Source organism: Pseudoglutamicibacter cumminsii, assembly GCF_003143995.1.
Taxonomy (GTDB): Bacteria; Actinomycetota; Actinomycetes; order Actinomycetales; family Micrococcaceae; genus Pseudoglutamicibacter; species Pseudoglutamicibacter cumminsii_B.
The window spans coordinates 1-115,343 of record NZ_QFWG01000004.1; the positions used below are offsets into that span (position 1 = coordinate 1).

The window sequence follows — 115,343 nt, forward strand, 5'->3', positions numbered from 1 at the left end:
AAGACGGGAAAACGCCCCCACGTGCAGTCAACATCTAATCCAAGCAGAAACCCACACACCCTGACAGGGATCAAAGGCATGCAGGCAACCACCAAACAAAAAAATATTTGGTATCAACAAACAAACTTGGCACACTATTGAGTTCTCAAACAACAGACACCCAACCAGCTCGCTGCAGTGACCTGCAGTCCGCTCCGAAGGGCGCACTGAATACCGACCAATTTCTTGGTTGAGTTTCAGTGGGTTGGTCGCCTCAGTGCTCTCACGACCTCTTTCGGTCGGAGCCGTTCGCGGCGACAAGAGAAAACATTACGGCAGTTCCGAACATCGTGCAAATCGGCGGGAAACCCCTGATGGACAGGAAAATGCCCCCAGAAACCGCATGATTTCGCGGTTTTTCATCGCGAAGGTGTGCCGGTTCACCCAAAATTCACCTAATTTTTGTGGCTAGCGTCACTAAAAATTGCCGGAAAACTGTTTGATTGCGCGAGAAAAGCATCGCTTTTTCGCTCGAATCTATCCTCGTCAAACTATCCCCGGTGTAGCGCATCGAGCACTGCCGCCGCGTGCTCGTCCGTGATTTCACCCCGGCCTACAGCCTGGTGATGGCCGCCGTCGCCATCGCAACATAGAAGCCATGCGCGCCCACCGGCGCATCTGGGCCAGACCAACCCCGACGGGCAGACTCAACCGCTTCCGGCGTCAGACCCCGCGCAAAACCAGCGCCGGCACCAGAGCCACTAGCGATCGCCGCATCAACCGAGGAACGCAGCAACGGCCCCAACGCCGCGCTCGGGTCCTCAACACCCACCGAGCTCAACGCATCCCACGCGTATGCAACCGACGCAGACACCGGCTCTGTAGCCACAGCGACAGCCGCCGCATACAGATCGCGGTCGTCCTCATCGAGCACAAATGGTTCACACCCCAACTCGACGGCGAGCGCCAACGCGACCGGAACCATGAGCTTCGGCGCAGAGACCGCGGCACGCGCACCGTTGAGCGCGGTGACGTCCATGCTTGTGCCGGTGAATCGGAGTAGAGGGTGGATCGCGAGCGGAACCGCGCCGGCTTCCGCGGCCGGGGTCAGCACGTCGATGCCTAGCGCCGGCGATGTGTGGATCACCAGCTGGCCCACCTGGAAACGATGCGCGGCAGCGGCGAACGCGACCTCCTGCTGGATGGTCGCGGCATCCAGCGCGAACACGACGGCCTCGCTGCGTTCCAGGACGTCGGCGGTAGTCATGTGCGGAACACCGGGCAGGATCGCCTCGGCGCGGTCCGCAGAACGCTCATCCGTAACCGAAATCCCAACGATCTGATGCCCCGCGGACCTCCACGCCGCCGCAACAACAGGACCCACGCGCCCCGCGCCAATAATCCCGATGCCCAGCCGCGGCGCATGGCTGCTTGCCCACATAGCTTCAGTCCTTATCTGCCATCTTCTCTGCTGCCTTCAATAATTGTGGCAAAACCCGGTCAACATAGTCGGTACGGGACTCCCGCGCCGTGGGTGTCGGCACGCTCAAGGCAACCAACGAACCCTGAAGCAGATCCACTGGGACGGACAGTGTTCGGATACCCAAAGTGTGCTCTTCTTCGGCTAAGCAATACCCCTGTGCCCGCGCCTTGCGCACTTCTTCCATGATCGAGCTAACTTCAGTTTTAGTGTGGGGAGTCAGCTTTGGTCGGTCGATGCTCTCTAGGACGCTCTCAACTTCCGCATCGTCAAGCATCCCGAGCATGGCACGCCCCATCGCGGTGCAGTACACAGGCAAATAAGATCCGACATTCACACGGATAGAAAGTTCCTGGTCTGCGTGGCACGCATGAAGATTAATGACTCTGCCATGGGAGTACTGAGTCAGGGTCGTGGTTTCACGTACCTCAGCAGACAGTCGGCGCAGAATTGGGGCCGCTTTTCTTACCGGGTCACTTGCTTCTAAATACGGCTTGGACAGTTCGAGCAGTTTTGACCTCACACGGAAAACAGATCCTTCTTGAGCCAGGTACCCCAACTCCACGAGCGTGGCGAGATACCTGCGTGTAGCTGCCGGGGATAGCTCTGCCCTAGCGGCTACTTCTGAGAGAGTGAGCGGACTACCTGTAAATGCCTTGATGACCTTGAGTCCACGGCTAAAAGACTGTACGTGCTGATCTGATTCCTGTGCCACAAGCAATCCTCACTTTGATAGTGATCGAAATATACCTTGACGTGTGACTTACATCTCACTCATACTCTATCCACAGCGAAAAGGTTTTTCGCTGTGCGAAACGTCAGGCCAATGCAAGGCTTCTAGAAACGCAGGGGTTATAGATGAGACGTCGCATTCAACGCTTCATTGCTCTATGTACTGCGGCGATAACAGTCGTTGCGCTGAGCGGCTGTGTCGTTCTGCGTGAAGGCGGACAATCGCAGCGGGAATCCGATGCCTCCCGTCAGGTACACCAAGAAATCGTCCCTTTGCCTGAAGAAATCAAAAAACGAGGGCATCTGGTTTTCGGTTCCCAGCTCGCTTCTCCGCCTCTGAACTTCTCAGATGGGGACACCTATAAAGGCATCAACATCGATATCGCCGAAGAAATTGGTCGACGTCTCGATGTTGAGATCAAGTGGAAGCAATACCCTTTCGCTGGCCTCATCCCGGCAGTACAGTCACGCCAAGTCGATGCTGGCATCGACTTGATCGGGGACACCGAAGAACGTGCCCGGGCCGTCGACTTCTCTAACTACATGAACCAGGCCACTTCACCACTTGTGAAGCGAGGAAATCCACACAAGATCAAGTCAGCTGCGGACCTATGCGGGCTGTCTGTTGCCATCGTCCGCGGTGGTGTCCAACTTGAGCTGGCACAAGAAGAAAACGAAAAGTGCATCGAAAACGGCAAGCCGGCCATCGACATCAAGCAGTTCGCCGCACCGAGCGACGCACGGCTTTCGGTTCAAGCAGGCCGCACCGCAGCTTTCCTCGGGAACACCCCCGTGATGCGATACATCGCAGAAAGCGAGGCAACCCGCGACACATTCGAAATGGGCGGCGAAGCCACCTATCAGCTGCAACCGATCGGGATCATCACAGCTAAAGACCGAACCGATCTCAAGGAATCAATCCAATCTGCCCTGGACGTCATGCAAGCAGACGGCACCATTGACCAGCTCCTCGAGAAGTGGGACCTGAAAGATCTCAGCCTCGGATCAGACGCTGATGACACGAAGGGGAAGCCATAATGCCAACCTCAACTGTGAAACAGAATCTCATCGGTCAGCTGCCTGACCCTGTAGCTAAACAGCGTCACCCTTGGCGGATTATCTCCGGCATTCTCGTCGTGATCGCCACGATTTTCGTCGCATATGGTTTGTGGTCAAATCAAGCCCTCGACCATGACACCATCGGCCGTTACCTCACGCACGACAACATCATGAGCGGCCTCAAAAACACGATCGTTTTGGCTCTCATCTCTATGGCCATCGGCGTGGTGGGTGGTTTCGTATTCGCCCTGATGCGTTTGTCGGAGAATCCCGTTCTCCGCGCGATTGGGTTTGCTTATGTCGCAATCGTCCGAAGCATCCCACTGTTGCTTCTGATCCTGTTCGTAGGCAACATCTCCCTGTTCTGGTCTGGAATCGACATCCTCAACCCCATCACGAAGGAAGTTTGGTTCAGCTGGGATACTAACGACCTCATCACCCCATTCGTGGCTTCAGTCATCGCCCTGTCGGTGAACGAGGCCGCCTACATGGCTGAAATTATTCGATCCGGCATCTCCTCCGTCGACGAAGGTCAGCGTGAGGCTGCCGATGCGCTAGGCCTCGGACCGTTCCGAACCATGACCCGCGTCATTCTGCCTCAGGCTTTGCGCGTCATCATCCCGCCCACAGGTAGCCAGTTCATCACCATGATCAAGATGACCTCACTCGTTTCGGTCATCGCAGGTGGCGACCTACTTACAGAAGCCCAGAACATCGCCGCCATTAACCTGCGCACACTCGAGCTGCTTTTCGTGGCTTTCCTGTGGTACTTCGCAGTCACCGGTATCGCTACGATCGGCCAAACGATCCTCGAACGGCGTCTGGCACGTGGCCAGAGGAAAGGCTAAGTCATCATGTCCGTACAAGCTCAGACGCACACTGACACAAAGGCTCCTTTGCTCTCGATCCAAGGAGTACACAAGTTCTTCCATTCCCTCCATGTATTGAAGGGAATCGACCTCGACATTCACCACGGTCAGGTGACCTGCCTCCTGGGTCCGTCAGGTTCCGGTAAGTCGACGCTCTTGCGTTGCATCAACCACCTTGAAGCCATCGACGCCGGACGTATCGTGATGGACGGAGAGACACTGGCATACGAAGAAAAAGCCGGAGAGATGCACCTGAGGAAACGGCGTGACATCGATCGGCAACGCCAAGAGATTGGCATGGTCTTCCAACATTTCAATCTCTTCCCGCACTATTCCGTGCTACAAAACATCACGCTCGCACCGAACTTGCTCGGCAGAGCTAACCGCAGCGAAGCAAAGCGCACCGCGTACGAACTACTCGAACAAGTTGGTCTAGCCCATAAAGCCGACGCCTACCCGGCCGCGCTTTCGGGCGGACAAAAGCAGCGTGTCGCCATTGCTCGCGCGCTAGCGATGAAGCCCCGCGTCATGCTATTCGACGAACCGACCAGCGCTCTAGACCCCGAACTGGTTGGGGAAGTTCTCAAGGTCATGAAAAGCCTCGCGGAAGACGGCATGACCATGATCGTTGTGACGCACGAAATGGCATTCGCCCGGGATGTTGCAGACCAAGTCGCGGTCATGGATCAGGGCGTCATCATCGAATCCGGAACATCCGCGGAAGTTTTCGACAATCCGCAGTCTGAGCGAACCATCAACTTCCTACGCCACGTCCGGTAAGTACAGAGTCCGGTAAACACCGAGTCCGGTAGGCACCACGTCCGGCCATCACATAGTTCAGTAACCACACTTATGCGCATCGATTGAAAGTAATGAGAATGTCTACGAATACGAACAGCAAACTTGTCCTCCTCGGAACGGGAGGCGGCCCCACCCCGAAGCGTGAACGTAACGCAAATTCCAACGCGATCGTCGTAGGCGATGCGACTTACATTATCGACGCGGGTAACGGGATTGCCCGTCAGCTGGCGTTCGCCGATATCGCTTTCAACTCGATTCGTTCCGTTGGCATCACTCACCACCACTCGGACCATAATGCCGATGCTGGCACGCTGCTTCACTTGGCCTGGTGCGCCAACCTAACGAGGCCTGTGGAAACGTTCGGCCCGGCGCCATGGTCAAGCATGTGGGATTCCTTCCTCAAGTACGCCGAGCGTGACACAAGCATTCGTATCGTTGACGAAGGCCGCCCAGATTTCGCCGCTTTGGTTTCAGCTAGCGACATCACAGATCCGGGCGTTGTATATGAAGACGATCGCGTCAGGATCAGCGCAACCTGGGTCAATCACCCACCAATCGACGCGTTGGCATACCGGATCGATTGCGAAGACAAGAGCTACGTCATCTCAGGCGATACGACCCCGTGCGATTCGCTCGTAGAGCTGGCTCAAGGTGCAGACGTGCTCGTCCACGAGGTGATGCACGTGCCAAGCATTGAGCCGTTGGTTGCAAGGAGTAATGGCGAAACGTTGCGCGATCACCTCATCGCTTCCCACACCGCGTCAACCGACGTTGGAGAAGTTGCGGCGCGTGCTGGCGTCAAGAAACTAGTGTTGTCACACTTTGTCCCTAGTAGCCCTGCCGTACCTGATGAGGTATGGCTTGCAGATGCTCAACTAGGCTACGACGGCCCGGTGGTCGTTGGTCAGGATCTCATGGAGATCTAGGGCAAACCTACGACGCCTCACCCCAGTGGTTCTTGTCCGCCCAGCCCGCGAGGGCGGCGGCCCGCTCCGTCTGCTGCAGGATGAACGCTTCCGCGGTCTGTTCCGCCACATCGTAGATCTCGGTGTCCACCGGCCCCGCGGCCGTACCGATCGTGATCGTGGCAACGCCAGCCGACCTCGCGAGCGGCCCCTGCTTCAACGCGACACCCTGCGTGCGCTGATGCGGAACAAACGCGACCCTCTTCACCAGACGCCCCGACGTGATGATCAGCATCGTCTGCGTGACCGCGAACGCCTGCCGCACCCCCGCGATCGGTGAAAGCCACCGCGCCTTCCGCGGGCTCGCAACGAATTCTGGTTCGGAGCTCGGCTGATCCACCGCGGCCACCACGAGCGGCCGTGTCCGGTCCGTCCCCGGATTCGGGATCAACGCCGCGACCACGGCGAGCGCCTCCTGGAAGGTACCCACCGGCAACAGGACATTGCTCTTCGCCTCAGTGATCCCATCGGACGGCACATTCGCGATAACCCGCCACCAGCCGGTCAGCTTCCACAGCAGCGGCTGCTCAAGCCCCAACGCGTGCACGCGCTCCGGCGGGACGGTGGTACTGGTGGATTCGGTGTAGCCACGCTTCAGAACCAGGCCATCCCGGCCGGCGCTCACAACGAAGCCACCATTCGTGTTGACCATCGAGAACACGAGGCCGCCCCACGCGAGGAACATCGGCCCGAAAAACACGAGAGGCCGCGTGAACGAGGACGCAATGAGCGCGGTCACCACATACGCGAGGACCACAGCGGCACCGAAACCCACGTGACGCATCAACGCGGCCGCCACAAGCCGGCCCATCCGCACCTTAACGAGGGGGCGTTCGGCCTGCGCTTGCGGAACGTCGACGTGCGGGTCGGTTGAATGCCCGATGCGCGGATCCGCTGGTGCGTGAGCCGGCGCCTCAGCCTGAGCCGTCATTTCAGTTTGCGCCGCGGCCGCCGGAGTCTGTTCACCGCGCGCGGCCCGCAAAATGTCCTCACGCAGTTGCTGCGCCTGCCGGTACGTCACGTACTGGAGTTTCGCGGCGGCTTCTTGCGCATCGGCGACATGGATCTCGAGCTCAGCAAGGCCGAAGATACGCGCCAAAATAGGCCGGTTGATGTCAACGCTCTGGATCCGGTCGATGCGGGCGTGACGCACGTTCTTCATGAAGACGCCCTGCCGCACCTCGACCCGGTTCTCCGTGATCCGGTACCCCATGGCCCGCCACATGAACCACGAATACACGACCATGCCAACCGCAACGGCAAGCGACGCCCCCAGGATCCACAGGTCTTCAGAGGCAAAATCAAACGACCCCGAAGAACCCTGGCCCTTGCCTTCGCCCTTATCCTCGCCTTCGCCGCCGGACGGGCCGCCACTCACAAACGACTCAACCCAGCTGCGCACAAAATTGAACGCCACCAGCGCGACAATGACCCAACCGCGCACCAACGGCGTAGCCTTGTGGACCCGCTTCCACTCAACTTCTTCAGGAACGTTAGCCACAACGCCCCCTAAATCCCGGCGAGCTTCTGCTCACCCCGGGCCGCGAGCTCATCACGCAAACGCTCGCCATCCGCTTGAGTCAAACCAGGGATGTCGGGCGAGCTCTCCGCCGCGGCCGTCTTAAACGACACCTCACACAAGCCATACCGACGCATCAGCGGCCCCGACGTCAGGTCAACGTACTGAAGCCGGCCATACGGAACCACCACAACCCGGCGGAGAATGATCCCCACCCGATACGTGAAATCGTTCTCCCGCAGCATCCAGCCCATGCTGCGCACGCGTGGCCCAATCAGAAAAGCCTCAACAACCCCGCTCACCAGCGAGTACGCAACCAGGATCCACCCAGCCCATACAAGCCAAGTTGGGGTAGCCCACACATCGAAATGCTTCAACAGCCACGGGACACAACCCCCGGCCGCCCACGCCACAGTCGAGAAGAAATTCGCAAGATGGTGAACCTTCGCCAACCGCGGATCCACCGGAATCCACTCATGATCCGCAACCCACGGTTGCGGCTGCGCAGGTTCTTGCTGAGTTTCGCTAGGCTGCACCGACCCGCCCGGCTGCGGCTGCGCCTTCACCGTATCGTCAGCCTGCGGTTCCTCGCCAGCGTGCACCGCATCGTCATGCTGCATCTGGAGCTCCTTCCGTTGGGCCGGAATCGTCGTCGTCATCCGAATTAACAGTGCACAGCCGCTGCACCACGAGCCCCACCACGGCCACAATCACGCCAGCCGCCACCGCGAACACGGAACGCCAGAAAACCGGCGAGCCTACAGCGCCATGCAACGCCACATCCACCACAACGCCCGCATGGAAACCCGAAACAGCCAGCCCCACCAACGCGGAAGCCTGCGCAAAAACCACAACGCGCACCGCCGCCAACGGGTCGATCCGCCGATCAGTGCGCCGCGTCCGCGACAAATACACCCACAAACCCAACACGAACGCGACAACAGCCACCGCAAGCAACGCCGCCGACGACGTCCACCCCACCGCCCACACTTTCGCGCCCGCAACAGCCAGCAGAGTCGAAATCAGCAACCCCGCAGCCGCGAACACAAACCAGCCAATCAGCAGCGGCAGAACACGCAACTTAATCACGATGCGGAAGCCCCGTCATCGTCAGAAGATCCAGTGCCGCTGGTGGCGGCTTCAGCGTCCGCGGTATCAGCGGCGGCGTCAGTGTCGGCGCCGGCGGCGTCACGGGAATCCGGCAGGCGATGCGCCGGATCCATATACGGGCGCACCCCACCCAGAGGCTCGAGCTCACGCGCAACACGGAACACAGACTCCGAGCCCACAAACGCGCCCGGATCCATCCACGTCCACGGGACCACCACAAAACCACGCTCCAACGCGCGCGGATGCGGCAAAGTCAACAACGGATGATCACTCACCACAGAACCAAACGTGATGACATCCAGATCCAACGTCCGGGCACCCCACCGCACCTCACGAGTACGGCCATGCTCCAACTCAATACGCTGCAACCGCTCCAGCAAAGCGGCAGGCGACAACGTCGTCGAAACCTCAACCACCTGGTTCAAGTACTCAGGCTGACCCTCCGGGCCGCCCACCGGATCCGTCACGACCATCGGCGACTCGCCCGTGACCGTGACGCCATCCAACGCCGCGATCTCCGCGCGCGCCAACGCCAACGTCTCAACAACGTCACCCAAATTAGCGCCCAACGCGATCACCGCGGTCACCGGGTACCCCGGCTCTTGCGTCAAAACCTCCGGAAGCGGGCCGTGCTCCACTCCGCCCGGCGCCGATGCATTGAGCTCAGAACCCTGCGAATCAGACCCCTGCGACACAACAGCCTCCAACCCTATGAAGCATCCAACGTTATGAACGGCTACGGCTCATCGTCACGGCCACATCACCAAACGGCACCGGGATAGGCGCCTCCGGCTTATGTACCGTAACCTGCACCGCAAGCGGAGCGAAATCCCGCATCAAACGGTCAACAATCACAGACGCCAACTTCTCAATCAAGTTGTACGGGCCGCCCTGAATCTCCTCAACAACGGCCTGCGACATCAACCCATAATCCAACGTGTCCGAAACATCATCAGACGCGGCAGAAACCCGGAACGACGTCGCAACCTTCACATCGACAACGAACGTCTGGCCCTCACGCCGCTCATGGTCGAAAACGCCATGAAAACCCGTCGCGGAAATCCCGCTGATCGTGATGACGTCATGACCATCCCACTGGAAAGGCCTCACGCCTCAACCGCCTCAGCAGGGTTCACCCACGCACGCGCAACTTCGACAGCATCACGCGTACCAGCAACATCGTGAACACGCACAGCCCACGCATCCGACGCCGCAGCCAAAGCACTCGTCGCATGCGTAGCAGCATCGCGATCCGCAACCTCATGCGGACGCTTACGCTCCTCCAACAAACGACCCAAGAAACGCTTACGCGACGTACCAATCAAAACGTCATGACCCAAAGCCACAAAACGATCCGTCGCATTCAAAACAGCCCAATTATGCTCCGCGTTCTTCGCGAAACCCACGCCCGGATCCAAAATAATGTTCTCCCGAGCCACACCCGCGGCAACAAACTGATCCCGGACCTCCACCAGCTCCGAGACCACCTCAGCCACCACATCGCCATACTCAGCGTGATCCACCATCGTCTTCTGATCACCACGACGATGCGTCAACACAACCCGAGCACCCAGCTCAGCAACAACCTGCGCCATCTCCGGCTCAAACGTCTGCCCCGAAACATCATTAATCAGGTGCGCGCCAGCCTCCCACGCCGCACGCGCAGTCGACGCATGCGTCGTATCAACCGAAACCACAGCACCCGCCGCAACAAGACCCTTCACAACAGGCACCACACGGGAAACCTCAACCTCAGGATCCACAAAATCAGCGCCCGGACGCGTCGACTCACCACCCACATCGATAATGTCCGCGCCCGCACGCATCATCTCAACACCATGCGCAATCGCCGCATCAACATTCAGGAAACGGCCACCATCCGAAAACGAATCCTCAGTGACATTCAAAATGCCCATCACCAAGCAACGATCATGCGGCAAATCAGCCCAAGCATCCTCACGAGACTTCGCACGGATCACAGGCAAAGCAGACGTGTTAGGACCAGTGCCAGGGGTTGCAGCGAGGTTGAACATCAACCGACCTTCCAGACGATTCGCAACGAACACGCGGCACAAAGCCGCCTACCCCTAGCCTACCCGCCACACAAAAAGCTAACGGCCATGCCCCATAATCAAGCCCATCGCCTCAGCACGCGTAGCAGGCTCACGCAACTGACCACGCACAGCCGACGTCGTCGTCGTCGACCCAGGCTTCCGCACGCCCCGCATCGACATGCACAAATGCTCAGCCTCAATCACCACAATCGCGCCGCACGGCTGCAAATGCTCCTCCAACGCCTCGACAATCTGAGTCGTCAAACGCTCCTGAACCTGCGGGCGCCGAGCAAACAAATCAACCAACCGAGCAAGCTTCGACAACCCCGTAACCTTGCCCGAAACCCCCGGAATATAGCCGATGTGGGCGCGGCCATGGAACGGAACCAAATGGTGCTCACACGTCGAATAAAACGGGATGTTCTTCACCAAGACCATCTCCGAATGATCGATATCGAACGTCGTGGACAACAACTCAGCCGGATCCATATGCAGGCCCGAGAAAACCTCGGCATACGCACGCGCCACACGCGCCGGCGTATCCACCAAACCATCCCGGTCCGGATCCTCACCGACCGCCAACAAAATCTCACGGACAGCGCGCTCAATCCGCGGCTGATCAACCTGACTCTGATCAACCTGACCAGCTACGGCGTCTGAATTCTCGCCCATCACATCAAAACCCTCGGAGTCCACGTTCGACATGCTCACAGCCTACCGACCTACAGCAAGTCAGCCTCAATCAGCGAAGCCGAACGATGCAAAGTAGCAGCAACCCCCGCATCGTTCTCACCTCCCACAAACACCACCGCAAGCGACGCCGCCGCGTACCCCGGAAGCCGCAACGGAACCGCGACTGAACTCACGCCATCCAAAACCTGCGAACGGCTCTTCGCATACGGGCGCGCGGCATCCCCGAACAACTCCGGGGTAGCGACACCGCGCGCCGCCAACTCCGCCGGCCCCAACTGGGCACGAATAGCAGCACCCGGCGCGCCCGCGTCCAACGGGTGAGCAGACCCCGGCCGCTGAACCAACGTGGCGCCATCGACCTTCGGCTCAACCGAAACCAACGTCACGACCTGATCCTGCGTCAAAACAGCAATGAACGCCGTCATCTGCAGATCCTGCGACAACCTCGTCAACTCCGGCAACGCAGCAGCCTGAACATCGCGGCTCACCGAACGCGCCAAAACCAACAAGCTAGGGCCCAACGTCACAAGACCATCGGACCCACGCACCACCATGTTGTGCTCCTCCAACGTACGCAACAGGCGGTACACAATCGAGCGGTGCAAACCAACCCGATTGCACAACTGCGGAATCGTGAGACCCTGCTCATGCTCCGCGATGGCCTCCAGCAAACTCAGGCCGCGCGAAAGCGTCTGCGAACCCGCCGCAGACGCCCCCGCACGGCCCTCAGTTTCAACCGTCACAAAGACACCTAGTTCTTACGGATGTTTAGTTCTTGTGGATGGTTTAGGAATCCGAGAGGACGCCCTTGAAGAACTCGCTGAGCTCATCAGTGGCATCCAACGGAAGGACCTGCGCAACATACTGGTCAGGGCGCACAACAACAACCACGCCGTCACGCGACAGACCGCGCTCATCGAAAATGTCACGGCTGAGCGCGACAGGGTTCATCTCCTGACGCTCACGGTCGGCGTTGCCGAGAGCCGCGGCGAACACGTTCTCCCACTGCATGATGTTGTACTTGCCGTAGCGTGGGCGGAACACCTCAGGCGCGTCGAAGACCTCGAACTCCTCGTGCGACTGCTGGTAGATGACCTTGACGTCAAACCACTCGTGGCGTGGGCGGCCGCCGAGCTCGCCGCCAACCAGTGGCGAGGCTTCGTCGTCCTTAAGCCATGCAGCGAAATCATCCACCGCCGAGTGCTCGGTTGGGTGCGCGCCGTCAGCGAACACGTACATGCGCCAGCGGCCATCGGCCTCAGCGAGGTGGCCAAGGTGGGTGCGCACACCGTCACAGCGGCGGGTAGCCCACGCCGACTTGAAGCGCTTACCAACCGTGAAGCCCTCGGCGAGCGCCTGGTGCTTGGTGTCGCCGCACACCATGGATGCCTCGTATTCGGTCATGAAGCCCGCAGGGAACTCGGCGGTGCGGACGTAGAAGTCCTCGAGGTCGCTCGGGTTCTCGAATTCCTCCGGCTTGCGCGCCATCATCGAGGACCATTCCATGTCGAAGTCGATGAGGTTCTGGGCGATGACCTGGCGCTCACCCGTGTAGGTCGACAGGATCTCCTGCGGCGCGGTACCGAGCAGTGCGTGTGCGAGCTTCCAACCGAGGTTGAATGCGTCCTGCATCGACACGTTCATGCCCTGGCCGGCCTTAGCGGAGTGGGTGTGGCAGGCGTCGCCGAGGATGAAGACGCGCGGCATCTTCTTGCCGGCTTCCTCGACTGGGACGTCGTCGAAGCGGTCGGTCACGCGGTGGCCGACCTCGTAGACGGACCACCATGCAACGTTCTTAACCTCGACCGTGTACGGGTGGAGGATTTCGTTCGCGTGGCGAACGATCTCATCGAGCGGGGTCTGGCGGACCTTGCCGTCATCGTCTGGGGCGGTCTCACCGAGGTCGACGTACATGCGCGACATCGCGCCACCTTCGCGTGGAATGTGGAGGATCGAGCCGCCGTCGTGGGACTGGATGGCGCACTTGGTGCGCCAGTCCGGGAAGTCGGTTTCGACGATGGAGTCCACGACTCCCCACGCGTGTGCGGCCTGCTGGCCTACGCGGGTTGCGCCGATGTCGCGGCGGATCTGCGAGCGTGCACCGTCGGCGCCAACGAGGTACTTGGTGCGGACCGAGAACTCTTCGCCGGCCTTCTCGCCGAACGTGTACCGCAGGTTGACAAGCAGCGGGTATTCCTGAGAATCGTCGCGTTCGTGAGAGAGGTATTCGATGCCGTAGTTCGGCTTCATGCGGGATGGCTGGTTGCGCATGAACTCGCCGAAGTACTGCATGATGCGCGCCTGGTTGATGATCAGGTGCGGGAACTCGGAGACACCGTGCGGGTCATCGGGGGCGAGTGCGGCGCGGACGATGTTCTTCGGGTTTTCTGGGTCCGGCTTCCAGAACGCCATTTCGCGGAGGTGGAAGGCCTCGTCGATCACGCGGTTTGCGAAACCGAAGGCCTGGAACGTTTCGACGGAGCGAGCCTGGATGCCGTCCGCCTGGCCGACCTGCAACTCATGTTCGCGGCGTTCGATGAGGCGCACATCGAGCTGCGGGAAGACCGAAAGCTGCGCCGCGGTGGTCATGCCGGCGGGGCCTTCACCCACGATCAGTACGTCCATGACCTCCGGAAGGTCTTCACTACGGTTGATGCCGACTCCAGCGGCTTCCTTGATGAGGGGGTCTCCGGTCACATAGCCGTTGTGGTGAAACTGCATTCTGGCTCCATTGCGGTGAAACGATATCGCGGTCAAACGATCAGAGATAAGTTCGATATGCGAACACTGCATTCTGTATTCGCAACTGTGATCTATCCTACACGTCTCAAACCCATGCAGAACAGTCTTTAACGTCATTAAAACAACAGAGGACGTGAAGCATCACACGCTTCACGTCCCCCGTTGTTATTCGGCAAGGGAATCCCTCGCAAATTTAGCCGGCATGACCCGTCTCACCCGGGAAACCTGCCGGGCCGTTACCTTGAGGAGCCTTGTTCTGTTTCGCCGCGGGTCAGTTCATTCTCTGAGCCAGCTTGATCCACTCCTCCAACTCTGGATAACAGTTAGGGTGCTGGCGAATCTGCTCCCACAGCTCTGGCTTAGTCGCCGCAAGCTCCTGCAATTCAGCCGCCGATGCGTCAGCCGGCAAGGTCTCGTTCGTGGCAGCTCCTCTGGTGGTCAGGCCCGCGAACAGTGCGACGATGCAAGCAATCATAAGCAAACTACAGGCAACAAGGCCGAGAATACTGCCGGACCCCGGAGCGATCTGGATGCCGTACTTTTTCTCTGCAGAACCCATCACCGAGAACATGAATAAGTACAGAACAGCCCCAAAAACGCTTACGGCGATCCCCACAAACGGGTAGATCCACAGCAATGGTTTGCGGGGAACAAAGAAAGCGATCGCCGCGATGACAACCGAAACACCCGCCAAGATCATCAAGAAAAACGCGAAGAACTGGCTTCCATCCTCAGCATCGAACAGGCTCTGCGGTTGCTGTGAACCTCCACTGAAAACCGTCCCCACAGGGAAAAACACGCTCAGAAAAGCAAGTACCGAAAGGCCAGCGGCGACCATCGGTAGCCAGGAGGTCCAGCTCTGCAACCGCGATTGTGGCACATTCGTCATCGCATTCTGATCCTGTTCAGGGCCATTGCTCATAGCTTCCTCCGTCATTGAGGCGAAGTCAGGGGTTTCCCGTTGAGTCAGATTTTAGGCCACATCTCATGCATGCCTCCATCCGCCCACAACCGAGAGCACCCTTAAAGCGCAATGCCCCGAGAGAAACCTCCCGGGGCATTGCGCTGACTACGTCATTGCGGACTAGTTCGCGTTTTGCGCCTGCTTAATCCAGTCTGCCAATGCTGGGTAGCAGTTAGGGTGCTGCAGGATCTGATCCCACAACTCTGGCTTAGTCGCTGCAAGCTGCTGCAAATCAACCGCCGATGCGTCAGCCGGCACGGTCTCGCCCGCTTCCTCAGCTGGTGCTTCAGCTGGTTCCTGAACTGGCTCAGCTTCAGCGGCTGGTGCTGGCTCCTCGGTTACCTCTTCAGGTACGCCGGCTTCCTTTACGGTTTCGGTTGGCTCTTCGCTAACCTTGTGCGCCGGCTCTTCCGGGGCTACCGACTCCGATTCAGAAACAGTCGGCTCCGAAACCACTGGCTCGCTCTGAGCCGGCTCCTGGATCTCAGAGTATTGCTGGCCGTACTGCTCAGAAGACTGCTGTCCGTACTGCTGCTGACCCTGCTGCTGGCCGTAACCGTAGGATCCGTACTGTTGAGGCTGGTTACCGTACTGACCTTGTTGGCCGTAGCCACCCTGCTGACCATGCTGGCCCTGCTGCGAGTACTGCGACTGCTGAGCGTAACCACCGTACTGGTTGTTCTGAGAAGACTGCTGACCCCACGCGCCCGCGTTGGAACCACCTGCCAAAGCTGGCTGAGCTTTCGCGCTGAGACCCTTGCCCTTCAATTCCATGAGAAGCGCAAGAACACCTGCAACCACGAGCAGACCGAACGTGACCAAGCCAAAGAACGTGCCGAAAGCTGGCCCCATCTCGAGACTGTAACTACCGAATCCTTCGAACTTGTTGGCTTCTGCCACAGCATCGCCGATCATGACGAACAACACGATGTAAGTAATAACGCCCAACGCGCCTGCCGCAATCGCCGCAATCGGATAGATCAGCGGCAACGGCTTACGAGGGACGAAGAATGCAATAACCGGCACAACTACCGCTGCAATCGCCAAGATCAGCGAGAAGATCGCAAGGACCTTGACGCCATCATCCCCGTTGAGCAAAGTGCCAGATTCGTTGACGAATTCGCTCTTCACGCTTGCCGCCGGCAAGAAGATCGCGATGAAACTAAGAACCGCTAGACCCGCGATGATGAACGGAAGCCAACCCGTCCACTCTTTTGGAGCGGAAAAGCCCGAGCCAGCCTGCCCATAGGTCGACTGACCGTACTGGTTCTGACCGTATTGCTGGCCATACTGATTCTGGCCGTACTGCTGCGGCTGACCGTAGCCACCCTGCTGGTACTGGTTCTGCTGCGCCTGGCCATACTGATTCTGACCGTACTGCTGAGACTGGCCCTGCTGACCGTAGCCAGTGTTGTAGCTTTGCGCAGATTGGTTCTGCTGGAACTGGTTTTGCTGTTGTTGCTGCGACTGCTGCTGCGGTTGCTGCTGACCACCACCCGACTGGCTATCGATCCACTCAGCAAGAGCCTGATAGCAGTTAGGGTGCTCGCGCACCGCGCCACGCAGATCCGGGCGCGACTGCGCCAGATTCATGAGCGCGTTAGCGTCCAGATGCGGATTATTTCTAACATCCGCCTCAGTCATTGAGGAAAAGTCAGGGGTGTTCATAACAACCTAACTAGGCGTCGGTAACAGATCAGTTCGATCTTAGAACAGAAAAGCCTTTTGGTTCTAGCCCAGTCAGCCCCAAGCAACACCTAACAAAAGCACGCACGAGCGCGCTCAGTGCAACGAATTAGGCGCCGGGTCCCTGGGGTTCTCCGCCTGGTAGCTCGGTTCCTCCGGCCGGAGGATCCACGACCGTCACACCATCGCCCGGCTTCGGCTCGGTTCCCTTGCCCTGCGGGTCGCGCTTGATGTCGCGCTCACCACGCACCGGCGGCAGATCCTGACCAGGGCGGCCCTCGTCGAACAGCCACTGCTTGCGCTCCGGAAGCTTCACGAGGTCATGGAAGATCTCTGCGACCTCAGCCTGGTTCAGCGTCTCGCGGTCCAGGAGTTCCTTAGCCAAACGGTCCAGAACGTGGCGGTTCTCAGTCAGAATCTGGTATGCCTCAGCGTGAGCGTTATCCAGGAGCTGACGGACTTCCTTGTCCACAACCTCGGCCATGCCCTCGGAGTAGTCGCGGGTCTGTCCAGCTTCACGCCCCAGGAACGGCTCACCGTTACCGGTGCCGAGCTGGACAATACCCACCTCGGAACTCATACCGTACTGAGTCACCATCTTGCGGGCAGTCTCGGTTGCCTTCTGAATGTCGTTCGATGCGCCCGTGGACGGATCGTTGAACACGATCTCCTCCGCGACGCGGCCACCCAACGCGTACGCGAGCTGATCCAACAGCTCCTGACGGGTCACCGAATAACGGTCCTCCGTCGGCACCACCATTGTGTAGCCCAAAGCACGGCCACGCGGCAGGATCGTAATCTTCGTAACCGGTGCCGAATGATGCAAAGCAGCCGCGACCAGCGCGTGACCACCCTCGTGGTACGCCGTCACTTGACGCTCATGCTCACGCATCAAGCGAGTACGCTTCTGCGGGCCAGCCATGACGCGGTCGATCGCCTCATCAATCGCGCGATCATCAATCAAATGCGCGTTGGAACGAGCCGTCAACAACGCGGCCTCATTCAAGACATTCGCAAGGTCAGCACCCGTGTAGCCAGGGGTCTTCTTCGCGACAGCCTCAAGGTCAATCCCGTCAACCAGCGGCTTATTGCGCGCGTGAACCTCAAGAATCTTCTTACGGCCCGCAAGATCCGGCGCCTCAACAGGAACCTGACGGTCAAAACGGCCCGGACGCAACAGGGCTGGATCCAAAACATCCGGACGGTTCGTCGCAGCAATCAAGATGACGTTGGTGTTCGCATCGAAACCATCCATCTCAACCAGCAACTGGTTCAGCGTCTGCTCACGCTCGTCGTTACCGCCACCGATGCCGGCGCCACGCTGGCGACCCACCGCATCGATCTCATCAACAAAAATGATCGATGGCGACGAATTCTTAGCCTGCTCGAACAAGTCGCGCACGCGGGACGCACCCACACCAACGAACATCTCAACGAAATCGGAACCCGAAATCGAGAAGAACGGAACCCCGGCCTCGCCAGCAACAGCCTTCGCAACCAGCGTCTTACCGGTACCCGGAGGGCCGTACAGCAAAACACCGCGCGGAATCTTCGCGCCAACAGACGCGAACTTCTGCGGAAACTGCAAGAACTCCTGAATCTCGCGGAGCTCCTCAACAGCCTCATCCACGCCAGCCACGTCCTTAAACGTGACCTCAGGCATGTCCTTATTGATCATCTTCGCCCGGGACTTACCGAACTGCATGATCTTGCCGGAACCACCCTGGGCACGCGACATCAAGAACAAGAACAAGCCGAGGATAATGATCATCGGCAACAACAGACCCAACGTGGACAACAGCCAGTTGCTCGTCTGCGGACGGTCCTCAAAGCCCTTTTCCGGCTCGGCCGCCGCGATCGCCTTAGCAACCTCTTCACCGCGCGTCACCGAATACGTGAACGTGACCTTCTTACCCAGGTCACGGCCCTCATGCTTGACCGGATCCGACGTGGTCAGTTCAACCCGGTTACCGTCGTCGTTGAGTTCAACGCGGGTAACCTTCCTGTCCTCAAGGAGCTTCAAACCAACCGACGTCGGAACCTCGTTACGCTGCCCGCTCAACAGAGCGGACATACCAACCATGAGCCCAACGACACCCAGAATGACCCAGAAATACCAGGTTTGATACAGCTTCTTCTTAGGCTGAGTCGTCTTGTCCATTGATGCGCTGACGCGCCTTCCTCTTAGCCACAGCCCCTACCCCACCTGTCGCTGCCAGCTGTTTTCGCCATCACCGGTTGCTTTAGGGCGGCTGTGAACCGACTTACATACTTTGAAGTTCTAGGTTACCCCTCGACTACCGCGAAAGAGGCACCCCTGTTGCTTCGCGGGCTACTACTCGCTCTGGTACACGTGCGGTGCGAGTGTGCCGAGCGCATCCAGGTTGCGGTACTTCTCCGCGAAGTCCAGGCCGTAACCGACCACGAACTCGTTCGGAATGTCACGACCCACGTACTTGACGTCGATATCCACCTTGATCGCATCCGGCTTGCGCAAGAACGTGCAGATCTCGAGCGAGCGCGGGCCACGCGACTTCAGGTTCGAAACCAGCCACGAAAGCGTCAGGCCCGAGTCGATGATGTCCTCAACGATGAGTACGTCGCGGCCCATGAGGTCGGTATCGAGGTCCTTCAGGATCCGCACAACACCCGAGGACTGCGTTCCGGAACCGTAGGAGGACACCGCCATCCAATCCATCGAAACATTGGTCTTCAGCGCGCGCGAAAGGTCAGCCATGATCATCACGGCACCCTTGAGAACACCGACGAGCAGAAGGTCGCGGCCGGCGTAGTCCTCATCGATTCGCGCGGCCAGGTCGCGAACAACCTGATCGATTTCCTCACGCGACATGAGTACGTTTTTTAGGTCATCGGCGACGTGTTCTGGCTTCACGAACTTCCCCTTTTTACACGATGTTGTGGCCGGCGGCTTCGAATGTGCAAAGCCGCTTCATTACATGTTTGCACACCGCGGTGTTCTCTGCAGGTTTTGTGCGCAGATTTATACGCAGATTTGTGCGGTTTCGTGCGTCTTTATGCGTCCGATGCGGCGGATGCGTCCGATGCGGCAGCCGGCGGGCGCCCGATGAACCGGATGACGCTGTGGTCAGGTGTGGTTTTGATGCGGTGGGCGGTGACGTAGCCGTCGAGCTGGATGGGGCCGGCGGAGCCTTCGCCTGCGGTGAGGCGTTCGAGTGCGGCTGTGCGTTCAGCGGTGGGTGCGCGTCCACCAACGGTTTGCGCGGCGATGCGGAGTACGCGGGTGCGGATCGCTTGTGGCGCGTTTTTGAGGAGGTAGCGGTCGAGGTCCCATTGCATGGGTGCTCGGCCTGATGCGCGTGGGCCTTCGAGGACTTCCGGGGTTTCGGTGAGCGCGCAGGCTTGGAGTGCGGCTTGGGCTTCGTTGTCGAGGTGTTCGGCGTCGTGGCGGGCTTGGGCTGCGGTGCGCACGAGGTTTGCGAGCGCGCCGTCGCCGAGGATCCGCGTGATTTCGGGCAGGAGTTCGAGCCGGACCTTGTTCCGCAGCGCGAACTCAGGATCTGCGTTGGTGGGGTCCTCCCACGGCTCCACGCCGTAGGCTTCGCACACGGCTTCGGTGTCTTCGCGCCATACGTCGAGGAAGGGCCGCAAGACGCGGCCACGCTTGTCAGGGATCCCGGCGATCGCCCGCGTACCGGATCCGCGCGCCAACGCGAGCAGGACCTGTTCGGCTTGGTCGTTCGCGGTGTGGGCGGTCAGTACGAACTCGGCGCCGACTTCCTGACGTACCAACTCAAGTTCGCGGTATCGAGCCTCGCGCGCATCGTTCTCTGTGCCTTTACCTGGCACCACGATGCGGCGGATCACCACGCGGTCCACGCCGAGTTCGCGGCAGGCTCGCGCGGCCCCTTCCGCGGCTTCCGTGCTTCCCGACTGGAGCTGGTGGTCCACGATCGCGGCCGTGACTTGGCCTGTGAGGTCCCCGTCGCGGCGCATCTGCCCGCACACCGCGGCGAGCGCGAGTGAATCCGCGCCGCCTGATACCGCGAGGACGTAGTTGAGCCCGCCTGGTAGCCGGTTGCGGAGGGCTTCGCGGGCGCGTTGGATGCGCCGGAACTCTGCGGGAGGGATGCGTTCGTTGTTCATCGTGGCGGGGTTTCGTTGATGGTGCCGGTTACATGGTGGCCGTCGATTGGCTGCCGCTTATTGGCAACCACAGTCGGCGAGCGCTGTGGCGACGGCATCGGCGGAGGCGCGCGCGGCGTCCAGGTTGCCTTCGACGTCGTTGAACAGGATCGAGAATCCGAGCGGTCGGCCTTCCTTGGTTGTGACGGCGCCGGTGAGCGATATGACGTCGATGAGCGTGCCGGTTTTGCCGAGCACGAGCGCCTTGGTCTTGTCGCCGTCTAAGCGGTGTTGCAGGGTTCCGGTGGCGCCGGCACGCGGAAGCATGGTTGGTATGAACGCCAGATCACGACGGATGCGCTCGGCTTTCTTCTTGGCGCTGGCTGTGCTGGGGCCGGCTTGTTTGGCGCCGGCTTGGTCGCCGGTGTTGAGGGTCAGCGCCATGGCTTCGGCGAGGGTGCGAGCGGGGACGCGGTTTTCTGGGGAGAGGCCGCTCGCGTCGCGCATGGTGAGGTTGCTGGTGTCCACGTCGAGTTCGTTGAGGACGCGGATCACGCCTTCGACCGCACCTTCTTCGGTGCCGCCGCGGCCAAGTTTGATGCCCACGAGGCGGCCATAGACTTCGAGGATCACGTTGTCTGAGTGGGCTTCGGCATACGCGAGCTGTTCACGCACGGTCGCTGAGTGCACCGCGGCGAGCTGACCTTCAACCGTGCCCGTGTTGAACGGGTCGACCTCACGGAAGCCGGGTTCCGCATCGTTATCCACCGCCGTGACCTCCGAACCCAATGCGTCGCCTAGATGCTTAGCGAACGTCTTCAACGCCGCGGCATCCGGATGCCGCACCACCGGCGAGTTATGCGCCGCGTCAGTGCGGCCCGCGAACACGGCGATCGGCGTAATGTCCGTGACGTTGTGGCTGGACACCAGATCATCCGACCAGTCAGCGTGCAGCTGCTCGCCACTAAACATGCGGGTATCCACGCCAACCTTGAGCGCACCGCCGGCCTCCTCAAGCGCCCCGGACGCCTTCAACTCTTTAGCGGTCTGCTCAGCCAGCGTCTTCAATCCAGCGCGACCATTCGCAACCTTCGGGTCGCCAGCGCCCGGCGCGAGCATCACATCGCCGCCAGCAACCAGCCACACAACGAGCGCCTCACCATCCCGCTGCTCCAGCACAGACCGCGTAACCCACGTCTGCTCCAGGCCGAGCGAAGCCACCGCCGCAGTACCCGTCAAAACCTTCAACGAAGACGCCGGAATCAGAGCCTCACCGTCACCAACGTGAGCGACCTGCTCGCCGGTCACCGCATCGACCACCGAAACCTCAACCCGGCCCGGGCTACCCTTGAGCGCCGCATCGACCTTTTTCTGTAGCACCGCGGCGTCAGGCGCCGGCCCCACCTCACTCAACGGCGCCGCCGGCAACTCAGCAACCTTAGCGCTAGCCGCAGGCTCATCCGGGCGGCCAAAATACGCCGACGTGACCTGCGTTGTAGCGACCAACAGGAACGCCACAACCACAGGGATCAAGAAGCGACGCTGAGATCGGGAACGCGTGGTCATGAATGGAATCCTACTTCGCCGCCGTCAGTTACCCTTTAAAACTAGAGAAAGCCTGCACCTTTCGGCTAGGCATCCCGCCGCTAAACAGGCATCCCACCATTAAAGGAGTGCACACATGAAGCACGATGTGACCATCGAAATCCCTGCCGGCTCCCGTGTCAAGTACGAAGTGGACCACGAAACCGGCCGCATCCACCTGGATCGCGTGCTGTTCACCCCTATGCAGTACCCAACCCACTACGGGTACTTTGACGACACCCTCGGCTTGGACGGCGACCCGCTGGATGCGCTGGTTTACATCCCAGGCGTTGACCTGCACCCAGGTGTTGTTGTTGAGGCTCGCCCGATCGGCGTTTTGAACATGACCGATGACGGCGGCGAGGACGCGAAGGTTGTGTGCGTTCCTTCCGACCCACGTTTCGATCACATCCAGAACGTCGAGGACCTCGGCGAGTTCCTGCGCGAGGAGATCGAGCACTTCTTCACCCGTTACAAGGACCTCGAGCCAGGTAAGTGGGTCAAGGTTGACGGCTGGGCTGACCGCGCTGCCGCTGAGAAGGAACTTCAGGAGTCGATCGAGCGCTTCAAGGGCTGAGCTCCCTGTTCCATGTGACTTTGACGCAGCAGAACACCCGTGACGTCGGCGATGGCGTGGGTGTTCTGCTGCAGTCGCTTAAACGGTCTATAGGCGATGCGGCTGATGGTTTCGCTCGGACCGTGGGCGACGAGGCGGCCGGCTTTGTTGATGAGCCTCGCGATGCGGTCTTGGCTGCGTTGACGGGACTGCGGCCCGGCCCGGATGGCGCCGTGTTCCGGGTGGGCATCGGGGTTGCTGGCGCTGATGCCGGCGATGCGGCGGCGGCTCGGTCGCGCGTGGCTGTTGAGCGGACGGTGCGGGCTCCGGTTCCAGTGGCTGTCGAGGCAGGGCCGGCTGGAGTCGCACTCGAAGGCCTGCCCACTGCGCCGGAAACTGCGGCTGCCGCTGAGGGCGCCTTGATCCTGTTGGGGGACGTGGTCGCCCGCAGGTCCGCCGCCGATTGGGCTGTGGTTGACCTCCTGCTTCCCGGTGTGCGGGGGCAACAGAAAGCGATCGCCGAGGCACTAGGGGTCACGGTCCAGGCGGTCTCCCAGACCGTTGCGAGGGCGCGCTGGCGCGAAGAGGTCGCGGGCCGGGAAACAGCAGAATTGCTGTTGCGGCTCGCTGCGACCCTCGTTTAGTTACCCGGCACTAGCTCCGAAACCCTGCGCGGGTTGCATAGGCGGCTTCTACTCAGCAACCACGCGGAACGTCGTGACCTTCGCGTCCTGCGCACCACGCACGTAACCCGTAGGTGAGGTCGCTACCGCCTGAAGGAACTTCACGATCTCTTCCGTGATCTCTTCACCCGGCAGGACGTTCGGGATTCCTGGTGGGTACGCGGCCAATGTGTCCGCGCTGATGCGGCCCACCGCATCTTCCGCGGCAACCACATCGAAAGCGTCCGCGAAGTAGGCATCGCGTGGCAGCAAGCGCATCGTGCCGGCCTTCGGGATCTCAGGGAACCGCTCCCCTTCGGCGCTGAGCGCTTCAACAGCGTGCCCGGGCGTGGTCGCTTCCCACGCGTCCGTAGCCACAACCACCGAGTTACCGGAAGCAACCGGGATGTCGGCGGTGTCTTCATCCGCTGGGTTCTGCGCGGCATCCGCGACGGCCCGCAGCGCTTCAAGAGTGCGCTCAACCGCGGGGGTCGCGAGCGCACCGAAAATGATGACGATGGTCGTGGCGGTGGACATTTCGCAGTAGATGTCGTGATCGGCGATGAGCCGCTGACGAACCCAGTGGCCCGTGTGCCCCAGACGCGAAACATCCACTGGAATGCGCAGCGTATCGATCTCGTGGATGTCATCGAACTCGCCGAAGTCATCCGAAAGCACGCGGAAACGGTCGTCCTGACGCAACGCTTCGCGCAGCTCTTCGGCACCGCGCAGTGCGTCTTCGATGCGGTCGCGGCCGTTGATGAGACCCTGACGAGCAACGTCAAGTGTGCCCTTAAGGATGTTCGAGGCGGAGGTCGATCCGGTCATCGTGTACGCGCGCTCAACGAAAGGCTCAAGCTTCTTAGCAAGCGGGCCGTGGCCTAGGTGCAGCATCGCGGACTGCGTGAGCGAACCAACCAGCTTGTGGGTCGAAGAAATCACGAGGTCTGCCCCGAGCGCTACCGGTGAGCCCGGAAGGTCAGGGTGGAAACCGAAGTGTGGGCCCCACGCGCCATCCACGATGATCGCGGCGTCGTGTGCGTGCGCAACCTTCGCGAGCCCTTCAACATCGGCCACCGCACCGAAATAGCTCGGCGAAACAACATAGATGCTGTCGACCTTGCGGCCAGCTTCCGCTTCCGAGGTGAGCGCCTCATCGAGAGCTTCTGGCGTCAAGCCGTGGGTTACGCCGTTGTGGGTATCCACATTCGGGACAACGAAGGACGGCATAAGCCCCGCAAGCAGAATCCCGTCAGTAAAGCTTGAGTGCATTGCGCGCTGAACCATAACGCGCTCACCAAGTGCGCGCACCGCGATCGCAGCTGTGCGGTTCGCCTGGGACGCACCGTTGGTCATGAACCACGTACGGGAGGCGCCCCACGCCTCCGCCGCGAGCTCGAGCGCCTCATCGAGCGGGGTGTTTTCGCCCAGGTCGATGCCGTCGGTCATAGGTGGGACATCGAGCGCAACACCTCGAGGGCCCAGGAAGTCGACGAGCTCTGGGTAGGAGCGTTCAGCGTCGCATCCGTGGCCGGGAACCATGATCTGAAGGGTGTCGCGTTCCGCATGCTCAAGGAGTGCTTGGCCGAACGGCGCACGATGCTGTGCTGGGTTCTGACGGGCGGTGTCACCAACCTGGCGGGCGGCCTTGTTGAGGTCGGAGGCCGGCTTGCGCATAAAAGTTTCCTTGAGCATAACCTCCATAAGAACACGCAATTTCTTCTATGAGAACGGGTTATTTTTCTGTATGGCTCTATACTCACTATGGAGCCAAATCGGCGAGGCTTCCTCGTTACGACTCCAGTTTTGTTCCTACTCCGGCGGCAAGGGCACATTCATGCTTGATACGCGACAACTCCAGGCGCTCGATGCGATCGCACGGCACGGTTCGGTCGCTAAAGCCGCACGCGCGCTGAGCTGGTCGCAACCCACGGTTGACCATCATTTGGGGAATCTTGACCGCGCGGTCGGTTCGCAGCTCACTATCCGCGACACTCGTGGCACTCGCCTAACGCACGCGGGTGAGCTCATGGCGGAGCGTGCAGCGGAAATCCTCGCGTTATCGGAATCCGCGCTTCGGGACACCAGGGATCTTGCTCGCTTGGGCCGCTCTCGCTTGAAGCTAGGTATCTTCCCCACCGCTGCCGCGCGCCTGTTGCCGTCGATTGTCCGCAATGCTGAACTGCTTGGCTTCGAGGTTGAGCCGACTCTTGAGGAGAGCCCAGACCTCATCCAGCACATCAAGCGCCGGGATCTGGATGCGGCGATCATTTACGCGGTCGAGGGTTATCCGCTGGCTCTGGGTCCGCGTGCACTGCGGATTCCTTTGTACAAGGACGAGCTCTTACTTGCGGTCCCCACGGATCATTGGGCGGCTGAGCGCACTGTTATTCGCGCTGATGATCTGGCGCCGCTTGCTCGTGAACGCTGGGCTTTGGGTACCAAGGAAGGGGACCCGATGGACCAGGTGGTCATGGATGTGTTCTCCGCCGCGGGCCTTCAGTTGAACATTTCGACGCTACGCACTGATGATCTGCCGTCGCTGCTTGGCTTGGTGGGTGCGGGCCTTGCGGTGGGTTTGATCCCGCATCTCGCTGAGCACATGGTGAACGACGATGTTGCGCTGGTTCCGTTTGAAGACGTGCGTTTCGCGCGGCACCTGGAACTTGTGGCTCCGTGGGCTTCGGGACGCACGGGTCACGCTGCGAAGCGGCTGGAGGCCGCGGTCCGCGGCGCTATCGCCGAAGTCGAGGAGTAGAAGACTAGAGCAGTGACGCTTGCGGAACGCTCCCGACTAACTACAGCAGTGAGTTGAGGACGTCGGCGAGGCCGTGGTCGTTGACGTGGCCGGTGACTTCGCCAGCTGCGGCGCGGACCTCTTCAACGGCTTGCCCCATCGCTACGCCGCGTCCGGCCCATGCGAGCATTTCGATGTCGTTGCGGCCGTCGCCGACTGCCACGGTCTTTTCGATCGGGAAGCCGAGCCGTGAGCGCAACGCTTCGAGTGCGGAGCCTTTGGTGACGCCGTGGGCTGCGATGTCGAGCCACGCGGACCAGCCGACGGAATAGGTGACGCCAGAGAGGCCGATGCCTTCGACGGCACGGCCGAAGTCTTCCGCGGTTGAGTCGGTTGAGAACACGACGAGCCGCACCGCATCAGCGTCCATCATTTCTTCGAGGCTAACGCCCCGGGCCTGGACGCCAAAGCTCGCGTCTTGGAAGCGTTCGGTCGATAGGAAGTCGCCTTTGTCTGTTTCGATCGCGAACTTCGCCACAGGGAGCGCTTCCTGGAGGGCCCGCAGAGCCGGTTCAGGGTCAAAAGTACGCCGGTCGACCACCGAAAATCCGCGCGAATACGCGGGGTCGAGCTGCGCGGTGACGCCTCCGTTGGAGGAAACTACGTGGCCCTTTTCGATCCCCAAGGCTTCCGCAACAGGCAACGTCGCGGGGAGCGAGCGGCCTGTTGCGATGATGACTTCGTGGCCCGCCCGCCTGACTGCGTGGACGGCTTCGCGGACGGGTTCGAAGAGTTCGCCTGAATGGTCGACGATGGTGCCGTCGACGTCGAGGCAGATCATGTACGGGCTGTTCTCACTCATCTCAACCTTGCTCTTTCAGCTGGGATTCTTTGTGGGGCGGGCCCTCGGGTAGCCGTGCGCTCTAGCTAGCGCGCACGGCTACCGCTGGATGGGTTCGAGCTTTTCCATTCCACCCATGTATGGGCGTAGGACTTCTGGGATGGTGACCGAACCGTCGGCGTTCTGGTGGGTTTCCAGGATCGCGACGAGCCAGCGGGTGGTTGCGAGCGTTCCGTTGAGCGTCGCTACGGAGCGGGTGCCCTTGCTCTTGCCTTCGGCGTCGCTCACGCGTTCGCGCACGTTGAGGCGGCGGGCCTGGAACGTGGTGCAGTTCGATGTGGAGGTCAGCTCGCGGTAGGTTCCTTGGGTTGGTACCCACGCTTCGCAGTCGAATTTGCGTGCGGCGCTGGTTCCCAAGTCGCCTGCCGCGGTGTCGATGACGCGGTAGGCGAGCCCGAGGGACTGCAACATTTCTTCTTCCCACGCGAGCAGTTGCTCGTGGAGTTCTTCGGCTTGTTCTTGCTGGCAGTAGATGAACATTTCCAGCTTGTTGAACTGATGCACGCGGATGATGCCGCGGGTGTCTTTGCCTGCGGAGCCGGCTTCGCGGCGGTAGCAGGTGGAGTAGCCGGCGTACTTGAGGGGGCCGCCGCTGAGGTCGAGGATTTCGTCGGCGTGGTAGCCGGCGAGCGCAACTTCGGACGTGCCGACGAGGTAGAGGTCGTCTTTTTCGAGGCGGTAGATTTCGTCGTCGTGTTCGACGTCGAAGCCGGTTCCGCGCATCGTCTGTGGGCGCACGAGTGTTGGGGTGATGATCGGTTCGAACCCGTTGCGGAGTGCGAGGTCCATGCCCATGTTGATGAGGGCCATTTCTAGGCGTGCGCCTACGCCTTTGAGGAAGTAGAAGCGGGATCCGGATACTTTCGCGCCGCGTTCCATGTCGATGGCGCCGAGGATTTCGCCGAGTTCGAGGTGGTCGCGTGGTTCGAAGCCTTCGGCGCTGAAGTCGCGTGGGGTTCCGACGGTTTTGAGGACGGCGAAGTCGTCTTCGCCGCCGGTTGGGATGCCGTCGATGATGACGTTAGGGAACGATGCGGCGATCTCGTCGCGCTGTTCCTGGGCTTTGTTTGCGGCGGCTTCCGCGGTCTTGACCTGGCTGGCGAGCTGCTTGACGCCTTCGAGGAGGGCTTGTTTTTCTTCGCCGGAGGCTTGAGCGACTTTCTTACCGAACGCTTTTTGTTCTGCTCGGAGTGATTCGAACTCGGCGAGCGCGCTGCGGCGTTCGGCGTCGGCCGTGAGAACGCGATCGACGAGTTGTTCGTCGGCTTCGCGGGCGCGTTGGGATGCACGGTATTTCTCTGGGTTTTCGGCCAGGTCTTTCAAGTCGATCATGGTTATAAGCCTACCTGTCACGTGCATTTTGAGGGGTTTGTTGTGCCTTGTGTTGTTCATAGTTGCGTAGCTTGGCCGGTAATCTATGGGGACGACCTGTTCGTGGACCGGTGTGAAAGGTTTTGGTGCGCTCGTGGTTCAGCCTGCGGTGATTTTGAATGGCGGTAAGCCTGATTTGGGGGCGATCCGCGATGAGATCCGTGAGGTTGCGCAGGCTGAGGGTTTAGCGGAGCCGTTGTTTTTTGAGACGACGGAGGATGATCCGGGGGCGGGTCAGGCAGCGGAGGCGTTGGCTGCGGGCGCGGATCTGATCATTGTTGGTGGTGGGGACGGCACGATTCGCGTTGTTGCGGAGTATTTGGTGGGCCGTAGCGATGTTGAGTTGGCTGTTTTGCCGTTGGGTACGGGGAATTTGTTGGCGCGGAATGTGGGTATTGATCCGGATGATGTTTCTGGTGCGATCCGCACAGCGTTGCTGGGCGAGGTGCATCACGTGGATGCGTTACGGGTTGAGTTGGTCAAGCGGGACCGGTCTGTTGATTCGCAGTTGAGTCTTGTTGCGGCTGGTGTGGGGATCGATGCTGAGGTCATGTCGAGCACGAACGGTCTGCTCAAGAAGCTGATTGGGCCGGGCGCATATGTTGCTGCTGGTTTGCAGCGGTTGGCGGGCTTCCCTAAGGAGGCTCGTGTTCGGCTTGGTGAGGGCGCGTGGGAGACGGTTGATTTTCGTACTATCTTGATGGCGAACGCGGGCTTTATTCAGGGTGGTATCGAGTTCGCGCCGGGCGCTTCGATGTCTGATGGTGTGCAGGATGTGGTGCTGTATAGGCCGCGGACGGCGTTGGGTTGGTCGATTGTGGGCGTCAAGACGCTGTGGCATAAGGATTTGCGCACGCGGATGATGGCGCATGTTCAGACGCGGAAGATTTCGGTTCGCCCGTTGAAGCCTGTTATGGCACAGATCGATGGTGACCCGGTGGGTGAGGTGACGACGTTGACTTCGGAGGTCGTCAAGCACGCGTTGTCGTTGCGCGTTCCTCGCCCGGTGGATCGGTGCGCACCTGGTGGGGATTTGCTGGCGATGCTTCCGAGGGGTTTCCGGAAGGCGCTCGACGTTCTGCGTAGCTAGCGCCGGCACGCCTGCTTACGCGGGCTTGCCGCCTTCAAGGATTTCCTGGAGCCAGGCGTCGGCGGCTTGATAGGCCTCGGGGGTTGCGTGGGGTGGCACGTTGACGACCACGGGGGTCGCTGATGGGTAGGAGCCGAGGTACCGGATGTAGGTGCTGATCCTGTGCAGCCCGTGGAGTACTTCTTCGACGCGAGGTTCGCTGATGTGGCCTTCGAGGTCGATCGAGAAGAAGTATTGCCCGAGGCCGGTTCCGGTGGGCCGGGACTCGATGCGGGTCAGGTTGACGCCTCGGGTTGCGAAGTGGTCGAGGATTTCACGCAGGCCGCCGGGGCGGTCGTGGGTGAGTTCGACGACGATCGTGGATTTATCTGATCCCGTCGCCTCTGGGATGCGGCCGGGTTTCTGGACCATGACGAAACGCGTGACGGCGCCTTGATTGTCTTCGATCCTTTCGGCGAGCACGTTAAGGTTGTGGCGCTCTGCGACCAGCGGCGAGCAGATCGCTGCCTGATACGCCGGATTCTCCTCGAGCAACCCGAGCGCGCCTGCCGCAGTGGACGATGCGGGCAGGAAATCGACGTTCGGGATCGTGTTCTGTGCCCATTGCCGGCATTGGGCCCACGCGTGGCCGTGGGTTGAGATGGTTTGAATCTCTCCGAGGCTTGTGATGCCGGGTAGCGCCGCGAGCTGGAAGGTCACGGGGATCACGGCTTCGGCAACGATGTGGAGTGAGTCACCTGCCGCGATCGCGTCCAGGGTCGCGGAGACGCCACCTTCAACCGAGTTCTCGATGGGGACAACGGCCGCGTCAACCTCACCGTCGCGCACCAGCTGAAGTGCGGCGTCGACGTTGGTGGCTGGGATACGGTTGTGTTCAGGCTCCGCTGCGGGCCCCGGAAGCGTGAGGAGGGCTTGTTCGCAGAAGGTTCCAGCTGGTCCCAGATAGGTGTATTTCACGGTCGCAATGTCCTTATATGCGCGGATATGTATATATCGCCTGCGCATGCCCCTCGCGGCATATACAGTACGGTCTCTTGCGGCTTACTTGATGCGCGGAGTTTCGCCGTTATCGCATTCGATCGGCTTGCCCGCATCAAGCCATGCGCCGGAGCCGCCTGCGATGTTGAAGACGCTGTACCCCTGGTTTGCAAGCCAGCCGCAAGCCTGCATCGAGCGGCCACCCGTGCGGCACACGATGTAAAGGTCCTCATCCGGATCAAGTTCTTCGTAGCGCTGCATGAGTTCACTCAACGGCAGGTGACGCGCACCGGCGATGTGCCCGGCGTCCCACTCGTCTTGTTCGCGAACATCGAGGATCGCTGCGTTCTCTGGGACGTCGTTGACGCTGACGTTTTCGAAGAGGTCTGACATGGTGTCCTCCTTGCTCACGGAGTGGCCGGTATCTGTGTTTCCCAGCCTACAGATTTCCACTGTATCGAGTGCCTCTGTGTTCTTTGTTTTCGTGAGGCGGTTTGTTTTCATGGTGTGCTTCGTTTTCGTGGCGTTCGTGTGACGCTGTGGGGGCGGGTTGGCATCATGGTTGTATGAGTTTTGAGATTCCGGAAGCGTTGTCTGGTGTTCCTCGCAGGGTTGATGATGGCTTGCCGTTGGCCGCTGAGTTGCGGCGGCAGTTGCTTGCGGGCGAGATCTCCGCGGTTGAGGTCGCCCAGGACGTAGCTGAGCGGGTGCGCTCCAAGAACCCTGCTCTGAACGCGGTCGTCACGTGGGATGAGGACATGCTGTTGGCTCAGGCGCGCGATGCGGACGATGCGCTGGCCGGCTTCCGCGGCTCTGCCGCCAAAGGCCCCAGCTCCGCGGGCACTGATTCTGCCGCGCTGGGTAAGCGCGTCCCGCCGTTGCTTGGGTTGCCGATGGGGTTGAAGGACGGCCTGGACGTTGCGGGTCTGCCTACAACGCACGGTTCAGCCGCGGTGGATCATGTGGTCGCGGGCGAGGATGGCTTGCACGCGTCCCGGTTGCGTTCCGCTGGCGCGAATCTGTTTGCCAAGACGACGGTTCCCGAGTTCCTGCTTTCGTGCCATTCGGAGAACCCTATTCATCCGCCTGCCCGGAATCCGCTGGACGTTTCACGCACTCCTGGCGGCTCCTCGGGTGGTGCTGCCGCGGCGGTCGCTGGCGGTTTGATGCCGGTTGCGCCGGGTAACGACGGTGGTGGTTCGGTTCGTATTCCGGCTTCCGCCATGGGGCTTGTGGGCCTCAAGCTGGGCCGCGGAGCGATGGTTGAGGACATCACGGATGAGGACGGCAACGTCGCCGCTGTGGACCGCTGGGGCGCCCCGAAACTCGGGGTCACTGGTCCTCTGGGGCGCGACGCTCGCGACGCCGCCTTGATGTTGGATGGCCTGCTGTTTGATCGTTCGCGGCTTGCGGCTGGTCACTCCGCTACCCCGGCTTTGGATGCTGTGGTCAACACGCTGGATCATTCCGAGGGTCTCGCTGGCCTCCACGTTGGTTTCACGCGTGCGAGCGCGTTTGATGCCGCGTTACCCGTCGAGATCTCCCCTGCCGCCGAGGCCGCTTTCGCGCGAGCTTGCGCGGTTTTGGAGCGCTTGGGCGCCGCGGTTGAGGAGTCCCCGTGGGAAGCTCCAAGCGACTACGACGAAACCTTCCGCAAAGTCTGGACCGCCGGCCTGGGCCGCGCCCCGATCCAGTATGAGGACAAGCTGGGCGACCTCGCGGCGTCGTTCCGCGCTGAGGCGCAGGCCCGCACGCCACAGGAGCAGGAGAACGCGAATGAGCGGCTGCTCGAGATCGGCGGCGCGATGTCGACTGCGTGGGGTTCGTTCGATGTCGTGGTGACCCCCGCGATGGCGGACACCCCGCCGCGGATCGGTTACTTCACGGAGCACGACGGCGCAACGGACTACCGCTTGCAGTGCCTGTACACGCCGTACACGTCGATGGTGAACGTCGCCGGGGTTCCGGCCGTAACTGTTCCGGTGGGTTGGACTCCGGATGGGTTCTCGATGTCGGCTCAGCTGATCGGCCGGATGGGTTCCGAGGTCCAGCTTTTGTGCATCGCGGCCTTGATGCAGCACGAGCTTGCCTCGGAAGGCCTGATCTGAGATCGATCTAGGCGGGCTACAGAAGCTCCCCTACAGAAGCTCTTTCAGCAGTTTCGATTTGGTCGCACCGTATGGCGGGTAGGCGACCCTCAGTGTGTCCAGGCGCAACGGCTTGGACAGCGTTGGACGGTCCTGGCTGAACTCGTCGAAGCCTGCTTTGCCGTGGTACTGACCGATTCCGGAAGCGCCGATGCCACCGAACGGCAGCGATGGGACCGCGAGCTGGATCACGGCCGCGTTGATGCAGATTCCGCCGGCACGCACGTTATCTTCGAAAACCCGGTGGGTTCCTGCCTTGTCAGAGAACAAGTATGCGGCGAGCGGGTCTGGCCGGTCTTCGATGAAGTCGAGTGCGTCATCGAGCGTATCCACCGTAATGATCGGCAAGATCGGCCCGAAGATTTCCTCTTGCATCACGGGCGCCTCGGGGTCGATGTCGGCGAGCACCGTCGGGGCGATGTAGCGGTCGTCCACGTCCGCTGTTCCGCCGGTGACAACGCGGCCTTGGTCGAGGAAGCCCGCGAGCCGTTCCGCGTGACGCGGGGTGATGATGCGCGGATAGTCAGGCGAGTTCTGTGGGTCTGCGCCGTAGAACTGTTGGATCGCGGCAGGAAGCTCCTTCTCGAGCGCGCGGCTCACGCGTGAGCCGACCGCGAGGATGTAGTCGGGGGCCACGCACGTCTGCCCGGCGTTCATGAACTTTCCGTACGCGATACGGCGCGCGATCGTCTTGATGTTGCCATCCACGACCACCGCGGGGCTCTTCCCGCCGAGTTCGAGCGTGCACGGCGTCATCTGCTCCGCCGCTGCGCGGTAGACGATGCGCCCGACCTTCTCGGAACCGGTAAAGAAGATGTGGTCCCACTGTTCTTTCAGTAGCTCTTGGGTTTCTTCCGCCGCGCCGTTGACGACCGCCACAGTCCGGTGGTCGAGGTATTTCGGGATCAACCGCGTCAAAACCTCCGCGGTGGCGGGCGCCAGCTCGCTCGGCTTGAGCACGGCACAGCAGCCCGCGGCGAGCGCCGCTACGAGCGGGCCGAGGGTGAGGTTTACGGGGTAGTTCCACGGCGCGATGATGAGCACGAGCCCTTTAGGCCGCGGCATCACGGTGGCGGATGCCGGGGCCAGCGCGATGGGGGAAGAAACTTTCCGGCGCATCATCCAGTCGTCGAGGTGGCGGCGGGCGTGCTCAATTTCGCCCTGAACAACTTGCAGTTCGGCCACGGAGGATTCGGTTGCTGACTTCCCGAGGTCTTCGGCGAGCGCATCGAGCAGTTCGTCACGGTTCTCGGCGAGCATCTTTTCGAGCGCGTCGAGCTGGGCGATCCTGAAGCGCCGCTTGTGGGCAATGCGAGAGTGCGCGCCGTCGCGGATGTGCGTGACTGTCTCGTGGAGTCCACGCTTTTCCACGCCTTCTGGGGCGGTGCGGATGCGGGCAGCGTTTTCAGGTGTGACGTTTGAGGCCATCATGGTTCGATCCTATGGGCTCGGATTCGCGCGGCCAAGAACATCTCTCGCCCGAGTTCGTCTGTTCGCATGCCGCGGAGTAAAATAACGCTTCGACCCCACCATGCTTTCGCGACGCTGTGCGCCGCGGTCAGGGATGCCCGCGTATTGTTCGGGCGGGGTTTCGAGGACGGCGTCATTCAGGGAGAACCATGCTAGATAACAGCAAGCCGATGTTCAGCTGGACTGTGCACGGCGATGGCCGCACCGTTGCACCGAACGCAGCTGTTGCCCCTGATGAGCGTCTCCACTGGCCGCAGACCATCGGTATCGGTGTTCAGCACGTCATGGCGATGTTCGGCGCGACTGTGCTGGTTCCGGCGCTGACTGGCTTCCCGGTGACCACGACCCTGCTGTTCTCGGGCCTCGGAACCATCATCTTCTTGCTCGTTACGGGCAACCGCATCCCGAGCTATCTCGGTTCTTCTTTCGCGTTCATCGCCCCGGTCAGCGCTGCGATGGGCCCGGGCCGCGATAACTTCGGTGCCGCGCTCGGCGGCGTGCTCGTGACGGGTTTCGCGCTGTTCCTGGTGGGCGTCATCGTGAACCGCACCGGAACCGGGTGGATTCACGCGCTCATGCCGCCGGCCGTGATGGGCACGATCGTCGCGCTCATCGGCCTCAACCTCGCGGGCTCGACCGTCCCGAAAATGAAGGAATACACACTCACGACCTTCAGCACGATGGCGGCTGTCGTGATCTGTTCCGTCCTGTTCCGAGGGATGCTGGGGCGGTTGTCGATCCTTCTCGGCATCGTGATCGGCTACCTCGTGGCGCTCCCGCAGGGTGAAATCGATTTCGCCTCCGTCAAGGAAGCGGCGTGGGTTGGCCTGCCAGCATTCCACCACCCAACGTTCGATCTGCACGTAATCCTGCTGTTCCTGCCGGTCCTGTTCGTTCTGATCGCAGAAAACGTGGGCCACGTCCGCACCGTCGGTGTTATGACGGGTAAGAGCTATGACCACCTCAACGGTAAAACCCTCATGGGTGACGGCCTCGCGACGATGCTCGCGGGTGCCGCGGGCGGCTCTGGTACCACTACCTACGCCGAAAACATCGGCGTCATGGCGTCCTCTCGCGTGTATTCGACCGCCGCATACTGGATCGCCGGTTTCGTCGCGATCGTCTTGTCTTTCATGCCTAAATTCGGCGCCGTCATCGCGACCATCCCACCGGGTGTTCTCGGCGGCGCGGGCATCGTGCTCTACGGCATGATCGGCATCATGGGCGCCCGCATCTGGGTACAGAACCAGGTCGACTTCGGCAACCCGATCAACCTCATGACCGCCGGCGCGGGCCTCATCATCGCGATCGCCCTGAACGGCGGCGAGAACGTCCTCATGATCGCGGGCCTGACCCTCGACGGCATCGCGCTCGGAACCATCGCAACCCTGGTGATCTACCACGTGATGCGCGGAATCGCTCTGTGGCGCAAAACCGTCCCTACCCAGGTGGACGAACCACAAGGCGCCAAGCCTGGCAAGCTAGGCTAGTAGATCCAAGAGGTGCACAAGGGGCCGCGCCGTCCTAGGATGGAACAGACATGAGTGAATGGGTAGACACCTGGAAAACCGAGGGCTGGCAGGAGACCGCCCGCGGCTGGGTTCAGCACGCCCTCGACGTGCTCGGGATCGAGTGCGAAGCCGAGCTCACCCCTGTGTCTACAACGCTCGCGGCAACCGTCTACAGCATCGAGACGCCCGCGGGAACCATCTATTTCAAGGCCACCGCCCCTGCCCGTGCAGCGGAAGCGACACTGACAGCGCACCTCGCTGCGGTCACCGAAGGCCACGTTCCCGTCCCCATCGCGGTGGAACCGGAACAAGGGTGGATCCTGAGCCCCGGCATCGGCACCCCACTGTCTTCGCTCATTCCACAGCGGCAGCGGGGCCACCGCGGCCACACTCCGAGCCCTGAAGAAAACGAAGCCGCAACCGAACTCATCGGCCGTGTCCTCACAGAGGCCTCCGACCTCCACCAAGCCACCGTCGTCAACAGCGAACGCCTCATGAACCTCGGCGCGCTCGCCTTCCCCGACGACTCCTGGCCAGAGCACTACTACAACGCGCTCGACATCCACGCGAGCATGCCAGACAACCATCCGCTACGGATCGAAGACGAGACGCTCTCGTTCCTCGCACGCGAAGCACGCCACCTCGAAGACGCCTCCGCAGCGCTCGCCTCTACCCAGTTGCCGTTGGTCTACAACCAGCTCAACCCCGACAGCGAAAGCATCCTGCTACCCGACTCCCGCCGCAACCCGATCATGTTCATCGGCTGGAGCGCCGCGTCCTACACCAACCCGCTACTCGCGATCTCCGGGATCGCTCCAGAACTCAGCAGCGTCCTCCGCGCAGAGCCAACCCAGGAACCCATGAGGGCCCTCCTGACCAACTACCTCGCGCCACTCGCAGTCGACTCCCCCACCGAGGTCGACGACCTGTTGGAATACCTCATGCCGGCAACGTTGCTCGCCCAGGTGCGCAGCTACCTCGCGCTCATGGAGCTGCTACGTGACGCGCACCCAGAGACCCAGGCGGAGTACGCGCCAGAAATCCGCGCGCTCCTCCACTACGCCGTGGCCGCCGACCCACGCCACGGCCGCACCACCGGCGAACGCCAGCACGGCCGCCGCGCACGCTAGCGGGAAGGGACTTCTCGGGGTCGCCGAGCGGGGCTCACAGGGCCCACCGGATCACAAGCGCTTCAAGACCCGCTCAATCTCAATTGCAACCGAATCCTCATGCACCGGACCAACCACGCGGTCCGCAGCATCGGCAACAATCTGATAATCCGGGCCCACCGCAACACCAGTGCCAGCCCACGCGAGCATCGGAATATCATTCGGCATATCCCCGAACGCCCACACATCCTCACGCGCAACACCCAAAGAGGCCGCGAAATCACGCAAACGCGCCGCTTTGTCGACCCCCGGCGCGGACATCTCCAACAACGCGATATCGAACGCAGAATGCGTCAACGTCACAACATCATCCACAGCACGCCCCACCACAGCCGCGAACTCAGACGCTTTACCCGACGGCCGCTTAGCCAAAAGCTTCACCGTACGCTGCGCAACCGCCTCATCGAAATCCAAACCTGACTCCGAAACGCGGGCACCCACATCAACAAAACCCGCGCGATACCGGTTCGGGATAAACCCCGGCTCCGCGACGATCCCCTCCAACGTCTCCGCAGCAAACAACGCATCCGGAGCCGCAAACAAAATCCGATCCCGCGCCTCGCGCATCGCGTCAGCACCAATCTCCGCAGCCTCCACTACCAAGCCACGCGAATCATCAAACAAAACAGCCCCGTTATACGCGATCACCGAGCCCAAATCGCCCAAACGATCACGCACCGGACCCAGCCACCGCAACGGACGCCCCGTCACCAAAACCACATGCACACCCGCATCACGGGCAGCATGCAAAGCCTCAACAGTCCGGTCAGACATCGTCCCATCACGACGAACAACCGTCCCATCCAGATCAGTCGCTAGAAGCTTCACAACAAAACCCCCTCGCGACCATCCGCCACCGGACCAACCACATCCAAAATCCGCTCACGCGACGGAATATTAGCCCCCTCCGACTCAACCGCCAACGCGCCAGCAGCCAACGCCACGTCCAACAAACGCGAAACCTGCGCCTCAGACAAAGCACTCACCCGCTCAGCAGCCCCAACACCACCACAACCGGCATCAACCAGCGCAGAAATAACCGCCGCCATCACAGCATCACCCGCGCCCACCGTATCCACCACATCGACAGACCGCGCCGCACGCACCACAACATGCTCAGCCGTCATCGCGACCGCATCGCTACCACCACTCGTCACCACGACAAGCGAAGGGCCCATAGAAAGCCAGCGGCTCGCCGTCTCAAACGCAGAAGACTGCGGATACAACCACTCCAGATCCTCATCCGAAGCCCGCACCACATCGGCCAGCGCAACGACCTCCTCAATGCGCTCAACCTCAACCTCACGCGTACCCGCAGTATCCACGCGAACATTCGGATCAAACGTCACCAACGCACGCCCACGCGCCTTACGCATCGAATTCAACACACCGAAACGTCCCGGATCCAGTGACGCCGCAAACGAACCCGAATGCACCACCAAAGCCCCAGCAGCCAACTCGACTAACTCGTCATCAGCCGGACCAAGATCCCACGTCAACGACTCAAACAAATACTCCGCACGGCCATCAGAACCCACCGAACCGCGCGCAACAGTCGTCGCGCCGGTCATAGGCGGCGTGAAAACCTCAACCCCTTCACGCTGCAACGCGTCCAAAACCATCCGAGCCGCATCATCGTCACCCAGCCGCGTCGCAAACGTCACCCGGCCACCGCAACGAGCCAACCCCACAGCTACATTCAGGGGCGAACCACCCGTATGAGCCGAAACACTCCCGTCGGGCTTCTGAAGAACATCGACGAGAGCCTCACCAATCACCAACATGCGCGCAACCTACAACAATCACTCAACCCGGAACTAGCGGGCTCGGGAATTCAGCGGACCGGGGACTCAGCGGCCTGGGAACTCAGCGGCCTGCTTGTTAACAAAAGCTTGCCGCCCCACGCGCGAATCTTCCGAACCAAACACGGCCGAAAACGCATCCAATTCAACGTTCAAACCATCATGGACCGTGAGCGCATCAGCCTGCGCCATCGTCCGCTTAGCCTGCCCGACAGCAACCGGCGAGCGCCGAGCAATCGAGGAGACCAGCTCATCAGCGCACTCCAACAACGCTTCCTTATCCGGGCACACGCAATTGACCAGCCCCACCTCAAGCGCACGCTGAGCTTTCAGAGGATTGCCGGTGAGGATCATCTCGCGAGCCACACCCAGCGGGACCCTGCGAGGCAAACGCACGCACCCACCAAAACCAGGGATGATGCCGAGCGTGATCTCCGGCTGACCGAACGACGCGTTCTCAGAAGCGATGATCCAATCGCACGCCAATGCCAGTTCGCAGCCGCCGCCGAGCGCATGCCCATTCACGGCAGCGATCACAGGGACTGACAGTGCCTCTAACGCCAGGGTGACCTTATGCATCGACTCCGCATACGCACGCGCCTGCTCCGGGTCGTAGTCGCTCATCTCAACGATGTCGGCGCCCGCCGCGAAAGCCTTCTCACCTTCGCCCGTGATGATCACGGCGCGGAAAGGCCAGCCCTGCTCGGGTGCCGATTCTAGGAGCTGGACGCACTTGGTGACCACAGCATCAAGGTCAGCGACCACCTGAGTGGACAACGCATTCATCGCTTGTGGCCTGTTAATGCTGACAAGCAGAGCGTCCCCACGCTCAGAAACGTTGACTGTTGAGAACTCCCCAAACTCCATGGTCCACCTTCTGCCGGCTGAGCAATCGATTCATCCTGACTATAACCAGGGTGCACCGAACTGTGCTCATTGTCACCTTCAACAGGGGGCTCATTGTCACCTTCAGAAGGCGGAGATCACCTTTGAACAGCAGACATCTCAGAGCAGAATTGTCAGAAAGCCCTACCCTTCGACAGCATCTCCCTTAGAAGATAGCTTTGCCGCACTTTCATTCACGATGTACGCGCTCGCCTCGCGAGCACGCTCAGCACTACCGGAAGAAATCGCGAGCGCCAACGCATCATGCTGATACAGCATGTCAGCACTCGGGCACGTCAGCTGCCCATCAATAGTCAAACCACGGCGGATCATCTCCCGGAGTACCACCGGCGACATCCGGAACAGCGAGTTGCCACTGTGAGTGAAAATCAGCTCGTGAAACGCTGTATCAACACGAATCAGCTCTTCCATGTCACCCGAGTCCGCAGCATCACGCAATTGACCAGCCAGCTGAATGATCTCATTTTTAATCTCGCGCGAAGCGTTCTGCGCCGCCCCTGCGGCCGCTAACGGATCTACCGCCTGCCGCAACTCGATGAGTTCACGGTACTGTGTTTCGCCCTGCGGCCCTGACAAACGCCACGACATAACCTGCGGGTCAAGTACACGCCACTGGTCCGCACCAGTAACGATCAAACCCACGCGGCGCTTCGCGTACATCAAACCCATGGACTCCAAGATTCGCATCGCATCACGCGCAACCGTGCGAGACACATCGAAATGGTTCTGAATGTCGTCCAACGTGAAACGCGCGCCGTTACGAATATCGCCGTGAACGATGCGGCGGCCTAGATCCGCGACCACAGTGTTACGCAGAACGTGTGAGGACGAGTCGGGCCCTTCGATGAGTGTCTCTTCAGTATTGTCATGATCGCTTGTCGTCATGAGGTTGAATGCTCCTGATTATTTTTCTGATGTAAGGTCAACGCGATCTATCAACCATCAGCTATTGTCTCTGATTGATATAGCTATCTGACTCGGCCATTTTCCCACACACCTAGCCCGAATAACGCCCATATAAGCAACGATAAATCGATTTAGATGAATTAAATAGAAACAGTCACGCACTTTTGGGGTCGCTGAGAGGCCCACATGAGCAACCGCCTAGCTACCGAGCCTATAGCGCGAAAGTTAGTACTTCCTGCGTACTTTTCGAGAAAAACCTGAGCGTCTCACAGATGACTGCTGGGCAGAGCCTTTTCGATGGGCAGAGCCTTTTCGAGAAGTCCTAGCTTTCTGCTGGGCAGCAGTTTGCTGTTTACCGGACTGAGCCGGTTTCTCCACCATCTGCGCTGAGGCACGCGAGGATCCGGCTCTGCGTCCACGCAAAACCCCCACGAAATCCTGTATGACAGCTTCACGGGATTCGCGTTCGGTGTCCGTGAACGCAATGCCGGCCACCGCATCTAGCGAATCCGGGTGCACCCAGACAACCGATACACGGGTGCGAGGCTCAACCTGCAAGCGACGAACCACTACGTCCTTACGGGAAAGCATCCTCGCTAACGGAAAAGGCAGTTCGACTACAGCCCCAGCACCAGTAGCCACGACCTCAACCATCATCCGTTGCCCGGAAACATCATCCGGATAGTCAACCGGGTCGAGGCGCATCCATTCAGCGGCGTCTCCGAGCGGGATCGAGTCGTGTTCGTCCCAGTATTCAGCGTCATGATCCCGGGCCGCGACAACCGCGGCGTCCTCGTCATACAAGGCGACCGCGTGCAAGCGCACACCACCGGGGAACTCGCGTTGCGTCAACACATCATCAATGCTGTGGCGTACCAACGCGACGTCCGCGCGGAAGCGAAGTAGCTCATCGAAGGCTACGGAATCAGATACGCCCGCGATCAGCTCAACCGTGACGTCAGGGCGGGCTTCACCGAAGCGTTGCAGCCACTTATCGGGGCTGGTCCCGGGTGCGCACCACAGACGCAGACGATTCAGCTGCGCGGGCATATCTAGTGAGTATGGAAAGTTAGTTTCCGGAGGTTCGGACAACATAGACGTCGCATGGCGCGTTATGCACGACGCCGGTAGCGACAGAACCGAGCACACGACCGAGGCCATGCGTGCCAACGTTGCCAACGAAAATCACGTCAGCATCGTGCTCTTTAGCGGCCTTGATCAGGGCATCAACCGGCTTACCGAACATCGCTGCCGTCTCTACCTTGAGCTCAGGTTCCTTCTCCACGAGGCGATCAGCAACACGGCGAGCGAGGTCACCCGCGAGGTCAGCGTCATCGAGAACCCACGTATCCGTGCCGATGTTGACAACTTCAGTGTTGTCCTTGGAGTGAGCCGAAACCACAACGAGGGTGTCGCCAGTCCGTGCTGCCAGCTGTGCTGCGCGAGAAGCAGCTTTGAAGGCAGTCTGCGAGCCGTCAACGCCAACGATGAAAGTGCCCATGGTGTACTCCGTATCTATATCTGGTCAGTCTTGAACTGATAATAACCGTCCAACACGCCTGAGAACAGTCCTAAAGCTCAAGAACTCAACCAGATGCCTTACTTAGTTGTTCGTGTTGAAGGCCGGGCACTTCTTAGCGAATTCATCAGCGTTGGCTTTAAGGTCCGAAGACGTTGCCTCTTTAGACAGCTGAGTGATCTCCTGCAGCACTGCAGGATCAACCTTGGTAGGGTCCTCCGCAGTTGCGACCTTCCCAGCAGCTTCCATGAGCTTGCCGGTCAATTCGACTGGTTTAGCGTGCTCGGAGTCCTTATGCTTCTCCGCGGCCTCACGCATGCCCTTTCCGGCTTCACCCGCCTTGGCAGGGTCCTCCTGGATGACCTTCTCGAGATCCTTCGCCTGCGAAACACCGGCAGCCTTCAACGCGGCCGTCGCGTCATCACACAGCGCTTCGTCAGGGTTCTTCGAGCCGCAACCGGTCAAGAAGGCCCCCATCAAGCCAATGGCCGAGAGTCCTGCAACAAGACGCGTACCGTGCTTCATCAGTCTTCCTCCAATAAATATATGGTCAAGATAGGTTTTTACACCCTATCGGAAGCACTCGGGAACTCGAGGATTTCAGCGCCAAATGGAAGTAAATGGTGGATGAACTCTGTCCTCGAAGGCTCGCAGGAGATAGCAGAAGCTACGAACCCGAAGGTGCGAAAGCCGGGCATTTATCACCGAATTCATCAGCCTTCTCCGCAACTCCAGGCTTGGCGGCCTGTTCTGCTGCACTCTTCAGTTCGTTTTGCAGCTCCTGATTATCCGGGTCTGTATCGAGCTTGGAGGCCGTGGTCATCATCTTTCCCATGAGACCAACGGACTCAGAGTACTCGGAGTCGCTGTATAGGGCAGGGCATTTCTCTTTGAATCTCTGGGCATCCAGTTTGGTCTCTGGAAGTTCAGCTTCTTGGATGAGCTCGGCGAGGTGTTTCGTCTTGGCAGGATCAGCCTTCTTGGGGTCTGTCTCGCCCTCGATCCCCGCTAGGCTCTCGAAAATCCGGCCAGTTAGATCAACCATTTCTGCGTACTTAGAAGCTTCGTTCTTTTCCGCTGCTTCACGAAAGCCCTGGCCTATTTCAGCGAGCTTAGCGGGGTCTTCCTTGGCGAGCGGAACTAGCTCGTCCGTGTCTGGAGCGCCGGCTTCCTTGTAGACCTGCGTCGCGTCGTGGCACAGCTGTTGGTCCGGGGTTTTCTGCGTGCAGCCCGTCAGAAACGCGGCAGCGAAGCCGAACGCGGACAAGCCTACGACGAAGCGGGTACCTAGCGAACGGTGCTCATTTGCTGTGGTGCGTGCTTCCTGGCCGGTTTGCATGCCCGTCTCCTAGTGAGTTGCTAGACAGTTACTTGCTAGACACGAAAGCAGGGCATTTCTCGGTGAGCTCCTTAGCGCTCTTGTCTATCTCAGGAGAAGATGCTTCTTGATTCAACTTGGTGAGTTCTTGCATGGTTTCCGGATCCATCTGGCCAGGGTCCCCGCTAGCCTTCGCGGCAACCTCTAACATCCTGCCCGCCAAGTCGACCGGTGCAGCGTGCTCGGAGTCTTTGTTCTTATTCGCTGCCTCACGCAAACCCTTACCCACCTCGGCTAGCTTTGCCGGGTCGTTCGCAAGCTTCTGATCCAGCTCCTGCGTGTTCGAAGCTCCCGCTTTCTCGAGGACCGCAGTTGCATCGTCGCACAAAGCTTGATCCGGGTCCTTAGAGCCACAACCGGTCAGGAACGCCGCAGCCAATCCAAAAGCTGAAAGACCTGCAACCAGGCGCGTACCGTGCTTCATGAGTCTTCCTCCACCGAGGTTGGGTCGATCGTGACCCTTACAGAATACGGGAAAGACTTCGAGCGCCACAGACCCTATTCGTTCTCATCGGTAAGGCCTGCGAAAGGCTCGCACTTCTCAGAGAGGCCCTTCCACTGCTCCTCGACCTTAAGTTGCTCATCCGCGGGAAAGCCGCCCTGCAATAGGCGAACTGCGTCGTCAGTGTCAGACAGGTGGTAGATATCCCGAGACTCTAGCGCCGCGGTGACTTCTTCGCACAACCCTTCATCCGGGTCCTTACCTGAGCACCGGTCAGGAACACGGCCGTCATACCAAAAGCAGAAAGCCCTGCCACCAGACGCGTACTGTTCCGCATCAGTCTTCCCTTAACAACTAAGTCGAAGCTAATTCCCGCCAAGCTCGCCGCTCAAGCGGCCGTGAACCCTGCGGCTCTTCTCGCTCATCCCCTCAAGGACAAGTCGCTTACCTTGTTCCGTATATGTTGCCTCAACGCTATCCAGCGCAGCAACCGAGGATGCATCCCAGACCTGGGCTTGCGACAAGTCCAGACTCACCACATCCGGGTCCTCGCCGTAGCGGAACATCGTCGTGAAGTCGTTACTCGAACCGAAGAACAGCGCGCCCCGCACCCTATAGACCGCCCGGGCCACCTCATCAGCCGGCGTATCAGCGGAAAGCACATTGCCGTCGTCATCCTGAAGCTCACGGTCAACACGCACGACGTGCGCAACCTGCCGCACGAACACCACCGCGGCCGTCAGAACACCCACAATCACGCCGATCGCAAGGTTCGACGTCAGCAGAACCGTCGCGACCGTCACCACCATGATCACCGTCTCCGACTTCGGCAGCGTACGCAACGTCCGCGGGTGAATCGAGTGCCAATCAAACGTCGCCACACACACCATGATCATGACCGCAACCAACGCCGCCATCGGGATCTGAGCGACCCACTGATCAAACACCAAAACCAAAACCAGCAAGAACGCGCCCGCGCAGAACGTCGAAATACGTGTGCGTGCACCCGAAACCTTCACGTTGATCATGGTCTGCCCGATCATCGCGCAGCCACCCATGCCGCCAAAGAAACCCGACGTGATGTTCGCGAGGCCCTGACCCCACGACTCACGTTTCTTATTCGAAGTGGTCCCCGTGATGTTGTCCACCAACTGGGCCGTCAGCAAAGACTCCATGAGACCCACCAAAGCCATCGCAGCCGCATACGGAGCGATGATCTGCAGGGTCTCCCACGTCAACGGGACATTCGGGAAAAACAGCTGCGGCAAACCATGCGGCAACTCGCCCTGGTCGCCGACCGTCGGGACCTTGATATCGAAAATCATCACCACAGCGGTGATCACGACCACCGCGACCAGCGGAGGCGGAACCGCGCCAGTGATCTTAGGGAACAACCACAGAATCACGATGCCGGCCGCCAACAGCGGATACACAACCCACGGCACATCGATCAGTTGCGGCATCTGCGCCATAAACACCAGAATCGCGAGCGCATTCACAAACCCAACCATCACCGCACGCGGCACGAAACGGATCAGCTTAGAAACGCCCAGAAGCGCGAAAACAACCTGAAGAACGCCCGCCAACAAAACACACGCAACGAAATAATCGAAACCGTAGTCACGCATCAACGGCGCAATCACCAACGCAACAGCGCCCGTCGCGGCAGAAATCATCGCCGTACGGCCACCGGCAATCGCGATCACAACCGCCATGATGAACGATGAAAACAGGCCCACCGCCGGGTCAACACCCGCGATGATCGAAAAAGAAATCGCCTCCGGGATCAATGCCAGAGCAACCACAAGGCCCGCCAGAACCTCACGCACCAGCTTCCTCGGGGACTTCAACGCACCCAGCGTTGAAATCTCGTACTGCCGCACCAAAGGATCACTATGCGGCTTGCTCTCTTGTCCCCGCGCCATCGGCACTCCATTCCTTATATATAGACGCTCGTATTCCGGGCACCACCGGAAAGTCCGTCACCAGACGCTTAAAGAGTAGGGGTTGAACTGCCCGTTGAAGGCTAAACTTACGATATGTCCGTTTCTGAGTTGTCCGCGAGCACCCAGGACTATTTGAAGGCGGTCTGGTACCTCGGCGAATGGTCAGACGCCCCGGTAACACCGAAGCTCATGTCAGACCGGCTGGGGCTCAGGCTCTCTTCCGTGTCCGATGCCGTCCGTAAGCTCACCGCCCAGGGTCTACTTGACCACGTGCCTTACGGCGAAGTGACCCTCACAAAAACCGGGCGCGCGCACGCGATTGCAATGGTGCGCCGGCATCGGCTGATCGAAACCTTCCTGCTCGAAACCCTTGGTTACCGGTGGGATCAAGTGCACGACGAAGCGGAAACGCTCGAGCACGCGGTGTCAGATTTCATGATCGAACGACTCGATGAGCTACTGGGCCGCCCAACGCGTGACCCGCACGGCGACCCGATCCCTACCGCGGACGGCGACATCACCCTCCCGGACGCAATCCCCCTTACGGAACTCGAGCCGGGGTCAAAGGCGCGGGTTGAGCGGATCTCCGACGACGATCCACAACTGTTGCAGTTCCTCGCAGAAAACGGCATCCGTTTCGGAACGCTTCTCGAAGCCCACCCTAGCGCTCCTTACTCCGAGACGGTTGAAATCCTCGTTGAGGGGCAGACCGAACCCCTCATGCTAGGGCGTGCTGCCTCTGACGCCGTCTGGGTCGAAGCCTCGTAGCTACCAGCACTACCGCGAACACCAGCCCATAAAACAGCGACATGCCTGCGCTGGTCGCAGCGTTGAGCACATACGCGACCCAGAACCCGGCGAGCGCTCCCCCGATGGCGATGAGCGCGGTGAGTGCAATCATGACCGGTAAGCGGGTGGTGAGCAGGTAGGCAGTCGCTGGCGGCACCACGACGAGGGCGATCACCAGGATCGCGCCAGCCGCGTTGAACGCGGCGGTGATGGTGACGGAGACGAGGAACATGAACGCGGTGTTCAGGAGCCTGGAGCGGATGCCGAGGCTCGTTGCAAACTCGGGGTCGAACGTAGTGACCTTGAGCTTCGAATAGAACAGCGTTAGAAACACGACGTTGATGAGAAGCACACCGAGCATCACGTACAGATATGCAGGGCCGAGGTGTGTTCCTGCGATGATGAGCGGCTGCCAGGCCGCGATGTTGAGGTCGCCTGCAAGGACCGCGTGGGTATCGAGGTGGATGTTCGCGAATTCAAGCGTCACCAGGATCACGCCGGCACTGAACAGAGCGGGGAAGATGAGACCTTGCGGAGCGTCACCGGTCAGTAAGCCTGTGCGGGCAAGCCATTCGCTTCCGAGCACCACAACTAGCCCGGCGAGCGCAGCGGCGAGGATCAGTAGCGGTGAGTTGAAGTTACGGGTGAGGAAGTAGCCGAAGATGATCCCGGGGAAAATCGCGTGGCTGATGGCGTCCACGAGCATCGAATTGCGCCTCAAGACAACAAAGACGCCGGGAAGGGCGCACGCCAGCGCGGTCACTACGGCGAGCAGCATAGTGCCAACGACGAAACTCACGGCCGGCTCCCTTCATGCAGGTTCCCTTCGTGCAAGAGTTCGCGTTTGAGGTGTGCGCGGGCACGGGCGCGCGATACGGCCCGGGTGATGATGCTACGGCGCGGCGCGAACAGAAGCGAAACCAGGAAGATCGCGAACAGTGTGAGCACGATGAGCGGCCCGGTTGGCACTTTCCCGAGCACGATCGACAGGTAGGCTCCCACTCCGCTGCCGACGCCGCCAATCACGGCGGACAAAGCGACCATGCTTGGTAGTGTGCGTGTCCATTGTCTGGCGGCCGCTGGCGGGGTCACCACGAATGCGACCATGAGGACGAGCCCGACAGCCTTCACACCGATGACGGTCGCGATGACGATAGTCACGAACATGAGCGTGTCGATCGTGCGCGCCCTGAACCCGAGCACCGTGGAGTGGTCCGGGTCGAAGCTCCGTAGTGTGAACTCTTTCCAGAACACCAGCATGAGTGCCACAACGATCACCCCGATGGTGATGCTGGTGGCGAGGTCCGCAACGGTGATCACGGACGCGTTGCCGAATAGGTAGTCCTGGATGCCGCCTTTGCCTGGGTAGGCGCCATTGGCGATGATGCGCATGAGCAGCATCCCGCCGCCGAAAAACACGGTGAGCGAGATGGCCATCGCGGTGTCGATGCGGATTTTGGAGGTGAGGCTGATGCCGTTGGCGAACAGCACGGCGATGGTTCCGACGATGACCGCGCCCAGGATGAGCCCGATCATGTTGCGTCCATCGGTGCCCAGCACACCGACTGCGGTGAGGAACGCGAGCAGCGTACCTGGCAGCGCGGCGTGCGAGATCACATCGCTGATGAGCGACTGTTTACGCAGGTAGGCGAAGGATCCGAGCGCACCGGCTACGAGCCCGATGGTCATGGTTCCGAAGAACACCATCCGGTAGGTGTGGTTGCTGAAGAATTCTATGAGGCTCACGATGTGAACTCCAGGAACGCATCGTCTGTTGCCGTGACCTCGTAGGCGACGCGGATGTTCTCCCGCGTGAACGCCTGTTCTGCCGGCCCGGAGGCGATGATGCGGCGGTTCAGCAGGGTCACGTGGTCGCAGTATTCGCGCACGGTTGCGAGGTCGTGGTGCACGATCACGACCGTTTTGCCTTGCTTCCGGAGCGTGTGCAGGACCGAGACGATAGCTTGCTGGCTTTTTGCATCGATGCCTTGGAACGGTTCGTCCATGAAATACAGGTCCGGAGCTTGCACCAGTGTGCGGGCGAGGAACACCCGCTGGCGCTGCCCACCGGAAAGTTCACCGATCTGCCGCGAAGCAAGATCAGCGATCCCGGTCTGTTCCAGGGCAGCGACCGCGCGGGCTCGTTCCTTCTTTCCCGGCCGACGAATCCAACCGAGCGATCCGTACGTTCCCATCGTGACCACATCGAGCACCGTGGTTGGGAAGTCCCAGTCCACACTCGTGGTTTGTGGCATGTACCCGACTCGTTTCCGCGCACGCGAAAGCGGCTGTCCGAAAAACTCGGAGGTTCCCGTCAGCGGTTTCACGAGGCCAAGCATCGCTTTGATGAGGGTCGATTTCCCTGCACCGTTTGGCCCAACGATGCCCATAACAACTCCTTGCGGCACCGTGAAGTCCACGTTGCGCAGAACGGGCACCGCATCGTAAGCAACCGAGAGGCTGTGGGTACGGCACGCGGGAGCGACGAGATCTGTCACGGCTATTCTCCTGAGGTTTTCAATGCCTCAGCAACAGCACGGGCGTTGTGTTTGAGGGCGCCGATGTAGGTGTCCACCGGGGCCTCGGCCCCCAAGGAGTCTGCGAAGAGCTCTTCCTTGGACACCTCAACATGCCAGCCGCGAGCTCGTACAGCTTCCTTGAGGCTCGTGATTGCTTGAGGGTTGGCCTGATTGTCCTGGAAGATGACCGGAACCTTGTTGTCAGCAATGAACTGAGCGAGCTTTGAAAGTTCAGCGGCGCTGAGCTTCGCTTCGGTTGAGACGAAGTCGGTTGCGTGCACATCGAGGTCGAATGTCTTACCAAAGTAGTTGAACGCGTCATGACCCGTGACGAGGATGCGTGGCTTGATCTTCCCGTCAGCCAGAAGATCGCGTGACTCATCTACCGCCGCATCGATCTCTTTGACGTAGCCCTCAGCGTTGGCTTTGTATTTTTCTGCGTTATCCGGGTCCACTTCAGCGAACTTGTCGGCAACATTTTTTACGACGAGCGACCACGCTTCAGGGCTGTTCCACACGTGTGGGTCGTGGAGCGCGTTGCCCTTGTCATCTTTTTCAGGCCAATCCAGCAGGAGGTTCTTTGGGAGGTTCTCCCCCACGGCTACCTGCTTGTCGCCGAGGCTCGTGAGCAGGTCAGTCATCTGTGCTTCCAGATGTAGGCCGTTCCAGAACACCAGGTCTGATTTCTGGATGGTCTCGATGTCCTTGGTTGACGGCTGGTAGGTGTGCGGGTCGCCGCCGGGGCCGACCATGGTCGTGACCTCGGCATTGGGCGCGATGTTCTCAACAGCGTCGGCGAGGTACCCGGTGGTCGCGTAAACCTTAAGCGGCTTGCCCTCACCGCTCACGGCAGGGCCGGAGTCGGAACACGCGGTGAGACCAAATGCGGCAGTCGCGGCGACTGCAATCCCCGCGAGGAGTTTCTTGACGATCTTCAAGAGAAGCAACCTTCCATTTTCAGTGATTATGGGCGCGATGTGTGACCCATGTGGACTGACTGATGCGCCCTGCCCGAAGCCCACCATGTTGTGCGCGTCTAAATATAATGTTCGGTGAGGCGTAGTTGCAAACAGGGATAGCTCGTAGTCGATTCGAGGAAGGTGAATTTGGCGCGTGATCTACCGGAAGGGAGCGCAAGCGGGCCGCATATAAGCAGTGCAACTAAGCAACCTAAAAGAGCAGAAACGAAAAGAGCGGTGTTGTAACCAGACCTATTCGGTCTGCGTTACAACACCGCTCAGAAAACGTGCGCGAGGGGGGACTTGAACCCCCACGCCCTTGCGGGCACTGGCACCTGAAGCCAGCGCGTCTACCAATTCCGCCACTCGCGCGTAGTGTTTGTTTCCCTCACGTTTAACCCGAATGCATCAGATGCGTGAAGACAACAGAGAAAAGCCTAACTGAGGAAGCCCGAATTTCATAATTGAGCCCGCTACTCAACCGCTCGCAACGGCTGACGCAACCCCCGCATCGGACGCTGAAGCTGGGAAAACCGCAAGGATTTCAAGGTTTTTCAACTCTAAACAGGTGGTTTAGGTAAGATCGGAGAACGATGTGGCCAACAACTGCCGTGCCCTAAAACAGGAAGTACGGTAGAAGTAGGACGCACCGCAACGCCTCGTGCACCGCGAGCATGACAGCAAACAGATGGAGGGGAGGTTCGTTGTGGGAATTGTCAGAGGATTCGAAAAAGGACTAGAACGGCTCGTTTCACGCGCCTTCCGCGGGAACTCCAACGGGACCATCAAACCCGTAGAGATCGCCAACCTGATCCGCAACACGATGGATGACGAATCTTTCTCGATCTCCGAAGGCCGCACCGTCGCGCCGCACTCCTTCACGGTCCGGCTCGGCGCCGACGCTTTCGCTCAAGCGCGCGAATGGGGCACCGCACTCGCGCAAGAACTCGCTGACGTCGCACTCGAACACGCACAGCGCCAGGACTATTCACTCCGTGACGCCGTCACCGTGACGTTCCGCAAAGATGAATCCCTCCGACCAACCAAAATCGAAGTGGACGCATCCCTCGGCGGCACCAAAGCGCCAACCACGCCGCGGCCCCGCCCAGCTGCACGCCCACACCTGAGCTCCGCGGAACAGCAAGCAAGCACGCAGCACATCCGGCCCAACACCAACCGGACCCCCGTCATCGAGCTCGACGGCAACCGTTACGCGCTCAGCGCCGACACCGTCGTCATGGGCCGCGCAGGCGATGCCGGCCTGCACATCAACGACCAAGGCGCCTCCCGCCGCCACGCCGAAATCATCCGCCGTGGCGACCGCGTCTTCGTCCGCGACCTCGGTTCCACCAACGGAACCTACGTCAACGGAACCCGCATTCAAGGTGAAGAAGAGTTGCTCGACGGCACGATCATCGCGATCGGTCACGCCCGCCTGACCTTCTCTTGGCAGAACGCCCCCGAAGGAATGAGCTAACCTCATGGTCCCCTTGGTAGTGACGCTGTTGCGTCTAGCTTTCATTGTTTTCCTGTGGATCTTGGTCCTCATCATTGTGATGTCGATGCGCCGAGACCTCGGGGTAGGAAAGCGCACACGCATTCAGCACGCAGGCGCTGCTGCAGGGCCATCCGGCCCCGCCCCCGGAATGCCCGCCACACCATCATCGCCGCCACGCCAAATCGCGCATTCCCTCGTGGTTGTTGACGGCCCCGGCGTCGGAACCTCGGTGCGCCTAGCGGCGAGCCCAATCCTGCTGGGCCGCGCGCAAGAAGCGAGCCTCGTGCTCGCAGACGACTACGCGTCCTCCCGCCACGCACGCCTATTCCCACAAGGAACCCGCTGGTTCCTAGAAGACCTCGGCTCAACCAACGGAACCTACGTAGACGAGATGCAGCTGACCCGGGCCCAGCCGGTCGAAATCGGCCAGCGCATCCGCATCGGTAAAACCGTGATGGAGTTGCGCCCATAATGGCTCTCTATTTCGACTTCGCCGCCCACTCCGACGTGGGGTGTGTGCGCCGCAAGAATGACGACTCCGGATACGCGGGCCATCACTTCGCCGTGGTCGCTGACGGCATGGGCGGGCACGTCGGGGGCGACGTCGCCTCCGCATCGACGGTTCTGGACCTGGTTCACCTGGACCGCGCCGACGTTGAGGATCCGGACACGATCCTCGCCGACGAGATCCAATCGGCCAACATCATCCTCAACGAACTCGTTGCCCAAAACCCCAAGCTTTCCGGTATGGGCACCACGGTCAGCGCGATCCTACTGAACGATTCCAAGCTCCACCTCGCCCACATCGGCGACTCGCGGGCGTACCGTCTGCGCAACGACACGTGGGAACAGATCACCAAGGACCACACGTTCGTTGAGAAGCTGCTTTCTGAAGGCCGCATCACCGAAGACGAAGCGAAAGTTCACCCGCACCGCAACGTGATCATGCGTGTTCTGGGAGACTCTGACGCGTCCCCTGAACTCGATATGGCGGTCATCCCAGCAACTGCCGGGGAACGCTGGATGCTGTGCTCCGACGGCGTGAACGCTGTGGTTTCCGAGGAGGAAACTGAAGAGATCGTCCGGACTGCCTCGACCCCGCGGGAAGCCGCGGACCGCCTCGTAGAGCGGACCCTGGAGCTTGGCTCACCGGATAACGTCACCGTCGTAGTTGTAGACATTGTTGACGATGCGGAATCCCCTCCGTCTGAAGAGTTCAGTAGCACTGATGAGCCTTCGCCTGACACGGGCCAGATCGAGGTTGCCCGCGGCGGTGACCTCGCCGCGAACCAGGCACTGTTGCGTTACGAGATGGCGAACCGCCCGCACGAGCTTGTTGGTGCCGCGCAGCTCGCTACCGAGTCTGGACAGATCCCGATCGTGACGCAGCGTTCGGGCGAGCGACGCGCGGCAGCGTTGCTTCAGCATCGTTCTTCCGAGCGTGAGCGGCAGCTGGCTTTGGCTGCTCTCGAGGAGGAGCCTTCTAAACGTCGCTTCGGATGGGTTCTGCCAACAACGCTCGTGGTTTTGATCTTGATCCTCGTGACAGGCGGCTATTTAGGCTACGCGTGGACGCAAACCCAGTACTACGTGGGCGTCCACAACGGCAAGGTCGCGATGTTTAAGGGTATCTCTCAGGACTTGGGTCCTATCAAGATGTCGAGCGTGGATACTGAATCGAAGGTTCCGCTCGAAGCCTTGCCTGAATACACACAGACGCAGTTGAAGAGCGGCATCGCTACGCAGTCCCGCAAGGACGCCCAGCAGATTCTGCACGATGTTCGCATCACGGCCCAGCAGTCGTGCCCGGTGGTTGCCCCGTCGCCTGCCGAAAGCGGTGGAGCTGACGGTTCTGAGGGGTCGTCTGGTGACAACGCGACCGCGGAGCACGCGGTACCTGAGTGGTGTGATGAGTTGCGTGGTGATATTCAATGAGCGTCGCCGCGAATCACGTGAAGAAGCAGCCAACCCGCCGTAACACCGAGCTCTTCCTGCTTATTTTGGCGTTGGGCGTCACCGCATTGGCGGAGTTTTTGGTTTCGTCGACCGCGGGCGCCTCACGGAACGATCAAGCTTGGCTTCCACACGTTGCCGTCTTGGGCGTATTCGGCTTGGGCGTCAACATTTCTTTGCGCATCTGGGCTAAATATGCTGATCCATACATATTGCCACTGCTGGTGACTTTGAACGGCATTGGCCTGGCAATGATCCACCGCTTGGATCTTGCTGGACCGCCGGAATTGGCTACCGCCGCGCAATCGCAACTCTTATATTCCGGTGTCGGCATGGCTTCTGCTGTGCTTGTTTTGTGGGTCATCCGCGATCACCGCGTGCTTCGCAAGTTCACCTACCTGTGGCTCGCGATCTCGGTTGTGCTCTTGTTGCTTCCGATGATCCCCGGCCTCGGCTATGCCGACTATGGTGCACGAATCTGGATCCGCATCGGATCTTTCTCGATCCAGCCGGGCGAGTTCGCGAAGGTTACCCTCGCGATCTTCTTCGCAAGCTATCTAGCTTCGAAACGCGACCTGATCCTGCTGGCGGGCCGGAAGATCGGTCCGCTCCAGTTGCCGCGTTTCCGTGACATGGCGCCGATGCTGATTGCATGGTGCATCGCGATGGGCATCATGGTCCTACAGACCGACCTCGGTAGCGCACTCATGTTCTTCGGCCTGTTCATGATCATGATTTACGTTGCTACCGGCCGTATCTCGTGGATCCTCATCGGCGGTGGCCTCGTGGCACTCGGCGGTATTTTCGCCTACATATTCATGGGCCACGTGCGTGCGCGCTTCGATATCTGGCTCGACGCGTTCAACCCTGACCTGTACTACCGCAATCCAGGCGGCAGCTACCAGGTGGTTCAAGGCCTGTTCGGCATGGCACACGGTGGGCTTGGAGGAACCGGCCTAGGCGCTGGCTCCCCTGAACGCATCCCGGTCGCCAAGTCAGACATGATTTACGCCGCGCTCGGCGAAGAGCTGGGCCTCGTGGGCCTGTTCGCGATCGTGATGCTGTTCTTCTTGTTCGTCTCCCGCGGGATCCGCGCAGGCTTGGGTGCCCGCGACGGCTTCGGGAAGCTCCTCGGAACCGGTCTGGCTTTCGCTACCGCATTCCAGTTCTTCATCGTGACTGGTGGCGTTTTGCGCCTCATCCCGCTCACAGGCCTGACCACGCCGTTCATGTCCGCGGGCGGTTCGTCGTTGCTTGCCAACTGGGTCCTGGCTGCGTTGCTGTTGCTCATCAGCCACAACGCTCGTCGCCCATCGACGGGTGGGCTGTTGAGCAGTGATGATGATTCGTTGCTCGCAAGCAAGCTTTCCGCTCCAAAAAAGCCCTCGGCGCTCGATGCCCGCGAGGACTCGCGTGAAGATGCCAGCTCAACCGCAGGAGGTGTTACGTCAGCATGAATCCAGCAATTCGCCGCACATGGCTCGCTGTCGTAGCCCTATTCTTGGCGATCCTGATGGGCACGACCTACGTTCAGTTCATCGGCGCTGAGAAGCTCAATAACAACGCGCTCAATACGCGCCCGCTCATGGCTAACTATGACCGGCCGCGCGGCGCGATCCTTGTTGGCGGAAAGCCGATTGCTCAGAGCATTAAGACTGAGAATGGCCCTTACAAGTACAAGCGAACCTACACGGATTCGAAGCTGTACTCCGGCCTGACGGGTTTCTATTCGCTCGCCAACGGCGCTACCCAGCTCGAAGCGACACAAGAGTCCACGTTGTCTGGCACGTCTGATGATCAGTTCTTTGATCGTTTGACGAACCTTTTCACCGGCAAGGAAGACCGCGGCGCCGACATCGAACTGACGATCGACCCAGCCATCCAGAAGGCCGCCTTTGATGCGATTCCGGACGGCAAGAAGGGTTCGGTTGTTGTTACGGATCCGCGTGACGGCCGCATCCTTGCGATGGCCAGTAAGCCGACGTATGACGCGAATGACCTTTCCGTACAGAACTCTGACCAAGTTTCGAAGAATCGCGCCAAGCTCGAGTCTGTCCCGGGACTGTCGGTCAACTGGAACCCTGCGGTGTATGACCGCGTTTCTCCTGGTTCGTCCTTCAAGCTGCTGACTTTGATCGCTGGCTTGGAGACGGGTGATTTCAAGGTCGACGGCTCTTACGACAATCCGACGTCGTGGTCTCCCCCTGGAACAAAGAAGGAGCTGAAGAACTTCAGCCTCGGTATTTGTTCTTCGCAGCCGAATAAGGCATCTCTTTCGTTCATCGTGGCCCAGTCGTGTAACACCCCGTTCGCTCAGGGTGTTCAGAAGATTGGTGCGGAGAAGATGAAGGAAGTCACCGATAGGTTTGGATTTGGCGAGAAGCCGGATTGGCTCGGCCTGGCCCCGACCTCGGCGTCGACGTGGCCGGAGAACCCTGACCCTGCTCAGCTCGCATACTCCTCGATCGGTCAGTTCGATGTTCAGACGACCGCGTTGCAGATGAACATGGTTGCGATGGGTATCGCGAATGACGGGGTGATTATGCGTCCGCAGTTGATCAAGCAGGTCACGAGCCCTGACCTTCGTGTTTTGAAGCGTTTCAAGGCGGAGGAATACGGCCGCGGCATGAGCTCTGAGGTCGCTCAGGATATGACCAAGCTGATGCGCGAGCCTGTGAAGTCGGGTACCGCAACGCGGGCGCGTGTCCCGGGCGTTGATCTCGCCGCGAAGACGGGTACCGCTGATATCGGTGAATCTGGGAAGGTCAACGGCTGGATCACTGGTTTCTTCCCGGCTGATGATCCTCAGTATGCGGTCACGGTTGTTGTCAAAGACGTCACGTATGAAGAAAGCGCTGGCTTGTCTAGCACGATCATGAGCAAGATTGAGAGGGCGGTGATGAAGTGATGAGACCATCAACTGGCATGGTTCTTGGAAGCCGCTATAAGCTCACTGACCGCATTGCGATCGGCGGTATGGGTGAGGTTTGGAAAGCTCTAGACGATGTCTTGGGTCGGGTTGTTGCCATCAAGATCCTCAAAGAGGAGTACATGGGCGACCCGGGTTTCCGGGAGCGTTTCCGGGCTGAGGCGCGGCATACGGCTCTGCTCAATAATGACGGGATCGCTAACGTTTTCGATTACGGCGAGGCCGATGGTTCCGCGTATTTGGTGATGGAGCTGGTTCCTGGGGAGCCGCTTTCGACCATCATCGAGCGTGAGCGCCGTTTGAACTCTGATTTCACGCTTTCGGTGATCGCTCAAACTGCGCGTGCGTTGGGGGCTGCGCATGCGCGTGGTTTGGTGCACCGCGATGTGAAGCCGGGTAACTTGTTGATCATGCCTTCGGGCAAGGTCAAGATCACGGATTTCGGTATTGCTCGCCTGGCTGATCAGGTTCCGTTGACTGCGACGGGCCAGGTCATGGGTACCGCGCAGTATCTGGCGCCGGAGCAGGCTACGGGTCAGCAAGCTACGGGTCAGTCTGATCTGTATTCGTTGGGTGTTATCGGCTATGAGTGCCTTGCTGGCCGGCGTCCGTTCACGGGTGAGTCGCAGATCGCGATCGCGTTGGCGCAGGTGAACGATAAGCCTCCTGCGTTGCCGGATACGGTCGATGTTCCGGTTCAGGCGTTGATCATGTCGATGCTGGCTAAGGATCCGCTCGATCGTCCGGCTAATGCCTCGAAGTTGGCTATCGCTGCTGATGCTTTGCGTGCGGGCCGTGTGGCTGATGCGGTTGCTGCTGTGCCTGGTATGAAGCTGTTTTTGGATCAGGCTGCAGCTGGCTCTAATGACGCGCCGACGGCGGCGACCACGATTGTGGGTGCACAGGATTCGAATCCGACGACGTCGCAGTTGCCTGCTGTGGGGCCGGCAACTGGTGTTGCTGCAACGGCGGGGTCCGCTTTTCCGGCTTATGCCGCGGGTGCGGCTGGCGGTGGTTCTGGCCCGATAGATCCGGATGATGATCAGGATGAAGACGGCGAAGGCAAGAAATCGTGGCTGTGGTGGGTCATTGGCTCGCTTGTTGCCGCTCTGATTGTTGCGGGCGCGATTGTGATTCCTAAGTTGACTGGTGGTTCGGAGGATCCGAGCTCGTCTCCGAGTGAGTCTGTTTCGGAGTCTGAATCCGAATCTGAGTCGGAATCTGAATCTGAATCTGAGAAGGACACCGTCACGGTCGCGAAGGCGGACTATCTGGGCGAGCCGTACGAGAAAGTCATGGCGGAACTTGAGGGTCTTGGCTTCGATGTTGACGCTGAGCCTCGTAAGGTTACCTCGGAGTCTGACGCGGCCCGTGTTGTAGATATCAACCCGACGGGCGAGCTTGAGAAGGGCTCCCGCATCGTGATCTATTACGGTTCGTACACGTCGCCGCAGCCGGCTCCTACGCCTACGCAGCAGCCTACGCCGTCGCAGACTGAGAGCCCGAGCGAAACTGAGCAGCCGAGCGAGACTGAACAGCCAACGGAGACCACGGCGCCGCCTTCAGAGTCGGACACTCCGAGTGAAGAACCAACAAGAAGTGGCCCGCAACAGACGGGCAGGCCGTTGCCATCCACTGACCCTCCGAAGAATAACTGAGGTGACTCGTGACTGAGGACGAACAGCAGAACCGCTCCCGACATCGGGAGGAAGAGCAGGTTGCGCAGCCACGCCAGCACACACTCAATGACCGTTACGAGCTTGACCGCTTGATCGGCCGCGGAGGTATGGCCGATGTGTGGCTGGCCCGTGACGTGCTGTTGGGTCGTGACGTGGCCGTGAAGATTTTGCGCTCTGATTTGGCGCGGGATGCTATTTTCCAGGCGCGTTTCCGCCGTGAAGCTAAGGCTGTCGCGGGACTGAATGATCCGACGATCGTGTCTGTTTTCGATACCGGCGACACGGATGTGCGTATCCCTGGCGAGCATTCGAGCCTCAAGGTTCCGTTCATTGTGATGGAGTACGTGGCTGGGCATACGCTCAAGGAACGTCTCAAGCATGGGCCGTTGTCCCAGAAGGACGCGGTTAACGCGACGTTGGGTGTTTTGGCGGCGTTGTCGTCGTCGCATAAGCAGGGCATTGTTCACCGTGACATTAAGCCTGCGAATGTGATGGTCACGAATTCGGGCTCTATCAAGGTCATGGATTTTGGTATTGCGCGGGCGCTCGCTGATTCTGCCGCGACGATGACTCAGGCTCATTCGGTTGTGGGTACGGCGCAGTATCTTTCACCCGAGCAGGCTCGTGGCGACGATGTCGATCAGCGTTCGGACCTGTATTCGGCCGGTTGTTTGTTGTTTGAGTTGTTGACTGGCCGCCCTCCGTTCCAGGGGGATTCGCCTGTTTCTGTTGCTTATCAGCATGTGAGTGAGCATCCTCCGCGTGTGCAGCAGTTCAACCCGGACATCCCTCCAGCTATGGATGAGGTTTTGCGGGTTGCTTTGGCGAAGAATCGTGAGGACCGGTATCAGACGGCCGATGAGTTCGCCGCGGCGTTGCGTGCGGTGTTGCGTGGGGAGACTCCGCCGTCGCCGGACACGCTTGCGACGGCGACGTTGCCTGCCGCTGTTGCGCCTGCCGCGATCATGGGTGCTTCCCAGATTCCTCAAGCTGCACCCGCTCATGCTGCCCAGACGCAGGCGATTGCGTTGCAGAGCGACGATGACGACGATGACTTTGATGAGCGTGAGAACCGTAACCGCAAGGGGTTGTGGATCGCGTCGTCGGTTTTCGCTGTCCTGTTGATTGTTGGCGCAGTCGTCGGCTTCTTGTGGCTCAAGGCTGAGCGTGAACGGAACGCTCCGGTCAATATTCCGGCGTTAGAGAACCTATCGCTTCAGGAGGCTCAGTCGAAGCTCACGGAGCTTGAGCTGAATTATGAGGTCAAGGAAAAGCATTCGGACTCTGTCGATGAGGGTCATGTGATTTCTACTGATCCGGCGGCTGGTACGAGCGTTAAGAAGCAGACCGTAGTGACGTTGGTGGTGTCTGAGGGCACCAATAAGGTCAAAGTCCCCGAAGACATTATCGGGAAAAATGAGCGTGAGGCTCGCCGTATTTTGGAAGAAGCGAAGCTCACTGTTGCCGATGAGGTGAAGACGAAGGATTCCCCGGATAAGCCGCAAGGAACTGTGCTTGAGGTCAGCCCGAAGCCTGGTAGCGAGTTGCGCTTTGGCGACGAGGTTCAGTTGACGATTTCTTCGGGTGAGGTCAGCGTTCCTGACGTGACGGGCCTTGATGAGTCTGAGGCGGTCAAGATGTTGACCTCGAATGAGTACAAGCTCGAAGTCCAGGTGAACAAGGAAGAGAACGATTCCGTTGATGAGGGAACAGTTCTTTCTCAACGTCCACGCAAGGGCGACAAGGCCGCGCCGGGCAGCATCGTCGTGATTACGGTCGCGGAAGCGCCTGAAGAGCCGGAGCCGAGCGAAAGCGAATCGGAGGATTCAAGTGAGAGCCCGTCCGCGGATGACTCTGAGTCTCCGTCTGCGACGTCCACGATCGGCGCAGATGACTAGACGGATGACTAGCACCGGGTATCGTAGCCAGCGCCGGTAGTTATAAGAAGTGCGGCGTCCCAAACCTTGAAGGTTGGGACGCCGCACTTCTTTGTATTCGTGTGCTGGGCTGGAGAGCCCGCTCACACGTTTATGCGTGTTGCGGGCTGCTGATCAGGGGGCTGAGCCGTGATGCGTGTTCCGCCGCCCCGGTCAGGCCGAGTGCTTCAAGCCAGTTTCCGAGCATCCGGTAGCCGTCTTGTGTGAGCACGGATTCGGGATGGAACTGAACGCACCATGCGAGCGCCGTCTTGTGCACGAGCCCCATGATGACTCCGTCTTGGGTGCGCGCGGTAACCTCAAGCTCGGCGGGCACGGTTTCGTTTTGCACCGCGAGTGAGTGGTAGCGCGTCGCCGTGAACGGGTTCGCTACCCCTTCGAACATCGGGTGCCCGGTGTGTTCCACGAGCGACGTGCGGCCGTGCATGAGCTGGTCAGCATGGCCCACCACGCCGCCAAGCGCTTCGGCTTGAGATTGCAGACCGAGGCACACCCCGTAGAGCGGGATGTTCTTCTCGACGCAGGCACGGATCAGATCCATGCTGACGCCGGCGCCGGCTGGGTTGCCTGGCCCGGGTGAGATGAGCACCCCATCGTGATCTTCAGCGAGACGCGTGGTTTCCTCGAGCGAGTATTCGTCGTTGCGGATGACCCGCACTTGCGCGCCGAGCTGACGAAGATACCCCACGAGGGTGTAGACGAACGAATCGTAGTTATCGATGACTAGGACGTTAGTGCTCGTCATTTGGCGCCACTTAGTGGGGTGAGAATGGTCCCGTCAACTGTGGAGTCTTGCCATGGGCTGTAAGGGTTCAGCAGTGGGAAGACGTAGTTCATGAGGACGAGGACCACGAACACGACGAGGAGGATCGCCTGGATAACGCGGATCCATAGTGGCCCTGGAAGGAGCCTAAAGATGAAGCCGTACATCAGCCGTTGCCTCCCGTCGTTTTGGTGACGATCTCTTCGATTTCTGCTGGGATCGGTTCGCCGCGTTTAGCGAAGTCGGTTTGCTCGAAGGTTGAGATGATGCGCTGCGCCATGCTGAAGGGTGGGTGGCAGGTTGTGAGCGTCATCAGTTTGTCTTCAGGTTCTGCACCTGGCTGGCCGGGTACTGGGAGCAGTACATCTGATTGGTTGGGGCTCACGTATTGGAGCTGGCGCAGCTTATAGGAGTAGATGCCGTCTTTGGTTTGGATGTAGGCGGTGTCGCCGTCGGTGAGCTTATCCATGTCCCAGAACACCTGGCCGTGCGTTTGGCGGTGGCCGGCGAAAGCTACGTTGCCCTTTTCGCCGATCTTTTGGGTCTGTGGATAGTGGCCCACTCCGATGGTGTTGAGGACGTCCATGCTGATGCCTTCGGCGATAGGTTTTGCATAGTTCGCGCCGAATTTAGGGATGTAGAGAATACCCCAGGTTTCGCCTTCGATCGGTTGGGTTGGTTCGCCGTTATCTTCTTCAGGTTTGTCCCAGTCTTGGGTGACCTGGGTGATCGCGTTTTGCTGAACAGATTCGGCTTCGATGTTGGTCCACCACAGTTGCCAACCGATGAACAGGAGGATGAAGATGCCCGCTGTGAGCAGGAGCTCCGCGATGACTCCGATGATGACGGAGCCGACGCTGCGGCGCTTACGTGGCCGCCGGGCGGTTGTCTCTGCTGTCACGAGCCCTCCTGATTTATTAGCTCCGGGGTGGACTCGTTAGCATTTATTGCGACATCTACAGTTAGAATGTGATGTTGAGCCCAAGCCCGGGAACAATAACCAATATTACAACCTGTTCGTACTGTCATATTGAACGGGCGTATTGAACAGGTCCAGGAGGACACGTGTCTGAATCTTCCAAGCGCGCATCTTCTAATCCAAAGAAGATTGGCAACCCTGCTGCACGCAACGCTGCTTTGAAGCAGCAGGAAGCTAGCCGTCGTGAACGCCGCGAGGCTAACGAGTTCCAGCCGGTCTCTCCTGTGTATAAGGCGATCATGTTCGGCCTCATGATCGTGGGCTTGCTGTGGATCGTGACGTTCTATGTTGCCCACATGGTTGGTGTAGGTTTGCCGATCCCGAATATCGGTAACTGGAACATTCTGATTGGCTTCGGCATCGCGATGGCTGGTTTCATCATGATGTTCGGGTGGCGAGAATAGGGTTCTGCACCGCTTTAGATTTGTAAGGGGGCGGAGTTCGCTAGTTGAAGTGCGAACTCCGCCCCCTTCGCTTTAAGCTCTGTCGCTGTATGCACTCTTTTGCGTTGTCACGTCAGCTGGAGACGAGTTTGAGCCCGATGACGCACGCGATCATGCCGATGAGAAGCAGCACTTTGATGATGCTGAAGCTTTCGTCGCCACTGATCATGCCGTAGGCGACGGCCGCCGATGCGCCGATGGATACCCAGATCGCGTAAGCGGATCCGGTGGGCAGGGTTTTCATGGCCCACGCTAGTCCGCCCATCGAGATTGCTGCGGTGATGAAGAAGATGACGGAGGGCCACAGTTTGGTGAAGCCCTCCGATTTTCCGAGGGCTGTTGCCCATACCGCTTCAAAGAGTCCGGACACGATCAGCACGACCCATGCCATGGTGTTTGCCTATCTTTCGACGTTGTTCTTTGTTGTTCTGAAGGACGATCCTTTTGTGAACACAGTATCGAGAACACAGTATCGACCTCCGATGTCCGCAGTTTTGGACGAGATCTCCCTGTGGACGTGTGAACTCAAGTTATCCACAGGTGGGGATAAGATGTGTGGATTCAGAAGTCATTTCATAGAAATTCCACAGCAATAGCGCTATTTGCCTGGAATATCAGGGTTTTTCGGTGCTCGAGATGTGAAATGAACTCGTGTGAATCACATCGGTGTAAGTTCTCCACACTGTGGAGAACGCATGTGGATAAACATAAGTTCAACGGATCTTGAAGCGAATTCACCGAAAATCCTCGTTTCTGTCAACACCCGTGAACAAAGTTATCCACAGCTGTGGATCAAATTGGGGATTTCTTCGTACATATCTTCGCCCGCTCCCAACAACGGACCACAGACGCCCAGGTTTTACAGGATCCCCAACGGATCTTCGAATAGTCTCCACCTATTCGAATCACATCGATGTATCTTGTCCACACTGTGGAGAACTCCTGTGGATAAAAGAAGTCCCCCGGCTATGTGCCGGGGACTTCCATTCGCGCTTCGTGGTACGAAGCTTGCTTACGCTTCGGCTGCGTCTACTAGTCCGCGTCTACTGTGTCTGCGCTACTGTGCTCCACTCGGTCGATGATGCGGTAGTCCACTTGACGCCCGCAGCGTAGTTCAGGCACACCCACACAATCACTGTTAGGAAGATCCCGTAGATCGCAATTTCCGCGATTCGTCGAGCACCAGCGGTAGCAATACGGTTCCGGGTCACAGCCGGATCTAGAGCTTCTGGTGAGTGAAAAGCCATGCCGGCACGTTCAAGGACGTAGGGCTGGAACCGTGCGGCGATACCCAGCACGATTCCGGCAATCGCGCCGCCGAGGTGGCCTTCCCACGAGACGCCTGGCATGAGAACCCCTTGTAGGAACATGATGACCACAACGATGGCGAGGCTCCTGAACGCCGCATTAGCTCCTTTGCGTAGAACCATGAGCAGTGCGGTGCATAGAGCGAAAATGCCGCCGGAGGCACCTAGCGCTCCGTCGATAGGGCTAGTGAGCAGGACAGTCGCTACGCTTCCCGCCACGACACCGACCGCGAAGATCGCGATAAACCGTACCGTTCCAACGATTTTCTCGAGCAACAGCCCGATGTACCAGAGCATCAACAGGTTGCTGAGCAGATGGCTTGAGGGCAGCGTTTCTGTACTGTGCACTACTCCTGAGCTCAGCAGTCTCCACGGCTCTTCAACCACGTAGATGCCGCGGACCACCATGTCTTCGGTGAAATCGTCAACCGCCAGCTGGACGATGTAGAACACCAGCAATACAGCGGTGATGATGATGGTGCCTGGTACGCGCATCCATAGTTTTTGCATCGATGTACCCGTTCGTTAGCTCGGCAAGAGTGCCCGGTTAACAGCAGGTGCCCCGGAGCCATGACAGCACCGGGGCACCTGCACAAGCTTCAGGTTTAGAGCTTCTTGATGTCGATCGAGGAGATAACGACGTCCTCGAGCGGCTTATCTGCAGGGTCAGTTGCGACAGAGTTGAGCTTGTCGACAACAGCCTTGGAATCCTCATCCACTACTTCACCGAAGATGGTGTGGTTGCCCTGCAGCCACGTGGTTGGGACGGTCGTGATGAAGAACTGGGATCCGTTCGTGCCGCGGCCCATGCGCTTGCCTGCGTTGGCCATCGCGAGCTTGTATGGCTCAGCGAACGTGAGTTCTGGGTGGATCTCGTCGTCGAACTGGTAGCCCGGTCCGCCGATGCCGCGACCAAGTGGGTCGCCACCCTGGATCATGAAGTCCTTGATGATGCGGTGGAAGATGGTGCCGTTGTACAGCGGGGTGCCCTTGCGAGCTTCACCCGTTGCAGGGTCGGTCCATTCCTTCTCACCCGTGGCCAGGCCAACGAAGTTCTCCACAGTCTGCGGAGCGTGGTTACCGAACAAGTTCAGGACGACGTCGCCCAGGCTTGTATGAATAGTTGCTTCATGCGTTGCAATGCTCATGCTTCCCATCATCCCATGAGGTGCCGGCATTTATATTGCCGAATCATACGCGTTGAGTGAACAGGTTGGTGCAAGTTCCGCGAAACCCAACACATCGGCCCGTTTTCCGTCTAGGGTGAAGATATGGAACAACGTCCACGGACAGGTGGGCGAACTACTAAAACAGGAGAGCAGTCATGAAAGACCGTTCAGTTAAGAAGGCAGAAGGCGCTATCGCGAACACTGTCGAAAATGTACGCGAATGGGCTGCTCCCAAGCTCCATGCGGCTACCGAAGCGCTTGCTCACGGCTACGAGCAGGTTTCCCCGGTTATTGCCGATGGTCTGAACACCGCGAAGGAGAAGGCAGCAGACATGTTGGAAAAGGTTCAGGACGACGTCGTCCCAGCGGCTAAGGACTTCGCCTCCCGTGCGCAGGAGTCCGCTAGCGAGACCTTCACTAACGCTAAGACGAAGGCAACTGAGTTGGCAGCGCAGGCTCAGGCTGGCGCGAACGCTGGCCGTGCGGAGCTCGAGAAGTCCGCTAAGAAGGCTAAGAAGGGCAAGAAGGTGTCCAAGCGTCAGCTGAAGAAGCAGGCTCAGAAGGCTGCTCAGGCAGCTAAGAAGGCGGCCGCTAAGGAACGTAAGAAGCAGAAGAAGTCTGGCGGTAAGAAGTTCTTCTTGTTCGTCCTCTTCGCCGCGATCGGTGCGGCTGTTGTTGCTGCATGGCGTGCTTCCCGCCCGGTGGAGGATCCATGGAAGAACCCTGCTCCTAAGGAGAAGGCTCCAACGCTGGCTTCGAAGCCAGCCGCTCAGAAGGAGTCGACTGTCGATAAGGCTAAGGACGCCGCCAAGACCGCTGTCGATGCTGCCAAGGACAAGGCAGCAGACATCAAGGACAAGGTCACCAGCGACGACGCTAAGGAGTCCGCGAAGGAGACCGCTGACAAGGCTAAGGACGCCGCTAAGACGGGTTTCGATGCCGCTAAGGACAAGGCAGCGGACGTCAAGGAGAAGGTGACTGGCGAGAAGCCAAAGGAGTCCGGCCGCCGCGCTGCTGAGCAGCCTCTGAAGGACGCAAACACCGGTTCGGATAACCCACTGAACAAGTAAGCGTTTTCTACGCCTCACAGGCGTACCCGAAGGCCCCTGCCACCACAACCGGTGGCGGGGGCCTTCTTCTATAGCTGTCTTCTTCTATGTCCTGTTGCAGCGCCTAATAATGGCAGTGTCTTAAATGATTGAGGCCCGGATGATCTTTCCGATCTTCCGGGCCTCTCACTTTGTGGAGGATAGGGGACTCGAACCCCTAACCCTCTGCTTGCAAAGCAGATGCGCTACCAATTGCGCCAATCCCCCATGGTGGGCGTACCTGGAATTGAACCAGGGACCTCATCGTTATCAGCGATGCGCTCTAACCGTCTGAGCTATACGCCCGCACCATTTCCGCTAAGGAATGTTTCCTCAGAAGATTCTATTCCTAGAATCTCTAGGAACCAAATCGACTGTGAACAAAATCGAAACGAAACTCTATCTCGAAAGACTATTCGTTTTTCTTTATTCACCGGGAGCTTCTTGACGAAGTCCCTGAGTTGTTTCCTTAGCAGGAGCAACGTTGAAAAACTCTACCTGGTTTCTTCGGAAGTTCCAAATCGAACGAGGTGTGATGTGAAACTCACGTGAACCAGACGAGGCCGCCAACGTCACTGCAGGCGTCTAGTCATCAGTCAATGTTACCGTAATTCCGCCAACAAGGGAAGATGACAAGTTATAGATCACCGCTGCGACCATCGCTAGAACCGTCAACAGGATCACGTTCACAACCGCGATAATCACCGCGAAGCTCGTCACGTTACCCATCGAAACGTAGTCCTTGACGTCGAACTTCTTGCCCTCACCCATGATCGTGGCCAAGAAGTTATTGATCTGATCAAGAACACCAGCGACGTCGAAAATAGCCCAGAGCACCACGGTAGCGACGACCGTGACAACACCCAGAGCCACCGAAAGCAAGAACGCAAGCTTCAAAACGCTCCAGATGTCCACCTTGGACACCATGAGCCGAGCCTTACGCACCTTGGCCTTAGGCGCTGGACGCACCAACGTAGGGTTACCGCCACGAGCGGCCGCAGGACGGGCACCAGCAGGGCGAGCCCCCGACGACGCCGGACGAGCCTTCGCTTGCGAGCTCACCGTTTGCGGGGCCGGCCGACCCCTTCCACTTGATGCCTGAGGGCGTTGCTCACCAGGCTTCTTTGAGGTACTCACTCGTCTCCTCCGTCAGTTGGCTCCGAATCAGCGCTTTCGCCCTGACCTTCTGTCTGCACTTCAGCAACTGTACCCGCTTCAGTGCCCTCGACGTCTACATCTGACGATTCAGCCTCGGCATCATCGCCGGCTTCCTCGCCCGCAGCTTCAAGGTCATGGTTAGCATTCTTCGCAACAGCAAGGATGTGATCCTTCTTATCCGGCTTAGCGAAAATCACACCCATCGTGTCACGGCCCGTAGGCGAAACCTGGCTCACAGCCGTCCGGACAACCTTGCCAGACTGCATCACAACCAGGATCTCGTCGTCTTCCTGAACAACCTTGAAGCCGACCAGCTCACCACGGTCTTCCGGCAGGTTCGCAACCTTAATGCCGAGGCCGCCACGGCCCTGAACACGGTAATCCGAAACCGGGCTGCGCTTGGCGTAACCGCTGTCAGTCACGGTGAAGACGAACGATGACTCGTCGTCACGCACAACGCTCATTCCCAGCAGTTCATCGCCGGCACGGAACTTCATGCCCGTGACACCAGAGGTCGCGCGACCCATCGGACGAAGAGCCTCGTCAGTCGCCGTGAAACGAACCGACATACCCTTCTTCGAAACCAGCATCAGGTCATCATGCTCGCTCGCCAAACCAGCCGAAACGAGCTCGTCACCCTCACGCAGATTCACTGCGATCACACCGGCCGTACGGTTCGTGTCGTACTCCTCCAAACGAGTCTTCTTGACCAAACCATTACGGGTCGCCAAAACCAGGTACGGCGCCTGCTCGTAATTCTCGAGCGCCAAAACCTGCTGGATCTGCTCACCCGGCTGGAAAGCCAACACATTCGCGACATGCTGGCCACGCGCATCGCGCGCCGCCTCCGCCAATTCATAGCACTTCAAGCGGTACACGCGGCCGAAGTTAGTGAAGAACGCAATCCAATGGTGGGTCGTGGTCACAAAGAAATGCTCCACAACATCCTGGCCACGCAACTGCGCGCCACGAATACCCTTACCGCCACGATTCTGCGCACGGTAATTATCCGAACGGGTCCGCTTGACATAGCCACCCTGGGTGATCGTGACAACCATTTCCTCAACAGGGATCAAATCCTCAACAGACATATCCCCGTCATAGCCACGGACAATCTCCGTGCGGCGGTCATCACCGAAACGCTCAACAATATCCGTGAGCTCCTCAGAGATCACCTCACGCTGCAGCGTCTCCGACGCAAGGATGCGCTCGTAACCAGCGATCTCCTCCATCAGGGCGTCATACGTGTCCTGAATCTTCTGACGCTCCAACGCAGCCAAGCGGCGCAACTGCATATCCAGAATCGCGTTCGCCTGATCATCATCGATCCCCAAAAGCTTCTTCAAGCCCTCACGCGACTCATCAACAGTCGGCGACTTACGGATCAACGCGATCACGTCATCGAGCACATCCAGAGCCATCAACAAAGCAACCTGAATATGCGCCAAAGCCTTGGCCTTCTTCAAACGATGCTTAGTGCGGCGGACAATCACATCGATCTGGTGATTAATCCAGTGAATAATGAACGCATCCAGCGAAAGCGTGCGCGGAACACCATCCACAAGCGCCAACATGTTCGCCGAGAAGTTCTGCTGCAGCTCCGTGTGCTTATACAGGTTGTTCAAAACAACCTTCGGCACAGCATCCCGCTTCAGAACAATCACCAAACGCTGACCAGTACGGCCAGACGTCTCATCCCGGAGATCCGCGATGCCCTGAATCTTGTGATCCTTCACAAGATCAGCGATCTTAATCGCCAAATTATCCGGGTTCGCCTGATACGGAAGCTCAGTCACAACCAAGCACGTACGGCCGTCGATCTCCTCGACATTAACCACCGCACGCATCGGGATAGAACCGCGACCAGTGCGGTACATATCCTCAATACCCTTACGACCCAAAATACGGGCGCCCGTAGGGAAGTCCGGGCCCTGAATGCGCTGCATCAGCGCCTCAAGCAACTCCTCACGGCTCGCATCCGGATGCTGCAGAGCCCACTGCACACCATCCGCAAGCTCACGCATATTATGCGGAGGAATGTTCGTGGCCATACCAACGGCAATACCGGCCGAACCATTAGCCAACAGGTTCGGGAAACGAGCCGGCAGAACAGTCGGCTCCTGGTTCTTACCGTCATAGTTCGGCATGAAATCCACGGTGTCCTCGTGGATATCCCGAACCATCTCCATAGCCAACGGAGCCATCTTCGTCTCCGTATAACGAGGAGCCGCAGCACCATCGTTACCCGGCGAACCAAAGTTACCCTGGCCCGTAGCCAACGGATAACGCATGACCCAGTCCTGAGTCAGACGCACCAACGTGTCATAAATCGCGGAGTCACCGTGCGGGTGGAAGTGACCCATCACCTCACCAACGACACGGGCACACTTGTTGAACCCGCGGTCCGGACGGTACCCGCCGTCATACATCGCGTAAATCACGCGACGGTGCACCGGCTTCAAACCATCACGCACATCCGGCAACGCGCGACCAACAATGACAGCCATCGCATAGTCAAGATATGACTGCTGCATCTCAGTCTGCAGGTCAACCTGCGAAACACGGTCACCAGCAACCACCGCAGGAGCCAAAGACTCCCCAGCGCCCTCAGCGTTCATATCCGGATCAGGAGTGTTGTTCTCGCTCATCGAATTACAGCTTCTTCCTTAGCCTCAACGTCCAAAAGTCTTCCTCAGCAACAACGCCACCGTGACAACCACATCGTCGGCTTACACCGTGTAGCGCCGTGCACCCTGACGAACCTAAATATCCAGGAACCTCACATCACGGGCATTCTGCTGAATGAACTCACGGCGAGACTCAACGTCCTCACCCATCAGAACAGAAAACACCTGATCCACAGCAGCAGCGTCATCCATCGTGACCTGCTTCAACGTACGGAACTCCGGGTTCATGGTCGTGTCCCACAACTCCGAATAATCCATCTCGCCCAAACCCTTATAACGCTGAATCGCATTATCCTTAGGCAAACGCTGGCCAGCCGCGCGGCCCTTCTCCAACGCCTCATCACGCTCGGCGTCAGTGAACACATAATCGTGCGGGGCATTCGACCACTTGATGCGATACAGCGGCGGCTGCGCCAAATACACATAACCGTGCTCAATCAACGGACGCATGAAACGGAACAACACCGTCAACAGCAACGTGGTGATGTGCTGACCATCAACATCGGCATCCGCCATCAACACAATCTTGTGATAACGCAGCTTCTCGATATCGAACTCTTCACCGATGTTCGTGCCGAACGCGGTGATCATCGACTGAACCTCACGGTTCGCCAACGCCTTATCCAGGCGAGCACGCTCAACGTTGAGGATCTTGCCGCGTAGAGGCAAAATCGCCTGCGTCCGCGGATCACGGCCACGCTTAGCCGAACCACCTGCGGAGTCACCCTCAACAATGTAGATCTCGCACTCAGTTGGGTTCTTCGACGAGCAATCCGACAACTTACCCGGCATACCGAACGTCTCCAACGGAGACTTACGCCGAGCCTGATCACGAGCCTTCCGCGCAGCCATGCGAGCCTGTGCCGAAAGCATCGCCTTACGGATCACATCGCGTGCCGGCATCGGGTTGCGTTCAAGCCAGTCACCCAAACCATCGTGAATAACACCCTGCACAAAACCACGCGCAATCGAGTTACCCAGCTTGGTCTTCGTCTGACCCTCAAACTGAGGCTCACCCAGCTTGACGGAAACCACCGCGGTGAGACCCTCACGGATATCGTCACCCGTGAGGTTCTCATCCTTCTCCTTCAGAAGGTTGTTCTCACGCGCATAACGGTTAATAAGCGACGTCAATGCGGCACGGAACCCTTCCTCATGAGTACCGCCCTCATGAGTGTTGATCGTGTTCGCATACGTGTGAACCGACTCCGAATACGCCGACGTCCACTGCATCGCGATCTCAACCGAAATCTTCCGGTCGGTGTCCTCAGCCTCAAAAGCGATCACATCTTCATGGATCAGCTCGGCCTTCTTCGACGCATTCAGGAACTTGACGTAATCAAGCAAGCCCTCGTCGTACTTGTAATCCACCGTGCGATGCTGCGGCTTCTTCTCAGCCTCAGTCGCCTCCGCATCGGCCTCATCAACAACCTCATCGCCCGCGTCATCAAGGCTGCGCTCATCAGTCAAGATGATGCGCAAACCCTTATTCAGAAACGCCATCTGCTGCAGGCGCGCACGCAGGGTCTCAAAATCGAACTCAACCGATTCGAAAATCTCCGGATCCGGGTAGAACGTCTGGATCGTTCCCGTCTCATCCGTCTCAGCGCCACGCGTCAGGCCCTCACCCACAACATGGCCGCCGTTCTCAAACGACACATTCCACTCGTAGCCCTGACGCTTAACGCAGGTATCGATGCGGCGCGAAAGCGCGTTCACAACCGAAATACCAACACCGTGAAGACCACCAGAAACCGCGTAACCGCCGCCGCCGAACTTACCGCCAGCGTGCAGAATCGTCATGACGACCTCGACGGTCGGACGGCCCTCCGTCGGGTGCATATCCACCGGAATACCACGGCCGTTATCCTCAACACGGACGCCACCATCGTCCTGCAACGTCACGCGGATCGTATCCGCATAACCAGCCAACGCCTCATCGACCGAGTTATCCACGACCTCATACACGAGGTGGTGCAAACCACGCGGGCCAGTAGAACCGATGTACATGCCGGGGCGCTTACGAACAGCCTCGAGACCCTCAAGCACCGTAATCGCAGACGCACCATATTCCTCGGTCACCTTACGGTTCCCCACATGACCGGTGCCTTCATGTGTCTCACCATGCGCCTGCCCAGCAGACCCCTCATGGTGCTCCGAAACGCCGTTCTCCGGCTGGATATCCTCCGCCACGGTACTCCCAGTTCTTCGAATACGTACTGCAAACGCCTGCTCCCTGCGCACCACAAACAGCACGCGGGCACACAAAAGCGCCGATTTAGATCCATTCTAGCGCGGAATGCGAACGTCCGCGGCCTTAGCAGGCCCGCAAACGCCCCTCAGACACGATCCATGTCCGCACATGTAGGGAATCCCCTCTAGCTACTCCATCCCCGCAAAACCGATTGAGCGGGATTCGCGGCACCAGAACGTGCTCCCCATACATCACCCATACGTATCCCGCGGACCACGCCCACCCGGAGCGATCCGCGGACCCTTACGCCACGACGGCGCTGCCGGCCCCAAAACCCTAATCTGCGTCACCACACCATGCCCCACTGCAGCATCCAAACGCTTCAACAAATCGTGCTGCATCAACTGCAAATTCGTAGCCCACGCAGTCGACGAACACCGCACCACCACAACCGAATCCTCAAAAGACTCCGGAACCGCATGGGCCGCAACCTCCGGCCCCACAATCTCAGGCCACCGAGCCACAACCGAACCCACCGCAACCGGCTCGGACCAGCCCCGCGCACGCATCATCCCTTCCAGCAAGGACCCCAACCCCACCGGATCACGCCCACCGGCATCGGGATCATCCCACCGAGCCTTACGCGCTTTCCGAGCCCGAGCCTTCTCTTTAGCCCGCTGAACCATCGCCGCATCCCGGCGCACACCACCCTGCTGCAAAGCCAACTGACGCGCCCGAGCCAAAGCCACCGTCGGCGCATCGTCCATCAACGCATCCACAGCGCCCGCCTCAAACTCATCCGGCTCAACGCCACCCCGCTCAGGAATCTCCTGCGTCATCCAACGTCACCTCCCCCGGGGAAACCCGCACCACCGTCGCATCCAGCCCCTCCGGAATCTCGCTACCCACAGCCGCAGTCACCAAAACCTGCTCAGCATCCGCCAACGCAGCCACCAAACGCTGCCGCCGGAACTCATCCAGCTCGGCGAAAACATCATCCAAAATCAAAACCGGACGCGCGGCATCAGACGGATCATCCTCGATCAAAACCCTGAACGCCGCGAGCCGCAAGGCCAAAGCCAGCGACCACGTCTCACCATGCGAAGCGAACCCTTTCGCGGGAGCCTGCCCCAAACCGAACATCACATCATCACGATGCGGGCCAACAGTCGTGGTGCCACGTTCAATATCCCGCGGGCGGGCGGCCTCCAACGCGCGGCTCACCACATCAGCCAGATGCACCATATCCGGAGTCAACAACGTCTCTGCCGCAACCGGACCGTCAGCCGAACCGAGCTGTTCAGCCTCATCAACCACCGTGGCGAAGTAACGCAACGTGGCCGCCTTAGCTCCGTTCGTGAGTTCCGAATAAGCTTCCGCAACATGTGGAGCCAACAACTTCGCAACATGAATCCGGTTACGCAACAGCGGTGCCGCGGCCTGGGCGAAATGCATATCCCACACATCGAGGGTGGCCTCATGCGCCTCAGTAAAACCGCCCGATGCGCGGGCAGACTTCAAAAGCGCGTTACGTTGACGCAGAACCCGCTCAAAATCATTGCGAACCGCCGCCTGATCCGGGCGAAGCTGAACCACAAGATCATCCAGGAACCGCCGCCGCACCTCAGGCTCGCCCTTGACCAGCTCGAGGTCTTCCGGAGCAAACAAGATCGAACGGAAAACACCCAACGCCTCACGAGCCCGGGCAAAATCAGCGCGATTGATGCGTGCCCGGTTCCTGCGACGCGGATTGATCTCAACCTCAACGCGCGTCAACCGGTCATCACGGTTCACTTGCCCCGCGATCAACGCACGCTCCGCGCCGAAACGCACCAACGGCGCATCCTGGCTCACACGGTGAGAATCCTGCGTGGCCAAATAACCGATCGCCTCAACGATGTTGGTTTTGCCCACACCATTCGGGCCGACCAACACAGTCGTTCCAGGGCCTAACGGCAGATCAAGGTGCTGATACGTGCGGAAATCGTGCAGCGAAAGATGGTTCAGAAACACCTAAGCATCACGCGTTAGGCAGACGCACCGGCATCACCAAATAGCGGAAAGACATATCCGGCTGGCCGCTTTCCTGATCGAGCGCGGTAAGCATTGCAGGCTTAGGCGCGGTAGTGAACGCGAACTGGACGTTATCGGTATCGAACGCCGACAAACCTTCCGAGAGGAACGGAGGGTTGAACGCAACCGTGATGTCCTCACCATTGAGCTGGCTTTCAATGGCTTCTTCAGCCTGGGCTTCCTCGCCTGAGCCAGCATCAAGGGAAACCTGGGCATCAGAGAACTGAAGACGCACAGGAGAGTTGCGCTCAGCAACAATCGATACGCGACGAACAGCCTCGATCAGTTCCGACGTAGAAACCGAAGCGTAGATGAGCGACTCTTCAGGGAACAGCGAACGGATCTTCGGGTAGTCACCATCCACCAGCAGCGTTGTGGTGCGGCGCGAACCCGAAACGAAACCGATGATGTCGCCGTTTTCCTCCATGCAAATGCTGAGTTCGCCGGCCGAACCCAAGGTCTTGGCAACATCGGACAACGTCTTGGACTTAACAAGGGCGGAGGTTGAAACGCTGGAAGCCGCAGGCTTCCAGTTCATCTCACGCATCGCCAAGCGATAACGGTCCGTAGCCAACAACGTCATCGTGTCGTCTTCAAACTCAACCTTGATGCCGGTCAGAATCGGCAAGGTCTCATCACGGGCTGCAGCGACCGAAACCTGCGAAACAGCGCGAGCGAACTCCGAACCATCAACCGTGCCCAGAACCTCTGGCATCTGAGGCAAAGTCGGGTACTCATCCACGGGCATCGTCGCCAAGTGGAAGCGGGAACGGCCACACGAAACCGTGAGCTTGGAATTCTCAAGTTCAAGCGTCACTGGAGCTGCAGGAAGCGTGCGCGCAATGTCGGCAAGCATCTTGCCCGATACGAGCACGGAACCTTCAGTTTCGATGCTGGCGTCTACATCGAGGTGAGCTGAGGTCGTGTAGTCGAAAGCCTCAAACGTCAGAGTGTTGTTTGCAGCTGTAATCAGAATGCCGGAAAGCACTGGGGTCGCTGGACGAGGTGCCAATGCCCGAGCAGTCCAAGTCACGGCTTCAGTGAGCACATCACGATCCACGCTGATCTTCACAGATTCACCTTCCGATGCAAATACGAGGCCCTAAGATTCCCTAAATTTCAAGCCTCGGAGCTGTACGAAGTTCACTCCTGTGCTCAAAAGTCACATAGGGCACGGGTTTAGCCTACCTGGTTCACAGGAGGAGGTCATCGTGAGCTTGCAAAATCATGGGGCTGCATATGGCTACAGAATTTCGTGAGGCATGGGCTTGGAGTGCCCGTCCCGGAAGCCTCGAATCACAAAATGTAATTTGGGATGGATGTTTAAAGGTGGGAGTAGTAGTAACCGCTGTGGAGTTTGTGCAAAACCTGCCTGATCGGCTTGTTTTCGCTATCCACGAGGTGTGGATAACATGTGGAGAAACTCTAGGGTTTCATCCTCATAGCTGTGCAGGACTTAGGGCGCTATAACAACTATCCGCAAGAAACCGGCTTTATCCACAGTTATCCACAGACATATGCACAGTTCTTGCGGATAACTACAGAAAATATGCGATTTAGTAGCGTGAATACAGGGTTAATCCCGCTGCTGCTGACGCATCATGTTGGTCAATTCAGTGACCTGGTTGTAAACCTCACGTCGTTCAGCCATGAGCTCGCGAATCTTGCGTTCAGCATGGATTACGGTTGTGTGGTCGCGGCCGCCCATCAACTCACCGATCTTGGGTAGCGACATTTCAGTGAGCTCACGCAACAGATACATCGCGATCTGACGTGCAGTAACCAAAGCACGGGTGCGCGACTTCGAGTTGAGCTCAGCCACTGTGAAGTCGAAATACTCTGCAGTCGTGTGAATGATCGTCTCTGGCGTGAGTGTTTGCGCTCCCTCATCTGTAATGAGGTCTTTCAGAACGTGCTCCGCAGTTTCCAGCGTGACCGGCTGTCGGTTCAACGATGCGTAGGCGGTCACGCGAATCAGTGCACCTTCAAGTTCACGAATGTTCGTGGAAATCTTCGAGGCGATGGCTTCCATGACCTCCGGCGGTACCGAAAGGCCCTCGGCTTCGGCCTTCTTGCGCAGAATCGCGATACGCGTTTCAAGCTCCGGCGGCTGAATATCGGTGGTGACCCCCGAAGCGAAGCGTGAACGCAGGCGTTCTTCAAAACCTGAAAGCTGTTTTGGCGGCAGATCAGAGGTGATCACGACCTGCTTGTTGTGGTTGTGCAACGCGTTGAACGTGTGGAAGAACTCTTCCTGCGTCGCGTCCTTGTTCGCGAGGAATTGGATGTCGTCAATCAACAGGATGTCGACGTTGCGGTACATCGCCTTGAAGCTCGTGCCTTCGTCGTCACGAATCGAGTTGATGAAGTCGTTCGTGAACTCTTCAGAGTTGACGTAGCGAACACGGATGCCGCGGTACAGATCGCGTGCATAGTGTCCGATGGCGTGCAACAAGTGCGTCTTTCCGAGCCCCGAGCCACCATAAATGAATAGGGGGTTGTACGCCCTGGCGGGAGCCTCCGCCACAGCAACTGCAGCCGCGTGCGCGAACTTGTTTGTAGAACCGATCACGAACGAATCGAAAACATACTTAGGGTTCAGACGGCCGAACTCAGCGGACGTCGATGGCGGTTGCGGCACCGGACGGACAGCAGGCGGCTGCGCTACGGGCACCAACTCACCCTGGCTTGCATCGAGCCTTTCAGCAGCTCGCTGGAAACGCTGCACATCGGCCTCTGAGCGCACGAATTCACCGTTATCCTGCGGATGTTCAGAGGAAACTTCGTGCTGATCTTGGCCTTGATCGTTCTTCTCGTAGCGAGTGCTATCGAACTCTTGCTGGTTGAAGTTTTCGCGGGGCCGTTCCGACGGAGTGTATTCGCCGCGATCGTCGTATTCGCCGCGATCGAAACGTAGTCGCGGATCGGCATCGTCAGGAGAGGTTGTTTCGGCCTCCCTGGTTTGAGTTGCGATCGCGGTGTCGATCGAGAACGCACACAGCATGTCTTGACCAAAAACGGTGCGCAGCGCGTCATCGAGCGATTCGCTCATGCCGTTTTGGATCGCGTCACGCGTGAGCTCGTTGGGGACTGCAACGAGGAATGTCGTTCCCACACGGCCTTGTGGCTGCGCTAGCTCGAGGTATCCGCGTTGGCGAGGGGTCACTCGTGAGTCTGCACGCAGCTCTTGGACCACTTGCCGCCACTGATCGGCAGCTGCGTCCTGAGTGCTCATCACAGTTTCCCTTCCGTTAGCGCATTGATCACGTGAGTTTTGCCGGCTAAAGAGAGCCATCATCGGACAGTCTCGAGGTGCACAGCAAACACACAGCTGAGCCTACGGCACCATCAGTCTATGCGGTAGGCCTATCAGCACTACCGTACCCGGGTTTGCCACAGGATGCAGAACTTATGCACAGTGAATTGGGGATAACTAGGGCTGAAAACGCAAGATATCCTCAGGGTTGTCCCCAAGTTGTGGATAACTTTGGTGAACAGGGTGTGAAAAGAAGGCAGACACATTGTCATTTGCCCGGCATGACGGCGACATCAAAGCTCACGCAAGCAGCAGCCCAATCATGTAGCAACCACAGGATCGCGTTCCCAATGGTGATCTACCTAACCCGAGTTTGACCTGACACAAACAAACTCGCTATTATGGATCAGTTCCGTGCTATGCGGCGTGCCCAAAAGGCGCACCCGAATACCTGACAATGCACTGGCCAAACGGACCAAAAACGTTCCGGTTAGTCCTCGTTAGAGCACGGTTGTAAACGTGATACAACGCATCCATCCCGTTACTTCCCCAAGGCACAACGGACGATGCCCTAACTGACGTCATGGAGTGTTCAACGTGACCAAGCGGACTTTCCAGCCGAACAACCGCCGCCGCAGCAAGAAGCACGGCTTCCGCCTGCGCATGCGCACCCGCGCCGGCCGCGCAATCCTCTCGACCCGCCGCAACAAGGGTCGTAAGAGCCTCTCTGCCTAACCCGCCTGAGTCGCCACTCGGAACCACACGGTCCCGGGTCAGCTCAAGCGAACCCATCAACGGGTGTTTTCGTGCTCCCACAACAACATCGAGTACGCAAAGGCAATGAACTGCGAAACGTGATGCGTTCCGGTACCCGTAAAGGGTGCCGGAACGTCGTCGTCTTTGCGACACCAACCGATAATCCTGTGCCACGCTTCGGATTCATCGTTTCCAAAAAAGTGGGCAACGCGGCAGTACGAAACAAAGTCAAACGGCGACTACGCGCGAGTGCATGGGAGATCATCAAAGAAGGCCTCCCAAACCACGACGTCGTAGTCCGCGGCCTACCCGCCGCAGCGAACGCAGACTACAACACCCTTAACAAGGACCTCCGCAACGGACTACGCAGAATCGGGGTGGACATACGTGGCACGCAATAAAAACAAACGTGCAACACGTGCCCACCACAAGCACGCCCACGCAACTGCACAAAACCGAGCTGACCACAGCAAACTTGCTGACGAACCTAGCCTCGCGGAGCAACTCGGCCCAGCCCCCATCGTCCCTGACGATCAAGCACCTTCCGTGCCATGGTGGCGCCACATCGTGGACATTCCACGAAACATCATCATCGGCTTCATCAAATTCTGGCGGCTAGTGATCTCCCCGCTCTACGGAGACGTCTGCCCCTACTACCCAACCTGCTCCGCCTACGGGCTAGAAGCAGTAACAAGCCACGGTGCAGTCAAAGGATCATGGCTCACCGTATCGAGAATCGCTCGGTGCAACCCATGGACCAAAGGGGGAATCGACCCAGTGCCACCCGGCAAGCGGATTTGGCCTGAGTCGAAGGTACCGAAGATCATAGTGTTGAACCATCCCCTGCATTCATCTCAGCCGCACACCGCGGCCAAGGAGTAAAGCGGCGCTTTATGAATTTCTTTAACTGGCTACTGACCCCGTTCCGCTGGGTCATGTCCTTCCTCATGGACATGTTCCACAGTCTGTTCAGCTTCCTCGGGCTCGACCCAGACTCCGGTTGGACCTGGACGCTCGCGATCGTTCTGGTGACGGTCACCGTTCGTGCGGCCCTGATCCCAGTGTTTGCGCGCCAGATCCGCGCCCAGCGCGCCATGCAGGTAGTGCAGCCAGAGCTACGCAAGCTCCAGCAGAAGTATAAGGGCAAGCGAGATCAACTCTCGCAGCAGGCGATGCTTGCCGAACAGCGTGCACTGTTCAAGAAGCACAACACGTCGATGTTCGCATCGTGTATGCCGCTTCTGATCCAGATGCCGTTCTTCTTCGCGCTGTTCCAGGTGCTGAATGGTTCCGCTCGCGCCGCTAGCGACAACGACAACATTGCAGCACTGTCGGCTGAGAAGGTCCGCTCCTTCCACGACGCGAAGATTTTTGGCGCTCGCCTCTCCGACACGTTCGTTGGGACACTCGGTAGCGATTCCCCGAACGTCTCCGTCATCATCGTCGCGATCGTTCTGATCCTCGCGATGGTCGGACTCATGTTCTACACGCAGCGTCAGCTGATGACTAAGAACATGACCCCTGAAGCGCAGCAGGGCCAGTTCGCGCGCCAGCAGCGCATGATGCTGTACTTCCTGCCGATCGTTTTCGGTATCGGTGGTATTAACTTCCCACTGGGTCTGCTGGTTTACTGGACTGCAACCAACCTGTGGGTTCTCGGCCAGCAGATGTGGGTTATCAAGCGCAACCCAACCCCTGGCTCGCTTGCGGAAAAGGAACTCAACATCCGCCGTGCAGCACGTGGACTTCCGCCGATTGGTGAGAAGGGCAAAGCAGTGCAGGAAGAGAACACTAAGACCAACCAGACGCACGTGCGTGGCCAGCGCGTCCAGCCGCAGCGTAAGAACCGGAAGAAGCGTAAGTGATGAAGGACGAACAGTTGCAGGATCTTGAAGCCACTCCTGAGACCGAAACCGAGCACGCGTCGGACGAGGCGCAGCCTGAGCGTGAAAACGGTAAGTCTCTGACGATGCAGCGCCTCGAAGAGGAAGGCGACGCCGCGGCTGACTACCTTGAAGAGCTGCTGGACATCGCTGACCTCGACGGCGACATCGACATCGAGGTCCGTGGCGGCCGCGTCTATGTTTCGGTGGAGACCGAAGAAGACGATGCGGACCTTCAGGAACTCGTCGGCCGGGACGGCCGCGTCTTGGATGCGTTGCAGGAACTGACTCGGTTGTCGGTTCTGGCGCACACTGGCCAGCGTTCGCGTTTCGTTCTGGATATTGCCGGTTACCGTAAGGAACGCGGTGAAGAGCTCAAGGTGATCGCTAAGAAGGCTATTGAGGTGGTCAACGAGTCTGGTGAACCAGAGGCCTTGGAGCCGATGACCCCTTACGAACGGAAGATCGTGCACGATGTCATCGCCGATGCCGGGCTCGTTTCCGAGTCTGAGGGTGAAGGTTCGCGTCGTCACGTCGTCGTGCATCCTGCCGAGGACCCTGCCGAAGACGAGGACTAATGATGTCGCACAGCTCGCCGAAGCAGCATCGTGATGCTGACGATGAGCCGCGCCGCCCAGGTACTGGACCTGAAGGCCCGCGCGTTGATTCATCTGAGATTGCGGTAGCTCCTGAGGATGCCCCGCGTCCAAGCGCGGATGAGCTCCCGGCGGTCGAGCACTATTTTGGTGACCGGGCTGAGCTGGCTCAGCGCTATGTCGGGCATTTGGCTTCAACCGGTATTGAGCGTGGGCTGATTGGTCCGCGCGAGATTCCTATTTTGTGGTCGCGACATGTTCTGAACTGTGCAGCTTTGGCGGACGTGATGCCTGAAGGCGCCCTGGTTGCCGACGTCGGCTCTGGCGCCGGCTTGCCTGGTCTGGTTCTAGCCTTGGCGCGCCCCGATTTGACGATGGTTCTGATCGAGCCGCTTCAGCGTCGTTGCCAGTGGCTTGATGAGGTTGTCGAAGATCTGGGTCTGAGTGACCGGGTCGATGTTGTGCAGGCTCGCGCTGAGCAGATGGCGGAGACGCTTGATGTTGATGTGGTGACGGCACGTGCTGTGACTGCGATGCGTCAGCTTGTTCCCTTGACTCTGCCGCTGATGCGCGGCGGCGGTGAGCTTATCGCGTTGAAGGGCCGTTCAGCCGCAGCTGAGGTTGAGAAGGCCGCTAAGGTGATCCGAAAGTTTAAGGGCCGCGACGTGCGCATTGAAACTGTGGGTGAAGAATGGCTCGCCGAGCCGTCCACCGTTGTGCGCGTTGCGGTTGATCCTCGCTAGTGTGGACTCTGTAGGTTTAGGAAGAGAGGCTCTCGAATGGCAGATAAGAAGCATGCCGGCAACGATGCTGTTGGTGCGTCGCGTTCTGCCTCTGGGGGTTCTCGCCGGAAGGGTTCTAAGGGACGTCCTAAGAGCACGCGGATCATCACTGTAAGTAACCAGAAGGGCGGCGTCGGTAAGACGACGACGACCGTGAACTTGGCTGCCGCGCTTGCGTTGCAAGGTATGCACGTTCTGGTGATTGATAACGATCCACAGGGCAATGCTTCGACTGCGTTGAATATCCCCCACCATTCCGATGTTGCATCAACCTACGATGTTTTGATCGAGGGCACTCCGCTGTCTGAGGTGGTTCAGGACTGCCCTGACGTGGAGAACTTGGTTGTTGCTCCTGCGACGATCGATCTTGCTGGAGCCGAGATTGAACTGGTCTCTTTGGAGGACCGTGACCGCCGCTTGGCTCAGGCGATTGAAGATTATGCGGCCTATCGTGAAGAGAATGGTCTTCCGCGTCTGGATTTCGTTTTCATAGACTGCCCACCGTCGTTGGGACTTTTGACGGTTAACGCGTTCGTAGCTGCTCGTGAAGTTCTGATCCCGATTCAGAGTGAATACTATGCGCTTGAGGGTTTGAGCCAGTTGCTCAGCAACATTGAGTTGATTCGTGAGCACATGAATCCGGAGCTCGTTGTGAGTGCGATTCTGCTGACGATGTATGACGGCCGCACCAACTTGTCTGCGCAGGTCGCGCAAGAGGTTCGTGAGCATTTCCCACAGCAAGCGCTGGAGTCTGTCATTCCGCGTTCGGTTCGTATTTCTGAAGCACCGAGTTTCCAGCAGACTGTGCTCACATATGACCCGTCATCTACCGGGTCCTTGGCGTTTCAGTCAGTCGCTCGCGAAATCCTTTCTAAGTCAAGCTAAAGCGATTTATAAAGAAGCTTTGGTGCTTCAAGTTCTTGTTTCTTCGAATCGATTACTTGACCTGACCCAGGGTAAGGGAAGAATGTCCCATTCTGACCCAGATTCCTGTTTCAGCACCCTCGATTGCGTGGATTCTTTTCAGGAGAGGCATCTGTCGTTTCATACGTTCGTTCCATATGTTTGTTTCACGTGAAACATCGCGAGAGATCAATTCGTAGACGACGGCCACGTCTGTCGAGTCTTTGAAACGCGATTCTCACGAGAAGTTTTCGTCCTCTTATTGCGTCGGCCAAATTTCCTCGACCATCAAGCTTGGTTCTGAGCACTCTACGCAAAGCAATTCTGCTGTTCGAGAGTCGACCGCTCACACTGCGGTACTTCACTCACTGCAATGCGTCGCCACCTAACGCTCAACATCTTGGGGGTTCCATTTCACGCTATTTGGTTATCCTTCGAAGCGCCCAAACTTCCCGTTGCGAAGGTGAACATCTGACTCATCCAAAGAAATCTAAACCATGTTGTGGCTCTGATCAGCGGGGATTAACCTACGGTGATACCCGTCCTATCAACGTAGATGAGCCTAACTATTCGGTTGTTGCAACACATCGAGTACTAGTTCAATGAACCTGTCGGGCACCTCAGTGACGTTTCTAAGTTTCACGTGAAACAGGCAATTGATGCCAAAACGTTTGGTGTAGGAGCTGAAAAACGAGAAGCTATCAAGACGCCATGCGAAGTGACGATAATGAATGCCTTCGAATATCTCTGAATGTAGATGCCGACGGTTGCAGCGAAACCAACATGCGACATTTGGTGCATCAAACGAAGCGCCTCGAGAAAACAGGAGAAGTTGGCGATAAACTTGATGCTAAGCGAAGGAGAAACACATGGCACCACCACGTAGACGCGGCCTTGGACGAGGCCTCGGGGCACTAATCGGATCGAGCGCCGCAAACACACAAGAAACTGAGACACCAGAGGACAGCGTTTCAAACGAAGCGGCCACAGATACCACTTCGTCAAAGAAGTCTGGTTCGGTTTCCAAATCTATTGCGTCGGCTGGTACAGGTAAATCAGAAACTAAGAAGTCGGCGTCAACGACAACGACTAAGGGTAGGGCTAAGTCGACTACGAACAACGTTAGTGTTTCACGTGAAACAAGCAAAGCTACATCAGTAGCAGATAAGGCAAGTTCACAGCCTAAGAACACTTCAAACAAGCGACCAGTAGACTTTTTCTTCACTACGGAGGCGGATCGAGCGGTCTCCGAACAAAAATCAGCAGATAAGACGGTAACGCAAAAGAAGGCGGCGAAGCCGCGTAAGGCCATGCCAGATGTTCTTTCGCCAAAGGCTCGCGGCAATGTTTCACGTGGAACAGAACTTACAGTAGAAGTAGAACCACAGAATAAAGATGAGAACGAGGCTCTCGTACCCGTACCAGGAGCTACGTTCATGGAAGTGCCTGTAAAGGATATCCATCCGAACCGTAAGCAGCCTCGCCAGGTCTTTGACGAAGACGAGCTCGCGGAACTCGTTCACTCGATCAAAGAGATCGGTCTGTTGCAACCGGTTGTGGTTCGTCCTTCACGCGAGCCGGATGGACCTAAGTACGAACTGGTTATGGGTGAACGCCGCTGGCGTGCAACCCAGGAGGCAGGGTATGACGTCATCCCAGCGATCATTCGTGAGACCGAAGACGCTGATCTCCTGAGAGATGCTCTCCTAGAGAATCTCCATCGTTCGCAACTGAATCCGCTTGAAGAAGCGGCTGCATATCAACAGCTGATGGCTGAGTTTGATTGCACGCAAGAAGAGCTGTCCGAGCGCATTGGTCGTTCAAGGCCACAGATCTCGAACACAATACGTCTTCTACGACTGCCAGCTCTTGTACAGCGCCGCGTCGCTGCAGGTGTGCTCTCTGCGGGCCATGCCCGCGCAATTCTCTCGTTGAGTCGTACGGAGGCCATGGAGAAGCTTGCACAGCGGGTCGTTAATGAGGGCTTGTCGGTACGAGCTACTGAAGAGCTGGCCCAGGTTATGGAACGGCAAGGTGAAACTCCAAAGCGCCGCCGTGTAGCTGAGCCACGTCGACAGGAGCGTTTGGACTTTTATGCCAACGAGCTTCAGGACCGACTCGAGACCAACGTCAAGATCACCTTGGGAGCTCGTAAGGGCCGCGTTCAGATCGATTTCGCGTCGGTCGACGATCTAAACCGCATTATGGGAATCATCAAGGGCGATAGCGCCTCTGAAGGCTAGAAGAGCGTAGGGCCGTATACGAAAGGGAGGCAGTTCCAAATGGAACTGCCTCCCTTTCGTGTTTCACGTGAAACAACAGGAAGAGTTAGCTATATCAGTAAGAAATAGCTATGTTTCACGTGAAACAAAGCTGGCCAGATAAGGCCGTGCAAGCGATCAGATGTGCTCCTTGAACGCATCGAGCAGCTGAGCCTTAGGCTTTGCGCCAATCGAAGTACCTACGTGCTCTCCGCCCTTGAAGGCGAAGACAGCAGGAATCGATGTGATTCCGTACTTAGCGGCAATGCCTTGGTTTTCGTCAACGTTAACCTTGACAACCTGGAGCTTGTCGCTGTTCTCCTCCTGGATCTCTTCAAGTACCGGACCCAGCGCGCGGCAAGGACCGCACCATTCTGCCCAGAAGTCAACGAGAACGGTCTTGTCGCTATTGAGAACCTTCTCTTCGAAGTCAGCTTCGGTTACATCGATAACATTGCTCATGAGTACTCCTTTGGAATTGAAACTTTGAAACTGGATTAGCTGGCTTTAAGTGATGCGAGGTAGTGCTCTACATCGATTGCGGCGGTGCAACCGGAGCCTGCTGCAGTAATAGCCTGTCGGTAGGTAGGGTCAACCACATCGCCAGCCGCGAAGACGCCAGGAATCTTGGTCTTAGACGTGCGGCCCTCTACAGCAATGGTTCCTTCTTCGGTGATATCTAGCTGGTCAGCGACCAACGAAACGCGCGGATCGGAGCCGATCGCAATAAAGACGCCGGTCGCGTCGATGACGGACTCTTCGCCGCTAGTTACATCGCGCACACGAACACCTGAAACCTTGTCCTCGCCAAGGATCTCAGCGACTTCGCTGTTCCAACGGACCTCGATGGATGGGTGGTTCAGTGCACGCTCAGCCATGATCTCGGAAGCGCGGAACGAATCGCGACGGTGAACGATGGTGACCTTAGAAGCGAACTTCGTAAGGAAAAGCGCTTCCTCCATCGCAGAGTCGCCGCCACCAACGACAACAATCTCCTGGTCGCGGAAGAAGAAGCCGTCACAGGTTGCGCACCAGCTCACGCCGTGGCCAGTAAGACGGGCCTCGGAATCGAGTCCTAGCTCACGATATGCCGAGCCGGATGCAACGATAATGGAACGGGCCTGATAGATCGTGCTATCCGAGAGCACAACCTTCTTGACGTCGCCTTCGAGTTCAAGCGCTGTCGCATCGTCGTAAATAACCTCAGCACCAAAGCGTTCGGCCTGCTGCTGCATGTTCATCATCAAATCTGGACCCATGATGGCTTCAGGGAAGCCAGGGAAGTTTTCAATCTCAGTGGTTTTCATCAGCTCGCCGCCAGCGTCTACCGAGCTAGCGATCACGACGGGCTTCAGATCAGCACGCGCGGTGTAAATAGCTGCTGTGTAGCCGGCTGGTCCCGAACCAACAATCACTACGTCATGAATCTGTTCAGTGCTCACGTAACAGGGCCTTTCATAGCGGACCCACACGGCATAGGTCCAAGATTTTGACCGGTAGCCACGCACGCCGTTCCGCAACTCGCTTCGAAGCCCGGAAGCAGCAGTACAAGCCACCCATACTCGTTAAGAGAAACAAGATAGGGCCGCTAGCTATTCCATAGGCAAAGAACGAGCCAAAGAACCCTGGCAAAGAACTGAGCCAACGAACTATGGCAAAGAACAAGCCTGGAGCTATTCACGCCGCAGGGCGCGATCAGCTCCAGGCTTGAACAGGGGAATTGCTACTTGACGTTGATCTCTGCCACAGTGAAGCCGTATGGCCGGCCGGCAGGACCGCCGCTAGCGATCTTTGGCAGCTCCGTGATGTTGACGAAGACATACTTGCCTTCAACACCCTTACCGAGGCCAGCCTCAAGGGTAGGCCCCGAGAAGGAACCAGAATATGCTTCCTTGGCGTCGTCGATGTTCTCGGTGTCACCAACGAGGATCTGCATGTTGCCACCCACGCCATTCAAGCCCTCAAGCTTGATTTGCTTAACAGGAGCGGATTCCTTGAGCTCCAGCACCAACGCCATCGACTTAGCGTAGTTACCGAACTGCGGCGTCGAATAGCTGTAGGTCTGATACGAGGTTGCCAGAGAGCCGTCGATCGCCTTCGGAAGCTCACCGTCGGTGTCAGCGTTCAAGTCCTGTGCGCCTGGAACGAGGCGGCTGATGGATGCGATTTCCGGTTCGACGTCCTTGGCATCCTCAGATGGCGACGCGGACTCTGACTCAGATGGTTCCTTGGAGTTCTCGGAACCTGGTTCGGAGCTGGAAGCAGTTGGGGTTGGTGTGTTGCCGCCATTGGTCAGGTTACCGACCGCGAACACGACGCCACCGATCATCAGCAGACCCAGCACCCCACCTACGATGACGCGGGTCCATTTGTTTCCGTTATCTTCAGGTTCGGACTCTTCAAACGCGCGGTTGCCTGCCCCGCCCGCGGAGCCGCCGCCAGCATGCGCTGCGCTTGCGTTGGCTGTACCCGCCGCCGCGCCAGCTCCTGCCGCGCCCGCACCAGCAGCACCAGCGCCAGCCGCGCCGGCGCTACCGAGGGCCTGGCGAGGGAAACGTGCAGCGGGACGCATATCGCCGTCGCGTTCATAGGCTTCACGGGCTGCGCGCGCATCGGCTTCTTCGCGGCTTTCACCCGTAGAAGCGGCACCTGCGTTCGCAGCGGTACCGGAAGCGGCCTGGTTTTCCGCGGTGTCTACATCTGCAGTGTCGGCATCGTCATCAGAGCCGTCATGGCCACCGGATACAACCGGGGTGGCCTGGGTTGGAATGTCCGCAATGTCTACGTCTTCAGCTACGTCGTTGTCCGCATCGCGGTTGCGGGAGGACTCTTGCGACGCGTCAGAGGCCGATGTTGGAACGCTTGCGATGGGTCCGCTCGGCTCGGTTTCGGACGTGCCAGCAGACGACAGATCGACCGGTGGAAGCGTTGGTGAGCCGAGGTTTTCTGGCCGGCCTTCGTCTGGATCGGTGATTTCGGGGTGCTCTTCGCCAGCGGCTTCGTCGTTCTTGTGGTGGCGGTTGCGCAGGCGTTCAGCGAACCCGGAGAACAGGGGCTTGCGAGCTTGTTCGTGGGCGAGTTCTTCGTAGTATTCGGCGTCATCGTCGTAGATCTGAGGCTCGTGGGAGCGCGATTCACCGAAGATTTCAGAGCCGAGCGTGTCGGTCATGAATGGTTCGACGTACGGGGTCGCGCTTTCGATGACGAGGTCGAGGAGGTCGGCTGCGTCGGCGTCGGCGGCGATGAGATAGGTCGTGGACTGGCTGATGCCGAGGTCAAGGACCTGCACGGGTGATGGCCGGGTTTCGATCGCGATTTCCCGGGCAGCGACGGCGAGGCGGGTTGCGTTGGCAGGTGCGGCCGTGAGGATAGACACGGTTCGGTTGAGGACCTGGTCGGTGCCGGCGAATACGCGGTCGCCTTCCTCGGTTGCGACGATGAGTTCGCCAACCTCGTAGCGTCCGCCTAGTACGGTGCCGCTGTCGATCTCTTCCGACACGTCTTCTCCTCGAACTTGACCAGCCTTGCGGTTCCGTCGGTGGGTGCGTTGGGGCTGGCTCGTTGGTGTTGGGGATGTTTCTAGTGTTTATGTTACCGGGGATGGTCCGGTGGGGTGGCTTAGCGGCGGCGCGTTAGCGTGAGATCTTCAGTTTCCGCAGCACTGGTCCGAGGAAGTCGTCGAGTTCTGGAATGCGGGCGAGTTTGAGGATTCCGATGTAGGCGGCGAGCATCACGATGCCGGTTGCGGCGATGGTGGTGATGGCTGGCAGGTAGCCGCTCCAGGCCCATCCGTAGCTGTATGCGCCGAGGCTGTATGCGACGGCGGCGCCGATGAGGCCGGAGAGGAAGGCGCACCAGCCGATCTTGATGTATTGGCCGATGACGTTGCCGGCACCGTAGGTTCCGTATTGTTTGCGGATGGTGAGGTGGGCGACGATGGTCTGTGAGATGTGCGCGATGGGGAACGAGATGCAGAGCGCTTGGGCGCGGATTTCCCACGGCAGTGTGTAGGCGATGACGATGGCTGCTGTGAGGGTGAGGGCCGAGTAGAAGGTTTGCAACAGCATCGGCGTAAAAGTATCTTCTTTGGCGTAGAAGACGCGGATGAGGAAGAAGTTGTAGGACTGCCAGGGCAACCCGATTGCCATCAGGACGATGAGTATTGCGGTTGCGGAGCCGGCGGCTTCGGCGTGGATGCTGGTGCCACCGAAGAGACGGCCGAGCGGCCCAGCGAGCGTGATGAGCGCGACTGCGGAGAACAGCATCGGGATTGCGATGGTGCGTAGGCCTTGTGAGAGCAGGGGCCCGACGTCTTTGGAGCGGTTTTCGCTGAATGCGTTGGAGAACTCGTTGAACAGCACTGTGGCGAGCGAGAGCGCAAAGAGGCTGTGCGGGAGGATGACGATCAGCTGCGCCTGATTGAAAGCGGTTTCGCCTGGGATGGACGGGTTGCCTGCGCGGACGGCGGTCGCGCCGGAGACGACCTTACCGGTGTAGAGGTTGACGATGTTGCCGATGGCCATGGCGAGCAGTGTCCAGGCGGCCATGCGCCCGACTTTCCGCAGGCCCATGCCGCGGAAGCGGAAGTTGGGCCGTAGCTTGAGCCCGAGCTTCTTGAGAGGCCACAAGAGCACAAGTGCTTGAGCCGTGACGCCCGCGGTTGCCCCGCCTGCGAGGACGAGGGTTTGGGTGCTTGACCAGGTCGCGAAGTGCTCTTCGGAGTTGCCCGCGTATGCGCCGAACATCGCGAGGTAGGTTCCGAGCGCTGCGAGTTGAATGACGTTATTCGCGACGGGGGCCCACATGTAGGCGCCGAATCGGTGGTGCGCGTTCAGCACCTGGCCTGCTACGGCGTAGACCCCGTAGAAGAACACTTGCGGCATGCACCAGTAGGTGAAGATGGTACCGAGCGTGATCATGGGCTCGGACCATCCCGCGGACAGGATTCTGATGAGCGCTGGCGCCCCTGCCATCAGGACTGCCGTGATGGCCGCCATGACCAGGATCGTGAGTGTTAGAAGCTTTGACGTGTATTCGCTGCCGCGGTCCGCGTTCTTCGATGCTTTGATGAGCTGCGGCACGAGGATCACGTTGAAAACCCCGCCAGCCAGCAACATGAAGATGATCGTGGGCATCGTGTTCGACTTCTCGAAGATGTCCGCCACGTATGTTGTTGAGCCGATCGCGATGGCGAGCATCGCTGTTCGTACGAACCCGAGGACGCGGGAGATGAGGGTGCCGGAGGCCATGAGGGCTACGGCTTTGCCGCGGCGCGCGGATGCCCCTTCTCGTGTTTCGTTGGCGAGGTCCGGGGTTGTGTGTCCCGTCGAGGTTGTGGTGCTCTCAGAGCTCATGCGTCTCGATTACCTCTCGAGCCATTTCGGCGATTCTGCGTTCGTTGAGGAAAGTGAGTCGGCGCGGTAGTTCGACGAGCGGAACCCAGGCGACGTCGACGGCTTCGTGATCGGGATCGTTTTCGATGGTGAGTTCGCCGCCGGTCGCGATCAAAAGGAAGTGGTGGACGGTTTTGTGGACCCGGTATTGGGGCACCATGAACCAGTAGTCGATCGAACCGAGCGGGGCGAGGATCTGCCCGTAGATGCCGGTTTCTTCTGCGATTTCGCGTACGGCGGCTTGTTCGTGTGTTTCTTGGCCTTCGGGGTGTCCTTTAGGGAGGCACCATTCGAGGCGGCCTGCGCGGTTGTAGCGGGCGATGATCGCCACGCGGAGGTCGTGCGAGTCAGGGTCGATCACGATTCCGCCCGCGGAGACCTCTTCAACGGTTGGTGTTGAGGGGCTTAAACGCTGTGATGCGCGCAGGGTTCGGGTACGTTCCCACGCCAAAGCGGCCGTCAACGGCGTGCGGCGCTGTGGGTTCGGAACGTGGTCACTCATATCCGACACTTTAGCTAATACAGCTTGCGGGTCTCTGTGTGTCGTGCGGTTTGTCTGTAATTTGGGTTTGTTTGCGTCGGGTTCTTTGCGCGGTATCTGGAAAGATAAGGAGCGTGATGGATCTACGTGATGTGCAGTTGCCGCCGCTTGCTCTGGAGCTGGGTGAGCGGTTTACGGCTGCTGGTTTTGAGTTGGCGCTGGTGGGTGGGCCGGTGCGTGACCTGTTTTTGGGCCGGGCAGCACCGGATCTGGATTTCACGACGAACGCGACTCCGGACCAGATTTTGGATGTGGTTCGGGGTTGGGCTGAGGCGACGTGGGATGTGGGCCGTGAGTTCGGCACGATTGCGTTGCGTAAGCGTGGTGAGGATATTGAGATCACTACGTACCGGGCTGATGTGTACGATGCGGGGTCGCGTAAGCCGCATGTTCGTTTTGGTGAGCGGCTTGAGGATGATTTGGCTCGCCGTGATTTCACGGTGAATGCGATGGCGTTGCGGTTGCCTGCTGGCGAGTTGCTGGATCCGTATGGTGGGCGCGCGGATGTTGAGGCCGGTGTTTTGCGGACTCCGTCTGGTCCGGAGATTTCGTTTTCGGATGATCCTTTGCGGATGATGCGTGGCGCGCGTTTTGTGTCTCAGTTGGGTTTTGAGTTGGCTGGGCCGGAGCGTGCTGCGATGCAGCAGATGGCGTCCCGTTTGGAGATTGTGTCTGCTGAGCGGGTCCGGGATGAGCTGAATAAGTTGATGTTGGGTGCTGATCCGGCGTCTGGCTTGGATGTCATGGTTTCTACGGGCTTGGCTGAGTTTGTGCTCCCTGAGTTGCCGGCGTTGCGCATGGCTACGGACGCGAATCATCATCACAAGGATGTGTATGAGCATTCGTTGACGGTTTTGCGGCAGGCGATTGACCATGAGGGCACGTCGGAGGACGATGCGGTGCCTGGCCCTGACTTGGTGTTGCGTTTGGCGGCACTTCTGCACGATATCGGCAAGCCGGCCACGCGCAGGTTCGAAAACGGTGCGGTGAGTTTCCGCAACCATGAGATTGTCGGCGCGAAGATGGCACGGAAGCGTCTGCGTGCGTTGCGCTATGACAACGCGACGATCAAGGCCGTGGTGCGGCTCGTTGAGCTGCACATGCGGTTTTATGGTTACGCGGATGTCGCGTGGTCGGATTCGGCGGTGCGTCGCTACGTGAATGATGCTGGCGATGTTCTGAGCCGGCTGCATTTGCTGACGCGTTCTGACGTGACGACGCAGAACCGCCGTAAAGCTGAGCGGCTTGAGCACGCGTATGACGACCTGGAGCGTCGTATCGCGGAGCTCGCTGAGCAGGAGGCTTTGGACGCGATCCGGCCTGATCTGAATGGTCAGCAGATCATGGAGATCCTAGACATCAAGCCGGGCCCTGTTGTGGGGCGGGCCTATAAGTTCTTGCTGGATCGGCGTCTGGACCGGGGTCCGGTCTCGGAAGAGGAAGCGAAGCAGGAACTGTTGGACTGGTGGGCTGAGCAGGACGCCTAGACCAAGAGGTTCAAACCAACTTACTTACAGCGATGCGGGCCGTCACCAACTATGGTGACGACCCGCATCGTTATGTGCATGCCCCAGCTGGGGTTCCGAGCGTCTTAGGAGTCCTTTTCGCCGCGGATGAAGGCTTCGACGTCGGCGTGTGCCTGCTCGTCGTTGACCTGCACTGGAGGCGACTTCATGAAGTAGGACGATGCGGACAGCAGCGGGCCTCCGATGCCGCGGTCGAGGCCGATCTTGGCGGCGCGGATCGCGTCGATGATGACGCCGGCGGAGTTCGGGGAGTCCCACACTTCGAGCTTGTATTCGAGCGAGACCGGGGCGTCACCGAAGTTGCGGCCTTCGAGGCGCACGAAAGCCCACTTGCGGTCATCGAGCCAGCCAACGTAGTCGGATGGGCCGATGTGGACGTCGCGTTCCGCGAGCTTCGCGGACGTGTTGGAGGTGACGGCCTGGGTCTTGGAGATCTTCTTGGACTCGAGGCGTTCGCGTTCAAGCATGTTCTTGAAGTCCATGTTTCCGCCAACGTTGAGCTGGTAGGTGCGGTCCAGGATGACGCCGCGGTCTTCGAACAGCTTGACCATGACGCGGTGCGTGATGGTTGCGCCGATCTGCGACTTGATGTCGTCACCGACGATCGGCACGCCAGCTTCGCGGAACTTGTCGGCCCATTCGGTGGTTCCGGCGATGAACACTGGGAGTGCGTTGACGAACGCGACGCGGGCGTCGATCGCGCACTGTGCGTAGAACTTGTTCGCTTCTTCGGAGCCGACCGGCAGGTAGGAGACGAGGACGTCGACGTCGGCTTCCTTGAGGGCCGCGACGACGTCGACTGGCTCTGCCGTGGACTCTTCGATGGTTTCGCGGTAGTACTTGCCGAGGCCGTCGAGGGTGTGGCCGCGCTGAACGGTCACGCCGGTTTTTGGCACGTCGCACAGTTTGATGGTGTTGTTTTCGGAGGCTTCAATCGCGTCAGCGAGGTCGAGGCCGACTTTCTTTGCGTCGACATCGAATGCCGCAACGAACTTCACATCGTTGACGTGGTAGTCGCCGAACTGCACGTGCATCAGACCTGGGATGGTCTGGTCTGCGGCGGCGTCTTTGTAGTATTCAACGCCTTGCACGAGCGAGGTCGCACAATTGCCGACGCCCACGATAGCGACGCGGATTGCGTTATCCGACACGGAAACCGTCTCCTTGGGAATAGCGAATAAGGGCACCGCGAAAGCGGCACAAGAGATCTGCGCTCATTTTAGTGCATGCCCCGAGCGAAGTCGCTTCGATGCGCTGGATGTGAACGGCGGGGCCGTGTAAACGAGCCGGAGGCGCGGACCTTAGGTGCGGACGGCGTTGCGTACGTTGCGCGCGACCTTCAAGACGGGTGCAGGTAGCGCGGTCTTGAGTCGTGCGCGCCATGCGCGGGTGCGGGCGCGAGCCATCGCCGTCGCTGAGGCATCGAGGTATCCCTTGCGTGCTGCGTCGGCCAGCGATACGAGTTCGTGTTCCATGTCGCGGCGGTGTGCTGCGGCGACGTCTTCCGAGGTGTGGAAGTAGTTACGGCGCAGCCACTGCTGGTTCGCGTGTGGGATGTCGAGTTCCTGCATCTCTTCAAGGGTCATGAGCAGGCCGGATTCGCTGAACATCGCGTTGAGGAGCTTCTCGGTGACGCCGAAGTCGGAGATGATTCCCACGCGCAGTCCGAGGTCGATTGCTTCGATTGCCGCGGTTGATGACACGGTGACGAGCGCTGTGCCTGGTGTGAGGCGTTCGGCGAGTGGGCCCGTCTGGAAGTCCAGTAGGCGTTCGTTTTCACCGGTTTCAGCGCAGTACTTTTCCCACAGGTAGTCGTATGGGAAACGTTCGATGTGGGTCTGTGGTTCGCCGCGTAGCGCACGCAGTTTGACGATCACTTCGACCTCAGGGTGCTTGCGCTTGGTTTCGGCGAGGGCTTTGAGGATGTCGAGGCGTTCGGACTCTTCGAACGGCATTTTCGCTTGTGGTGCGAAGACGATGCGGGTTACGGGAGTTTCGTCTGGCTCGGGTGGTTCGTGGTGGCTCAGCATGGGTAGCCGGCCCACTGCGAAGCTTGGTGGGAGGATGTTTTCTTCTTCGAGCGGAGGCGCTGGGGTTTCGCCGCGTTCTTGTGCTGCTTTGACGATTTCGGGCGCGTCGGCTGGGTCTGGTTCGTCGAGTGCCGGGCGTTCTGGGTCCAGATAATCGTCGCCTGGGGCGTTGGTCTCAGCGTCATCGTGTTCGGAGAGATCGTTTGTGCCAAGGGTGCTGTCGAAGCTGCTACCGCTAGGGAGGATAGTGCGTGGCGTGATCCCGTCGAGGCTCATTTTTTCGCCGAGGATCGCGAACGTGTCGGCTTCTGCAAGCGAGTGCACCATGAAGGTGTCGGCGAGTTCGCGGTATCCGAGGGCGCGGGAGGTCGCTGGGAATGCGATGCCTGGAAGCGCGGTGATGAGCGCTGGACGGTTTTTCAGCGATGCGAAGTGGATGAGGACTTCGCGCGCGATCGGCCCGGTTGCGGCGACGAGCACGACGTCGGGCATCGGGTTGAGGTTGGCGGATAGCTTGCGTACGGGTACGACGGCGGGTGGTCGGCCTTCGAGGAACGTGCCGGCGAGTGCGGCGCGGGTCTGCACCGAGGTTGGGATGACGTGTGAGCGTACGACCACTACTTGGCGCCGCCAGTCTTTGAGCTGGTCAAGGAAATGGACGGCGTACTTGAGGTATGAGTCGGAGTCGGCGATGGCCGCGATGGTCCTAACCGTCATATTTTTCCTTACCTTGTTTGAGCGAGACTGATGACAAGAGGTGTTGCCGGAGCGCGGGGGTGGCTTGAGGCGTCCACCATGAGTCCGGGATGCGTTTGTAGGTCACGTCGATTCCGCGGCCGGCCAGCAGGAGCCGGAGTGAGGTCACGGCGGTCGATGGGAGAGATACGACGCGCTGGAGGGGGCGTAGCCCACGGAGCCGGAGTTCGACGGGCGTTGTGGTGGCCTGGACGTTGACTCCGGGGATCGCACGGATTTCGTCGAGCAGTTCGCCTTGTTCGCGACGGTGCGGGAAGTAGGCCAGCGGGGTGTCGGAGGCGAGCTGTTTGATCCAGTTGATGTACGGCTCACGTTCGATGAGGCCGTCGTAGGCCAGCGCTGAACCGATCAGCATGGTTTGTTCGCTGAAGGATTCTTCGGCTGGTTGGCTGCGAGCCCATTCGAAGGCGTGGTGTTCAACGCGCACGCCGATGCGGGCGAGCCGTTCGGCCAGTTCGCCCACAAGTGGCAACGCGGTGATGAGCAGCACGCGGTTGTTTTTGGCGGCCCAACGGAGCCGGTGCCATGCAGCGAGTCCGAGTGCGATGCGTCCGGCTGTCCTCTTGCCTCGGTCGCGTACGAGTGGCGTCGGGCTGTTGTGGCTGAGTTTGTCTAGGAATGCGAGGGTTGCGAGGCCGTCGTCGACGATGATGATTTCACGGTCACCAAGGGCTCCGAGCATCGCTTTTTGCACTTGACCGGAGAACATGTCTCCGGCACCCCATCGGTTCATCGGGGATGCGCTGAGGGGTGTGATGTGCTCGTTGTCCTCGCTGATGGTGATGCCTTGCGGAACGTTGTTGGCGAGGACTTCGGCGGTCTTGCTGATCCCGGGGATTCCGGGGCGGATGCGCACGGTGGTTGAGACTCCGGTGAGGCCGGCCGCGTGTGCTTCGATTGCGCTGAGCAGCTGGAGTGGGGATTCAACCCAGATTTCGCTTGTGCCGAGACGCGGCCGCGGGGTTTCCAGAGGGGCGCGGGGCGCGCGCCTGGACCGAGGCTTACGGGTGGTGCTCATCGTGACTTCCGCTGACCGAATGACGAGAGGATCTTGACCGCTGCGTTCGTGGGGTGCTTGAGGACTTTCGAGGTTTGAAGCTTCTTCTTGAGTGCGTTGAGGTTGTTGGTTCCCATCATGTCGTCGAGGTGCCCAACGAAGTGCTCATAGAAGTTGTCCGGGGTGGTCTTCATGAGGCCGAGTCGGTAGAGGCGACCCTTACGCATGTAGAGTTTCCGGAGTGCGGGGTCTGCTGAGCAGAACTCGTAGGCCGATGGGTAGAGGTCTTTCATCCGGTCGGGTTGCATCGTGTAACCGACGGTGTTGAGGAGGGCCTGAAGGCGACCTTCGTAATGGGAGCCCAGTTCCTGGTCGTGCGAGGCGCCGCTGTGCTTTTCTTCGTCTGGTACGGGAATGTTGCGATGGAAGAGCGCGTCCGCGAGCATAACCGGCACTCGGTTGGAGTTCGGGTATGGGTTCAGGTTGTGAACGACCTGGTCTGCACCTATTGAGACAGCGGGGATGTCGTAGCCGTAATGCAGTGTTGCGAGCGCGGTTGAGAAGATCGAGACTGCGACGACTGGCTTGATCCAGGTCGCGACGATCTCTGCGGGCACGGTGTCAGTAATTTCCACGTACTCGAGGCCCGCGGATTCAATGATCTCGCGCACGACTGTGCGGGAAGCGTATGAAGCCGATGGGTGCGGTTTGAAGGCAATGATCTCGGCGCCGGCGTCGATCGCAGCTTGCGCCATGTTCGTGGTGAGCTCGTGCTCTTCCTCGTCGGTGATGAGCTTGAGCTCATTGAGGTACTGGCCCAGGATGAAGCCAACCGGCTTTCCGGAGCGCATAATGTTCGCGCACGCTTCAGAAGGCTCAACTTTGTTAGCCCATTCATCGATCACGTGAGTGAAGTGTTCAAGCGCTACCGCATCGGTGGCTGCGTCCCATTCCCTGCCGTAGAGAGGCTTGAGGCCGGGCACGATGTCGAGGTGGACAACGCGATCCAGCCGCGAACCAATGGACATGGGCAGAGGGTCACGTAGCGGTCCGTAGGCCATGAGGCCGTCAGCGTGGACGGTGATGGGGGCGTCGTAGAAGATGTTCGCGAGTGCTCGCCCTGGGTTGACTTGGAGGGACTCGAGCCACAGCGAAATCTCCGACGCGTGGCCCGGCTCCGTGAGCGGCAGATCGAAGTATTTGCACAGGAGCTTGCGCCACATCGGGGTTTCGAAGTCGCGTGGAGCGAACTGGTGCGGCCGTAGTGGGCGGATGAATTCACCCAAGTTGATGACACGGTCGAAGCGTGAGGAAAGCTCTTCGAAACCGGTGGCTCCGGTGATGCCAGGGACGAGCTCCGGCTGGCGGGTCGTGTCAACGATGCACAGGACGCGGTCGTCGTCTTCCGGGACGGCGCCGGCGTCGATCATGGCGGCGAGTGACGCCACTTGGTACAGGGTTGAAGCCTGGAAAAGCTGAGTCATCGTTTGCTCTTTGCGTTGTCAGAGTTCGGGAAGTGTACGGAAGGGCGGAATGAAAGCAATGCGGATATGAAGCTCGAGCCTTCAATTTTCTGGTGCATCGCGGGAAGCGCTGGGGCGAGTAGCTTCTGGCGTTTAGGCCCCAGGTCTTTCACGGTTTCCAGGAGAATTCCTTGATCGAATTTCTGCGCGGTCGCTTGGATCGCCGAGTACATCTCGTCTTGGAGTTCTTTACTTAGACGGCTTTTGCGTTCGAGCTGGAAGCATGCGATCGCTAGGAACTGGCGGGCAAGTTTGGGCATTAAGCGCTCGCGTTCCGGGTCCTTGTTGAGCAGATCCGCCATCTTGCCGAACGCGTAGGCGAAGTGGATCTGGCGTTCGTCGCCGACTTGGGTCAGCGTTGTGCTGATGCCGCGGCGCCACAGCGTCGTTGGGGTATCGACGAATGCGCAGCTGGATGCGGTGAGCATAACGCGCCAGAACCATAGGCGGTCTTCTGCGGTCAGGAGGCTCTCGTCGAAACGGAGGGCACCGTGTTCGTCTTGGAGACGGCGGTGGTACATGCCTGCCGTGACCCACGGGTTGTCGATCACGGTCGTGTGGTTCGGAGGCATGATGAAGTCACGCGGGTTTTCGACTGTCCCGAGTCGGCCGGTTGGCAAGCGCCGCACGGTGCGGGTCCCGTGGTTTTCTTCGATGATCGGTGTGCGGATGAAGTCGACCCCGAGCCGATCCATCGTTTCGGCGCGGACGCTGAGGCTGTTCGGTTCGAGCCAGTCGTCGCCGTCGAGGAAAGCGATGTAGGTTCCGCGGGCAACGTCGAGCCCCCGGTTGCGCGCGGCGGAAACACCGCGCGCAACCGGGTTCTTCAGAAGCGTGAGTCGTAGCAGAACAGGGCGGAACGCCTCGATGACGTCTTCGACGTCTTCGTCTGATCCGTCGTCGACCACGATGACATGGAGCTGGTCTTCTTGACCGGCAGGCATCTGCCGGGTCGCAGAGATGAGCGTGTCAGGGAGCAGGCTTTTCTGATTGTGGGTTGTCACAATCAGCGAGATGCGCTCAGGTTCTTCCCTGCGTGCCTCGGTGGGTACTGCGGATGCAGTCACGGATCCTCCAATATTCACGTTGACTCGTCGCTCCATGTGAGGAGGCGTTAGTTGGCCTTTGTTGCCATTGGGTCCTCGGTCACGCGGCGCAGCGAGTCCTTCTTAGCTGCTTCGCCTGGCATGACGCGCTTGCGGCCGTCGCCCAGAGCCTTTTCGAGGATGCGGATGTCCGCGACGAGCTCCTCGAAGGCCTTTGGCTCGAGGGATGCGGCCTGGTCGGAGCCCCACATGGTGCGGTCGAGGGTGATGTGGCGTTCTACCGTGACAGCGCCCAGGGCGACTGCTGCCAGGGAGATCTGCAGGCCGTCTTCGTGACCCGAGTAACCCACTGGAACGCCGTAGCGGTCTTCGAGGGTCTTGATCGCACGGAGGTTGGCTTCCTCCGGTGGCATTGGGTAGGTCGAGCACGAGTGCATGAGCACGAGGTTGTCGGTGCCGAGGATCGCGACGGCTTCGTCGATCTCAGCGAGCGTCGACATGCCGGTGGACATGATGAGTGGCTTGCCGGTCTGCTGGAGGGCGCGCAGCATCTCCTTGTCGGTCACGGATGCGGACGCGATCTTGTGGGTCACTACGCCGAGGTCTTCGAGGAACTCAACGGAAGGGACGTCCCATGGGGAAGCGAAGCAGTGCAGGTCCTGCGCTGCCGCGTACTTCATGAGCTCCTTGTATTCCTTCTCGCCGAACTCGACGCGGTGCTTGTACTCCATGTAGGTCATTTCGCCCCATGGGGTCTGGCGTGGCTTGTCGCGCATGTGCTCCGGGACAGCGATCTCCGGGGTGCGCTTCTGGAACTTCACTGCATCAGCGCCGGCGTCAGCTGCCACGTCGATGAGCTGCTTTGCGATGTCGACGTCACCGTTGTGGTTGATGCCGATTTCACCGATGACGTAGACAGGCTGGTCCGCCCCGAGGGTCTTTTCGCCGATCTGAACAGTCTTGGTTGGCTGAGTCATTGTCTTGAGTCCTTTCACAAGGTAGCCGTTATGGCTGGAAGTTTTGGTTGTCTCGTCGTTTAAGCGGAGGTTGATGGTCGGTTGATGGAACGAGGCAAGAGGCCTGCTGGGTCGTTGACGTCTCGGTTTTCATTGCGTGCCGCCAGGATGCGGTCGCAGACTTCGCGTACCGCGCCGTGTCCGCCGCGATTGGAAATGGTGACGCGGGCAGCGCGTGCAACCACAGGCTGGGCATCCGCGACAGCTAGTGGCCACCCGACTTCAGCGAACGCTGGCAGGTCGTTGATGTCGTTGCCGAGGAATGCGACCCGGGCCGGGTCGAGGCCGTGGTCCTTGATCCAGTTGGCAACGGCGTCGGCTTTGTGTTCGACGCCCTGCATAACCTCGACCTTGAGCTTCTTGCCGCGGGCGGTTACGACAGGGTTGGTTTCGGTGGACACGATGACCATCGGGACGCCAGCTTGGCGGAGCATCTTGATGCCCATGCCGTCGGAGCGGGATACCTTGACGGATTCCGTTCCGTCTTGGGTGATGGTTACGGAGTCGTCGGTGTGGACGCCGTCGAAGTCCATGATGAGGGCGTCAACATCGAGCGCTTGTACAGGCGATTCGTGGAGTTCCGCGATGCGGATCGCATGCTCGAGGTCATCGAGGCTGTCGATTTCCGGTGCGGTCCACGCTGGGACCTCGATCGCGCTGAGGGTTCCGAAGAAGCGGTGGCGCGTTTCGAGGAACCCTTCGGTGTTCATCGCGTAGAACGCGCCGGTTTCACGCATTTGTGGTGCGCGGTCTTGGCGGCGTGGACGGTAAGCGACCTGGTGGCCGACCGCCGTGACGCTGCCGTTCGAGGTTCGGGACCATAGGAAGCCGTGGTCTTCTACGGTTGAGAACGCGACGTCTGCTGACTTCGTTTCGACAGCGGTAACGGCCGCCTGGAGGTCTTCTGGGCGGATGAACGGCGAGGTGCACTGCACTAGAACCGTGACTGCTGGGCGCTCGCCGCGGGATTCGAGGATTTCGAGTGCGTGCAGGAGCGCGGATTCGCTCGATGCGGTGTCGCCGGAGAGGGACGCTGGGCGTTCGATGACGCCGGCTCCGCATCGGCGGGCTTCATCAGCGATGCCGGGGTGGTCGGTTGATACATAGACACTGGTGACCGATTCAGTAGCGAGCGCTGCGTCGATTGCGCGGCCGACGAGTGAGCGGCCTGCAATGGGGCGCAGGTTCTTGAGTGGCACGCCTTTGGAACCGCCGCGAGCGGGGATGATGACGGTCGCGCCGGTTCGCGGCGCCTTCGAGTTCTCATTGGCCGTTGCGGCCTGCTGTGGGGAAGTCGTTGAAGTGGTCACATATGCCAAGGTAGGAGCCTGATGTGACCGGAGGCCGTGATCGACGTGAACACTAAATGAACCCGATAGCGGCCACGGTGAACACTAAATTAACCACCTCAACGTAGGCTTGGACGCATGACTAAGGGAGCAAAAAAGGGGCCGTTGCGTGTCACGGTGCCGAGCCGCAACGACGCCGCCGCGAAGTCTTTGGTGGGTGCGATCGGAGGACCGCTAGGGCGGCGAACAGCCCCGGGCGTAGTCTCTCCCGGGTTTTGGCGCATCGAACGCGTCCTGTTGGTTATGGTTGCGGTTGCCGGTGTGATCGCGATCTTCACGAAGACCACGTGTCGCGTTAACGGCTGGGCTGATCCGTACCGCTATATAGGCATGTGCTATTCGGACTGGACGGCGTTGTGGGGTGCCCGCGGTTTCGCTGAGACACCGCTCGCGCCGTTCGACGCAGCACAGACCCCTTTTGAGTATCCGGCGGGTATGGCCATCATCGCTTCGGCCCTCGCATTCCTCGTTCCACGCTCGCTCGAGCACCGCGACCAGGTGCTCCTCTACTTCGACATCAACGCATTCTTCGCGGTGGTCTTGTGGGCGATCGTGGTGATCGCCGTCGCGAAGATGAGTTCGCGCCGCATCTGGGATGCCGCGATGGTCGCTCTCTCCCCTGCGATCATCCTCGCGTTGACGGTCAACTGGGACATGTGGGCGGTGGCTCTCATGGTCACAGGTTTGCTCGCGATAGCGCGTGAACATCCGTGGCTCGGCGGGATCCTGATTGGTATCGGCGGCGCGGTGAAACTGTTCCCGCTGTTACTGCTTGGAGCCTTTTTCACGTTGGCGTGGCGTACGCGCCGTTGGCAGGTTTTCGGCAAGATCGCGGGTGGTGCCGCGATTGGTTGGCTTGTGATCAACCTGCCGGTGATCTTGATTGATGCGAAACGCTGGGCGGTTTTCTATACGTTCTCATCTGACCGCGGCGCGGGTTTCTCCTCGACGTGGGAACTGTGGAACATGACGGTCGGCCTCGTGGCGCCCGAACTCGTGGTGACCGCGGACGCGATCTCGGTTCTCGGCATCATTTTCTTTGGCTTCTGGTGCTTGTTCGTTTTGATGCTGGGGCTGGTTGCCCCACGCCGGCCGCGTGTTGCTCAGCTCGCGTTCTTGATAATCGCGATGTTCGTGTTGATCGGCAAGGTGTACTCGCCGCAGTTTGTGATGTGGCTGGTTCCGCTCGCTGTGCTCGCGTATCCGCGTTGGCGGGCCTTGCTCGTGTGGCAGCTGTTTGAGGTGTTGCATTTCGTTGCGATCTGGATGCGCTTGTATTCGATGACTGGCCCGGATAAGACGAGCGGGTTCTTCCCGGATTGGATTTTCAGCCTCGCGGTTTTGGGTCACATCGTTTCGCTCGGGGTTCTGATGTTCCTTGTGATCCGGTGCATTTTCCAGCCGGATGAGGACCCTGTGCGGCGGGTCGGTTTGGATGATCCGCTGGGTGGCTTGTTCGCAAGCCCAGAACCAGCGTCCCGCACCGCTACCAGCCGGGCTACCGCATCGTTGGCCACCGCATCGTCGGCTGACAGCAAGGGCCATACTGGAGAATCGAGCCATACTAAAGAGAGTGAAACCCTTCCAGAGGCAAAGGAGAGTCATGACTGAAGCGTTGACGTATGTAGAGGATCTCGCGGATTTTATTGATGCGTCCCCTTCGAGCTATCACGCGGCGGAGGAGAGCGCTCGCCGTCTGGAAGCGCAGGGTTTCACGCGGCTGGCTGAGCATGACGAGTGGCCGGCGCAGCGTGGCGGCAAGTTTGTGGTCGTGCGTGATGGCGCGGTCATCGCGTGGACGGTGCCTGCGAATGCTGGGCCGACCACGCCGTCGAACATTTTCGGTGGGCACACGGATTCGCCGGGGTTCAAGCTCAAGCCGAAGCCGACCACGGGTAACCACGGCTGGCTGCAGGCCGGCGTTGAGATCTACGGTGGCCCGCTTCTGAACTCGTGGCTGGACCGCGAGTTGCGTCTTGCTGGCCGTTTGGCGATGAGCGACGGCTCTGTGGTTTTGGCGGATACGGGAGCGCTTTTGCGTTTGCCGCAGCTCGCTATCCACTTGGATCGCGGCGTGAACGAGAAGCTCGCGTTGGATAAGCAGGTTCAGACTCAGCCTGTCTGGGGCTTGGGTGTGCCTGCTGAGCATGATCTGTTGGGTGAGCTTGCCGCGTCGGCTGGCGTTGATCCAGAGCAGATCGACGGGTTCGATGCGGTGGTTGCTGACTCCGCGCGCGGCCAGGCATTCGGTAAGGACAAGGCGTTTTTCGCGGCAGGTCGGCTGGATAACTTGGCTTCCGTGCACGCGGGTTGCGTTGCGCTGGGTGAGGCCGCGGATGCAGGCGTGAGCGAAGACGCTGAGCGGATCGCGATGTTCGCGGCATTCGATCACGAAGAGCTCGGTTCGGCGTCGCGCTCGGGTGCTGCTGGTCCGTTCCTTGAGGATGTCTTGAACCGTATCTACGCGGGATTGGGTGCCACGGCCGAGGAGCAGGCGCGTGCTTACGCGGAATCCTGGCACGTGTCTTCTGATGTGGGGCACTCGATCCACCCGAACTATGCGGGGCATCATGATCCGGTGGTCAAGCCGCTTTTGGGTTCCGGCCCGATCTTGAAGATCAACGCTAATCAGCGATACGCAACCGATGCGGTGGGCGCCGCGGCGTGGGCTGGCTGGTGCCGCGAGGCCGGGGTTGAGAGCCAGGAGTTTGTTTCGAATAACAACATTCCGTGTGGTTCGACGATCGGCCCGATCGCGGCGACCCGCTTGGGCATCCGCACGGTTGATGTGGGCATCCCGATTTTGTCGATGCACTCGGCCCGCGAACTCGCTGGTGTGAGCGATCTGCATGACCTGTCTAAGGTCGCGAAGGTGTTCTACATGGCGTAGTTTTCGGAGCGTCAACGTTTCCTGGGCATCTCATCTGCGTTTACTTTTAGGTCGTTTCCAGTTCTGGAGATGCGGATTAAGTCGTGATGTAATGCCCTGCATGCCCCACAAAGCCACATGCACGCAAGGCACTGATGTCCGCGGACGGCAAGGCAACGGTGCCCGCGGACAGCGCGCGCAAGGCCGGAAGTTCCTTCCGGAGGTCCAAGCGCTACGAGCAATTGCCGTGCTTGCGGTTGTTGCGTAGCATTTCCATCCCAAGTCCGCTCCAGGCGGTTTTGTTGGCGTAGACATCTTCTTTGTGATCTCAGGCTTTCTGATCACTTCGAAGCTTCTGCGTGACGCGGAAACCCACGGCAAAATCAACCTCGGCGAGTTCTGGGCTGCGCGCATCCGCCGCATCATGCCGGCGGCAACCGTGACGGCCGTCGCGATCATTATCGCGACGTTCATTTGGTGGCCTTTGGAACAGTGGAGACAGATGTCTCGTGAGGGCATCGCGAGTCTGTTGAGCGTCGTCAACTGGGTTCTAGCCTTCGATTCCGTGGATTATCTGGCTGAGGACAACGCTCCGACCGCGTTCCAGCACTATTGGTCACTCAGCGTTGAAGAGCAGTTCTACGTCGTGTGGCCGCTTCTTGTGGTTCTGGCGATCTGGTTGGCTCGGCGCACCAAGCTGTCTTTGCGGGCCTACGCGACCATCCTGTTCTCAGCAGTGATCGTCTCCTCGCTCGTGTGGGCTGAATATCTGGTTCGTTGGAGTGATCCTTCCGCGTACTTCGTCACGACCACTCGCGTGTGGGAGCTCGCCTTGGGTGGTTTGATCGCGGCTCTGGCGCCGTACATCCTCAAGGATGGCGTTGGCCGACGCGCGCGGGTATCCGGCGGTATTACGTGGCGCTCGCTGCTCGCGCTGGCGGGATTGGCGGCGATGTGCTGGTCGATTTTCGCGTACACACAGGAAACGCCGTTCCCTGGTGTGACCGCGCTTGTTTCCGTTGTGGGTGCCGCTGCGGTGATTATCGCGGGCCGTACGAGTGGCCCGCTTTCTCTCAACTGGCTGGTTGATTGGGCGCCGGTTCAGTGGATCGGCAAGATCTCCTTTTCGCTGTACTTGTGGCATTGGCCGGTGTTCCTGGCGTTCGGGCACATCGTTGGTCACAAGCCGTACTGGTGGCAAGCGATCATCCTCGTGTTGATTTCGCTGGTGTTCGCGCACCTTTCGTGGCGTTTCGTTGAGGAGCCGGTGCGCCAGTGGAAGCGTTTGAAGGTTTCGCCGGCGCCGGCCTGGATTGCAGGCGCTGTTGCAACGCTCGTTGCGGTTGCGGTGGCGTTTGCTCCGACCATGCGGGTTGATGCGATCACTAAGGAGCAGAAAGAGCTTGCCGCGGAACTGTTGAGGGGTGAAAAGGCGGAGTTTGGCGCTGGCGCTTGGGATCCGCTGGTTACTAAGGCTGAGGGTGACACGCTCGATGCGGGAGATCCGGACAGCCCGGGAGGCCGGTTGGTCACGGATGAGGAGCGCGTCGATGAGCTTCCGACGGCACTCACGTATGGCTCGGTGATTACACCTACCCCGGCAGAAGCCGAGGACGATTCCCGATCGGATAAAGAGTGTTTCGCGGCTAACCGCAAGACGTCCACACCACGCTGCGTCAAGGGCAAGGAAGACGGCAAGAAGACCATCGCGGTCGTGGGTGATTCCCATGCACGCATGCTTGTGGGTCCGCTTGAGGATTTGGCGAAAGACTTTGACTGGCGGATTATCACCTACACCAAGGCTTCGTGCCCGATGTCGCTTGAACCTCGCGAGCTGGCTAAGTCGAACGAGCGGTGTGTTGAACCGAATAAGAGGTCGATCGAGCAACTTCTTGAAGACAAGCCTGATGTGATCATCACGAAAAACTACTCTGCTTCAACATTCCATGGCGACGCGGTGGATGGTTTTGAACGTGCGTTCAAGGAGTTGCAGAAGAGTGGCGCGCAGCTTGTGGTGGTTCGGGATACCCCGATCCCGTCGCAAGATGACGGGGTCCCGCTTCCGCGCACGTGTGTTTCCGAGAACATGGATAGCCCGGAAGAGTGTGATTTCAGCGTAGATCAGGGTCTGCTGGATGACCCGGCGGTTGAAGCCGCCAAACGACTCGACGACGTGTACTTCGTGGACCTGACTGACTACTTCTGCACCAAGGACACATGCCCGGTGGTTGTTGGCAACACGCTGATCTACCGAGACGGCAACCACGTGGGTGAAACCTACATGAAAACCCTCGCCCCGATTCTGGAACGTCGCTTGCCTGAGGAACTGTTCTAGACGCTGTGTTCTAGGCGCTGTGTTCTAGACATTGAGCGCCGCACCGAGCCGTGGTGAGCGGGCCTCGCGAGCGTGAGCTTATCCACAGGGGATTACGTCCTCACCCGGACTATGGGTAGACTGGTTCTGTTGTCCTCTATCAAGTTTTGCTGGCAACCGCATCATGATGTGGGTTCCGGCAGGCCTGTACGCCCGGAAATATAGGGCAGGGGATATCGCAATAGAACCTCCTGGTACGGAAAGACCGTGCCCGTTTCATGTCCAAAGGAGGTGGGTTCACTTGCGTAACTACGAACTGATGGTGCTCGTTGACCCCGAGGTCGACGAGCGCACCGTTGAACCGACGCTCAACAAGTTCCTCGAGGTCGTAACCAACGACGGCGGAACCGTCGAGAACATCGACATCTGGGGTCGTCGCCGCATGGCCTACGAGATCAACAAGAAGGCTGAGGCCATCTACGCAGTGGTTAACTTCACCGCTGAGCCACAGACCGCATCCGAGCTTGACCGTGTTTTGGGCCTCAACGAGTCCATCATGCGCACCAAGATCATCCGCCCAGAGGACCAGCGCATCAAGTAAGCGCGCGTCCTACGCGGGCACAACCACGTTTAACGCTTAAAGCTAGGGGGAAACATGGCTGGAGAAACCATCATCACCGTGGTGGGTAACCTCACCGCTGATCCAGAACTGCGCTTCACGCCGTCTGGTGCCGCGGTAGCGAACTTCACGATCGCTTCGACTCCTCGCCTCTTCGACCGTCAGACCAACGAGTTCAAAGACGGCGAAGCCCTCTTCATGCGTTGCAGCGTATGGCGCGAACACGCCGAAAACGTGGCGGAATCGCTGACCAAGGGCATGCGCGTCATCGCCCAGGGTCGTCTGCGTGCCCGCAGCTATGACGATCAGAACGGCAACCGCCGTACCGCATGGGAACTCGAGGTCGACGAGGTCGGCCCGGCCCTGCGCTACGCAACCGCGCAGGTCTCCCGCAATCAGCGTGGAGGCAGCGGTGGCGGCAACCAAGGCGGCTTCGGTGGCAACACCGGCGGCGGTTTTGGTGGCGGCAACCAAGGTGGCGGCTTCGGCGGCCAGCAGCAGTCCCAGGGCGGCGGCGGAGACTGGGGAGCACCTCAGCAATCTCCAGCTAACGACCCGTGGGGTAACTCTGGCGGCTCAAGCGACTGGGGTGCAAACCCTGGCCAGTCCGCACCACCGTTCTAAATCGTTCCAATCCAACATCCATCCCGCAGCTAAAACTGCGGGCTCCAAAACAAACTAAGGAGCTCCACGATGGCTAAGCCTGAAATTCGCAAGCCTAAGCCTAAGGCCAACCCGCTCAAGGCCGCCGACATCGAGGTCATCGACTACAAAGATGTCGCCCTTCTTCGCAAGTTCATCTCTGACCGCGGCAAGATCCGCGCTCGTCGTGTAACTGGCGTGTCCGTGCAGGAGCAGCGCAAGATCGCTCAGGCGATCAAGAACGCGCGCGAAGTCGCTCTGCTTCCCTACTCCGGCGCTGGCCGCGGCTAAGCAAGAAGGAGGAGAGAAGAAACATGGCAAAGCTTATTCTCACGCATGAGGTAACCGGCCTGGGTGCTGCTGGCGACATCGTCGAAGTACGCGACGGCTACGCACGCAACTACCTGCTGCCACGCGGCTACGCGATCATCTGGACCAAGGGTGGCGAGAAGGACGTCGAGTCCATCAAGGCCGCTCGCGAGGCCCACCGCGTAGCGAACCTCGAAGAAGCACAGAAGATCGCTGAAGCACTCAAGGCTGCAGAGATCCGCATCGAGGTTAACGCTGGCGAGTCCGGCCGCCTCTTCGGTACCGTCAAGCAGGCCGACGTTGCAGCAGCAATCGAGGCTCAGGGCCTGGGCAAGGTCGACAAGCGCACCATCGAGATCGCACAGCAGGTCAAGACGACCGGCCACTACAAGGCCACCGTCCGCCTGCACGAAGACGTTCTCGCGAACACCACGCTGCACGTTGTTGCAGCGCCAAAGGGCAAGTAACACCGAGCATTAGCGCACTGCGCAGGCTCGGAGATTACGAACTCTGAAGCACACGCGAACGCCGTCACCCCATCCGGGTGGCGGCGTTCGTCTCATTAAATGAATTAAACGACACATCCAGTTGCAGGCCCTGCGCCGAACTGTTTATCGTTTAAAGCACGAATCATGAGTACGGATTTTTAGGCCCTGGCTAATCCGTCGGCAACCCTCTCGCGTAGGTGGGGTGCCCCAGGTGACGATTCGGCCGTCGGGAATGCCGACGGCAAGCTGCGCCGGCCATAGTGGACGGCCGTAACCGCGAAGGATGAATCGCCATGTCCCTGACCCATACTTTCGACCAGGCAACCCTGCGTACCGCATTCGACCGATTCCCAGTAGGGGTCGCAGCCCTGTGCTCGCGGGTAGGTGGACGCCACGAAGGCATGGTCACCTCGAGCTTCGCGGTTGGAATCTCTTATGATCCTGCGCTCGTCTCGTTCTCTGTCCGCAACGAATCCCGCACGTGGCAGCGCCTCAAGCACGGCTACCGCCTTGGCGTCTCGGTCCTCGCCGATGAGCACCGCCAGGTCTGCTATCAGCTGGCCTCCCGCGACGAAACCAAGCGTTTCAACGGCCTCGACGTAACCCTGGCAGACTCCGGCGCTCTGTTCCTGGACCGCGCTGCACTGTGGCTGGAAACCTCGGTCTACGACACCGTGCCGGCAGGCGACCACACCATCGTGCTCCTGAAGGTTCACGCGGTATCCCAGGGCGAAGACCACGGCGAACCGATCGTGCTGCACGGCAAGACGTTCCACGACCTCGCGCAGGTGCGAGACCGCGAACTCGTGACGGCGTAACGGCCTCGAGCCCGGTGCCACATGCTTGAGCGGAACACCTAAATAGGCTTATAGCTTAGAAATAATCAGTCAAATCCCGTTTCACATATGCATAGGGTTAAGCCATGGAGAAAAAACATTTAGCCCTCACGTCCGTAGCTGCCCTCGCGCTGGCTTTGTCCGCATGTGGCACTCCAGCGGAGGACAATAACTCCTCCAACGAGAGCGAAACTCAGCAGACTCAGGATGCCACCCAGAACACTGAGTCTGACGACATGGAATCGCAAGACACCAGCGATGACATGGATGACGCTGACGACAGCGACGACGCCGCGGCACCTACCAAGGGCGGCAGCAAGGACAACGCCCTCAAGGCGATCGACACCGCCGAAAAGGAAATCGGCGGTAAGGTCGTTGACCTCGACTGGGACGACGACAAGAGCGGTTGGGACGTAGAAGTCGTCAAGGGCAACAAGAGCCACGAGATCGAGATCTCCCCTGACGGCTCTAAGATCACCAACCGCGATGAAGTTGAAGATGTAGACAGCGACGACCGCCGCGAATACGACGCGATCAAGGTCGACATCCGCAAGGCGATCGAAACCGCCCTCAAGGACACCCCAGGTGGCCTCGATGACGTCAGCGTTGACGAGGAACAAGGCCAGATCATGTGGGAAGTTGATGTCTATCCAGAGGGCGGCGGCTCCGATGTAACCATTTACATCGACGTCAAGAGCGGCAAGATCCTCAAGAAGGACAGCTAAATACGCGCAACCTCGCCACGTAACGAGGCGCGATCAGCTGAGCACGGCTACCTGGCCGCAACGGCATCGAACGCGGACACCACCTGGCGGACATCCCGCTGAGGGTCACGCGAACGAGCCAAAGCACGCACCAATGCGACCCCAGCAACACCAGTGGAAGCTAACGCGGCAGCGTCCTCAGGGCGCACATCGCCGATAGCAACCACAGGCACACGGGAAGCGGCAACAAGCTGAGGATAACCGTCAACACCAATCGGGGAACGACCCGAATCCTTCGTGGGGGTGGGCCTGAAAGGGCCCGCCCCCACATACGTTAGAAGATCCGACCACTCGTTGGCTTTCTCGATGAGCTCGAGCGTGCCAGTGGTCAGCCCGACGATAGCTTCCGGGCCCAACAGCGCACGAACATCCGGAACCGGAAGATCATCCTGCCCCACATGCACACCATGCACGTGAGCACCCCGCCGCATCGCCGCAGCGGCAACCTCAACCGAATCATCCACGACCACACGAGTTGCAGGATTCGCGGCCTCAACCGCCTGAGCCACCGCTAGCGTCGCCTCGAGCAGCTCTCGCGCGGGCACGTTCTTAACCCGAACCTGCACGATGCCCGCCCCAGCCGCCGCACACTGCGCGGCTAACGCGGGAACGGAACGGTCAAAACCCGCCGTGACCATATAACAACGAACGTCAACAGGTGTCGCGCTACCGGTCGAAACGTTCATGCCCAGCACCTCCCACACGGTACAGGGCTCCTACACGATACAAGGCATCCAACAAAGCGACCCGGAACGACCCCGGGCCACCACGCGGAGGCGAAGCAGCCGCGGCGGTATCGGTCGCCCCCGCGGCGACCTCCGCCGCGGCAATCTCAGCGGCACGAGCGAGCCACGCGCTCGCACCCACCGCGGCAACCCACGGCTCAACGCCAGCGCCCACGCACGCCGCGATCAACGCGCCATGCAAACAGCCCGTGCCCGTCACATGAGTCAGGAGCTCATTGCCACCCGCCACCTCGCAGAACGCACCATCCTCAGCCGCAACCACATCCACGGCACCCGAGACCACGACCACCGAACCCACACGCCGAGCAAGTTGCGAGGCCCACGCGCGCACCACATCGGAAGCCACAGGCCCCGCATCAGCACCCCGGCCGGTGAAGCCAGCGCCACTGAACCGCGCGTCGCCATCCACAACACCCGCGAGCGCCACAATCTCAGACGCATTGCCGCGAATCACACGCGGAGCGGAACCGCCGGGCCGCAACAACTCGCCAGCCAGCCGCGTGCGCACCGGGGCCAACCCCACTGCCGTGGGATCCAAAACCCACGGCACGTCATGCCGCCCGGCAGCATCAACAGACGCCGGAATCCCGCGCGCCCCGGCCTCGCTCAACGTCCCCATATTCACCAGCAACGCATCAGAATGCGCGGTCATCGTGGGAGCCTCCGCAGGCGTCTCCGTCATCAACGGCCGGGCACCCGCGGCCAGCAAGCCATCGGCAACCATGTTCAGAGACACCGCGGCACTAATGCAATGCACCAACGGAACCCGTCCGCGGACCGCATCCACACACGCGGCCATGTGTTCTCCCGTATCCACAAGACTCACGTCGCCAACTCCTCACTCGAACGCTGCGCAGGACCCAGAGCCGCGCCCACACCTACCAAAACCGCACCCACACACAACACAGCAACTACGGAAGCCTGCGCACCCATCACACCGGACACAACAGGCAGCCAGAGTGGATACAGCATCGGCAGAATCAACGAAAACGAGTACGCAACCCCATAGCCCGTAGACCGGACCCGAGCCGGAAACGCCTCAGAAATATACGCGGCAACAGGGCCATACGCAGAAACCGTCGCAACCTGAGCCACGGCAGCCCACGCGGCCGCAGCACCAACCGAGGACGCAGAGACGGCGCACCACCACGCGCCAACACCCACAGTCCCGGCGAGCAACGCCCACGTGACAAAGAACCGGCGGCGACCAATCCAAGTTGAGACGTGGCCAAGCACCGCCATCGCAAGAGCCTGAGCAACAGAGGCCACGCCCATCGCCAACGCGATGGCACCGGCATCCAGGCCAGCGTTGGTAGCCGTAGCGGAACCGCTAGCGGTGTTGGAAGCAGAAGCGGCAGCGGAACCAATATGAGCGGGCAAGACCAAAACCGTCGCGACCGTCATGCACCACAAGCCGGAAAGCAGAACAAAGATCTGCCAGAAACGGCCAGCGAACCGCCCGGCCACGACGTCGACGACGCGTCCGGCCCGCTGATGCGCGGCACGCTGAGCATGCTTGCCGAGATGTGCGGGTGCAGAATCCTCAACATAGAAACGGTAAAAGACGTACATGCCGAGCGATGCCAGGGCGGCGAATGCGAACAACACCCGCCAACCCCACACCGCGTAAGCATCGGGGCCCAACAGAGACAACATCATCGCAGTCGCGAACGCGATCGAAGCCTGAGCCCACGGCGCCATCGACAAAATGAGCCCCGAAAACCAGCCCCGCAAACGGGGAGGAGACCACTCCATCGCCAGCGGGATCGCGGCTGAATACTCACCCGCGATGAAAACCCCACCCACGAAACGGGCCGCCACCACGGCAACGAACGTCCACACGCCCCACACCTGGTGGGTCGGAACCAGCGCGATCGCGGCCGCGCACACCGCCGTGCCTAAAAGTGCGAGCCTCGTGGTGCGGGTTCGCCCCCACTTGTCAGATATGCGCCCGAATACCAGCCCACCCACGGGACGGCCGAGCAGCATCGCAATCACGACGGCAGCACCCGCGCCCGCGCCGGTGGTAGCGCTCGCCGCAGGACCGGCCAGAACTTCGAGGGCAGGGGCCAGCGCGATCACCGGCAGAAACATGTGGATGTTGTCCACCCAGTTACCCACGACCCCCGCTTGGAGGGCGGCCTTCGCACGTGGTGGGAAATTCTTATTGGGGTGTGAAGGCGCGGAGTGTGGACGTGTGGCGTTTGCTTGTGCTTGGAATGTCACCTCGAGCCACCGCCCTTGCGAGCGCCCGAGCCGAGCTGGAGCGGGAGATGAGGCTGAGGTACCTGAGGCTGGGGCATGTGCGGCTGGGGCATGGCGGCACGGACGTGGTGGAAATGATCCATAGGGCCGCTGACGGGCGGGTCTTGCCCGAGCGTGACATCGAGGCGCTCGCCGTGAGAGATCGCGTGGTGCAGCCAATCGCTGGCCCATGCGAGCGCTCGGGCAGGAGCATCTCCCGCGGCTAAACGCGTGGTGAGCGCAGACGCGAGCGTACATCCCGTGCCCTGGGTTGCCGAGGACTCAACGCGTTGAGTGTGTATCGCGATGGGCTCGGCGCCGGACTCGATCCAGTAGTTTGTGGTCTGCTCAGAATCCAGGTGGCCGGTCTTAGCGATCACAACATTCCCGTGCCGCTCGGTCCACGCTCGTGCCTGATTGCACACGTCGATGTGGGTCTCGGCGTGGCTCGAATCGGTTAGTTCCGCTAACTCGAGGGCGTTCGGGGTTATGACGTCCGCGGCAGCGCAGAGCGCCGCAACCTCAGGGAAGGCCTCGGGCGCAATCAGGGCGGTTCCGCTGCTTGAGATCATGACCGGATCAACCACGATCAGCTGTGGTCTCGCTTCGCTGAGCCATTCAGCCACAGCCTGGACGTTCTCTGCGGTGCCGAGCATTCCAATCTTGACCGCATCGATGCGCGCATGTTCCGCGATGGCATCCAGTTGAGCGCGCACTACGGCCGCGCTCATGTGTTCGATGTGGGTCACACGCGAACTGTTCTGCGCCAGCACCGCGGTGGTCACGGGGAGCGCATATCCGCCAGCGGCATGAATGCTTTTGATGTCGGCAGCGGAACCAGCGCCGCCGGTCGGATCTGTTCCGGCGATCGTGACGACGCATGGAACAGTGTTTCGGTGAGACGCGCGCTGGGCGCCGGAGGTCGATGCGCCGGGAGAAAGTGGGCGCACGGAGGTATGCATTTGGGGGACATCCCTTCGCTAGTGCGAACTAGATCAGGTTCAACGGGTGTGATCTCAGCACCTCAGTGGGTGCACCCCGTGTCGGGAGAACACTATGCCACACATTTCCGGTGCGGACCGCCTCGGAGTCTTCGCTGAGGTAGCGGCAGACACATTGTGTGCACTTGTGTCAAACCTTCAACCTCTACTTGGGTGAGTCTGTGGGTAAGTTCCAAAAACCTGTGGATAACTTTTATTTTCGGATGTGTACCGCGTGGATATCTGTCTTGTCAACATGAGAGTTGAGCTTGAAGGTTGGGGAAAAGTTTTTAGCGGAATTGTCCGATCCACAAGCAAAAACCGCGGAATCATGCGGGAGTTTCCGCATCATAGGTTGGAAACCCCCAGACTTATCCCCAAGTTATCCACAGATGTGGTGGATATCCACCGGTGTGTTCCACAATTGTCCACACAGGATCCCCAAGCCCTGTGGATAACTCGGCTTGCTATGTGGGTTTTTCGCCCTACACTTGCGTGAAGACGGTACCTGCGTGAAGCAGAGCCACGGTAGTGAAGCCAAGGTAGTGAAACAGGGTCAAGCTAGTGGCTGAGGTGGGCTGGAGGAGCACAGTGGATCAATACAGCGATTCCCAATACAACGATGCAGGTGCGTCATCTGCAGGTGGCTCGTCGCTTTCGGAGCGTGTCCCACCCCAGGACCTCGCAGCGGAACAGTCTGTTTTGGGCGGCATGTTGCTCTCACAGGACGCGATCGCTGACTGCGTTGAGATCCTGCGCTCATCGGACTTCTACAAGCCGGCACACTCGACCATTTTCGACGCCATCACGGATCTCTACGGCCGCGGTGAGCCAGCGGACGCCGTGACGGTTTCGAGCTACCTCACCAAAAATGGGGACCTCAACCGGGCCGGCGGTGCGGCGTACATCCACGAGGTCATCCAGTCCGTCCCGACCGCCGCGAACGCGAGCTTCTACGCGGAAATCGTGAGGGAGCGCGCGATCCTGCGCCGCCTCGTCTACGCGGGTGACCGCATCACGCAGATGGCCTACGCCGCAGACGGCGAGGTCGATGCGATCGTCAACGATGCCCAGGCCGAAGTCATGCAGGTCGCTGAACGCCGGACCGCCGAAGACTACGTCGTGCTCTCTGACATCATGGAGCACACGGTCGATGAGATCGAGGCCGCGGGGCAGAAATCGGGCGACGAAATCACGGGCGTGCCATCGGGTTTCTATGAGCTCGACGAACTCACCCAGGGCTTCCAGGGCGGCCAGATGATCGTTGTCGCGGCCCGCCCAGCGGTCGGTAAGTCGACGTTCGCCCTCGACATCGCGCGTTCCGCCGCGATCAAGAACAACATGACGACCGTGTTCTTCTCGCTTGAAATGGGCCGTTCAGAAATCGCGATGCGCCTGCTTTCAGCTGAGACCGCCATCGGGCTCCAGAATATCCGTAAAGGCGACATGCAGGACAGCGACTGGGCCAAGGTCGCCCGCACCCTGCCGGAGCTCAACAGCGCGCCGTTCTTCATTGACGATTCACCGAACATGACGCTCATGGAGATCCGCGCGAAGTGCCGCCGCCTCAAGCAGCAGCACAACCTCAAGCTCGTGGTTCTGGACTACCTGCAGCTCATGTCCTCGGGTAAGCGCGTCGAATCGCGTCAGCAGGAAGTCGCTGAGTTCTCACGTGCGTTGAAGCTTCTAGCTAAGGAGCTCGAGGTCCCGGTGATCGCGCTATCGCAGCTCAACCGTGGCTCCGAACAGCGCACCGACAAGCGCCCCCAGGTGTCCGACCTGCGTGAATCTGGTTCGATTGAGCAGGACGCCGACATGGTCATTTTGCTGCACCGCGAAGACATCTACGACAAGGAATCGCCGCGAGCCGGTGAGGCCGATGTGATCGTCGCGAAGCACAGAAACGGTCCAACGAAGACGATTGTGGTCGCGTTCCAGGGCCACTACTCCCGCTTCAGCAAC

At 59.4% G+C, this 115,343-nt stretch carries 106 protein-coding genes, 3 tRNA genes, 1 pseudogene and 2 riboswitches (1 of these 112 running past the window's edge); of the genes and pseudogenes, 42 read left to right on the top strand and 68 right to left on the bottom strand.

The features are described 5' to 3' along the window. Positions 1–592: 592 nt before the first annotated feature. Positions 593–1,420 carry a DUF2520 domain-containing protein gene (locus CAY35_RS04090; protein WP_109303437.1) on the bottom strand — a complete coding sequence of 276 codons (828 nt, stop codon included), beginning with the start codon at positions 1,418–1,420 and terminating at the stop codon, positions 593–595. Between the two features lie 4 nt (positions 1,421–1,424). Further along, positions 1,425–2,174, bottom strand: coding sequence for an IclR family transcriptional regulator (locus CAY35_RS04095; protein WP_181377476.1), 750 nt, complete (start codon positions 2,172–2,174; stop codon positions 1,425–1,427). 143 nt (positions 2,175–2,317) lie between these two features. On the opposite strand from CAY35_RS04095, the gene CAY35_RS04100 reads away from it, so the two are divergent. From CAY35_RS04100 to CAY35_RS04115, 4 genes are all read left to right on the top strand, one after another. Beyond that, positions 2,318–3,229, top strand: coding sequence for an ABC transporter substrate-binding protein (locus tag CAY35_RS04100; RefSeq protein ID WP_109303439.1), 912 nt, complete (start codon positions 2,318–2,320; stop codon positions 3,227–3,229). After that, positions 3,229–4,098 carry an amino acid ABC transporter permease gene (locus CAY35_RS04105; protein ID WP_109303440.1) on the top strand — a complete coding sequence of 290 codons (870 nt, stop codon included), beginning with the start codon at positions 3,229–3,231 and terminating at the stop codon, positions 4,096–4,098. The genes CAY35_RS04100 and CAY35_RS04105 overlap by 1 nt, the downstream gene beginning before the upstream one ends. Before the next feature lie 6 nt (positions 4,099–4,104). After that, positions 4,105–4,899, top strand: coding sequence for an amino acid ABC transporter ATP-binding protein (locus CAY35_RS04110; RefSeq protein ID WP_109303441.1), 795 nt, complete (start codon positions 4,105–4,107; stop codon positions 4,897–4,899). Between the two features lie 98 nt (positions 4,900–4,997). Beyond that, positions 4,998–5,846, top strand: a complete 849-nt coding sequence (locus tag CAY35_RS04115) for an MBL fold metallo-hydrolase (protein WP_109303442.1) — start codon at positions 4,998–5,000, stop codon at positions 5,844–5,846. Positions 5,847–5,853: 7 nt separating this feature from the next. On the opposite strand, the gene CAY35_RS04120 is transcribed toward CAY35_RS04115, so the two are convergent. The 15 genes from CAY35_RS04120 to CAY35_RS04190 all read right to left on the bottom strand — a co-directional run bounded on the left by CAY35_RS04120 (position 5,854) and on the right by CAY35_RS04190 (position 22,323). Beyond that, positions 5,854–7,386, bottom strand: coding sequence for a PH domain-containing protein (locus tag CAY35_RS04120; protein WP_109303443.1), 1,533 nt, complete (start codon positions 7,384–7,386; stop codon positions 5,854–5,856). An 8-nt stretch (positions 7,387–7,394) separates the two neighbouring features. Then, positions 7,395–8,024, bottom strand: a complete 630-nt coding sequence (locus tag CAY35_RS04125) for a PH domain-containing protein (RefSeq protein ID WP_181377477.1) — start codon at positions 8,022–8,024, stop codon at positions 7,395–7,397. Further along, positions 8,014–8,493 carry a DUF3180 family protein gene (locus tag CAY35_RS04130; protein ID WP_181377478.1) on the bottom strand — a complete coding sequence of 160 codons (480 nt, stop codon included), beginning with the start codon at positions 8,491–8,493 and terminating at the stop codon, positions 8,014–8,016. The genes CAY35_RS04125 and CAY35_RS04130 overlap by 11 nt, the downstream gene beginning before the upstream one ends. After that, positions 8,490–9,209: a 2-amino-4-hydroxy-6-hydroxymethyldihydropteridine diphosphokinase gene (gene folK / locus CAY35_RS04135; protein WP_258265618.1), complete on the bottom strand. Its 720-nt coding sequence runs from the start codon at positions 9,207–9,209 to the stop codon at positions 8,490–8,492. The genes CAY35_RS04130 and folK overlap by 4 nt, the downstream gene beginning before the upstream one ends. Before the next feature lie 31 nt (positions 9,210–9,240). Beyond that, on the bottom strand, positions 9,241–9,624 hold the full coding sequence (gene folB, locus CAY35_RS04140) for a dihydroneopterin aldolase (protein WP_101630825.1): 384 nt from the start codon (positions 9,622–9,624) through the stop codon (positions 9,241–9,243). Continuing rightward, a complete protein-coding gene (folP, locus tag CAY35_RS04145; RefSeq protein WP_309136524.1) occupies positions 9,621–10,580 on the bottom strand; it encodes a dihydropteroate synthase in 960 nt (319 codons plus the stop codon). The genes folB and folP overlap by 4 nt, the downstream gene beginning before the upstream one ends. A 45-nt stretch (positions 10,581–10,625) precedes the next feature. Continuing rightward, positions 10,626–11,240: a GTP cyclohydrolase I FolE gene (gene folE / locus CAY35_RS04150; protein WP_109303557.1), complete on the bottom strand. Its 615-nt coding sequence runs from the start codon at positions 11,238–11,240 to the stop codon at positions 10,626–10,628. Between the two features lie 50 nt (positions 11,241–11,290). Then, entirely contained in the window at positions 11,291–12,004 is a 714-nt protein-coding gene (locus CAY35_RS04155; protein ID WP_109303447.1) for an IclR family transcriptional regulator, read from the bottom strand. A 43-nt stretch (positions 12,005–12,047) separates the two neighbouring features. Next, positions 12,048–13,982 (bottom strand): FAD-dependent monooxygenase, encoded by a 1,935-nt coding sequence (locus tag CAY35_RS04160; protein ID WP_109303448.1) that lies wholly within the window; start codon positions 13,980–13,982, stop codon positions 12,048–12,050. A gap of 292 nt (positions 13,983–14,274) precedes the next feature. Further along, the gene (locus CAY35_RS04165) at positions 14,275–14,925 is read right to left on the bottom strand and encodes a variant leucine-rich repeat-containing protein (RefSeq protein ID WP_109303449.1); all 651 of its coding nucleotides are present in this window, start codon (positions 14,923–14,925) and stop codon (positions 14,275–14,277) included. Between the two features lie 162 nt (positions 14,926–15,087). Continuing rightward, positions 15,088–16,611, bottom strand: a complete 1,524-nt coding sequence (locus CAY35_RS04170; RefSeq protein WP_146191916.1) for a variant leucine-rich repeat-containing protein — start codon at positions 16,609–16,611, stop codon at positions 15,088–15,090. Between the two features lie 151 nt (positions 16,612–16,762). Continuing rightward, positions 16,763–18,814 (bottom strand): ATP-dependent zinc metalloprotease FtsH, encoded by a 2,052-nt coding sequence (ftsH, locus tag CAY35_RS04175; RefSeq protein WP_109303451.1) that lies wholly within the window; start codon positions 18,812–18,814, stop codon positions 16,763–16,765. A 174-nt stretch (positions 18,815–18,988) separates the two neighbouring features. Further along, on the bottom strand, positions 18,989–19,504 hold the full coding sequence (hpt, locus tag CAY35_RS04180) for a hypoxanthine phosphoribosyltransferase (protein ID WP_109303558.1): 516 nt from the start codon (positions 19,502–19,504) through the stop codon (positions 18,989–18,991). Positions 19,505–19,686: 182 nt separating this feature from the next. Beyond that, a complete protein-coding gene (gene tilS / locus CAY35_RS04185; RefSeq protein ID WP_109303452.1) occupies positions 19,687–20,778 on the bottom strand; it encodes a tRNA lysidine(34) synthetase TilS in 1,092 nt (363 codons plus the stop codon). 57 nt (positions 20,779–20,835) lie between these two features. Continuing rightward, positions 20,836–22,323, bottom strand: coding sequence for a D-alanyl-D-alanine carboxypeptidase (locus CAY35_RS04190; RefSeq protein WP_109303453.1), 1,488 nt, complete (start codon positions 22,321–22,323; stop codon positions 20,836–20,838). Between the two features lie 115 nt (positions 22,324–22,438). Here CAY35_RS04190 and ppa point away from each other — a divergent pair, with 115 nt between their 5' ends. After that, complete coding sequence (ppa, locus tag CAY35_RS04195; protein ID WP_109303454.1) at positions 22,439–22,918, top strand: inorganic diphosphatase; 480 nt, start codon at positions 22,439–22,441, stop codon at positions 22,916–22,918. A gap of 20 nt (positions 22,919–22,938) precedes the next feature. Then, positions 22,939–23,541: a hypothetical protein gene (locus CAY35_RS04200; protein ID WP_375231751.1), complete on the top strand. Its 603-nt coding sequence runs from the start codon at positions 22,939–22,941 to the stop codon at positions 23,539–23,541. Between the two features lie 48 nt (positions 23,542–23,589). On the opposite strand, the gene CAY35_RS04205 is transcribed toward CAY35_RS04200, so the two are convergent. Next, a complete protein-coding gene (locus tag CAY35_RS04205) occupies positions 23,590–25,236 on the bottom strand; it encodes an aminotransferase class I/II-fold pyridoxal phosphate-dependent enzyme (protein ID WP_109303559.1) in 1,647 nt (548 codons plus the stop codon). Positions 25,237–25,396: 160 nt separating this feature from the next. On the opposite strand from CAY35_RS04205, the gene CAY35_RS04210 reads away from it, so the two are divergent. Beyond that, the gene (locus tag CAY35_RS04210) at positions 25,397–26,317 is read left to right on the top strand and encodes a LysR family transcriptional regulator (RefSeq protein WP_181377479.1); all 921 of its coding nucleotides are present in this window, start codon (positions 25,397–25,399) and stop codon (positions 26,315–26,317) included. A gap of 40 nt (positions 26,318–26,357) precedes the next feature. On the opposite strand, the gene CAY35_RS04215 is transcribed toward CAY35_RS04210, so the two are convergent. Both CAY35_RS04215 and serS read right to left on the bottom strand, forming a co-directional pair. Then, positions 26,358–27,158, bottom strand: a complete 801-nt coding sequence (locus CAY35_RS04215; protein ID WP_181377480.1) for an HAD family hydrolase — start codon at positions 27,156–27,158, stop codon at positions 26,358–26,360. A 78-nt stretch (positions 27,159–27,236) separates the two neighbouring features. After that, the gene (gene serS / locus CAY35_RS04220) at positions 27,237–28,529 is read right to left on the bottom strand and encodes a serine--tRNA ligase (RefSeq protein WP_109303457.1); all 1,293 of its coding nucleotides are present in this window, start codon (positions 28,527–28,529) and stop codon (positions 27,237–27,239) included. 112 nt (positions 28,530–28,641) lie between these two features. Between serS and CAY35_RS04225 the strand changes: the two genes are divergently transcribed. Beyond that, positions 28,642–29,658 (top strand): diacylglycerol/lipid kinase family protein, encoded by a 1,017-nt coding sequence (locus tag CAY35_RS04225; protein ID WP_181377481.1) that lies wholly within the window; start codon positions 28,642–28,644, stop codon positions 29,656–29,658. Positions 29,659–29,673: 15 nt separating this feature from the next. Here CAY35_RS04225 and pheA read toward each other — a convergent pair whose 3' ends face one another. Both pheA and CAY35_RS04235 read right to left on the bottom strand, forming a co-directional pair. Then, complete coding sequence (gene pheA / locus CAY35_RS04230; RefSeq protein ID WP_109303561.1) at positions 29,674–30,624, bottom strand: prephenate dehydratase; 951 nt, start codon at positions 30,622–30,624, stop codon at positions 29,674–29,676. A 75-nt stretch (positions 30,625–30,699) separates the two neighbouring features. After that, a complete protein-coding gene (locus CAY35_RS04235) occupies positions 30,700–31,029 on the bottom strand; it encodes a rhodanese-like domain-containing protein (protein WP_109303459.1) in 330 nt (109 codons plus the stop codon). Positions 31,030–31,202: 173 nt separating this feature from the next. On the opposite strand from CAY35_RS04235, the gene CAY35_RS04240 reads away from it, so the two are divergent. After that, positions 31,203–32,744, top strand: coding sequence for an amidase (locus CAY35_RS04240; protein ID WP_109303460.1), 1,542 nt, complete (start codon positions 31,203–31,205; stop codon positions 32,742–32,744). A 30-nt stretch (positions 32,745–32,774) separates the two neighbouring features. Here CAY35_RS04240 and CAY35_RS04245 read toward each other — a convergent pair whose 3' ends face one another. After that, the gene (locus CAY35_RS04245) at positions 32,775–34,214 is read right to left on the bottom strand and encodes an aldehyde dehydrogenase family protein (protein ID WP_109303461.1); all 1,440 of its coding nucleotides are present in this window, start codon (positions 34,212–34,214) and stop codon (positions 32,775–32,777) included. A gap of 188 nt (positions 34,215–34,402) precedes the next feature. On the opposite strand from CAY35_RS04245, the gene CAY35_RS04250 reads away from it, so the two are divergent. Both CAY35_RS04250 and CAY35_RS04255 read left to right on the top strand, forming a co-directional pair. Next, positions 34,403–35,743, top strand: coding sequence for a uracil-xanthine permease family protein (locus CAY35_RS04250; RefSeq protein WP_258265620.1), 1,341 nt, complete (start codon positions 34,403–34,405; stop codon positions 35,741–35,743). A gap of 50 nt (positions 35,744–35,793) precedes the next feature. Beyond that, positions 35,794–36,894: a phosphotransferase gene (locus CAY35_RS04255; RefSeq protein ID WP_109303462.1), complete on the top strand. Its 1,101-nt coding sequence runs from the start codon at positions 35,794–35,796 to the stop codon at positions 36,892–36,894. 51 nt (positions 36,895–36,945) lie between these two features. Here CAY35_RS04255 and CAY35_RS04260 read toward each other — a convergent pair whose 3' ends face one another. The 10 genes from CAY35_RS04260 to CAY35_RS04310 form a co-directional block, all read right to left on the bottom strand. Further along, entirely contained in the window at positions 36,946–37,761 is an 816-nt protein-coding gene (locus CAY35_RS04260; protein ID WP_109303463.1) for an HAD family hydrolase, read from the bottom strand. Further along, a complete protein-coding gene (locus CAY35_RS04265; protein WP_109303464.1) occupies positions 37,758–38,717 on the bottom strand; it encodes a PfkB family carbohydrate kinase in 960 nt (319 codons plus the stop codon). Before CAY35_RS04265 ends, CAY35_RS04260 begins: the two co-directional genes overlap by 4 nt. Before the next feature lie 66 nt (positions 38,718–38,783). After that, entirely contained in the window at positions 38,784–39,602 is an 819-nt protein-coding gene (locus CAY35_RS04270; protein WP_109303465.1) for an enoyl-CoA hydratase/isomerase family protein, read from the bottom strand. A 162-nt stretch (positions 39,603–39,764) separates the two neighbouring features. Further along, positions 39,765–40,526: a FadR/GntR family transcriptional regulator gene (locus CAY35_RS04275; protein WP_109303466.1), complete on the bottom strand. Its 762-nt coding sequence runs from the start codon at positions 40,524–40,526 to the stop codon at positions 39,765–39,767. A gap of 246 nt (positions 40,527–40,772) precedes the next feature. Beyond that, complete coding sequence (locus CAY35_RS04280; protein ID WP_109303467.1) at positions 40,773–41,597, bottom strand: LysR family transcriptional regulator substrate-binding protein; 825 nt, start codon at positions 41,595–41,597, stop codon at positions 40,773–40,775. A 19-nt stretch (positions 41,598–41,616) separates the two neighbouring features. Further along, positions 41,617–42,048: a universal stress protein gene (locus CAY35_RS04285; protein WP_101630801.1), complete on the bottom strand. Its 432-nt coding sequence runs from the start codon at positions 42,046–42,048 to the stop codon at positions 41,617–41,619. A 102-nt stretch (positions 42,049–42,150) separates the two neighbouring features. Then, on the bottom strand, positions 42,151–42,591 hold the full coding sequence (locus CAY35_RS04290) for a hypothetical protein (protein ID WP_109303468.1): 441 nt from the start codon (positions 42,589–42,591) through the stop codon (positions 42,151–42,153). 142 nt (positions 42,592–42,733) lie between these two features. Continuing rightward, a complete protein-coding gene (locus CAY35_RS04295; RefSeq protein ID WP_109303469.1) occupies positions 42,734–43,405 on the bottom strand; it encodes a hypothetical protein in 672 nt (223 codons plus the stop codon). 28 nt (positions 43,406–43,433) lie between these two features. Next, positions 43,434–43,868 (bottom strand): hypothetical protein, encoded by a 435-nt coding sequence (locus tag CAY35_RS04300; protein ID WP_109303470.1) that lies wholly within the window; start codon positions 43,866–43,868, stop codon positions 43,434–43,436. A gap of 383 nt (positions 43,869–44,251) precedes the next feature. Next, the gene (locus tag CAY35_RS04310) at positions 44,252–45,811 is read right to left on the bottom strand and encodes a SulP family inorganic anion transporter (protein WP_109303472.1); all 1,560 of its coding nucleotides are present in this window, start codon (positions 45,809–45,811) and stop codon (positions 44,252–44,254) included. A 114-nt stretch (positions 45,812–45,925) separates the two neighbouring features. Here CAY35_RS04310 and CAY35_RS04315 point away from each other — a divergent pair, with 114 nt between their 5' ends. Next, positions 45,926–46,600 carry a metal-dependent transcriptional regulator gene (locus CAY35_RS04315; protein ID WP_109303473.1) on the top strand — a complete coding sequence of 225 codons (675 nt, stop codon included), beginning with the start codon at positions 45,926–45,928 and terminating at the stop codon, positions 46,598–46,600. On the opposite strand, the gene CAY35_RS04320 is transcribed toward CAY35_RS04315, so the two are convergent. The 5 genes from CAY35_RS04320 to CAY35_RS04340 form a co-directional block, all read right to left on the bottom strand. Continuing rightward, positions 46,551–47,420, bottom strand: coding sequence for a metal ABC transporter permease (locus CAY35_RS04320; RefSeq protein ID WP_109303474.1), 870 nt, complete (start codon positions 47,418–47,420; stop codon positions 46,551–46,553). The two genes, CAY35_RS04315 and CAY35_RS04320, sit on opposite strands and share 50 nt — an antisense overlap. Continuing rightward, positions 47,417–48,367 carry a metal ABC transporter permease gene (locus CAY35_RS04325; protein WP_101630792.1) on the bottom strand — a complete coding sequence of 317 codons (951 nt, stop codon included), beginning with the start codon at positions 48,365–48,367 and terminating at the stop codon, positions 47,417–47,419. Before CAY35_RS04325 ends, CAY35_RS04320 begins: the two co-directional genes overlap by 4 nt. Continuing rightward, complete coding sequence (locus CAY35_RS04330) at positions 48,364–49,119, bottom strand: metal ABC transporter ATP-binding protein (RefSeq protein ID WP_101630791.1); 756 nt, start codon at positions 49,117–49,119, stop codon at positions 48,364–48,366. Before CAY35_RS04330 ends, CAY35_RS04325 begins: the two co-directional genes overlap by 4 nt. A 2-nt stretch (positions 49,120–49,121) precedes the next feature. Next, positions 49,122–50,078, bottom strand: coding sequence for a metal ABC transporter substrate-binding protein (locus CAY35_RS04335; protein WP_258265621.1), 957 nt, complete (start codon positions 50,076–50,078; stop codon positions 49,122–49,124). A gap of 309 nt (positions 50,079–50,387) precedes the next feature. Beyond that, a tRNA-Leu gene (locus tag CAY35_RS04340) sits at positions 50,388–50,471 on the bottom strand. Positions 50,472–50,805: 334 nt separating this feature from the next. Between CAY35_RS04340 and CAY35_RS04345 the strand changes: the two genes are divergently transcribed. Genes CAY35_RS04345 through pknB form a run of 7 tightly spaced genes read left to right on the top strand, consistent with a single transcriptional unit; the run spans position 50,806 to position 60,056 of the window. Next, positions 50,806–51,576, top strand: a complete 771-nt coding sequence (locus tag CAY35_RS04345) for an FhaA domain-containing protein (protein WP_181377483.1) — start codon at positions 50,806–50,808, stop codon at positions 51,574–51,576. Positions 51,577–51,580: 4 nt separating this feature from the next. Then, entirely contained in the window at positions 51,581–52,069 is a 489-nt protein-coding gene (locus CAY35_RS04350) for an FHA domain-containing protein FhaB/FipA (RefSeq protein WP_109303477.1), read from the top strand. Next, positions 52,069–53,532: a PP2C family protein-serine/threonine phosphatase gene (locus CAY35_RS04355; protein WP_109303478.1), complete on the top strand. Its 1,464-nt coding sequence runs from the start codon at positions 52,069–52,071 to the stop codon at positions 53,530–53,532. Before CAY35_RS04350 ends, CAY35_RS04355 begins: the two co-directional genes overlap by 1 nt. Beyond that, positions 53,529–55,007 carry an FtsW/RodA/SpoVE family cell cycle protein gene (locus CAY35_RS04360; protein WP_109303479.1) on the top strand — a complete coding sequence of 493 codons (1,479 nt, stop codon included), beginning with the start codon at positions 53,529–53,531 and terminating at the stop codon, positions 55,005–55,007. Before CAY35_RS04355 ends, CAY35_RS04360 begins: the two co-directional genes overlap by 4 nt. Then, positions 55,004–56,458, top strand: coding sequence for a penicillin-binding transpeptidase domain-containing protein (locus CAY35_RS04365; RefSeq protein ID WP_109303480.1), 1,455 nt, complete (start codon positions 55,004–55,006; stop codon positions 56,456–56,458). The genes CAY35_RS04360 and CAY35_RS04365 overlap by 4 nt, the downstream gene beginning before the upstream one ends. After that, entirely contained in the window at positions 56,458–58,137 is a 1,680-nt protein-coding gene (locus CAY35_RS04370; RefSeq protein WP_109303481.1) for a protein kinase domain-containing protein, read from the top strand. Before CAY35_RS04365 ends, CAY35_RS04370 begins: the two co-directional genes overlap by 1 nt. A gap of 8 nt (positions 58,138–58,145) precedes the next feature. Beyond that, the gene (gene pknB, locus CAY35_RS04375; RefSeq protein ID WP_109303482.1) at positions 58,146–60,056 is read left to right on the top strand and encodes a Stk1 family PASTA domain-containing Ser/Thr kinase; all 1,911 of its coding nucleotides are present in this window, start codon (positions 58,146–58,148) and stop codon (positions 60,054–60,056) included. Between the two features lie 130 nt (positions 60,057–60,186). Here the strand turns inward: pknB and CAY35_RS04380 are convergent, their stop codons facing one another. After that, the gene (locus CAY35_RS04380; protein ID WP_109303483.1) at positions 60,187–60,840 is read right to left on the bottom strand and encodes an anthranilate synthase component II; all 654 of its coding nucleotides are present in this window, start codon (positions 60,838–60,840) and stop codon (positions 60,187–60,189) included. Between the two features lie 184 nt (positions 60,841–61,024). Then, positions 61,025–61,759 carry a class E sortase gene (locus tag CAY35_RS04390; RefSeq protein WP_101630470.1) on the bottom strand — a complete coding sequence of 245 codons (735 nt, stop codon included), beginning with the start codon at positions 61,757–61,759 and terminating at the stop codon, positions 61,025–61,027. A gap of 164 nt (positions 61,760–61,923) precedes the next feature. On the opposite strand from CAY35_RS04390, the gene CAY35_RS04395 reads away from it, so the two are divergent. After that, on the top strand, positions 61,924–62,241 hold the full coding sequence (locus tag CAY35_RS04395; RefSeq protein WP_233430915.1) for a cell division protein CrgA: 318 nt from the start codon (positions 61,924–61,926) through the stop codon (positions 62,239–62,241). 112 nt (positions 62,242–62,353) lie between these two features. Here CAY35_RS04395 and CAY35_RS04400 read toward each other — a convergent pair whose 3' ends face one another. From CAY35_RS04400 to CAY35_RS04410, 3 genes are all read right to left on the bottom strand, one after another. After that, positions 62,354–62,671 carry a DMT family transporter gene (locus CAY35_RS04400; protein WP_109303485.1) on the bottom strand — a complete coding sequence of 106 codons (318 nt, stop codon included), beginning with the start codon at positions 62,669–62,671 and terminating at the stop codon, positions 62,354–62,356. 652 nt (positions 62,672–63,323) lie between these two features. Further along, positions 63,324–64,082 (bottom strand): rhomboid family intramembrane serine protease, encoded by a 759-nt coding sequence (locus CAY35_RS04405; RefSeq protein ID WP_181377484.1) that lies wholly within the window; start codon positions 64,080–64,082, stop codon positions 63,324–63,326. A 110-nt stretch (positions 64,083–64,192) separates the two neighbouring features. Then, positions 64,193–64,735 carry a peptidylprolyl isomerase gene (locus CAY35_RS04410; RefSeq protein WP_101630473.1) on the bottom strand — a complete coding sequence of 181 codons (543 nt, stop codon included), beginning with the start codon at positions 64,733–64,735 and terminating at the stop codon, positions 64,193–64,195. A 176-nt stretch (positions 64,736–64,911) separates the two neighbouring features. Here CAY35_RS04410 and CAY35_RS04415 point away from each other — a divergent pair, with 176 nt between their 5' ends. After that, positions 64,912–65,826: a hypothetical protein gene (locus tag CAY35_RS04415; protein ID WP_109303487.1), complete on the top strand. Its 915-nt coding sequence runs from the start codon at positions 64,912–64,914 to the stop codon at positions 65,824–65,826. Positions 65,827–65,999: 173 nt separating this feature from the next. Here the strand turns inward: CAY35_RS04415 and CAY35_RS04420 are convergent. From CAY35_RS04420 to dnaA, 9 genes are all read right to left on the bottom strand, one after another. Continuing rightward, positions 66,000–66,072, bottom strand: a tRNA-Ala gene (locus CAY35_RS04420). A 1-nt stretch (position 66,073) separates the two neighbouring features. Continuing rightward, positions 66,074–66,150: transfer RNA gene (locus tag CAY35_RS04425), tRNA-Ile, on the bottom strand. A 279-nt stretch (positions 66,151–66,429) separates the two neighbouring features. Next, complete coding sequence (locus CAY35_RS04430; protein ID WP_101630475.1) at positions 66,430–66,981, bottom strand: DUF3566 domain-containing protein; 552 nt, start codon at positions 66,979–66,981, stop codon at positions 66,430–66,432. After that, entirely contained in the window at positions 66,978–69,620 is a 2,643-nt protein-coding gene (gene gyrA / locus CAY35_RS04435; protein ID WP_258265632.1) for a DNA gyrase subunit A, read from the bottom strand. The genes CAY35_RS04430 and gyrA overlap by 4 nt, the downstream gene beginning before the upstream one ends. Positions 69,621–69,764: 144 nt before the next feature. Beyond that, positions 69,765–71,786: a DNA topoisomerase (ATP-hydrolyzing) subunit B gene (gene gyrB / locus CAY35_RS04440; protein WP_101630544.1), complete on the bottom strand. Its 2,022-nt coding sequence runs from the start codon at positions 71,784–71,786 to the stop codon at positions 69,765–69,767. Between the two features lie 348 nt (positions 71,787–72,134). Then, positions 72,135–72,722, bottom strand: a complete 588-nt coding sequence (locus CAY35_RS04445; RefSeq protein ID WP_181377485.1) for a DUF721 domain-containing protein — start codon at positions 72,720–72,722, stop codon at positions 72,135–72,137. Next, the gene (gene recF, locus CAY35_RS04450) at positions 72,703–73,896 is read right to left on the bottom strand and encodes a DNA replication/repair protein RecF (RefSeq protein WP_109303489.1); all 1,194 of its coding nucleotides are present in this window, start codon (positions 73,894–73,896) and stop codon (positions 72,703–72,705) included. Before recF ends, CAY35_RS04445 begins: the two co-directional genes overlap by 20 nt. A 7-nt stretch (positions 73,897–73,903) precedes the next feature. After that, on the bottom strand, positions 73,904–75,028 hold the full coding sequence (dnaN, locus tag CAY35_RS04455; protein ID WP_101630478.1) for a DNA polymerase III subunit beta: 1,125 nt from the start codon (positions 75,026–75,028) through the stop codon (positions 73,904–73,906). A gap of 504 nt (positions 75,029–75,532) precedes the next feature. Further along, entirely contained in the window at positions 75,533–77,191 is a 1,659-nt protein-coding gene (gene dnaA / locus CAY35_RS04460; protein WP_109303490.1) for a chromosomal replication initiator protein DnaA, read from the bottom strand. Positions 77,192–77,809: 618 nt separating this feature from the next. On the opposite strand from dnaA, the gene rpmH reads away from it, so the two are divergent. The 8 genes from rpmH (at position 77,810) to CAY35_RS10060 (ending at position 84,375) form a co-directional block, all read left to right on the top strand. After that, on the top strand, positions 77,810–77,947 hold the full coding sequence (rpmH, locus tag CAY35_RS04465; protein ID WP_035755734.1) for a 50S ribosomal protein L34: 138 nt from the start codon (positions 77,810–77,812) through the stop codon (positions 77,945–77,947). A 71-nt stretch (positions 77,948–78,018) separates the two neighbouring features. Next, entirely contained in the window at positions 78,019–78,369 is a 351-nt protein-coding gene (gene rnpA, locus CAY35_RS04470) for a ribonuclease P protein component (protein WP_109303491.1), read from the top strand. Beyond that, positions 78,356–78,850, top strand: coding sequence for a membrane protein insertion efficiency factor YidD (yidD, locus tag CAY35_RS04475; RefSeq protein WP_109303492.1), 495 nt, complete (start codon positions 78,356–78,358; stop codon positions 78,848–78,850). The genes rnpA and yidD overlap by 14 nt, the downstream gene beginning before the upstream one ends. Positions 78,851–78,861: 11 nt before the next feature. Continuing rightward, positions 78,862–79,833 (top strand): membrane protein insertase YidC, encoded by a 972-nt coding sequence (gene yidC / locus CAY35_RS04480; protein ID WP_109303493.1) that lies wholly within the window; start codon positions 78,862–78,864, stop codon positions 79,831–79,833. Further along, positions 79,833–80,429: a Jag family protein gene (locus CAY35_RS04485; protein WP_181377493.1), complete on the top strand. Its 597-nt coding sequence runs from the start codon at positions 79,833–79,835 to the stop codon at positions 80,427–80,429. Before yidC ends, CAY35_RS04485 begins: the two co-directional genes overlap by 1 nt. Beyond that, positions 80,429–81,190, top strand: coding sequence for a 16S rRNA (guanine(527)-N(7))-methyltransferase RsmG (rsmG, locus tag CAY35_RS04490; RefSeq protein WP_258265622.1), 762 nt, complete (start codon positions 80,429–80,431; stop codon positions 81,188–81,190). The genes CAY35_RS04485 and rsmG overlap by 1 nt, the downstream gene beginning before the upstream one ends. 36 nt (positions 81,191–81,226) lie before the next feature. Beyond that, positions 81,227–82,114: a ParA family protein gene (locus tag CAY35_RS04495; protein WP_109303494.1), complete on the top strand. Its 888-nt coding sequence runs from the start codon at positions 81,227–81,229 to the stop codon at positions 82,112–82,114. A gap of 887 nt (positions 82,115–83,001) precedes the next feature. Further along, positions 83,002–84,375 carry a ParB/RepB/Spo0J family partition protein gene (locus CAY35_RS10060; protein WP_109303495.1) on the top strand — a complete coding sequence of 458 codons (1,374 nt, stop codon included), beginning with the start codon at positions 83,002–83,004 and terminating at the stop codon, positions 84,373–84,375. Between the two features lie 156 nt (positions 84,376–84,531). Here the strand turns inward: CAY35_RS10060 and trxA are convergent, their stop codons facing one another. The 5 genes from trxA to CAY35_RS04525 form a co-directional block, all read right to left on the bottom strand. Then, positions 84,532–84,855: a thioredoxin gene (trxA, locus tag CAY35_RS04505; protein WP_109303496.1), complete on the bottom strand. Its 324-nt coding sequence runs from the start codon at positions 84,853–84,855 to the stop codon at positions 84,532–84,534. Between the two features lie 35 nt (positions 84,856–84,890). Next, the gene (trxB, locus tag CAY35_RS04510) at positions 84,891–85,835 is read right to left on the bottom strand and encodes a thioredoxin-disulfide reductase (protein WP_109303497.1); all 945 of its coding nucleotides are present in this window, start codon (positions 85,833–85,835) and stop codon (positions 84,891–84,893) included. Between the two features lie 281 nt (positions 85,836–86,116). After that, on the bottom strand, positions 86,117–87,892 hold the full coding sequence (locus CAY35_RS04515) for a hypothetical protein (RefSeq protein ID WP_109303498.1): 1,776 nt from the start codon (positions 87,890–87,892) through the stop codon (positions 86,117–86,119). A 133-nt stretch (positions 87,893–88,025) separates the two neighbouring features. Then, on the bottom strand, positions 88,026–89,747 hold the full coding sequence (gene murJ, locus CAY35_RS04520) for a murein biosynthesis integral membrane protein MurJ (protein WP_181377486.1): 1,722 nt from the start codon (positions 89,745–89,747) through the stop codon (positions 88,026–88,028). Then, positions 89,737–90,288 carry an NUDIX hydrolase gene (locus CAY35_RS04525; protein WP_109303499.1) on the bottom strand — a complete coding sequence of 184 codons (552 nt, stop codon included), beginning with the start codon at positions 90,286–90,288 and terminating at the stop codon, positions 89,737–89,739. The genes murJ and CAY35_RS04525 overlap by 11 nt, the downstream gene beginning before the upstream one ends. Positions 90,289–90,404: 116 nt before the next feature. On the opposite strand from CAY35_RS04525, the gene CAY35_RS04530 reads away from it, so the two are divergent. Further along, positions 90,405–91,814, top strand: a complete 1,410-nt coding sequence (locus CAY35_RS04530; protein WP_109303500.1) for a CCA tRNA nucleotidyltransferase — start codon at positions 90,405–90,407, stop codon at positions 91,812–91,814. 104 nt (positions 91,815–91,918) lie between these two features. Here the strand turns inward: CAY35_RS04530 and CAY35_RS04535 are convergent, their stop codons facing one another. The 7 genes from CAY35_RS04535 to CAY35_RS04565 form a co-directional block, all read right to left on the bottom strand. Beyond that, positions 91,919–93,004 (bottom strand): inositol-3-phosphate synthase, encoded by a 1,086-nt coding sequence (locus CAY35_RS04535; protein WP_109303501.1) that lies wholly within the window; start codon positions 93,002–93,004, stop codon positions 91,919–91,921. 150 nt (positions 93,005–93,154) lie between these two features. Continuing rightward, entirely contained in the window at positions 93,155–94,600 is a 1,446-nt protein-coding gene (locus CAY35_RS04540) for a DUF6716 putative glycosyltransferase (protein WP_109303502.1), read from the bottom strand. Further along, a complete protein-coding gene (locus tag CAY35_RS09570; RefSeq protein WP_109303503.1) occupies positions 94,590–95,657 on the bottom strand; it encodes a hypothetical protein in 1,068 nt (355 codons plus the stop codon). The genes CAY35_RS04540 and CAY35_RS09570 overlap by 11 nt, the downstream gene beginning before the upstream one ends. Continuing rightward, entirely contained in the window at positions 95,654–97,120 is a 1,467-nt protein-coding gene (locus CAY35_RS04550; protein WP_109303504.1) for a polysialyltransferase family glycosyltransferase, read from the bottom strand. Before CAY35_RS04550 ends, CAY35_RS09570 begins: the two co-directional genes overlap by 4 nt. Then, entirely contained in the window at positions 97,117–98,226 is a 1,110-nt protein-coding gene (locus tag CAY35_RS04555; protein WP_181377487.1) for a glycosyltransferase family 2 protein, read from the bottom strand. The genes CAY35_RS04550 and CAY35_RS04555 overlap by 4 nt, the downstream gene beginning before the upstream one ends. A gap of 47 nt (positions 98,227–98,273) precedes the next feature. Then, positions 98,274–99,182, bottom strand: a complete 909-nt coding sequence (locus CAY35_RS04560; protein ID WP_109303506.1) for an N-acetylneuraminate synthase family protein — start codon at positions 99,180–99,182, stop codon at positions 98,274–98,276. Positions 99,183–99,241: 59 nt separating this feature from the next. Next, a complete protein-coding gene (locus tag CAY35_RS04565) occupies positions 99,242–100,531 on the bottom strand; it encodes an acylneuraminate cytidylyltransferase (protein ID WP_109303507.1) in 1,290 nt (429 codons plus the stop codon). 117 nt (positions 100,532–100,648) lie between these two features. Here CAY35_RS04565 and CAY35_RS04570 point away from each other — a divergent pair, with 117 nt between their 5' ends. From CAY35_RS04570 to CAY35_RS04610, 11 genes and pseudogenes are all read left to right on the top strand, one after another. Continuing rightward, complete coding sequence (locus tag CAY35_RS04570; protein WP_109303508.1) at positions 100,649–102,181, top strand: glycosyltransferase family 87 protein; 1,533 nt, start codon at positions 100,649–100,651, stop codon at positions 102,179–102,181. Then, positions 102,174–103,460, top strand: coding sequence for a M18 family aminopeptidase (locus tag CAY35_RS04575; protein ID WP_109303509.1), 1,287 nt, complete (start codon positions 102,174–102,176; stop codon positions 103,458–103,460). The genes CAY35_RS04570 and CAY35_RS04575 overlap by 8 nt, the downstream gene beginning before the upstream one ends. Before the next feature lie 100 nt (positions 103,461–103,560). After that, positions 103,561–103,707 carry a hypothetical protein gene (locus tag CAY35_RS09575; protein ID WP_181377488.1) on the top strand — a complete coding sequence of 49 codons (147 nt, stop codon included), beginning with the start codon at positions 103,561–103,563 and terminating at the stop codon, positions 103,705–103,707. Between the two features lie 39 nt (positions 103,708–103,746). Then, a pseudogene (locus CAY35_RS09820) lies at positions 103,747–104,664 on the top strand (acyltransferase family protein); the annotation flags it as partial. A gap of 141 nt (positions 104,665–104,805) precedes the next feature. After that, positions 104,806–105,774: an SGNH hydrolase domain-containing protein gene (locus CAY35_RS09825; RefSeq protein ID WP_258265634.1), complete on the top strand. Its 969-nt coding sequence runs from the start codon at positions 104,806–104,808 to the stop codon at positions 105,772–105,774. A gap of 280 nt (positions 105,775–106,054) precedes the next feature. Beyond that, a complete protein-coding gene (gene rpsF / locus CAY35_RS04585; protein ID WP_109303511.1) occupies positions 106,055–106,354 on the top strand; it encodes a 30S ribosomal protein S6 in 300 nt (99 codons plus the stop codon). 54 nt (positions 106,355–106,408) lie between these two features. Beyond that, positions 106,409–106,996 (top strand): single-stranded DNA-binding protein, encoded by a 588-nt coding sequence (locus CAY35_RS04590; RefSeq protein ID WP_109303512.1) that lies wholly within the window; start codon positions 106,409–106,411, stop codon positions 106,994–106,996. 69 nt (positions 106,997–107,065) lie between these two features. After that, on the top strand, positions 107,066–107,305 hold the full coding sequence (gene rpsR / locus CAY35_RS04595) for a 30S ribosomal protein S18 (protein ID WP_109303513.1): 240 nt from the start codon (positions 107,066–107,068) through the stop codon (positions 107,303–107,305). A gap of 23 nt (positions 107,306–107,328) precedes the next feature. Beyond that, entirely contained in the window at positions 107,329–107,790 is a 462-nt protein-coding gene (gene rplI / locus CAY35_RS04600; protein ID WP_109303514.1) for a 50S ribosomal protein L9, read from the top strand. Between the two features lie 161 nt (positions 107,791–107,951). Then, positions 107,952–108,065: riboswitch (SAM riboswitch) on the top strand. Between the two features lie 39 nt (positions 108,066–108,104). After that, positions 108,105–108,629 (top strand): flavin reductase family protein, encoded by a 525-nt coding sequence (locus CAY35_RS04605; RefSeq protein WP_109303515.1) that lies wholly within the window; start codon positions 108,105–108,107, stop codon positions 108,627–108,629. 104 nt (positions 108,630–108,733) lie between these two features. Continuing rightward, positions 108,734–109,372 (top strand): PepSY domain-containing protein, encoded by a 639-nt coding sequence (locus CAY35_RS04610; protein WP_109303516.1) that lies wholly within the window; start codon positions 108,734–108,736, stop codon positions 109,370–109,372. A 47-nt stretch (positions 109,373–109,419) separates the two neighbouring features. Here CAY35_RS04610 and CAY35_RS04615 read toward each other — a convergent pair whose 3' ends face one another. The 4 genes from CAY35_RS04615 to thiD all read right to left on the bottom strand — a co-directional run bounded on the left by CAY35_RS04615 (position 109,420) and on the right by thiD (position 113,363). Then, entirely contained in the window at positions 109,420–110,097 is a 678-nt protein-coding gene (locus CAY35_RS04615) for a thiamine phosphate synthase (protein WP_109303567.1), read from the bottom strand. Then, entirely contained in the window at positions 110,078–110,983 is a 906-nt protein-coding gene (locus CAY35_RS04620; RefSeq protein WP_258265623.1) for a hydroxyethylthiazole kinase, read from the bottom strand. The genes CAY35_RS04615 and CAY35_RS04620 overlap by 20 nt, the downstream gene beginning before the upstream one ends. Then, positions 110,980–112,278, bottom strand: coding sequence for an MFS transporter (locus CAY35_RS04625; protein WP_219930444.1), 1,299 nt, complete (start codon positions 112,276–112,278; stop codon positions 110,980–110,982). The genes CAY35_RS04620 and CAY35_RS04625 overlap by 4 nt, the downstream gene beginning before the upstream one ends. A 101-nt stretch (positions 112,279–112,379) precedes the next feature. Next, entirely contained in the window at positions 112,380–113,363 is a 984-nt protein-coding gene (gene thiD, locus CAY35_RS04630) for a bifunctional hydroxymethylpyrimidine kinase/phosphomethylpyrimidine kinase (RefSeq protein ID WP_109303518.1), read from the bottom strand. Next, positions 113,357–113,452, bottom strand: a riboswitch (TPP riboswitch). It overlaps the preceding gene by 7 nt. A 520-nt stretch (positions 113,453–113,972) precedes the next feature. On the opposite strand from thiD, the gene dnaB reads away from it, so the two are divergent. Next, on the top strand, positions 113,973–115,343 hold the 5' portion of the coding sequence (gene dnaB, locus CAY35_RS04635) for a replicative DNA helicase (protein ID WP_101630509.1). 33 nt of this gene lie beyond the right edge of the window; the window shows 1,371 of its 1,404 coding nt (coding positions 1–1,371); it begins with the start codon at positions 113,973–113,975; its stop codon lies off the right edge, out of view.

Bases quoted from the DNA above. Each gene is read 5' to 3' on its own strand.
- CAY35_RS04205 (WP_109303559.1), bottom strand. From the start codon at position 25,236: ATGCGCAAGCCGGCCTCCGACCTCAACAAGGCCGCCCGCCAGGTTGGT.
- CAY35_RS04315 (WP_109303473.1), top strand. From the start codon at position 45,926: ATGTCCGTTTCTGAGTTGTCCGCGAGCACCCAGGACTATTTGAAGGCG.
- CAY35_RS04210 (WP_181377479.1), top strand. From the start codon at position 25,397: ATGCTTGATACGCGACAACTCCAGGCGCTCGATGCGATCGCACGGCAC.
- CAY35_RS04310 (WP_109303472.1), bottom strand. From the start codon at position 45,811: ATGGCGCGGGGACAAGAGAGCAAGCCGCATAGTGATCCTTTGGTGCGG.
- CAY35_RS04245 (WP_109303461.1), bottom strand. From the start codon at position 34,214: ATGATGGCCTCAAACGTCACACCTGAAAACGCTGCCCGCATCCGCACC.
- CAY35_RS04410 (WP_101630473.1), bottom strand. From the start codon at position 64,735: ATGAGCATTGCAACGCATGAAGCAACTATTCATACAAGCCTGGGCGAC.
- ftsH (WP_109303451.1), bottom strand. From the start codon at position 18,814: ATGGACAAGACGACTCAGCCTAAGAAGAAGCTGTATCAAACCTGGTAT.
- CAY35_RS04160 (WP_109303448.1), bottom strand. From the start codon at position 13,982: ATGCAGTTTCACCACAACGGCTATGTGACCGGAGACCCCCTCATCAAG.
- folE (WP_109303557.1), bottom strand. From the start codon at position 11,240: ATGGGCGAGAATTCAGACGCCGTAGCTGGTCAGGTTGATCAGAGTCAG.
- dnaA (WP_109303490.1), bottom strand. From the start codon at position 77,191: ATGAGCACTCAGGACGCAGCTGCCGATCAGTGGCGGCAAGTGGTCCAA.
- CAY35_RS04365 (WP_109303480.1), top strand. From the start codon at position 55,004: ATGAATCCAGCAATTCGCCGCACATGGCTCGCTGTCGTAGCCCTATTC.
- rpsR (WP_109303513.1), top strand. From the start codon at position 107,066: ATGGCTAAGCCTGAAATTCGCAAGCCTAAGCCTAAGGCCAACCCGCTC.
- trxA (WP_109303496.1), bottom strand. From the start codon at position 84,855: ATGAGCAATGTTATCGATGTAACCGAAGCTGACTTCGAAGAGAAGGTT.
- CAY35_RS04240 (WP_109303460.1), top strand. From the start codon at position 31,203: ATGAGTTTTGAGATTCCGGAAGCGTTGTCTGGTGTTCCTCGCAGGGTT.
- CAY35_RS04280 (WP_109303467.1), bottom strand. From the start codon at position 41,597: ATGCCCGCGCAGCTGAATCGTCTGCGTCTGTGGTGCGCACCCGGGACC.
- CAY35_RS04110 (WP_109303441.1), top strand. From the start codon at position 4,105: ATGTCCGTACAAGCTCAGACGCACACTGACACAAAGGCTCCTTTGCTC.
- CAY35_RS04610 (WP_109303516.1), top strand. From the start codon at position 108,734: ATGGAGAAAAAACATTTAGCCCTCACGTCCGTAGCTGCCCTCGCGCTG.
- CAY35_RS04615 (WP_109303567.1), bottom strand. From the start codon at position 110,097: ATGAACGTTTCGACCGGTAGCGCGACACCTGTTGACGTTCGTTGTTAT.
- CAY35_RS04235 (WP_109303459.1), bottom strand. From the start codon at position 31,029: ATGTCAGACCTCTTCGAAAACGTCAGCGTCAACGACGTCCCAGAGAAC.
- serS (WP_109303457.1), bottom strand. From the start codon at position 28,529: ATGATCGACTTGAAAGACCTGGCCGAAAACCCAGAGAAATACCGTGCA.
- rsmG (WP_258265622.1), top strand. From the start codon at position 80,429: ATGATGTCGCACAGCTCGCCGAAGCAGCATCGTGATGCTGACGATGAG.
- CAY35_RS09570 (WP_109303503.1), bottom strand. From the start codon at position 95,657: ATGAGCACCACCCGTAAGCCTCGGTCCAGGCGCGCGCCCCGCGCCCCT.
- CAY35_RS04300 (WP_109303470.1), bottom strand. From the start codon at position 43,868: ATGAAGCACGGTACGCGCCTGGTTGCAGGTCTTTCAGCTTTTGGATTG.
- CAY35_RS04400 (WP_109303485.1), bottom strand. From the start codon at position 62,671: ATGGCATGGGTCGTGCTGATCGTGTCCGGACTCTTTGAAGCGGTATGG.
- CAY35_RS04215 (WP_181377480.1), bottom strand. From the start codon at position 27,158: ATGAGTGAGAACAGCCCGTACATGATCTGCCTCGACGTCGACGGCACC.
- CAY35_RS04295 (WP_109303469.1), bottom strand. From the start codon at position 43,405: ATGCAAACCGGCCAGGAAGCACGCACCACAGCAAATGAGCACCGTTCG.
- murJ (WP_181377486.1), bottom strand. From the start codon at position 89,747: ATGAGCTCTGAGAGCACCACAACCTCGACGGGACACACAACCCCGGAC.
- CAY35_RS04125 (WP_181377477.1), bottom strand. From the start codon at position 8,024: ATGCAGCATGACGATGCGGTGCACGCTGGCGAGGAACCGCAGGCTGAC.
- CAY35_RS04350 (WP_109303477.1), top strand. From the start codon at position 51,581: ATGGTCCCCTTGGTAGTGACGCTGTTGCGTCTAGCTTTCATTGTTTTC.
- CAY35_RS10060 (WP_109303495.1), top strand. From the start codon at position 83,002: ATGGCACCACCACGTAGACGCGGCCTTGGACGAGGCCTCGGGGCACTA.
- CAY35_RS04190 (WP_109303453.1), bottom strand. From the start codon at position 22,323: ATGACCACGCGTTCCCGATCTCAGCGTCGCTTCTTGATCCCTGTGGTT.
- CAY35_RS04415 (WP_109303487.1), top strand. From the start codon at position 64,912: ATGAAAGACCGTTCAGTTAAGAAGGCAGAAGGCGCTATCGCGAACACT.
- hpt (WP_109303558.1), bottom strand. From the start codon at position 19,504: ATGTCGCGTGAGGAAATCGATCAGGTTGTTCGCGACCTGGCCGCGCGA.
- CAY35_RS04540 (WP_109303502.1), bottom strand. From the start codon at position 94,600: ATGACGGTTAGGACCATCGCGGCCATCGCCGACTCCGACTCATACCTC.
- CAY35_RS04370 (WP_109303481.1), top strand. From the start codon at position 56,458: ATGAGACCATCAACTGGCATGGTTCTTGGAAGCCGCTATAAGCTCACT.
- CAY35_RS04495 (WP_109303494.1), top strand. From the start codon at position 81,227: ATGGCAGATAAGAAGCATGCCGGCAACGATGCTGTTGGTGCGTCGCGT.
- CAY35_RS04590 (WP_109303512.1), top strand. From the start codon at position 106,409: ATGGCTGGAGAAACCATCATCACCGTGGTGGGTAACCTCACCGCTGAT.
- CAY35_RS04360 (WP_109303479.1), top strand. From the start codon at position 53,529: ATGAGCGTCGCCGCGAATCACGTGAAGAAGCAGCCAACCCGCCGTAAC.
- CAY35_RS04275 (WP_109303466.1), bottom strand. From the start codon at position 40,526: ATGACGACAAGCGATCATGACAATACTGAAGAGACACTCATCGAAGGG.
- gyrA (WP_258265632.1), bottom strand. From the start codon at position 69,620: ATGAACGCTGAGGGCGCTGGGGAGTCTTTGGCTCCTGCGGTGGTTGCT.
- CAY35_RS04265 (WP_109303464.1), bottom strand. From the start codon at position 38,717: ATGTTGGTGATTGGTGAGGCTCTCGTCGATGTTCTTCAGAAGCCCGAC.
- CAY35_RS04530 (WP_109303500.1), top strand. From the start codon at position 90,405: ATGGATCTACGTGATGTGCAGTTGCCGCCGCTTGCTCTGGAGCTGGGT.
- CAY35_RS04445 (WP_181377485.1), bottom strand. From the start codon at position 72,722: ATGACGCAGGAGATTCCTGAGCGGGGTGGCGTTGAGCCGGATGAGTTT.
- rplI (WP_109303514.1), top strand. From the start codon at position 107,329: ATGGCAAAGCTTATTCTCACGCATGAGGTAACCGGCCTGGGTGCTGCT.
- CAY35_RS04115 (WP_109303442.1), top strand. From the start codon at position 4,998: ATGTCTACGAATACGAACAGCAAACTTGTCCTCCTCGGAACGGGAGGC.
- CAY35_RS04575 (WP_109303509.1), top strand. From the start codon at position 102,174: ATGACTGAAGCGTTGACGTATGTAGAGGATCTCGCGGATTTTATTGAT.
- CAY35_RS04290 (WP_109303468.1), bottom strand. From the start codon at position 42,591: ATGAAGCACGGTACGCGTCTTGTTGCAGGACTCTCGGCCATTGGCTTG.
- CAY35_RS04255 (WP_109303462.1), top strand. From the start codon at position 35,794: ATGAGTGAATGGGTAGACACCTGGAAAACCGAGGGCTGGCAGGAGACC.
- CAY35_RS04105 (WP_109303440.1), top strand. From the start codon at position 3,229: ATGCCAACCTCAACTGTGAAACAGAATCTCATCGGTCAGCTGCCTGAC.
- CAY35_RS04605 (WP_109303515.1), top strand. From the start codon at position 108,105: ATGTCCCTGACCCATACTTTCGACCAGGCAACCCTGCGTACCGCATTC.
- CAY35_RS04100 (WP_109303439.1), top strand. From the start codon at position 2,318: ATGAGACGTCGCATTCAACGCTTCATTGCTCTATGTACTGCGGCGATA.
- CAY35_RS04525 (WP_109303499.1), bottom strand. From the start codon at position 90,288: ATGAGTGACCACGTTCCGAACCCACAGCGCCGCACGCCGTTGACGGCC.
- CAY35_RS04165 (WP_109303449.1), bottom strand. From the start codon at position 14,925: ATGAGCAATGGCCCTGAACAGGATCAGAATGCGATGACGAATGTGCCA.
- CAY35_RS04250 (WP_258265620.1), top strand. From the start codon at position 34,403: ATGCTAGATAACAGCAAGCCGATGTTCAGCTGGACTGTGCACGGCGAT.
- CAY35_RS04355 (WP_109303478.1), top strand. From the start codon at position 52,069: ATGGCTCTCTATTTCGACTTCGCCGCCCACTCCGACGTGGGGTGTGTG.
- CAY35_RS04485 (WP_181377493.1), top strand. From the start codon at position 79,833: ATGAAGGACGAACAGTTGCAGGATCTTGAAGCCACTCCTGAGACCGAA.
- CAY35_RS04170 (WP_146191916.1), bottom strand. From the start codon at position 16,611: ATGACTGAGGCGGATGTTAGAAATAATCCGCATCTGGACGCTAACGCG.
- yidC (WP_109303493.1), top strand. From the start codon at position 78,862: ATGAATTTCTTTAACTGGCTACTGACCCCGTTCCGCTGGGTCATGTCC.
- CAY35_RS04285 (WP_101630801.1), bottom strand. From the start codon at position 42,048: ATGGGCACTTTCATCGTTGGCGTTGACGGCTCGCAGACTGCCTTCAAA.
- CAY35_RS04550 (WP_109303504.1), bottom strand. From the start codon at position 97,120: ATGACTCAGCTTTTCCAGGCTTCAACCCTGTACCAAGTGGCGTCACTC.
- CAY35_RS09825 (WP_258265634.1), top strand. From the start codon at position 104,806: ATGCGGGTTGATGCGATCACTAAGGAGCAGAAAGAGCTTGCCGCGGAA.
- CAY35_RS04270 (WP_109303465.1), bottom strand. From the start codon at position 39,602: ATGGAGTTTGGGGAGTTCTCAACAGTCAACGTTTCTGAGCGTGGGGAC.
- thiD (WP_109303518.1), bottom strand. From the start codon at position 113,363: ATGCATACCTCCGTGCGCCCACTTTCTCCCGGCGCATCGACCTCCGGC.
- CAY35_RS04560 (WP_109303506.1), bottom strand. From the start codon at position 99,182: ATGACTCAGCCAACCAAGACTGTTCAGATCGGCGAAAAGACCCTCGGG.
- CAY35_RS04380 (WP_109303483.1), bottom strand. From the start codon at position 60,840: ATGACGAGCACTAACGTCCTAGTCATCGATAACTACGATTCGTTCGTC.
- tilS (WP_109303452.1), bottom strand. From the start codon at position 20,778: ATGAACAACGAACGCATCCCTCCCGCAGAGTTCCGGCGCATCCAACGC.
- ppa (WP_109303454.1), top strand. From the start codon at position 22,439: ATGAAGCACGATGTGACCATCGAAATCCCTGCCGGCTCCCGTGTCAAG.
- CAY35_RS04405 (WP_181377484.1), bottom strand. From the start codon at position 64,082: ATGCGCGTACCAGGCACCATCATCATCACCGCTGTATTGCTGGTGTTC.
- CAY35_RS09575 (WP_181377488.1), top strand. From the start codon at position 103,561: ATGCCCCACAAAGCCACATGCACGCAAGGCACTGATGTCCGCGGACGG.
- CAY35_RS04090 (WP_109303437.1), bottom strand. From the start codon at position 1,420: ATGTGGGCAAGCAGCCATGCGCCGCGGCTGGGCATCGGGATTATTGGC.
- CAY35_RS04570 (WP_109303508.1), top strand. From the start codon at position 100,649: ATGACTAAGGGAGCAAAAAAGGGGCCGTTGCGTGTCACGGTGCCGAGC.